The organism is Leclercia sp. AS011, from assembly GCF_037152535.1.
Lineage (GTDB): Bacteria > Pseudomonadota > Gammaproteobacteria > Enterobacterales > Enterobacteriaceae > Enterobacter.
In genome coordinates this window covers 1-113,202 of sequence record NZ_JBBCMA010000006.1, presented here as the reverse complement: position 1 = coordinate 113,202, position 113,202 = coordinate 1, and the positions used below count along the sequence as shown (strand labels likewise).

Genomic DNA, 113,202 nt, shown 5'->3' with positions numbered 1-113,202 from the left:
GATGATGATAACCGCCACACCCAGCACGATACCCAGCAGGCCGGTATCCAGAATCACGTTCAGGTTGATGGTGTTACCCAGCGCGAAGCCGAAGAACGGGATCAGCACCGGGGTGGCTTTGCTGAAGAAGTCACGCAGATCGTGGTCGAGGTTGCCGAGGGCAAAACCGATCAGGAACGGCAGGACGGCGCCGACAAAGTGGTGGGGTTCAAAGGAGGCCAGACCGGCGGAGCCGAGGATCAGCATGGTCATCAGCGGGCCGGATTCCAGAGACATCAGCACGAAGGCGCCGGACTCTTCTTTGGTGCCGTACTGGTTCATCAGGCTGGCGTACAGACCGCCGTTGGTCATGTCCATCGCAGAGACAATCGCCAGCACGGAGAGGCCAGCGAAGAAGCCGGTCTGAATACCATTTTCCGGGATAAACATGGCGCAAATCATCGCCACTACCCAGGCCACGGCAATTTTGGTAATCACCAGCGTACCGGATTTACGTAATACGGTGCCCGTTGCCCGTAAATTAATGGAGGCGCCGATACAGAAGAACCATACCGCCAGAATCGGTACTGTCCCGGTAATCATGCCTTTGGTGAATCCACCAAAATAGGCTCCGGTATTAGGGGCTAAGGTATTTAAAATTGCACCCAGCACCAGCGGAACCAGCATCATCCCCCCGGGGATACGTTCAATCGCGGCTTTAATCTTCATCATTAACCCTCACATCTCATCACGCATCGCCAGCGGACAAGTGATATTTAATAATCTAATGAATTCAACGAATTGTGACTTTGAGGCGTCAGGCTATTCGTCATTCATACAGCAGATATAACCAGCCTGGTTTTTTAAACCTTCATCTGAAGGCCACCGGACTCGTTTTGACGGACTTATGATGCGATCGTTGGAATGATGATTCAATGAAAATAAAACAGCGTTTTAGTTATCTCGATCACATATTTTACGGAAACCGGGGATCTGCATTTTGATTATTAGAAGGGCTGTGAACGCATTGTAAATAAATGTCGCGATTTTTTGATTTGACAGCAAATAATAACGCCGGAAAGCGTATTTTTAGATGCAGGTTTGAGAAATAACGCATGACGGGTTATTTACACTTTTGACACTTCTGGGGGAAACCTTAAAAATATATGTGAAGTTGATCACAAATATAAACGCTGGTAGGGTAAAGGCATCATTAACAGCCCAGACAGGCGTCACAGGTTCGGTTGTACCGCTCCGAAAGGTCAGTGTAAGTAAACCTGCTACGCTTGAGAAAGGAGAATGCGCATGAGGCGCTTCCCGGGTTCCACAGAGCGCCGTAAGCGCTGTGGTGAGCACTGGGCTTAGTCAACGAGGATAGCAATGCTGAAAAGGAAAAAAGTTAAACCGATCACCCTGCGCGACGTCACCATTATTGACGACGGTAAACTGCGCAAAGCGATCACCGCCGCCTCGCTCGGTAATGCGATGGAATGGTTCGATTTTGGTGTGTATGGCTTTGTGGCCTATGCGCTGGGTAAAGTCTTCTTCCCCGGTGCCGATCCCAGTGTGCAGATGATTGCTGCCCTCGGGACATTCTCTGTTCCTTTCCTTATCCGCCCGCTCGGGGGTCTGTTCTTCGGGATGCTGGGGGACAAGTATGGCCGCCAGAAAATCCTCGCCATCACGATAGTGATCATGTCGGTCAGTACCTTCTGTATCGGGCTGATCCCGTCCTATGCAAGCATAGGCATCTGGGCGCCGATCCTGCTGCTGCTGTGTAAGATGGCCCAGGGCTTCTCGGTCGGCGGTGAATATACCGGCGCATCAATTTTTGTTGCCGAATACTCACCGGACCGCAAGCGCGGCTTTATGGGCAGCTGGCTCGACTTCGGCTCTATTGCCGGGTTCGTGCTGGGCGCGGGCGTGGTTGTGCTGCTCTCCACCGTGGTGGGCGAAGAGAACTTCCTCTCCTGGGGCTGGCGTATTCCGTTCTTCCTGGCGCTGCCGCTGGGGCTTATTGGCCTCTATCTGCGTCACGCGTTAGAAGAGACCCCGGCGTTCCAGCAGCATGTCGATAAGCTGGAGCAGGGCGATCGTGAAGGGCTGCAGGACGGTCCGAAAGTCTCGTTCAAAGAGATTGCAACAAAGCACTGGCGTAGCCTGCTGACCTGTATTGGTCTGGTGATCTCCACCAACGTGACCTATTACATGCTGCTGACCTATATGCCGAGCTACCTGTCGCATAACCTGCATTACTCAGAAGATCACGGCGTGCTGATCATCATCGCCATCATGGTGGGGATGCTGTTTGTGCAGCCGATTATGGGTCTGCTGAGCGACCGGTTTGGCCGTCGTCCGTTCATTATTTTCGGCAGTATTGCGCTGTTCGTGCTGGCTATCCCGGCCTTCATTATGATTAACAGCGATGTGATCGGCCTGATTTTTGCCGGTCTGCTGATGCTGGCGGTGATCCTCAACTGCTTTATCGGCGTCATGGCCTCGACACTGCCAGCGATGTTCCCGACCCATATTCGCTACAGCGCGCTGGCGGCTGCCTTTAACATCTCGGTACTGATTGCCGGTCTGACCCCGACGCTGGCCGCCTCGCTGGTGGAGAGCACTCAGAACCTGATGATGCCGGCCTACTACCTGATGGTGATTGCGGTGATTGGCCTGATTACCGGCCTTTACATGAAAGAGACGGCGAACCTGCCGCTGAAAGGGGCGACCCCTGCCGCCTCTGACCTTCAGGAAGCCAAAGAGATCCTGCGCGAGCATCACGACAACATTGAGCAGAAGATAGAAGATCTTGATGCTGAAATTGCCGACCTGCAGGCGAAACGTTCCCGACTTGTCGATCAACATCCCCGCATTAATGAGTAAATAAAAACCCCGGCACCCGCCGGGGTTTTTTTTCATACCCAAATGGCATCTCACGAAAGTTTATTGGCGGTTTTATTGAATAGTGCTTACGCTGTATATAAGCGGATGTCTCTATAAAATCGACGCTTTCTTCTCTACGTGGGGTGGGTATGCTGAGTTTTACACCAACATAGTTGTAAACGCATGCGCTACCCTGGCGGTTGACATTTCTGTCACTGCTCTCTGCACCGAACAGCATTTTATTTTTTAAAATCTTTGCTAATACAATTAGTACAAAAAAAATAATACCAAATCTTAATTATAAGCAGGTCTGGACATGCTGAGAAATTCGCAAAAGATTACCCATGGAAGTTACTCGGTATTCATTAAATTAATTGATTTCTTCTCAATTAATTTAATTTTAATACTGAGTGGTTGGGTATTGAAAATGGAGTCCTTTGATACTGTAATTTTGATCAGCTTATTGTACTCCACCGCTTTTTTACTGTTTGGCGAATACACCGAATGCTATCTCTATCGGCCTAAAAACAACAAGTTGCGTAATCAGCGACGCCTCTTTCTGACCGCTTTTTTTGCCATTCTTTTTATCGGCGTGGTGCGCCTGCTGATCGGGAAATTATACGCCCTGGGTTATCTCACCTTTGTCGATGTGCGTGATATTCCTGCCATGCCACTCTGGTATGCCGCGCCGATCCCTTTTCTCTACGTCGCCCGCCTGGTTATTTTCAAACTGTCGACAAAAAAGAAAATACGGGTGGCGATAATCGGCATTACGGAAAACGGCCTGGCCGCCGAGCAGGCGCTGCGTCTGGAGTACGCTGACGTGCAGCTGGACCTCGCTTTCTACGATGAGCGCGGCCCGGAGCGGCTCGGGGAACTGGCCACCAAAATCACCAGCCCCTATAACGGGCCGGTGATTAATCTGGTGGAGGAGGCCAAAGCCAGCAGGGTCGATGAAATCTATATTGCCCTGCCGATGGTGGCGCTGGAGCGCATCCGCCATTTTCTGGCGATGATGTCGGATACCACGGTGGATACCTATATCGTGCCAGATTTTTACGCCTACAGCACCAATACCTCCCAGATCCGCTCCATCCACAACCTGCAAACCATCGGCATCTTTACCTCGCCCCTGGACGGGGGCGGGTCGATTATTAAACGCGCAGAAGATCTGGTGTTGGGCAGCGTGATTATGGTAATGATTGCCCTGTTAATGATCGTGATTGCCATCGGCATCAAACTCACTTCACGTGGGCCTGTTTTCTTCAAGCAGGATCGCTATGGCCTGAGCGGGCAGAAGATCAAAGTCTGGAAGTTCCGGACGATGAAAGTTATGGAAAATACCGACACGGTAGTACAGGCGACACGTGGCGATCCTCGCGTCACGCGCTTTGGCGCATTCTTACGTCGAACATCACTGGATGAGCTGCCGCAGTTCATTAATGTCATACAGGGGAACATGTCTATTGTTGGTCCACGGCCGCACGCTGTGGCCCATAACGAGCTTTATCGTAAGCAGGTCGAAAACTACATGATTCGCCATAAAGTAAAGCCTGGGATCACAGGTTTAGCGCAAATTAATGGCTATCGTGGGGAAATTGATGCGCTATATAAAATGGAAAAGCGAGTCCAGTACGACATTGAATATATTCAGAACTGGTCCTTTTGGTTAGATATAAAAATCATCATTAAAACCATTTTTAAGGGATTTGTCGGTAAGAATGCATACTAAAATTATTATTATCGCTGGGATTATGGCGTCTCCGGTCGCTCTGGCAGAATTAACACCAAAATCACACATCGGCTTTGCGGGCATCGACTTTCAGAGCAACGTGGGTGTGGATTATGGGTATAACGATAACGTGACCTTCCAGCCGCACGACAGCGACGCCAAAGGCTCCGACTTCCAGGGGCTCAAGCCTGTTATCAGCCTGAACGGGGAGCGTGGCCAGGATAAGTATCTGCTGATGTACTCCGGAGATTATCGTCACTACTCCAGCGATTCTGCGGATGATTACGACGATCACTTTTTCCGCTTCAAAAGCGACTGGCGTTTTGGTCAGATGCATGGCCTGACCCTGAATCTCGAAGATACGCTGGGCCATGAGGAGCGCGGACGCGGGGTGACGGAAGGGTTCCTGCCGGAACAGTTCCGGGAATTTGGCGTCAGGTCACCTTTAACCACCAATCTGTTCAACAGCGAGCTACGCTATAGTTATGGTGCGCCGGATGGACGTGGCAGGGCAGACCTGGCGTTGATGCACCGCAAATGGACCTTCGGCAATACCGGTCAGGTTGAAAGCCAGGATGAGGACTTCGCACAATATATCCGCGAGCAGGAGTGGACCGAAAATACCCTGATCGCAGAAATTTTCGATCAGTACACATCTAAGACGCGTTTTCGCTATAGTTTTATTACCAACCAGTTTCATTACGACAATGCATCAGCGAAAGATAGTAATGAATACTATTTGCGTTACGGAATACAGTCGCAGCTGACGGGTAAAACGAACGTTGATATGAACGTATCGTGGCTCTATAAAACTTTTGAAAATAACCCCGGCTCGAAGGATTTCAACGGGATCAACTGGGATATTCTGGGTGAATGGCGGCCCCTTCAACAGGCGCTTTTTACGTTAAGAACATCCCAAAGTATTAAGGATCCTTCCGAAGCGGGAGGATATAATTTAGTCACGGAATACGGAATTTCATACAAACATTTGTGGATGAACAACCGATTAACGACGTTGCTTGATTACGCATACATTACCGAAGACTACAAAGATCAGGACAAGGACCGTCACGACAAGAATGGCGTGTTTTCATTTATCGTAGGTTATGACCTCACACCATCGATTAACTTTGGTGTGGAATATCATCTTGATACGCTTAAGTCTAATAAAGATACGGATACGTTCACTATCGGCCCCAACGACGATCGCGTAGTGACTGAAACGTTGGGCTACGATCAATCTTTGATTATGCTTACAGCTAAGGTTCAGATTTAAAATGAAAATAATTAAACTGTGCGCGTTTTTACTCCTCAGCTTTGTTTTTGCTGGCTGCAAATCACCGCAGCCGACGTTAATGGACAATAGCGTGGTTGATACAGCAAATTATTTACTGGGCTCGGGTGATACCGTCAACATTAACGTTGCCGGGCAACCTGACCTGACCATGAAAGTAGTACTTGATAATAGTGGGACTATTAATTACCCCTATATTGGCAAGCTGGATTTAAAGGGCAAAACCGCCAGTCAGGTCGATGCAGAGATTACCCAACGCCTGCGTAAAGGTTATGTGCTTAATCCCATGGTGACGGTCAATATCGCTGAATTTCGTAAGTTCTATATCTCTGGTGAAGTTGAGAACCCGAATGGCTATTCCTATGAGCCAGGCCTGACCGTGGAAAAAGCCATTGCCCTTGCGGGTGGCTATACCGACCGGGCAGACCGTACGGATCTCAGTATTCGCCAGTCATCCACCGGTGAGTTACTCGAAAATGTAGATGTTACCCACTCCGTTCTCCCGGGCGATCTCGTCATTATTGGCACAGGGTTCTTCTGATCATGAAACTATCAATAGTGGAAAATGGCAAAAAGCGAGAAAGCGCTATCGATATCGCCAGATTTGCCAGAGAAATTAAAAAGAACTCCTGGAAAATCGTTCTCTCCGGCGTGATTGCCGGGGCGATTGCCTGGCCATTAATGAGTTTGATGTCATCGAAGTATGTTTCCACCGCCACGGTGCTAATTAAAGCCCAGCCGGACAACGTTTCACCGTTCCAGAGAGTGGAGGGCTATGACTCCACCCGTAACGGGTACTACGAAACGCAAAATGCGCTGATGCAATCGCGCGTGGTGCTTGAGCAAGCCATTCGCACGTTGAAACTCGATCAAAACCCCGCCTTCAACGGCGAGGGGGCGGGCAGTGGGTCAACCCCGGAGAACGAACAGCAGCGGGTGGATAATGCCCTGAAAACGCTGATGCGAGATCTCACGATCAGCAACGTGCGTACCACCCATTTGTCCACCGTCTCCTATGAGTCCACCTCTCCACAGCTGGCGGCAGATGTGGCCAACGGCGTGGCGGAGTCCTTTATCAGCTATACCCTGGCGCTGAAGCAGCAAAAAACGGCGAAGGCGCGGGAAGATAACCAGCAGAAGCTGCAGGAACTCCAGCAGCAGATGGTGCAGCAGAAGACCGCGCTGGATAACTATCTGGCGAAAGAGGGACTGCTGACCTTCCGTGGCGTGGATGGCTTTGAAACGGAGCAGATGGGCATTATCACCAACCGTCTGGCAAATGCGACCGAGCGCCGGGTGGCCGCGGAATCTGTCTATAACGAAGTCCGTTCCGGCAGGGGGAACGTGATCTCGCTGCCGTCCATTTCAAATCATGCCCAGATCCAGGATTTACGCATTGCGCTGATCCAGGCGAACAGCGAGCTATCCCAGCTGGAGAAATCCTACGGGCCGCAGCATGACAAAGTGATTCAGGCCCGGGCGCGTATTAACGCGATCCAGGCGCAAACGGCAATGACGCTCAGAGAGCAGCAGGCCGGATTACGCCAGAGCTACGAGGCGGCGCTGGCGGACGAAAAAAATTACCAGAAACAGCTGGAAGAACAGAAAGCGAATTTTCAGAAGTTGTCCATGAAGCGTGACGGCTACAACGACCTGAAGCTGGCGCTGGATAAAACCGAAGAGATGTACAAGATGGCCTATCAGCGCACGCAGGAGCTGACGTTGCCGGGCACTTATTCCGATGCTGATGCGGAGATCTACGATCCTGCCGTGCCCGCTGCGCTGCCGGCAAAACCGAATAAGCCGCTGCTGATGCTGATGGTGGTGCTGCTGGTGATGCTCTTCTACGTGATGTACATCATGGTGAAAACGGCCACCGACAAATCGGTCAACACCCTCAGCCAGATGCAAAAACGTCTTAATCTGCTGCCGCTGGGTGAGATCCGCCGCTTTAAGGGCGTGGGCGGACGCGGCAAAATCCGCGACCTGATCACCAGCGATCCGCTGAATGCCGACGTCATTCACAGCATGCGCACGCAGATCATGCTCAGCAATCAGCCGTTGCAGGTGATTGCCGTTACGTCGGCAGAAGCCGGGGAGGGGCGTACCCTGCTGGCGAACCTGCTGGCGAACTCCTTCAGCTTTGACCAGAAAACGCTGCTGATCGATATGGACTTCTTCAACAACGACGGGCTCTCGGGCGAGCTGGGCTCACCGAAAGCACCCGGCGTGGCGGAGGTGCTGCGTGGCGAGGGCGTGACCGATAACGTGCTGGTGAAGATGAGCGACAATCTCGACTTCCTGCCGCGCGGCAATACGCCAGTTTCGGCGCTGCTGCTGCTGTCGCCGGAACGGTTAAAACCGCTGATTGATTCCCTGCGCAGCCGTTACCAACGCATCATTATCGATATGGCGGCGGTGAATCAGAGCCAGGAGGTACAGCTGGTGAGCCAGGTGACGGACGGTCTGATCTTCGTCCTGAAAGCGGGCCTGAACTCTGCCGACACCATTGGACCGGCCATTGAGAAAGCCACCAACGATCGCACGGTGCTGATCGGTGGGGTGCTGAATCAGGTGGTGGATAAAAATCTGGAGAGCAAAGAGGGGCTGCGTTCACTCAATTACCATACCCATGAACTGATGAATAACACAGGTCGGGCATGAGTCTGCTCAGGAGCGCGTCGACGATCGCCGGGTCATCAGTCATTTCACAGCTGATTGGTGCCCTGTCGATCTGGCTTATTTCGCATAAGTACGACCTTGGCGAAGTGGGGCTCTACGCGCTCAACTACAGTATTGCCCTGATCGGGGCCCAGGTCTGCACCTTTGCCTCGCAGCTGTTGATCCCCCGGCAACCGGATGAAGAGCTGGCCCAGAACGTGGTGTTTTGTCTGCTGCAAAGCCTGACCATCGCCGTGCCTTATGCGGTGCTGACGGGCTGGCTGTTTCATCAGAACATGCTCTTTCTCTACCTGCTCACGCTCTCCAATACCTGGGTGCTGGTGGCCGAGAACCTGTCGCTGCGCACGGCTAACTTTCGCTTCCTCGTGGTTCAGCGCATCTCCGTTTCGGTGGTGGTGGTGGTCTCTGTGCTGCTCACGAGCCAGGTGATGGCGTTTTACTGGATGTGGGCGATCCTGATGATGGTGCTGACCAGCGCCTGCATCCTGCGGGCATTTGATATTCGCACCGTGACCCTGCATCACCTGCTGCCCTCCAGCAACCTGACGTTCCTGAAAAAGAATATCCATCACGTCACCAAGGTGGGCAGTGCCGAAGTGCTGGCGATGGCGAGCAACAACCTGCCGATCATGCTGATCAACTTCTGGTTCTCAGCCTTAACGGCGGGCTACTTCTCGGTGGTCAGCCGCTTCTGCCTGGCCCCGGTGGTGATTATCGGCAATGCGGTGCGCAATACCATTTTCTCGAAATGGTCGATTGATTTCAGAAACAACGTCTTCAACTACGAAGAGTATACGAAGGTCCGGTTGCTGCTGTTGGTGCTGGGCGTGGTCTGCACCCTGGGCGTCTTTATCTTCTATCCGATTGTGATGAATCTGGGCTTCAGCGAGGAGTGGATCGCCTCAGTGCCGACCTCGCGCTACATGCTGCCGTACCTGTTCCCGGCGCTGGCGGTCTGTCCGCTGACGGTGATCGAGCTGATTTTCGGATCTCACCGCTACTTCCTGCGGATCCAGCTTGAGCAACTGGCGATCGTGGTGATCGCGTTTGTCATCGTGCCTTATTTCTATAATGACTATGCGACCTCCATCATCTTATTTTCGATTCTGACGTTCATTCGCTACGCCTTCATCTACCTGAAGGTGAATAAGCGCGCCGACATTCTGAAAAACGGGTCAGTGACATCATGAATCTTAATACCGGGCATTACTTACAAACGTTCACCCTGCTGACCCTGATCTTCATCGGGCTGGTGCAGTACTTCACCGGTGAGCTGACGGTGTTGTGGCTCCCCTTCTTCATGACCATGCTGATGGCCGGTTTTCTCGTGCTGCAGACCCGTCATGAACCCGTGCGGCTGGATGCGCAGGAAGCCATTGTTCTGACGCTGTACCTCTCCTTTAACGTGCTGGCGATTATTTCGACCCTGTTCCAGGGCGGAGCGCTGATCGCCCTTATCGGCTTTAAGAACGAGATTGCCCTGTCGCTGGTAATGCTCTGCCTGCTGCTGGGGTTCTGCCGGGAATCGCAGATCTATCAGGTGACGCGCGGCCTGTACTGGATTTTTTATATTCAGTTCCCGGTTGCACTGTACCAGTTGATCTTTGTCGTGCCGCAGCGCGTAGCGTTACGCGGCGAAGAGGAAAAATGGGACTCCGTGGTAGGGACGTTTGGCGGCGATCCGATGGGTGGGGGAAACACCGCCGCGATGGGGTTGTTCTGTCTGCTGATCATGCTGCTGAAAGTCTCGGAGTATAAGCACGGGCTGACCAGCTTTAAAAACATGGCCTTGCATATCATCCTCGGTTTTGCGATGTGCATTATTGGTGAAGTGAAGTTCGTGATCCTGCTGTCGCCGCTGCTGCTGGCCTGGGTATGGATTATGCCCTCCTGGGTCAAGGAGGCGAGTAAGGTGAATGTAGCCGTGCTGGTCTCTATTCTGGTGGCGATGGTGGTGCTTATCGGGCTGGCCATCGTCATCCTGGCTTACAGCTATACCGCAGCCTATGGCATCGACATGGCGGAAAATCCGTTCACCGTGTTCTTTGACTCGCTGGGCTATATTTTCGACCCGAACTACATCCTGCCGGGCGGGGAGATAGGCCGTTTCACCACCCTGACGTTCTGGTTACAGCATAACGATCTGTCGGGGCTGCCGGGCACGCTGTTCGGCTACGGGCTGAATGCCACCAACAGCGGCAGCTTCCTCTCTCCGGGCTTCCTGAACCAGGTCTATAACCTGACCCTCGATAGTACCGCCCTGAGCATGCTGTTATGGGAGGTGGGCCTGGTGGGGACTCTCATCTTTATCGGGCTGTTTATTTATATTCTGAAAGTGGTTCAGCCTGAGCCTCTGCTGTCGATTGACCAGATTGATAAGCAGGATCTCCAGCTCCTGAGCTTTGCGCCGGCCTTTAATGTGTTTTCAATCGCCTGTCTGCTCAGTATTCCCTACAGCCAGATCCTGATGATCGTGCCCATGCTGCAATTCCTGTTCTATTTATCTTTAGGTTCCAGCTTGATTATTCGCCGGACCGTACGCCGTTATACGGGGCTCTATTGATGTACAAACCGTTTATTACTGTAAGCATTAAAACTTTTAACGAAGCCGAATGTATCGAGAAAACCATCGACAGCATTCGCAGCCAGATCGGTGAATATCCGCATAAGATTATTGTTGCTGACAGTCTTTCAACGGATAACACCCAGCAGCTGGCCAGCGATAAAGGGGTGGTGGTGGTGTCGTTAACCGAACCGGCGGACCGCTGCTGCGGCGTCGGCCATCAGCTGGGCTACCTTCACAGCGAAGGGGAGTTCATCCTGCTGATGGATGGCGATATGGAGCTGGAGCCCGGTTTTATCGATCATGCGGTGGCGTTTCTACAAAGCAACCCGACGTACGCTGGCGTAGCCGGTACGGTGGAGATGGACGACGCCTCGAACTATGAGTTCACCTCCCGCAAGCAGCGCATCAATAAAATCTACCCGCTGGGCGACAGCGACCATCTGGGGGGCGGCGGTCTGTATCGTCTGTCGGCGATTGCCGATATCGGCTATCTGACCAACCGCAGCCTGCACGCCTATGAAGAGGCGGAGTTAGGCATTCGCCTGCTGGCCGCGGGTTACAAACTGCATCGCCTGAACGTGCCCTATTTTCGTCATACCTCCTATACGATGCCGACCTTCCGGATGCTGCGCTATCGCTGGAAGAGCGGTTTCCATCAGGCTCCGGGTGAACTGCTGCGCAGCGCCTGGGGTAAACCCTGGTTCCGCGATGCGCTGATGCTGGTGAAAAACGAGGTGATCTTTGCGAGTTATATCATCCTCGTGCTGATTGCGTTCTTCACCTTCGACGTCAGCCTGATTGATATCGCCCTGCTGCCGCTGCTGGCCTTTATCCTGCTAAAAACCATTCAGAACCGTTCATTAAAAAACGGCCTGAACAGCGTGATCAATCTTGCCGTACTCTCTGCCGGGCTGGTGAAAGGTCTTTTCCATCGGCAGCGCGATCCCCGGGTTCCGCCGGACAATAAAGTTATTCATGAACAGGTAGAGTAATGAAAGTCTTACTGGTGAATAAGTTCTTCTTTATCAAGGGAGGAGCGGAGACGGTCTATTTTCAGGAACGCAATATGCTGAAAGCGGCCGGCGTGGAGGTGATCGATTTCTCCATGCAGCATGAAAAGAACTTTCCGTCTGACTATGCCGACTACTTCGTCAGCAATGTCGATTATCACAAAGAGGGCGGGCTGCTGGCGGGAGTGAAGACGGCCATCAGCTTTATTCACAATCGTGAGGCCTGTAAAAAAATGCAGGCGCTGCTGGAGCAGACGCGCCCGGAGATCGTCCATTTCCATAATATTTATCACCAGCTGACTCCGGCGCTGATCAAGGTCGCCCGGGATTTTGGCTGTAAGACCGTGTTAACCGCCCACGACTATAAGATTATGTGCCCGTCGTACTCGATGCTGCGCGACGGCAAAGTGTGCGATGCCTGCGTCACGGGCAGCGTGTTTAATGCGTTTCGCTACCGCTGCCAGGAGGGTTCGGCGTCGAAGAGCCTGCTGCTGTCGTTAGAGGCGACCTGGCAGTACATCGCCCAGAACTATCAGGCACTGGACGTCATTGTCTCGCCGAGCGAGTTTCTGCGTAATGAGCTGAAACGCTCCCTGCCGGACTCGCGTATCGATGTGATTGTGAACGGGATCGACGACAGCCACACGCCGGAGGCGGGCGCGGATCAAGGGTATCTGCTGTACGTCGGGCGTCTGAGCCGGGAGAAAGGGGTACCCACCCTGACCCGGGCGCACCAGCTTATGCGCAATAAAATGCCGTTAAAAATCGTCGGCCACGGTCCGCTGTATGACGAGATGGTGGCGGACTTCCCCAACGCGGAGTTCCTCGGCTACGTGCAACAGGGCCCGGCGCTGGATGCGCTGATCCAGAACGCCCGGGCCGTGGTGCTGCCGTCAGAGTGTTATGAAAACTGCTCCATGTCAGTGCTGGAGGCGATGTCCTTCGCCCGGGCAGTGGTGGGGGCCCGCATTGGCGGCATCCCGGAGCAGATACGTCACGGTGTGGAAGGATTGCTATTCGAACCTGGCAACGCTCAGGATCTGGCCGACGCGCTGGACGTAATGGCGGAAAACCCGGAGCAGGCCCACGAGATGGGGCTGAAAGGCCGGGCACGGCTTTGCCAGAAATACTCACTGCGCAAGCACATGGAAACGTTGCAGTCGCTCTATCGCGAGCTGCTCGACAGGCCATAACATGTCAAAAAAAATCACGGTGTTGGGTACACGCGGTATCCCCGATGTATTAGGCGGCGTCGAAACCCATTGTCAGAATCTGTACCCGGCTATCCGGCAGCAATATGACGTGGAGATCTGCGTGATCGCCCGGTCACCCTATGTCCCTTACCGGCGCTCGAGCTATAAAAACGTCGAGACGCTGGCGCTCTGGGCGCCGAAAAAACGCAGTTTCGAAGCCATTGTGCACTCTGTTATTGCGGCGTTTAGGACATTTGTTGACCGATCCGATATCGTGCATGTGCACGCCATCGGACCCGGCCTCGTGGTGCCGCTGTTACGCCTGCTGGGCAAACGGGTGGTCTTTACCCACCATGGGCCGGACTACGAGCGCCAGAAGTGGGGCAGGATGGCGAAAAAAATCCTGATGCTCGGCGAGAAAGTGGCGGTGAAGTATGCCAACGAAGTGATTGTCATTTCTGAGGTGATCAACCAGCTCATTCAGCAGAAATACCATCGCTACAATGCGCATCTGGTTTATAACGGTGTTAACGTGCCGGAGCCGCTGGCGGACGAGACCATCGAAAGGATCCTCGGGCGGTATGAGCTTCAGGCCGGGCGTTATATCGTGATGGTCGGGCGGTTCGTAGAAGAGAAGGGGATGCATGATGCCATCGCCGCTTACAGGCAGTCGGGCCTGACGCTGCCGCTGGTGTTGGTCGGGGATGCGGATCATGACACGGCGTACAGCATCCACCTGAAGCAGCTGGCGTTTCAGACACCCGGCGTCGTGATGACCGGCTTTTTGAAAGGTGAGGCGCTCCAGGTCGTCTTCTCTCAGGCCTCGCTGTTTGTGATGCCCTCCTACCATGAGGGATTACCCATTGCGCTGCTGGAGGCGATGTCGTTTTCGCTGCCGGTGGTGGTGAGCGATATTTTGCCGAACCTTGAGGTCGGCTTACCGGCTGAGACCAGTTTTAAGCTGGGTGATGTGGCTGATTTGGCGGATAAAATGTCCAGATGGGCGGATTCACCCCGGATTGATTACGGCGATTTTCTGCAGCGTTACAACTGGGATGAGATCGCCAGAAAGACCGTATCCATTTACCATAGATTAGATAAAACAATAGGTTAAAATTGACCAGTCACACCAGAAACCCGATTGTTATCGATCGTTTTTATGAAGTGCTTGATAAGGACGTTCGCGCCCAGCTGACCCCGGAGCAAAAAGAGGAGATCGAAAACGCCATCGTTTCGATTACCCTCGCATCGCGGCACCGGGTCGATTTTCGCAAAAGTTTTCCGTTCTTCGGCAAACGCCTCTATCTGGTGTTCTTACTGGGACGGGATCACCGCGCACGCGCACGTCCGGAGTCCAGGCTGTCGCGGATCGTGGTGACGTTTCTGATCCTGTTCGCCACGCTGTTCTTGCTCTGTTGCGTGCTGCTGACGCTCTATATGATCAAGTCCGCGCTGGGAATTGACGTCTTCCAGAACTTTCACGTCGGGATTTGGGACTGGTGGCTCAACCTCAAATACCAGTGACGCCAGACGCCGGGGGTCAGGCGTTATAGCCCCCGGGATTATTCTTCTGCCAGTTCCAGGCATCGCGCATCATCTCCTCCAGGTTGCGCGTGGCCTGCCATCCCAGTTGCTGGCGTGCCAGGGAAGAATCCGACCAGCACTCTGCCACGTCGCCGGAGCGTCTGCCGACAATCCGGTAGTTGATTTTGGTCTGCGCGGCTTTTTCAAAGGCTTTGATCAGATCCAGCACCGAATAGCCCACGCCGGTACCCAGATTAATAGCCTTAAACGCCTCGCCGTCGTTTCTGTGATCCAGCGCGGCCAGGTGACCCTGGGCAAGATCCATGACGTGAATATAGTCCCGCACGCCAGTGCCGTCCGGCGTCGGATAGTCATCACCAAAAACGGTCAGGCACGCCAGCTTGCCGATGGCTACCTGAGAGATATAGGGCACCAGGTTATTCGGGATGCCGTTCGGATCCTCTCCCAGCCGGCCGGAGGGGTGCGCGCCAGCGGGATTGAAATAGCGCAGACAGGTGATCCTGAAGTGCGGCTCGGCAACGGAGAAGTCACGTAAAATCTGCTCCACCATCAATTTGGAGGTACCGTAGGGATTCGTGGTGCCGCCGGTGCGCGATGCTTCGCTTAAAGGAACCGATTCAGGATTGCCATATACCGTGGCCGACGAGCTGAAAATAAGGCTGTGCACGCCTGCACGCTGCATTTCATCCAGCAGCACCATGGTCCCGACGACATTATTTTCATAATAGGCGAGGGGTTTAGCAATGGACTCAGAGACCGATTTAAGACCGGCGAAGTGGATAACGTCGGTGATGTTGTGCTGTGCGAAGAGCGTTTTTAACGCGTTGCGATCCAGAATATCAGCGACGCAGATCGCCGGCTCCTTGCCCGTTAATTCTGCGACCCGGATTAATGACTCCTGCGAGGCATTAGAGAGGTTATCAATGACGACGACATCTTCGCCTCTCTCCAGTAATGCCAGCACCGTATGCGAACCAATATAGCCTGCGCCACCTGTGACCAGAATTGCCATAATAAATCCCTCAAAGAGCCGCCGGATCGGAGACGTACTTTTGTCGTATTTTATTTTGCCGCTCTGGTTAGCGTAGTGCGACTTGCCGATCTTGTCACTTAGCTAAACAGCCGCTTACGGTGGTTAACCATAATTTTATAGGCCAGTTTTTTAAGCGTAGAGAGCAGGCTGAATGTCAGGTGTTTGGTATCGTAGACAATATAATTTTCAGTGAAGTTTAAGGTGTGAATACCATCACTGTTATTGATCGTCGCGCTTATTTTTCCCACCAGTTTTTCCTGATAATTATGTGGGGTTAAGCGGGTCAGTTCTTTAATGAAGATAGATTTTCCGTAAACCTCAGGGTTGCTCTCCTGGGTAAAGAGGTAGGTCTTGTTGTTGATCGAGTACGGCTTACCGGCCCCGCGGAAGTGCACGTTGCAGACATCCAGGTTCGGGGAGATCAGCTTCCAGTCGCCAAGGATGCCCTCTGAGGTGTGAATAACCAGCTCATTATCCATGCTGGTCGACACCAGATAATTGACGCCGTTCAGCTCAAAGACCACGTTATCCGTGACCGCCATATCAGAGACCAGCACTTTGACCTTTTCCCAGCGTGCGGGGAAATCAACGGACTGGAACAGGATCACTTCTTTGCGCTCTGACGACTCCGGGATCATGAACAGCTTCCCGTCGAGCTGGAACAGGAACGGAAAAGAGAGGTGACATTTTAAGTCATCAAAGCCTTCCAGCTTCACATCATCGATCTCGTCGAGATATTTATTAAGAATACGGCAGCGCAGCACCCCCTTCGAGTTAAGGAAGGTAAAGGCTTCATAAAAAACATACAACAGATCGTCTTTATCAATAATAAAAGGGTCGGCCTGGAAGATATATTTTTTATCAAGCTGCTGTGCTTTAGCATTACTGAGGATATCCAGCGTGTTTTCCGGGAAAACATGCCGGCCATGGCTGTTTATGATCATGATGTCCCAGGACTCATGGAAAAACAGTTTTTTGATTATCCTGTTATTTTTATTAAACATTTTACCCTGCTTCTCAGAGGAAATATTAATAAATCCAGAAATGTGCTTTCATAAACAGCGAGAGGAAAGCGGTACGGCCTGCGTATTACAACACTACGACCAAAGTGTGTATAAAGAAATAATATAAATGGGTGAGTCCATGATATATCGTATGAAATAAAATGAAGTCACCTTCGGCACGGCTTGCCAGCCGTAGGTATATTACATGATCCTGGTGAAAAGGGGCATTAATGCATTTATACGACCTGCCATACAAAAAAAGTCGATTGCTGCTGGTTGCCGGGGCGCTCGCGTTCTCAGCGGGGTGGGCGAAGGCGGAGAGTGCGGAACCGCTGCAAAGGGTGGATCCTCCGGCAATCAGCGGGCCATTGACCAATCCCGGTACTGGCGTTGCCCGCTTTCACAGTCAGGACTTAAGCATCGCGCAATACCCGGCAACCGGCCTCGAGTATCGACGCTACTACTGGAGCGAAGTGGAACCCCGGGAAGGGCAGTACAATTTTGCGCTGGTGGATGAGGGATTTGCCGCTGCGGCAGCGCATCAGCCAGCGATGAACGTTGGCCTGCGTTTAATGATCCTCGATGGGCCGGAGTCGGGCTCGCAGATCCCCGACTGGCTGATCAACAAGGGAATCAAAGGCACCTGGACGCCGGATCATAAGACCTTTGTCCCGGATCTGGACGATCCTGTCTATATTGCCTACGCCCAGCGTCTTCTTCAGGCATTTGGCGCGCGTTATAACAATAATCCGGAGCTGGCTTTTATTGATATCGGCATGGTGGGTTCATGGGGGGAGTGGCATAACAGCAACTTCCCGACCCTGACGCCGTTGCAGGAACGTTACCCACCGGAGCTGCTCAACCGCTATGTCGACATGCACTTCAGCGCCTTCCCGGATACGCCCAAAATCATGCTGCTTAACGGCTATGATTCTGTGGCCTATGCGGCGAAGAGAGGGGCGGGCTGGCGGGCGGACTGCTGGGGCGACTGGCGCAACTTTAGCCCCACCTGGAACCATATGCGCAACGATTACCCGGAGCGCATTGCGGCGGCCCAGACGACCTGGCCGGGGTTCAGCCAGGCGTGGAAAAAGGCCCCGGTCAGCCTGGAGATTTGCGGCCATATGGCGGAGTGGCTGAGCGAGCAGAAGTATACCCGGCAAGAGGTGCAGGCCACCTTTGACTGGGCCCTGGCGCAGCATGCCAGCACCCTGAACCTGAAATCCACCGACGTGCCGCAGGTGTATCGCGATATTCTCGACAAGGCGCTGACGAAAATCGGCTACCGCTTCCGGGTCGTGTCCTTGACCTACCCGGCAAGCGTCCACGCCGGGCAGGCTATCTCGCTCAGCAGCCAGTGGTCCAACGACGGCGTAGCCCCGATTTATCTGCGCTATACCCTCGCCTGGCGTTTACAGGATAAGTTTGGGAAAACGGTCGCGCAGGGCAGCGCCGGGGATGATATTCGCCAGTGGCTGCCGGGCAGGTTCAGCTCGACGTATCAGCTGGCCATCCCGCCTAATCTGGAAGCCGGGCGCTATCAGCTGGACGTGGGATTGGTGGATAAAAACGGTAAGGCGCGCATACAGCTTGCCAACGAGGGGAAACAGGGTGATGGCTGGTATCGGCTGTCGTCGGTGATGATTGAGTGAAGGGCGCTATGCATAGGCTCCAGTAAAAAGCCCCCGCAGAAGGGGGCTGTGCTCAGTAATAATAAATATAGGGCTTTGTTGGATGCGGGAACAGAATTCCATCGGGATCGGCCCCCTTCATGATACGCACGATAGCTGCGGCCTCCTTTGCCCGACGCGGCCTGGTCATAAACATACGTGTCCAGGCTGATGGGCTGTGACAGGCATTCCAGGCTGGCCAGGATCCCGCGGTGCGATCGTGGTGATACATCATCTTGCCTTCGAAACCGGGGTAGCCAACATAGTAATGGGGTTTTGGTTTCCCGTTCTGTTTGCGATCTTTTCTTGTGTTAAAAACAGACATTTCAGGTTCCTGATTATGGATAGTTACCTCATATGTCCTCCTTAGTATTTCTTGTTCGTGCACGCAGATGCTCATACTTCCGGCAAGCGCAGTGACACAGGTTTAAGCTCATTCTTTAATTTTAAGGGGTGTGCAGATCATTTTGTCCGAATAGCTGACACATGCCGGCACGTCAGAAATCCAGTTGCGCTCACCGCGAGCACGAAAATCTGCAATGGCCGTTTCAATCACAGCCTGGTTTAATGTGTCAGCCTCAACGACGATCTGTAAACCAACCCCGGAAGCGTATCCAGGTAATATGCGATAACCACAGTAAATGGCCGGAGGATTATCCCGCGCTATTTCCAGCGCGCGTTTATCAACAAAATCATTAAAGGTTAAATCGTTAAGCTGCGGGTAGTTCACTGCCGGGTTACGCAGCCATGTCTTGCCTTTGCCACTTATGTCTGGAGTAAAATCCAGATGCCCTAACCGAGCTTTTTCAGCGGCACCCAGCTTCGAAAAAGCCTCATTGAAAGCAATATTTTCTACGGCATCGGCGAAGGCCAGATTCGCTGTAATGATCTCCGCATTCCAGAAAATAGCGGGATCGTGACTGAGAAAAACAATATCACTCCAGGTCCAGCGCCCACTGGCGAGAGCTACATTCTGGTCGCATTCGTCATAGAAGATGCCACCCTGGATATCGCGTTCACGATAAATAAGGTTTTTGATGTTTAAGGTTTTAGCCCGACGTTTTCGACGTGAAAGAGCGGAGAATGGCGTATGTTTGCGGCCCATGGGGATCTCTGCGAATGTTCGCTGGGAGAAATCCAGCCTTATAGGCTATCTGAAACGTTGTAGCGTTGGAAGCGGCTTTTGGGGGGACATGGATAGTTGAGGACTATTGATGCTGGCAAGAGCCAGGAACTGTCGTCCGACGCTTGATGTTCTGCTCATGAACCGTGAGTTGTTTGAGCAATATGCCAGCCATAGCGCCGTTCCTGAACCGGTAAAAGCGCAGCAAGCTATCCCTGATGGCTTGCTTAATGAAGAGGCCGATTTTTATCGCTACTTAACCCACTTATCACGTGGTAGCCTGGAGCAGGAATTTTTGCCTGTGGGGATAGTTGAAGAGGCGCTGGGCATGTGGCAGAAAGGATTATAAATAAGGCTAAAGGATCCATCAGTACCCTTAGCAAACTACCGGATATTCGGTAGATGCGGTATGATAAATCCGAACATTTTTCAGCCAGAGGGACCTCTATGCCTTTGCAAATAAAAGACATTATAGATCTGCAAACCCTTGTCGAGTCGGAACAAGTAGAGTTCAAGCTTGCAGGAGGTAAAGACGGCAAAGGCGAGTTACCGAAAGACTTCTGGCCCACCTATTCCGCAATGGCGAATGGCCGGGGCGGTTGGCTAGTTCTCGGTGTAAAAGAACATACTGGAAAATTTACCCCTGTTGGTATTGTTGATCCCGAAAAGATTAAAACCGATCTGTTTAATCAGTTAAACGATCGCGATCGGGTCAGTGCGAATGTGTTGAGATCAGAAAACGATGTGCAACAGGTCTCTTTGCAGGGCAAGAATGTTCTGGCTATCCATATCCCGCAGGCGACGCGTAAACAGAAGCCTGTTCACCTGAAAAAGTCCCCTTTAGGCAATACATATCAACGCCTGCACGAAGGCGATCGCCTTTGTGATGATATGACCGTCAAGCGGATGCTTGCAGAGCAGATCCACGACAGCCGCGATAATGAAGTGCTTTCCGAACACTATACCTTTCAGAACGATATCGATCTGGACAGCCTGAAAGTCTATCGAAATCTGCTATCGGCAAATAACCCGCAGCATCCTTATCTGGCCTGTGAGCCGTTTGAATTATTTAAAATGGTTGGTGGATGGCGTAAAGACAGGGAAACCGGAAAGGAGGGCATAACGCTGGCTGGTGTTCTCATGTTTGGTCAATGGGATGCGATTATTGCTGCTGCGCCTAACTACATGGTGGATTATCAGGAACGCCCCGAAGCTAAAACGGAATTGCGTTGAGTAGATCGGGTATGCCCGGACGGTACATGGTCAGGAAACCTGTTTGATTTTTATCGCAAAGTATACCAAAAACTGGTCGCCGATCTGAAAGTCCCGTTTACGCTTGAAGAAGGCCAGCGCAGAACGGATACGCCAGTACATATTGCGCTGCGTGAAGCGTTAGTAAACGCGCTGGTCCATGCTGATTTTACCGACCGGGTTTCTATTTTGATTGTTAAACGTCCCGATATGTTTGGTTTTCGCAATCCCGGCTTGATGCGTTTGCCGCAACAGGTTGCTACACCAGATGTTTTTGCTAATTGGTTTGGGGGAGAAAGCAGGTTCAGGAATGCCGAAGATTTTCAGCGGCTGGAAATCGGCTAACTGGCGCACTCCCAAACTTTGGGAAAAAACATTTCCTGCGCAGACGCTGTTAGAGCTTTCTACCGCTAGCCTGATCCCCCAGCATGTTCTGGATGACTTGCATCAACGATTTGGCGAGGCCTTTGATCTTCTTGATGATTTTGAACAGGTGATTGTTGCAACAGCGGTGATTGAAGGCTGGGTCAACCATGAACGAGCTTGCCAGTTAACAACCCGGCACTCCCGTGAAGTCACGCTGACGCTACCCCGACTTGAAAGCAAAGGTTTTCTGGTCGCTGGGGGAGCAGAAAAGCAAATATTACACTTTGCCCGGCGTATCGGTCATGACCCCCGATGAGGTTTTCTCATTAGGTACAGTAGCGAGCTCCGCACATAACGAAAGGGAGTCAACAGATAACGAACGGAGGTCCACACATAACGAGCAGAGGTCCACACATAACGTACCGAGGTCCACATATAACGAAGAACACTCCACATATAGCAACGCGGACGATCGACCCCCGTCGCGGGATGAATATGGACGTTTGCTTAATCGCTTTATCGATAAACCTTACATTGATGATATTGGCAATCTCACCGAGGCTTTCCGCAATTCGTTGTTTATTTTAGCTGCGGCTCCGCGTGAAAAGCTGCGTCAGGGGGATAAAGAACTGATGAAGAGTGTGATCCTGAATGTGTGCCAGGGGCAGTATATTTCCGTTGCTGCTCTGGGACAGATCCTTAGCCGTAACCCTAATGCGCTGCGTCAGCAGTATTTAAAACGGTTGGTGGAGCAAGGGGAGTTGAAGCTGGCATTTCCGCAATATAAGAATGACCCGAAGCAGGGGTATAGTGCCGTTTGAATCTATACGCTCAATTCTTATGGATAGAGTGTGATGAAATGAGGTTTACTTCAGACCTGACAAAGACCGAAGACCGCCTTGCGATAATGCATTCAACGCTAACTGCCCATGATTGGAATGGTGTGTATCGGCAAATAGCAGTCTGGCAGATAACGCCGCAGCGACGAGAAATCTACCAAAACCCCAAAAGCAAAAAACCGCCTTTTGGGCGGGTTCTTTAAATAGTGGTGCCGGACTCGGACTAACGCCGAAGGCGTTGAACAGCGCGCTTGTCGCGCTGGCCCCGGAGGGGTGAGCCGCTTGCGGCGAATAATCGAACGTAGTTCGATGAAGAGGCCGGCTCGCCAAAAGCAAAAACCCGCCTTTTGGGCGGGTTCTTTAAATAGTGGTGCCCGGACTCGGAATCGAACCAAGGACACGGGGATTTTCAATCCCCTGCTCTACCGACTGAGCTATCCGGGCAACGGGGCGCATTAAACCGCAATCACGTACGGTCGTCAACCTTATTTCTGGAAAAGCTGTTCAACTGCTTAAGATTGCGGCAATCTGTCGGTTTGCGCGTCGATTCTGCACAAACCTTCCAGACAGAAAGGTAAGCTCAGGCAATGCTGACAGCGAAAAAGGGGGCGCCACAGTGAACGACTGGCTTGAGCTGCGACAGCATGCGGATACAGGAATTGAAACCATCAAGGCGCACTTTGAAGGGCACGCCTTCGATCCACACTGGCACGACAGCTATCTGGTGGGGATCACCCTCAGCGGTACCCAGCAGTTTCACTGCCGCCGTGAGCGCCATCGTAGCCATCCCGGGGATGCATTTCTGCTTGAGCCGGGCGAGATCCACGACGGCGACGCGCCCGTGGCGGGCGGCTTTACCTATCTGACGTTCTATCTCGACGAACGCTGGCTCACTGACACCCTGCACGGCCTGTATGATTCCACGCCCGGCAGCTATTCCCTGCATTTCACGCAAACCCTGACTCGCGAGCCGCAGCTGGTACGCACCATCGGCGACACCTTCGCGACGCTGCACAATGACGAGATGAAGATCGTCCAGCAAAGCACGATGGATAATCTGCTGGCGCAGCTCACCTCCCATTGCCACTGGCGCAAAAAATTACCTTCACAGTTGCAGAGTGCGGCGGTGGCGCACCGGGCCCGGGACTATCTTTATGCCCATCTGGGCGACAACATCGGTCTCTCCGACCTGGCCCGGGAGACCGGCACCGATCGCTTCACGCTCACCCGCTGCTTCAAGCGCGAGTTCCACCTGGCACCCCATGCCTGGCTCATACAGCTGCGGCTGGCAAAAGCGCGGCAGTTTCTGGCGCGCGGGGATCAGCCGGTCGACGTGGCGGCGGCGCTGGGATTTGCCGATCAAAGCCATTTAGGTCGCTGGTTCCAGCGGGCTTACCGCATTACCCCTGCCCACTATCGTCGGTTGTGCACAAACCTTCCAGACGTTTCCAGAAAATAGCGGCAATGTCAGGGCTCTAATAAAAAGGAGCCACCTGTGAACCTGATGCCGTTTCTGTTATTTGCCTTTGTCGCCTCGATCACACCGGGGCCCACCAATATTCTTGTGCTGACCAACAGCCAGCACTACGGCGTAAAGGCTACCCTGCCCGCGCTGATCAGCGGCTGTGCGGCGGCCAGCGCCATTGTGCTGATTTCAGGGGCCGGGGCGGGGGAGTTGCTGCGGCAATATCCGCTGGTGCGTCAGGTGATGAGCTGGGTCGGCGTGCTGTGGTTAAGCTGGATGAGCTGGCAACTGTTTTGCGCCCCGGCGGCAAACTTGTCCCGTTCCGGGCATACCCGCTTTACCGCCCGCGCGGCGGCGTTACTGCAGGTGATCAACCCCAAAACCTGGATGATGGCGCTGGCGGTTGTCAGCCTGTTTGCCCCGGCGGGAGAGCATGCGTTGCGGGATATCGCGCTGATGGCGCTGTGGTTTTTGCTGATCTCCGTTGCCTGCCTGCTGTGCTGGGCATGGCTGGGACAGGCGGTAAACCGGCTGTTCCGGACTGCTGCGGGGATGGTGCGTTTTCAGCGCCTGATGGCGCTGTGTCTCTTCATTTCTGCCTGGGCGGGGATGCTGGCTTAAGTCAGCGCCCCGCCTTTGCGACACTGCGCAAAGTGCAAAATATCTTCCGCCAGCCGCTGGGCCGTATCCACATCGGCCTGGCTGCGGTTCACCAGCATCCGGCTGAGGCACCCCTCCATGATCAGATCCATCTGCTTAGCCACCATCGCCGGATCGTCCACTTCCAGCGTGGTCAGCAACTCATGGGTAAAATCATGCGAGGCGCGCTTTTGCTGGTCGGCAAGCTGGTGGATCGGGTGACCCGGATCCGGGAAAAAGGTACAGGCAGCAATAAACAGGCAGCCCGGGTAGCGGTGGTTACGCACGCATTCGGTGAGCGCAGAGTAGCGTGCCAGTAATTTTTGCTCTGCCGTGAGCTCGCTGTTGAGCATCAACTGCCTGCGCCAGGTATCCACCTGCTGGCTGAGATACCGCAGGGAATCGTACAGCAGCGCCTCTTTATCGGGCCAGAAGCGACGCAGTTCATCCAGAGGATAATTAATACGTTCGGCAACCATCTCCAGCGAGGTGCTGGCTATCCCTTGAATTTCAAGCAATTGCAGGGTTGCACTCAGAACATCTTCACGTTGCACGGTTTTTTCCTCCGTTTACTTTCGTACTTTCCCGCTTAAAAGTGTCGCTTACGGTTGGCGATCGCGCAAATGCGCACTGAACGAGGCGGCGTCCATAAAACCCGTTACCCGCCGGGCGGGCTGCTCTTCACCTTGTTCGTTAAAAAACAAGATGGTGGGCAGACCGAGGACGTTAAGCGCCTTCAGCAGGGCCTTATCCTGCTCGTTGTTTGCCGTGACGTTGGCCTGCAGCAGGACCGTATCTTTCAGGGCATTTTGCACCTGCGGGTCGCTGAAGGTGTATTTTTCAAACTCTTTGCAGGCAACGCACCAGTCGGCGTAGAGGTCGAGCATCACCGGTTTCCCCTCTGCCTGGGCCAGCGCGCGATGCAATGCGTCGATATTCTCGATCGGCGTGAAGTTCAGGTGCGCCTGGCTTTGCGCAGCGGGTGCGCCAAAGGCCCAGTCCTGTAGCGGACGCACGCTCACCAGCGCGGCGGCCAACAGCAGGATCTGTACAATGCGGATCCACGGCTTGCTGGCGTTCAGGCTGCTGATAAAGGCCCAACTGAAGAACGCGACGCCCAGCATGGCCCACAGGCGCAGGCCCCAGACATCGCCGATCACGCGCTCCAGCAGGAATACCGGCAGCGCCAGAATGACAAAACCAAAGGCGGTTTTTACCGTCTCCATCCACGGGCCGCTCTTCGGCAGCAGGCGGTTGCCAAATACCGTCACCAGGATCAGCGGCAGACCCATCCCGAAAGCATAGAGATACAGCGTGCCGCCGCCGAGCCACATATTTCCGCTCTGGGCGATATAGAGCAGGATCGCGCTGAGCGGGGCGGTGGTGCAGGGCGAACAGATTAGCCCGGCGATGGCCCCCATCACAAAGACGCCGCCCACAGAGCCGTCCTGCTGGCGATTACTCATCAGCGTTAAGCGGGTTTGCAGGGCGGAGGGTAGCTGCAGGCTGAACAGGCCAAACATCGACAGCGCGAGCAGGATGAAGACCACTGACAGCCCGAGCAGCACCCAGGGGTGCTGGAGTGCCGCCTGGAACTGTAGCCCGGCCGCTGCGACGACCAGACCGAGCGCGGTATAGGTCAGCGCCATCCCCTGTACATAGATAAACGCCAGCAGCAGCGCGCGGCCGGTGGAGAGCCGCTGTTTACCGCCGAGAACGATGCCCGAAATCAGCGGGTACATGGGCAGCACGCAGGGCGTAAAGGCGATACCGATGCCGATCAGTAAGGCCCAGAGGGCGGAGAAGGGCAGTTCGCCCCCGGCAGGTTGCGCAGCCGTTTCCTTCTTCTGAACTGGAGCAGGTACGGCGGCCGCTTTCACTTCGCTGAGCGGGATGACTTTGGTTTCGGGCGGGTAGCACAGACCGGCGTCGGCGCAGCCCTGGTAAGTGACCGTCAGGGTCGCGCCTTTATCAGCCTGGGCGACGGTGACTGGCACCGAAAGCTGACCGCGATAGATTTCACTTTTGCCGTAAAATTCATCTTCGTGCGCCACCCCGGCAGGCAGCTGGAGGGCACCAACCTGCGCCTGTGCGGGTGTGATGCTGATCTGCTTGCGATAGAGGTAATAACCCTCCTTCACCTGCCAGTTAAGATTCAGTTCATGTTGGTTTTGCTGAAAATCGAACGCAAAAGCCTGGTCGGCAGGCGTGAAATTCGAGCGGCCGGGTGCATCAAACAACCCGGCAAAAACTGACGTGCTGCACAGCAGCAGGATCAGCGTAAGGAAGCGTTGAGCCATGAGAGATAGTCGTTGTCGCCGTGGATCACTGGCAGCACCAGCAGTTCCGGGGTCTTGTAAGGATGATGCGATTTGAGGCAGTCGAGGAGCGCTTGCTGATGGGCCACGCTGGATTTGAGCAGCATCTGCACTTCATACTCTTGCTCCAGTTTGCCTTCCCAGTAGTAGAGGGAAGTGGCACCGGGGAGGAGGGTGACGCAGGCAGCAAGCTTATCTGCCAGCACTTTGGCAGCAAGATCCTGGGCGGTAGCTTCATCGGGAGCGGTACACAGAACAACAACAGTGTCGGGCGTATTCACAGGACGACCTCGGTATCGCGAAAAAAATCACTATATCACGACCGGTCAGTGGTCATTAATGAATCGGGCCGCTAAGCGGCCCGACTTTAACTCTTTTTACAACTCAAAGGGGTTTACAGCAAAATCCCGCCAATGATGAAGCCGAGGATCACACACAGGGTTATGGCAATCACGCCCGGGATCAGGAAGGCGTGGTTAAACACGTACTTACCGATACGGGTAGAGCCGGTGTCATCCATCTCCACCGCGGCCAGCAGGGTCGGGTAGGTTGGCAGCACAAATAGCGCGGAAACGGCAGCAAAAGAGGCGATGGCGGTCAGCGGAGAGACGCCCAGCATCAGTGCTGCAGGCATCAGCGCCTTGGTGGTTGCCGCCTGGGAGTAGAGCAGGGTCGCAGCAAAGAACAGCACCACCGCCAGCAGCCACGGATAGTTATGCAGCAGATCGCCCGCCACGGTCTGGATATCGGTGATGTGGGCTTTGACGAAGGTGTCGCCCAGCCAGGCCACACCCAGTACGCACACGCAGGCGCTCATACCGGATTTAAAGGTGCTGGCGTTGAGCACTTCACTGGTATCGATTTTACAGGTGATGCTAATCAGCGTGGCGATGGTCAGCATAAACACCACGATCGCTTCGTTACGCGGCAATACCGGGTTCTGAATCAGCCCCACGGTATCGCTGATGGCGGTAGCGTAGAACATCACCGCGATAATCCCGATCAGGAACAGCAGTACGGAGCGTTTAGCGTGCGGCTTCAGGACAAAGGCCTGGCTGCCACGCAGCTTCACTTCACCTTTCGCCAGACGTTCCTGATAGACCGGATCGTCTTTCAGCTCGGCACCGAGGAAGTTACAGAATACCGCGGTGATCATTACCGCAATCAGGGTGACCGGAATGCAGATCGACAGCAGCGTCAGGTAGCTCACGCCCATCGGCTCGAGGATCCCGGCAAAGAATACCACCGCCGCAGAGATAGGTGACGCGGTGATGGCAATCTGCGAGGCGACAACGGCGATGGAGAGTGGACGCGACGGACGGATACCCTGTTCTTTCGCCACTTCGGTGATCACCGGCAGGGTGGAGAACGCGGTATGGCCGGTCCCGGCCAGAATGGTCATAAACCAGGTGACCAGCGGAGCAAGGAAGGTGATGTATTTCGGATGGCGGCGCAGCATACGCTCCGCCAGGCTTACCAGGTAGTCCATACCGCCTGCCACCTGCATGGCAGCGATAGCGGCGATAACCGCCATGATGATCTCAATAACGTCGAACGGAATAGCGCCGGGTTTAATTTGAAAAAAGAGAGTAAGTACAAGCACGCCAAGGCCGCCAGCGAAACCGATACCGATCCCCCCGAGTCTTGCGCCTAAGTATATCGCCAACAGGACGACAACGAGTTCTGCTCCAAACATGAGTGCCTACCTTGCTTATTAACAAGTTGATATTGAATTGTTGTGGTTTGGTAACGCCTAAAAACAAAAAAGGCACGTCAAATGACGTGCCTTCATGAAATTTAACCTGAACTGTTATTGTTCACTTTCATCCGTGTATCTTTTTGCTTTATAGGCCGGGTGCATTAAGTTTTGCGCCGAGAAGATATCATCCAGCTCGGCTTCTGTCAGCAAGCCACGCTCAAGTACGACCTCCCGCACGCTCTTACCGGTTTCGGCGCAGATCTTACCGACGATGTCGCCATTGTGGTGACCGATAAACGGGTTGAGGTAGGTGACGATCCCGATGGAGTTATAGACGTAGCTTTCACATACCGCTTTGTTGGCGGTGATGCCGTTGATGCATTTTTCCAGCAGGTTGTAGCAGGCGTTGGTCAGAATATGAATCGACTCAAACATCGCCTGGCCAATGACTGGCTCCATCACGTTCAGCTGCAGCTGACCCGCTTCCGAGGCCATGGTGACGGTAATGTCGTTACCAATGACTTTGAAGCACACCTGGTTAACCACTTCTGGTACGACCGGGTTCACTTTGGCTGGCATGATGGACGAGCCCGCCTGCAGTTCCGGCAGGTTGATTTCGTTCAGACCCGCACGTGGACCGGATGAGAGCAGGCGCAGGTCGTTACAGATTTTAGACAGCTTCACCGCCAGACGTTTCAGCGCGCTGTGCACCATTACGTAAGCGCCGCAGTCGGAGGTGGCTTCAATCAGATCTTCTGCCGGTACCACCGCCAGGTTGGAGACTTCGGCCAGCTTCTGCACCGCAAGCTGCTGATAGCCATCCGGGGTATTCAGGCGCGTACCGATCGCCGTTGCCCCGAGGTTCACTTCCAGCAGCAGTTCAGAGGTGCGCAGCAGGTTGCGGGTCTCTTCATTCAGCAGCACGTTAAACGCGTGGAACTCCTGACCGAGGGTCATCGGCACCGCGTCCTGCAGCTGGGTGCGGCCCATTTTCAGGATGTCCTGGAATTCGACAGCTTTGTTCTGGAAACCTTCACCGAGCTGGTTAATGGCATCCACCAGCTTCACCACGGAGGCGTAGACGGCGATACGGAAACCGGTCGGGTAGGCGTCGTTGGTGGACTGGCATTTATTGACGTGATCGTTCGGGTTCAGGTACTGGTACTCACCCTTCTGGTGGCCCATCAGCTCGAGGCCGATGTTAGCCAGTACCTCGTTAGTATTCATGTTCACCGATGTACCCGCGCCGCCCTGATAGACGTCGACCGGGAATTGATCCATGCACTTGCCGTTGTTCAGCACTTCATCGCAGGCGGCGATGATGGTATTGGCGATGCTTTTCGGAATGGTTTGCAGCTCTTTGTTTGCCATGGCTGCGGCTTTCTTCACCATCACCATGCCACGCACAAACTCAGGGATGTCGCTGATTTTGCTGTTGCTGATGTAGAAGTTTTCAATCGCTCTCAGAGTGTGAACACCATAGTAGGCATCCGCTGGAACTTCCCTGGTACCCAACAAGTCTTCTTCGATACGAATGTTGTTTAACATGTGAACCTTCTTTTCAAGCTGCCGATTGATTGTACTAAACACACAGTACATCTGTGGTTATGTCTATTTTCTGACCGACGATTATCCCCTGAATCGGCCAGATACCCGGAATGATATGCTGATGATAGCGAAATGCCGTAACCTGGATCACTTATTATGGACCGCGTTGCGTGATATTTATCAATCTGTGAAATGAATCACCGCTTTAATATTTCCAGAAAAAATATCCGTGCAAACCGATTGAATTTTGACTAAACGCCTCCATTTCTGACAGACGCGAATCGCAAATTGATACCGACAGGGGCCACAACGGCGTCTGCCACACAGGAGAAGCCAGTGCGCTGGATACCGTTACTTGCAATCTTTCTCTATGTTTATATAGAGATTTCTATTTTTATTCAGGTCGCCCATGTGTTTGGCGTTCTGTTGACCCTGATCCTGGTAATTTTCACTTCAGTCATTGGTATGTCGCTGGTGCGTAATCAGGGTTTCAAAAACTTCCTGTTAATGCAGCAGAAGATGGCCGCAGGGGAGAGCCCGGCGGCGGAGATGGTCAAAAGCGTATCGCTGATCATTGGCGGTATCCTGCTGATTATTCCCGGCTTTTTCACCGACTTCCTCGGCCTGTTGCTGCTTGTTCCGCCAGTGCAAAAGCTCCTGACGCTGAAACTGATGCCGCATCTGCGTTTCAACCGGATGCCGGGCGGTGGATTCAGCGCCGGTACGGGCGGTGGCGAGACGTTTGACGGAGAGTACCAGCGCAAAGATGACCAGCGCGACCGTCTGGATCATAAAGACGACCGCTAAGAGTAATTGCCCGGCGGCGCTGCGCTTGCCGGGCCTACGATTGTAGGCCGGATAAGCGTAGCGCCATCCGGCGTTACACCGCACTCCGCTTCGGCAAGAACAGCCCTAATCCCACCAGCATCACAATGGCGTACAGACTCTTCCATCCCACCATCACCAGCAGCAGTAAGCAGAGCACCCCACCGATAACGGCCAGCGCTTTATAGCGGCCTTTCAGCAGGCGACAGCCCGCCAGCATGCACAGCAGATAGATCATGATGAATATGCCGTTGGCATAGACGATCAGCGCGTCGAGGTTGATATCCAGCCAGTAGATCGCCAGCGTGCTCAGCACGCAGCAGCCCAGCACGGTATTCAGTGCATTGAGCGGCAGCTGTCGTTTAGACAGACGTGCGAGGCGGCTTTCCGGCCTATACAGCGCCTGGGACCACACCAGTCGGGCAAAGCTCTGGATGTAGATATTCAGGCTGGCGAAGCAGGCGAGGTAGCCAATCACGCAGGCGACCCACAGGGCCTTGACGCCAAACAGCTGCACCACGATGGCCGGCAGCGAGGCTGCCGCCGCCATATCGGCACCATAGGCGCTAAAGTGTAGGACCAGTACCGTACAGGCCCAGTAGACCGTGCCCGCCAGCAGGAGACCAATCATCAACGCCCGGGGGAAATCGCGTTCCGGCTGTTTAAACTCTGAGGCCAGATGGGCAAAAGCTTCGAGTCCAACAAAACACCAGAACATCACTGAAAGCGCGGCGAAAAGCTGCGAATGGTCGACATCGGTGACGGCAGGGAAGGGGATCTCCGCGACCTGAATATCTCCCGCCCACCAGACGGCGGCTATCAGCGCCACAATCAGCACGGCCACCAGGGTTTGCAGGTTGGCACTGGAACTGGCCCCGCGTGAGCCGACCCACCAGACAATCGCCAGCGTACCCAGTTCGGCCAGCAACAGCTGCGCATCATGCCAGCCAAACAGCGCCTGGCCAAAACCGGTCGCAATATGCAGGGCGGCAGGCAGACCCACGGGGATCACGGAGAGGAATAACCAGCCGGTGACGCGCTCCAGTCGCGGGCCAAACGCCATGCCGACAAAATGCGCCACGCCACCGGCGCTCGGGAAGTGTCGCCCGAGAATGGCAAACACAATCGCCACCGGGAACACCAGCACGATGAGCACCGGCCATGCCCAGAGACTGTCATCTCCTGCGACCAGGGCAGCCAGCGCCGGCACGGCAAATACTCCCGTGCCTAATAAAGAGGTTGAAAGTAAGCCAACACCCTGCGCGAGTCCCAGCTCCTGTTTGAGTCCACTCATTCCGTTGTCCTGCCACCAGCAAAAGAGAGGCGATGGTAACACTTTCACAAATTTTTTTTCGACTACCCCTTGAAGGGGTAAAACCCCATCCCCATCTCTCAGGGCACTAGCCGGAAAACCGCTTACGGCCCGGCGTCACCCATAACTGATAATGACTTTCTCAAAGGAGAGCTATCAATGAGTATTCGTCCGTTACATGATCGTGTGATCGTCAAACGTAAAGAAGTTGAAACCAAATCTGCGGGCGGCATCGTTCTGACCGGTTCTGCAGCAGCAAAATCAACTCGTGGCGAAATCATCGCTGTCGGTAAGGGTCGCATTCTGGAAAACGGAAATGTGCAGCCTCTGGACGTTAAAGTTGGTGACATCGTTATTTTCAACGATGGCTACGGTGTTAAGTCTGAGAAGATCGACAATGAAGAAGTGTTGATCATGTCCGAAAGCGACATTCTGGCAATTGTTGAAGCGTAATCCGCGAACGACACTGAACATACGAATTTAAGGGAAAGATTAAAATGGCAGCTAAAGACGTAAAATTCGGTAACGACGCTCGTGTGAAAATGCTGCGCGGCGTAAACGTACTGGCAGACGCAGTTAAAGTGACCCTGGGCCCGAAAGGCCGTAACGTGGTTCTGGACAAATCCTTCGGCGCGCCGACCATCACCAAAGATGGTGTGTCCGTAGCGCGTGAAATCGAACTGGAAGACAAGTTCGAAAACATGGGTGCCCAGATGGTGAAAGAAGTTGCCTCTAAAGCGAACGACGCTGCAGGCGACGGCACCACCACTGCAACCGTACTGGCGCAGGCTATCATCACCGAAGGTCTGAAAGCCGTTGCTGCGGGTATGAACCCAATGGATCTGAAACGTGGTATCGACAAAGCTGTCGTTGCTGCTGTTGAAGAGCTGAAAGCGCTGTCCGTACCTTGCTCTGACTCTAAAGCTATTGCTCAGGTTGGTACCATCTCCGCTAACTCCGACGAAACCGTAGGTAAACTGATCGCTGAAGCGATGGATAAAGTCGGTAAAGAAGGCGTGATCACCGTTGAAGACGGTACCGGTCTGGAAGACGAACTGGACGTGGTTGAAGGTATGCAGTTCGACCGCGGCTACCTGTCCCCTTACTTCATCAACAAGCCGGAAACTGGCGCAGTAGAACTGGAAAGCCCGTTCATCCTGCTGGCTGATAAGAAGATCTCCAACATCCGCGAAATGCTGCCAGTACTGGAAGCCGTTGCGAAAGCAGGCAAACCGCTGGTTATCATTGCTGAAGACGTTGAAGGCGAAGCGCTGGCGACGCTGGTGGTTAACACCATGCGTGGCATCGTGAAAGTGGCTGCGGTTAAAGCACCTGGCTTCGGCGATCGTCGTAAAGCGATGCTGCAGGATATCGCAACCCTGACCGGCGGTACCGTGATCTCTGAAGAGATCGGTATGGAGCTGGAAAAAGCGACTCTGGAAGATCTGGGTCAGGCGAAACGCGTTGTGATCAACAAAGACACCACCACCATCATCGATGGCGTGGGTGAAGAAGATGCCATCCAGGGCCGTGTGACTCAGATCCGTAAGCAGATCGAAGAAGCGACCTCTGACTACGACCGTGAAAAACTGCAGGAGCGCGTAGCGAAACTGGCAGGCGGCGTGGCAGTTATCAAAGTCGGTGCAGCTACCGAAGTTGAGATGAAAGAGAAGAAAGCACGCGTTGATGACGCCCTGCACGCGACCCGTGCTGCGGTAGAAGAAGGCGTGGTTGCTGGTGGTGGTGTTGCCCTGGTTCGCGTTGCAGCGAAACTGGCTGGCCTGACCGCTCAGAACGAAGACCAGAACGTGGGTATCAAAGTTGCGCTGCGCGCAATGGAAGCACCACTGCGTCAGATCGTTTCCAACGCCGGTGAAGAGCCGTCTGTTGTAGCGAACATGGTTAAAGCAGGCGAAGGTAACTACGGTTACAACGCGGCGACTGAAGAATACGGCAACATGATCGACTTCGGTATCCTGGACCCAACTAAAGTGACCCGTTCTGCGCTGCAGTACGCGGCTTCTGTTGCTGGCCTGATGATCACTACCGAGTGCATGGTTACCGACCTGCCAAAAGGTGACGCACCTGACTTAGGTGCTGCCGGTGGTATGGGCGGCATGGGTGGTATGGGCGGCATGATGTAATCATGTTGTTCTGCTCCTCGCAGAAATAAAAAAACCCCCGGTCAGAAATGATCGGGGGTTTTTCTTTTGGTCATCTTTTTAGTATAAGGTTTAGACGCGGGCAGCACCTGCCCAGCTTATTGAAATCGAGGAATAACATGCGCGTTAACGTTTGTGCAGGGATTGTGGGAGCAGCGCTGCTGCTGGCGGGTTGCAGCTCCGGCAATGAGCTGTCTGCAGGTGGGCAGAGCGTTCGCTTTGTAGAAGATAAGCCGGGAAGCGAATGCCGTCTGGTTGGCACCGCAACGGGCAAGCAGAGCAACTGGCTCTCCGGGCAGCATGGCGAAGAGGGCGGCTCAATGCGTGGCGCAGCCAATGGTCTGCGTAACCAGGCGGCTGAAATGGGCGGGAACGTGATCTATGGCGTGAGCAGCCCGACGCAAGGTCTGCTATCAAGCTTTGTACCGACCGCCAGTGAGATGCAGGGCCAGGTTTATAAGTGTCCGAACTGATTCTTTCCCGGGTTATCCCTCTCTGAGGAGAGGGTAGCCCAGGTAAACGGCGGGAAGAGGATTACCGTTTTTCTCCATTCTGTAATTTCGCCGTCATCTCAAGATAATAGTCACGCAATGGTCTGAGGCACTGTTCCGTTGATAGCGGCTGGTCAGAGGTTGCTTGAATATCCCTGCAAAAAATCTGCTTCAGCTGATGCTGTTCCTGCAACGCTTTGTAGTGCGGCAGTAAATTTACCATTCTTCCCGCGATGCTCTGGATCTCAGGAGACTCTGCCTTCAGGTAGGTTTTTACAACTGCCCCGCGCAATATTTTATCTCCCTCGGCAGTTTGATAGTTAAACAGGATCCCCACATAGTTTGGGAATAAAGCCTGCCGCCATGCTTCATGAGGATATTGCTGATAATCCAGCTCATTGATATTGCTAAAACCGGTATCGTAAAGCGGAATATAGTCCAGGGCTCCGCAGAGATGTATAAATGCTTCTTTGTCCCCGGCGTTTTGCAACGCCTGGGTAATGGCATGAATGACAAATTCGGCCTGATTGTTGCTGAAGTTGATGATATCGACATGGCCACTTTGCAAGGCAGCAATAAGGGTAAAATGTTCGCTCTCCTGTTTCAGCGCGACAGACATCACTCTTCTGGCGGGATCGGGATTTTGTAACTCTTGTTGCTGAATGGCGGGCAGATTACTGAGCAGCGCCTGGTTATCCGCAATCAGCTGTGCTTTATAGGCTTCGCCCTGTAGCTTCATGTTCTCAACGACAGCGCGAAATTTATTATTCATGATTAATAATACATCGCGAATAACCACATTCTGCATGTAGTACAGAGCATCGTCGCCTTGAGGCGTGCGGATTTTTACCGCAATGGCCATAAAGCGGTTTTCATGGGTAATCGCCGCCGTGTTAATACCTTTAATAATCTCATTCATGTGGTTTTCCTTTTCCATTAGCGGTTAATCGGTTGTGAATGACAGTGTGATAAATCGATGATTCTGTCTGCTGAGGCAATTGTCGATGGACGGTGCGCAACGATAATACGGGTGATACTCAGCGAGGAGATCGCCTGGTTAATCCCGGCTTCATTGGCCAGATCTAAATGGCTGGTCGCTTCATCCATAAACAGAATGTTGGGTTTGCGATACAGTGCGCGAGCGATCAGCAAACGCTGCTTTTGCCCGCCCGAAATACCCAGACCTAACTCACCAACCAGCGTCTCGTATCCCATCGGCATTTTCATGATTTCATCATGAATATTGCTCAGTTTTGCGCACTGATAAATGAATTCAATGTCCGGCGCATCTTCAAAACTGCAAATATTGTCAGAAATGGAACCAGAGAAAAGACGGTCCTCCTGAAGAACGCAGGCGGTACTGAGTCGATAGTTATTCAGGCCGATTTTAGTGATATCCAGACCATCAACCAGCACGTCGCCTTCGGTAGGTGTAAGGAGCCCGCACATCACCTTCATCAAGGTTGTTTTACCCACACCGGAAGGGCCAACCAGGGCGACGGACTCACCGGGCTGGATGGTGATGTTCAGGCCAGAGAATATGGGCCGGGTAAAGGGGTCATACTGATAGCTCAGGTTACGAACCTGCAGGGAGAGTCCTTTATTTTGTTCAAAAACACGGCGGGTAGGCATCTCTTTTTCAGGCTCAGAAAAGACGATTTCTGAAAGCCTTTCGTTATGAAGTGACAGCATGCGTAACTGCATCGCCAAATCCACCAGGCTGGATGCACGCTGGGAGAACTGTCCGCGGAAGGCGTTGAAGGCCATGAACATACCGAGCGTCATTTGATTATCGATAACCATAACGGCGCCCAGCCACAGGATGACAACCTGATCGAGAGAGGCAATTAAGGTATTGATCCCGCCAAAAAGCATATCAAAGCGGGTCTGCTTAATGCCGGCGTTACAGGCTTCAATATTAATATTGAGCCAGTGTTGGGAACGCCGCTCCTTCAGATCAAGCGCCTTGATGGTCGAGACACCGTATAACGACTCCATAAAGTGCGAGCCGGAGCGTGCGCCTTTTACGACCTGTTCTTCAGCCACGCGACGATAGAAGCGATATGTCGCCAGGCGCATGATGGCGTAGATCAGCGTAAAGCCGATGACCACAAAGGCGAGCCAGCCGCCATAAAGCGACAGCATGATAACCAGACCCACCGTCATAATCATATCGATGAGACCGGTAATAATACTGTTAGTAAAAGTGCCGCGAATGGTATCCAGCGAGGAGAAACGAGACTGAATATCACCTAAATGCCGATTTTCGAAAAAGGACAACGGTAAGCTCATCAGATGATCGAACAGGGTTGTTTTCCACTGAATGCTGGTTAAGGTGTTCAGCGTCAGTGAAGTCCAGGATCGCAGCATACTGATAAAGGTACGAAACAAGGTGAACATGACCAGACCGATGCAAATAACCGCCAGTAAGCTTTGGTCATGGGCAATAATAACGTGGTCAGTGACCAGCTGTGTGCCGATTGGCAGCAATAAATTAATTGCTTCGACAACAATGGAATAGGCAAAGATTTTAATCAGCGCATTCTTCAGGCCGCTGATATTTTTCATTAAATCGATCAGACGTAAACGACTTTTGGCCTTTTCCTGTTGGAAATGCTGATCGGGCCAAAGCTCGAGGGCGACGCCGGTAAAGTGATTAGACATCTCTTTGATGCCAACGACACGTTTACCCAGCCCAGGATCATGAATAACAAAGCTGGAACTGCAGATCTTTACCAGCACAACATAGTGATTCATGTCCCAGTGCAGAATACAGGGCAATTTCAACTGCTTCACTTCATCCAGATCGAGCGTCAGGGCACGGCTTTTTAAGCCTGCCTGTTCAGCTGTACGGGTGAGTGAAAGCAGGGTGGCACCTTGCGTTGCGCTGCCAAAACGGTTACGGAAATTGAAGAGATCTATCTCCATCCCGTGGAAGCCACACACCATCGCCAGGGCGGCAATGCCGCATTCTGACCCTTCTGACTGTAGGATCACCGGAACCTTTCGACGTAATGAAAAGTTCACTTTTGCTGTTATTTTCTTGAACAGTTCTTTACTCATCGATCGGCCCACTTATACTTTGCGAAATTTTATAGAACGGGGTAAACATCCACATATACAGCGGACGCTCCTCCAGAAAGACGGTGGCCTGGGCTTTGAGTCCGCTGGAGAGTGTTAATGTTTTCTCGTTATAACGAAACGATTTGTCCTTAATGGAGACAATGGTTTTGTACAGCGCAATATCCTGCTGATTAGCAGGAACATTGATGTTGGTATATTCCTGTAACTCCTGGCGTGATGCCGGAACCGTTGAAATAGACATCACGGTGCCCGGGAACTGACCAAACTTGTCGGAGGGGAAGGCATCGTAGCGGATATTAATGGTATCCCCCGCTTTGACATAAGGAATGCTATTGTTGGGCAGCCAGAGAACAAGAAAATATTCTACATTCCCGGTCGGTTTTATTTGTGCGAGGCTGCTGCCGCGGTCAACCATTTGACCCGCTGTGACGGCCAGTGATTCCACTATCCCTGCCGCGGTTGCCTTAATAATGGCATTGCCGTTTGCATTATTTTCAACCAGCTGGTTTTTATAATCATTTATTTGGTTTTTTTGCGTTGAAACCTGGTTGTCAAAATCTGCAGCTTTTGTAATCAGATCGCTTTTTAGCTGAGTGACTTGTGTTTCCAGCTGCATTTTCTGGCTGGTTAAAGACTGATATGCGCTTTGCTGTTGGAAATACAAAGAGTGTTGATAGTTATATTGGTCCTTAGTGATTAATCCCTGCTTCAGATAATTATCATAGCTGGAGAGGTTATCACGCATTTTTTTCAGACCCGTTTGCGTTTTAACTATCATTCGCTTCGTTTCATTTAAAGATTCTTCAACACTGCTTAACTGGTCCTTTACTGCATCCAGGGTCTCTTTTTTGTTATGGCCGATCTTGGCAATAATCTCATTGGAGTTGCTGATTTTTTCGTTAATGACATCTCCCATTTCGATACTCACATTTCCCGTCACGGTATGGCGAGAGACGTCCAGTTCGTACAAAGGATCGCCTTTTTTTACCTCATCACCAACCTTAACGAGCTGATTGACGATAAACCCCTGCTGTGGAGCAAAAACGTTAATAGAGTGGGGAAGGGTGATAACTTCGCCAAATACATTTATACGTTGTGTGTATCGACAGAAAATAAGAGCGGATATCATAATGGCTAAAAAAGAAAATGCCAGCGCACTGACAAGCCAGGAGGGTATACCTGCCAGTAAAAGCGCTTTTCCCTTCCAGTGATATTTCTTATATTCAATCGCTTCCTTGCGATAGATATTTCTTTTCATAGAATTGACTTTGCGTTTTTAAGCAATGAATAAAAAGGCCCATTTCAGGGCCTTGTTCAAAAAATAGAGAAGCGATTACCAGAAGGACAGAGAGCCGTTGAAGGCAGAATACAGCACATCGCTGAACACCTGGGTAACATAGTCAAACCCGCCAAAGAAACCCGCAGTGGCGCCGCCGATAAAACCGCCGACACCGCCGATAATAGCGCCGCCCAAAGAACCAATCATACCCAGACCCAGCGCACCGCCAGCGTTATCACCAATGCCAGCGCCCACGGCCATGCCGCCCAGGGTGCCACCAACGCAGCCGACAATAAGCCCGGAGGTTGCCTGGAAAGCATTATTTAGCACAGAGCCAACGGCGCTTTGCAGAGAGCTGAAATCCCAACTGTAGCCGGTGCCCCATGCTGGTGGAGTAAAATCGCCACCTGAGACATAATCCATTTCCATTAAGGTTAATTCTTTCATTTTCATTTCCTTGATAAATATAAAGCTTCCATTTTAGTCGAGCTGGAAGATGACTCAATTGCGGCTTCGAAATAAACAGGGGTACGGTTTATCTGAGGCGAAAATAAGGGTTTGGATTTTCTTGGTATTGATTCGTATTTATGTCATGACGTCAATCATGTTAGGTGATGCGCAATTTAATGGATCAGGGAAAATATTGCAATCTTCATTGCTGTATATGTGTTTTAGAAGAATTAAGGTGAGTATGCCCTGGGGTAATATTGACAATCAGCGATTTATTATAAGAATGCTATTGATTAGCGATGTCAAACACCTTTAAACAGGATTAAAAGAAGACCCTTCTCAGGGTCTTCTTTTAGATTAGCGAAAAAAAATCTTACCAGAAGGAGAGGGAGCCGTTGAAGGCTGAGTACATCACATCACCAGCAACCTGGGCGACATAGTCAAACCCACCGAAGAAACCCGCAGTGGCGCCGCCAACAAAGCCAGCGACACCGCCTATAATAGCGCCGCCAAGGGAACCAATCATACCCAGTCCCAGTATACCGCCGCCGTTATCGCCAATGCCAGCGCCCACGGCCATGCCGCCCAGGGTGCCACCAACGCAGCCGACAATAAGCCCGGCGCTTGCCTGGAAAGCATTATTTAACAAAGAGCTCACGGCACTGTCCAGGGAGCTGAAATCCCAGCTGTAACCGGTGCCCCATGCCGGTGGAGTAAAATCGCCACCTGAGACGTAATCCATTTCCATTAAGGTTAATTCTTTCATTTTCATTTCCTTGATAAATATAAAACTTCCATTTTATTAGAGCTGGAAGGTAACTCTTATATCTTCGTGAAAAGCGAATTATTTAGCGACACAGATTCATAATTTTGGATATCTTAATCCTGAGTGATGGTGATCGTCATTGCGGTATTGGCGGTGCCAGGGTTGATATCTTTGACAGCTGAGGTCGCTTTATACCGCGCCGTCATGGGTATCGAGATTTCCTTGTTACTCACATCATTATTTGTATAGCTATAGTCACTGGAGAAAACGAGTAAACTATTGTTCTTATCGCGAACCTCCACTCCCACATTTTTCGCGGCACCGTCAACAGAAGAATCGATGTCCATAAACCCGTTCGTGCTACCTGACGTCATCCTGTCGTAGGTAACTTTAATGGGCGTATTATTAGGGATGCCATCCGGGCAGTTAATGTCTATTTTGAAATTAACCACGGGGCCATAACCCGAGCTGTCGAAATCACTCTTGCTCACTTTTCCCATTTGCACAGTCTGATTACGTTTTGCATTATCTATTGTACAACTCTTAACCGTCCAGCCTCCGGTTGACCCACCATTAAGGTAGATTTCATAGAATGTTTTGGCCCGAACCGGCGTTTTAAGACTATTAACTTTTGCGGTCACCAGGGTACCGCTCTTCAATTTTCCTTTACTGTTAGCATTAATTTCGCCAGTTTTGATCAGTTCAATCCTGATAACGCCCGTTGTGGTCCTGCCGTCCCAGGAGCCAACCGCAGGCGTCTTGACATAGGGTGCCCAGTTTTGATTATAGACGATGTCTCTTACGCGTATGCCGATACCGCTTAAGCCCGTTTCGTAAACTCCACTGATTGCCGATTCGGTGCTAAAGTCGCTCCCCATCTCGCTGGCATAATAGGGCGTCTGATTACCACAGTTAAAAGCGGCAGGATAAGTTCGCGTGTTGACTAACTGCGAGTGCAATACACTGCCTGTCGGAACGTCAGGGTCTATCTTTAATGAATTAATCACAATCCACACTTTTTTATATTCAACAGAGCATTCGGCGGCTATTGATTTACAGCTCACTACCGCTAAGGCAAGCAGGAGCAAAGTGTTAATTATTGATGTGCGAAAACGTGGTTTCATGCTGAATATCCTTATATCGCCAGAGTGTTAGCGGCACTCTGCCTGTGACTGTACTATCCCAACCTGCTGCTGCGCGTTGGCTAAAGAGAATGTCGCTGTGCAAGACTGGTTCTCTTTCTTACCCCACTGAACATTCAGTGTTCCGGTTGTCGCTAATCCGGTGAGGTAAACCATTCCATTATCGTTAACAATACTGCTGTTATTTGGCTGGCTTTCATCCGTGACAGTGGCACCAAAAGGAATTACTTTGCCTGTTGGATTTATTAGCCGGATAATTGCACGTTGACCAACGTTACCGCTGAAATTGGCCTGAACAATCGCTCCCCGGGTAGGTACAACCTTTTGCGTGGTAATATCCATATCAATATTATCGGCAAAGGTTTCGCTATCCAGCATGACTTCGTTATAACGATAAGGCGTACTGAACGGAATGATCGCGTAGCCACGATAGTCTGTTTTAACGCCGGTTTGATTCAATATATTGGTATTAGCAACGCCAGGTGCTTTGACCAGGGTGGCTGTTTCGCCGATTTGCTGACCCATTGTTACCCCATCGCGATGGATCAGAACACTACCGGCCGCGCCGTAGTTAATGCGCTGCGCGTTATGGTCATAATCGTAACTGGTGAATACTTGACCATAGGTGCCATCATAGTTAACCCCGGTGCTACCGCTACCATATTGGCGGTTGTCGTAGGATTGCTGCACGTTCCAGCTCAGGTTATTTTGCTCTAACGCTGTGCCGTTTAAGCCCAGGGTATTTGTTGTCGAACCTGGATTCCCGGTATTCATTGAATAGGTGGCCCAGGTATTTGTTAACGCTCCACCAAAAGGTACGCTGAGCGAAAGCGAGAACAGTTTTTCACTATCATAATCGCGGCTCGAGTTACTGCTTATTCGCGATGAGCGGTTATAAGAGTAGTTTAACGAGTAGTTAATCCATTTCCATGTATTGTTGTAGCCGACGCTTAGGGATGTATTACGGCGTTTTTCATTCCAGTAATCTTCGATTATTCCGCTTAAAGTCATTGATCCATTACCGCTTCCGAGGTTCTGGCTAATCGTGGCTTCTGTGCGATTTCGTACCCGGTTGTAGTTATATTCCCCGGAGCCATCACGATAGCTCTCAAGGACATCACCTAACGTATTGAAGCCGGATGTGGAGTAACGGTAACCCGCAATAGAGAAGTTGGTGCCAATATCGGTTAAATTTTTGCTGTACCGAATTCGCCAGGATTGCCCGGTGGTTTTTACCTTATCTTTAAGGGTCGACCAGGCTTGTGTGACATCGATGGATAATGCGCCCAGTTTCCCCATATTTTGACCAAACCCTATCGCCAGGGACTGGAACCTGGATGCTGCCTGGAACCCACCAAAGAGGGTTGCGCCTAGCGGTAAACCGTAGCTTGCCGTTGCCTGGGTAAAGGGTGTTTCATCAACATAGTTGTTATATGAACGATAGCGTCCGGTGGTCACGCCATATTTCAGACTGCCTTCTCTACGCAGAACGGGCAGAGAAGCATAAGGCACAATAAATTCCTGCTTACTGCCATCCGACTCCTCAACAGTAACCTGTAAATCACCGCTACCACCCGTTGAGTACATATCGGTGATTTCAAAGGGGCCGGGGCGGACGTAAGATTGATAAATCATGTAGCCATTCTGCTTGATGATAATCTTCGCATTGGTTTTGGCTATGCCCCTGACGACAGGGGCGTATCCCTGCATACTGTCCGGATCCATTTGATCTTCGGAGGCGAGCTGAGCACCGGTATAGGGAACACTGTCGAAAACATCCCCCGGTGACGTACTTTCACCCAGCGTCAATACGCTTTTTATCGCCTGTATGTTGCGCTCTGCATAGGTGTAGACCGTGTCCCACTTGCCCGCGCTGGAAGTCTGATCGGCTCTGTTCCAGGAGGTATAGTTTCGTACACGCCATGCACCGATATTGAAACCCGGTCTCAGGTTGAGGTTGTAGTTTTCCGTATCATTGCCCTGAGATTGACGCGCGTAACTGTTCGAGGCATTAAACTGATAGTTCATCAGCAGGGCGGTGATGCCGTCATCGTATTTTTCAGGTGGAACATATCCACGAACAACCGGACTCAGTGCTGCCTGAGGGAAGTTATACCTCAGGGTTTGCGTCGGAAAAATAAACTCGTATGACGCATCAGGAATAGCGGTTATCTCCGCGCATCCTTTTGTGCCCTGCGACAGGCCAGGGAAATTATCCGTGCGTACGCCAAAAGCCTGCAACTCCTTTACGCTAATACAGGGTTTAAGTGTATTAGTGCTCTGGGCCCCGGGCGCCGTATTCAGCATAAACTCAACATCACGGGTATCAATGAACATGTCATTAATTATAATATCCACGCGATATTTGCCCGGAGCCTGCGCATTTTCATTTTCAAAAGCGGAAAGGTCAGGCGCTTCGTGAGATCCGTTAATGCCATTCAGAAACGCAGGGTTGAAAAAATCGCGAGCGAGAACGTTAGAATGATAGCTGGACCAACACAGGCTGATTAATGCCAGTGAATAAGCAGTATATTTAAGGTTTGTGGCCATTTTTTTTCCCTATTGTCAGCCATAAGCTATTCCTTCCAGCAACGCGGGTGAAATAGCATCCTATAAGCTATATTTATGTTCCGGGCCGATGCCGCCCTGATCATTTATAATTGCCCAGGTTACAGTGCCACCTGTGACGCCTGTTGGAAGCGAATATTCATTACTTGCAAAAGGAGCCAGTAATACAGGCTCTTTAACGTTGATGTTATTCACTTTTATAAACGAAAAATTCATATAATAGCCGGTAGGGTTGGACGCTTTGATCTTATTCCCGATGCGTTGCCAGGTCAGTTTGTTAGTCACACTCTCCGGGATATCATCGACCAGTGCTTTAGGGCGATAGAACAATTTCATGCGATTCCGGACCGCGATTTGCAGCGTATTTTTATCGCTATCCGCTTGTGCTGAGGGGATTGAGGTTACGTTAAAATAAAAGACCGACTCACGATCGACAGGCATGTTGTCGATCGCTTTAAAAATACGCAGAACGCTTTTTTGCTGGGCATCCAGACGAAAAAGGGGCGGCGTCACCATGAAGTAGTTTTCAGAACCTTCAACACTACCCTTTTCAATAAAAGACTTTATTAAATAAGGGGTGCTATCTTTGTTCTCTACGGTAATGTTAATTTCTTTTTTACCCTGCGGGTAAATAAGGCGAGATCCACCGATCAATACACCTGCATTGGCGGTCGCCATTCCACATTGTGCAAGTATCATTGTTAACGCAAGTGATGTAAAAATTCGCATAATTAACTCTGCATTAAGGTGAAGTGCCCCCGAAAGGGAGCACTTAGTAACAAACTATCTATTAATAGTTGATGGTAAAGGTAGCGCTTGCGTTAGCGGTACCCGCTACAATGGTCGTTTCACGCTGGATATAGGCGGCTTTGAAGTTCAGTTCGGTGGAACTGCCGGTACCCACATTCAGGGTTACAGGTTCTGATGCTTCGCCCAGTTTCAGTGCTTTTCCGTTTGGATTAGACAGGAGGATGGCGACGCCTTGTGCTGCGCCTGTAACATCTTCCAGGGCCAGATAGCTGTTATCACCTTTATAATAAGCGCCGTCGAATTTCAGTGTGGCGCTAGTCGGAGTACCGGTAGGGCACTCGGTCAGGAAGATTTTGACATTGGTAGAACCCGCACCATCGCCAGCGGTAGAACCCACGCCAGTAAAGCTACTCACTGGCACATTGCCCAGCTTAACTGTTCCGGAGTTGCCACCGGTTAAAGAACCAATGTTGGTTTTGCATGCTGCGTCACCAATGCTACCGGTGAAATTTACGGTGCCGTCGGCGGCTGCTGCATTACAAGAAATGATAGTAGCGGCTGCTAACGCAGTCATGAATGCGATATTTTTTTTCATTCTTTAAATCCATATTAAGTTGAAGTGACTTCATCCTGTAATAGATATCTCGCGCTAAGCCTTGTTGTCAGATGTTATTCTAATAACGGCTGTCGTTATTGGGAAACTATCTAATAAACACTTTTCTTTGCCGGATACTATTATGTTTTCCTGTGACAGGAATTGCTCATATGTAAAGCAGCCCCCGCAGAAAGAACAACGCGGAAGATAGTGGATAGGGCCTGAGAGTGCATGTGAATTAATTTGAAATTTGATTTTACAATGTATTAATGACATTGTTCGAAATTGTACTTCATCATCATATTGGACTTCAGGTTCGAAGAGATTATCATAGGGAATATGATGTCTTGCACGCTCTCTTAAGTATTTCATCAAAGTAAATTTAGTTTTTTATTGCTTTATGTATCTGAATATAATGACTTTTTAGATGGTGATGAAGCGGAACTTCACATTGCCACTCCATGTTATCCATAGATAAAGGAATGTCTGGGAACTGTTATGCTATATAATATCTATATGATTGATGATAAGATCATTTTTAAGGTGAATGAGAATATCTTAGAGCCCGTAGCTGAAAGTGGCGAGCGCATCATCCTTAATTCACCTACTGCCCGTTGTTTACAACTGTTGCTCGAAAGTAACAAAGAGATTGTCTCACGCGAGAAATTTTTGGAGGTAGTGTGGCGGTCCCGGGGAATTGTTGTTTCCGAGAACACGTTTTATCAGAATATCTCTTTACTGAGAAAATCCCTCAAATCCGCTGGCTTGACGAAAGATATCATCACAACAGTCCGACGGAAGGGGTTCCGGCTTTCCTCTGATACAGCGGTTGTAGTAGTGTCAGATAGTGAAGTAATTAATTCTGATCAGCAGGTTAATAGTGATGCAAAAATGGAGGTTGTGATTCCAGAAGTCGCTGGGAATAATCAACCAGAGCTGGCAGAATTAGCGGTTAAGAAAAAGCGAGCTGTTTTTTTTGGTGCACCTGTTTGGCTCGTTCTGTTAATTATTGTATTAATTGGGCTCGAAATCGCGTCTATAATTACCAGGCATTTCATTTAGCTTATTACGTAATAACCGGGAAGTTACTCTTTCTATTTACATTGCGGGTTGTGATGCGGAAAAATGAAAGTATTAACTTATTTTTGAAACTTGCCGGCATGAGCCGGCAACGTCTATTACCGCTGCTGTAGGCCTAAATCCAAAGGCGTTTTGCTCGGCTGACCACCAATCTCGCGTGCCAGTTTCGGCACCATGTAACCAGAAACCAGAGTCAATAATTCACGCATAATCTGGCGTGCTTCTTCGTCGCTGACCATAAAATGCGCAGCACCTTGTACGCGATCTAACACATGCAAGTAGTAGGGCATAACGCCAGCATCAAACAGTGCATTGCTCAAATCGGCTAAGATACGAGCCTGATCGTTGACGCCGCGTAATAGTACACTCTGATTGAGCAGAGTGACGCCTGCTCTGCGTAACGCAGCCATGGCTTCAGAGAACGACGCGTCAATCTCATTGCTGTGGTTAATATGATTAACGAGTAATATTTGCAGCGATGAGCGGGCGAAACGCGCCACCAGGGATTCGGTAATACGCGCGGGAATAACAATCGGTAAACGGCTATGGATCCGCAGCCGTTTAATATGCGGGATCGCTTCCAGCTGGGTGATGAGCCAGTCCAGTTCGTGATCTTTCGCCATCAACGGATCGCCGCCAGAAAAGATGATTTCATCCAGCTCAGAATGGGAGGCAATGTAGTCGAGCGCCGTCTGCCAGTTACGCTTATTCCCCTGATTGTCAGAGTAGGGGAAGTGGCGTCGGAAGCAGTAGCGACAATTTACGGCGCATCCCCCCTTCACCAGCAGTAACGCCCGGTTGCGATACTTATGCAGTAAACCAGGCACGACGCTGTTCTGCTCTTCAAGGGGATCGGTACTGAAACCAGGGGCAACGATAAACTCGTCCTGCGAGGTAAGGACCTGTTTTAACAGTGGATCGTCAGGGTTGCCTTTCTCCATACGCGCGACAAATGCACGCGGCACACGCAGCGCAAACAGGCGTTTCGCATCACGTCCTGCGAGGAGTTTTTCATCTGCATCTAGCTCTAAAAGACGCAGGAGTTCATCCGGGCTGGTGATTACATCGGCAAGTTGCAATAACCATTCTTCTCTGGATGGGGTGTTTAGGGTTACAATATGCGCCATTTTGTGGCTTAGCTACCAGTTAACAATTTCAGAGGGCCTTATGGCGACTTACTATAGCAACGATTTTCGTGCCGGTCTTAAAATCATGATGGACGGCGAACCGTACGCGGTTGAAGCCAGCGAATTCGTTAAACCAGGTAAAGGTCAGGCATTCGCACGCGTTAAGCTGCGCCGCCTGCTGACCGGTACCCGTGTAGAGAAAACCTTCAAATCCACCGACTCCGCTGAAGGCGCAGATGTTGTGGATATGAACCTGACTTACCTCTACAACGACGGTGAATTCTACCACTTCATGAACAATTCAACTTTCGAACAGCTGTCTGCTGATGAGAAAGCTGTCGGTGATAGCGCCAAATGGCTGCTGGATCAGGCTGAGTGCATCGTGACCCTGTGGAACGGCCAGCCTATCGCTGTGACCCCGCCAAACTTCGTTGAGCTGGAAATCGTTGAAACCGATCCAGGTCTGAAAGGCGATACCGCAGGTACTGGCGGCAAGCCAGCTAAGCTGTCTACCGGTGCAGTGGTTAAAGTTCCACTGTTCGTTCAGACTGGCGAAATCATCAAAGTGGATACCCGCTCTGGTGAATACGTGTCTCGCGTGAAGTAATTCACCCGTGAGAAAAGGCGCAGTGCCATGCTGCGCCTTATCGACCTAAAGAAGGTTCATGGACGATGTCGCGCACAATCAAAATTCTCCTGCTGATGGTTCTTGCCAGCGTACTGCTTTCCGGATGCAACACGGCCCGTGGTGTCGGGGAAGACATCAGAAGCCTGGGTCATGCTATTTCGCACGCCGCCTCCTGATATTTTCTACTTTTCCTAAAAATTCTTCCTTTTCCGTCACTCGCCGGGATCCTGGCTATGCTTATGTTGCTGTACACAATAACTTTGGCTAAAAAAGGAAGACATTATGCTTAAGAAAACATTTGTAGCGATCTTTTCTGTTTTGGTGCTTTCGTCAGTATTAACTGCCTGTAATACCACTCGCGGCGTCGGTGAAGATATCTCCACTGGCGGTAGCGCGATCTCTGGTGCGGCAACTAAAGCACAGCAGTAATCTTGGGCGGTACGGGGCTGAACATGCCGCCGTACCCTCAGTTTACCGCTCAGGGTAGTGACAGAAACGGCGAGTACCGTGTATCCATGTGCAATTTCATCCGAATATTGCGCTTGTAGGTGTAAACCGTTTTTCCATGAATACTCAGTTTACTGGCAATCTTCTGGTTGCTGGCGCCGTCCATCCACAGCGTTAACACTTTCTCTTCCTGCCGCGTCAACAAAGGCGTCGCAATGGGTGCAGGTTCGCTCACCTGCTGGGAGGCTAAGACCTCATTAATGGTCTGCGCCAGTACCTGCAGCGGGGTCGTTTTGGCCAATGATGCCCACAGAGGAAAGGTGTGCATAAATGCCGATACTTCTGGTTGCTCTTCCGCATGTAACATCACAAACGGCACGGTTTTGCTGGCGCTCATCAGCGAAGAGAGCTGTTGAATGTCTGATGTAAAACCCTGCAAATCGGCAATCACCAGCGCGGGTTTCCATTGCAGGATATGCTCCCTGGCCAGAAAGAGATTGTTCAGGCCCGTCACCAGTACCGGGAAGGGAAATAGCCCTGAATGATTGATCCACATTTCCAGGCCCATGCGGGTGTAATGACACCGGTCAATCAAAAGAATTTTGAACATTAGTTTTTCGCAATCGGCAAAGTGTAGTCGCTTCCTGCATTCAGGAAGTGCCCCATAATAAAGAAGTCGGATGAGTCATAAATGATGGAATTTCGCTGCTAATTACGTCTATTTCTTGCTTTCAATCGCTTAAGTGCGGGCTGAAACAAACACGTTGAAAAATGAATTCATGCTCTTCACAATAAGCAGTTCACCTGCCTTACGGGACGACCTGTAAGCGCTTCTCTCATCGGGGACGGCCCCAGACTGTTATTTAAGTTAAGGAGCCTTTATGTCCTGGATTATTCTTTTTATTGCCGGTTTACTCGAAGTGGTTTGGGCCATTGGCCTGAAATATACTCATGGGTTTACGCGCCTCACTCCCAGCATTATTACCGTTTCCGCCATGATCGTGAGCATCGTGCTGCTCTCCTGGGCTATGCGTTCGCTGCCCGTAGGGACGGCGTATGCGGTATGGACGGGGATCGGCGCGGTAGGTGCAGCCATTACCGGGATCTTACTGTTGGGGGAGTCTGCGAGCCTGGCGCGTATTGCCAGCCTCGCATTGATAGTCGCCGGTATTATTGGGCTGAAGCTCAGCACCCATTAATGGGGCTGTTCAATCCAGACCAGCTGGCTGACATCAAAGCCCTGGCGGGTGGCGGAATCCAGTAGCCTTTGTTTCATTTCATCTGAAATGGTTGGTGTGCGGGAGAGGATCCACAGATAGTCACGATTGGGCCCGCACACCAGCGCATGCTGATAATCCTTATCCAGCGCAATCACGTTATAGCCGCCATAAAACGGACCGATGAAAGAGACTTTCAGCGCTGCAGTGTCAGACGCGCCGGTAAAGTAGGCTTTCCCCGTCACTTTTTGCCACATGTCGCGTTCAGGGTTGTAGCCCCGATTGATAACCTGAATACCGCCGTCACTCATCAGGCTGTAGTGCGCCGTTACCTTTTGCAGGGCGCGTTCAAAGCGGTGATCAAAACGGGCGATTTCATACCAGCTGCCCATGAATTTTTGGGCATTGAAGGGCCGAACGACGGTCACGCCCGGGGGAGGGACAGGAGCACTACAGGCAACAACCAGAAATGCAGCGGCAACGGCGGCGATGACGGGCAGGATGCGCATAGGCGTTTCCTTACAGGATTTTTGTTAAGTGTAGAACCTGTCAGGAATTTTGCTCTCCCACCGGCTGGCGGGAGAGCGGGGCAGATCACATAAAGACGACGGCAACCAGCGTGACTACGCTCAGAATCGCCGCCAGTCCGTAGAACACCCATTTCCCGTTAGGGACGTGGATCTTCAGGTCATGCATAGCGTGATGAATACGGTGCAGACCGCACCACAGCGGCAGAACAATCATCAGGAAGATGAAGGCCCGACCAATAAAGCTGTGGGCAAAGGCCAGGACCCGCTCATAGCTCAGCGCATCGCCGGGATAGAGCCCCAGCGGCAGCATAATGCCCACCAGCAGAATAATGACCGGTGCGATAATGGCGCACCACATGCCGCCTGCCCCAAAGAGTCCCCAGAAGACGGGCTCGTCAGAACGTTTTGGATTTGGATTAATCACAGTGGTCTCCTTACCAGAACAGGGCTACGCCAAGAATGACCACGGTCACGACCGCAGTTACCACCCAGAGCCCTTTGATGATTGGCTCCGGCCCCAGCTTTTCGTTTTTGACGATAATATTTGCCGCTTTCGGCGCCAGTTCAAACCAGGTTTTGGTATGCAACAGCGCTGCTGCCAGCACGATGATATTCAGGATCACCACAATGGGGTTTTGCAGGAACCCAACAAACCCGGCCCAGCTTTCCGGACCATGCTTAAGGGCAAACAGGCCGTACATCAGTTCGATGCTGAACCACACTGCAGGCACTGCCGTGCCTTCACGCAGCATATAGAAGCGATAAAACGGCAGATTTTTCCACCAGGTGGACGGCATTGGCCGTACATAGGCTTTGCGTTTAGTCGTCATCATGCACTCCTTAGCGTGGTTTCAGGGTGGCGATAAGAAAGTCTTTCGAGCTTTCTACTTTGCCCTGTTGGATCGCAGCGGCCGGGTCGACATGCTTCGGACATACTTCCGAGCAGTAGCCGACAAAGGTACAGGTCCAGACGCCGTTCTGGCCGTTCAGCTGCGCCATACGTTCTTTCTTACCCCGATCGCGGCTGTCTTCGTTATAGCGGTGCGCCAGGGTAATCGCGGCCGGGCCGATAAACTCCGGATTCAGGCCAAACTGCGGGCAGGCGGCATAGCACAGACCACAGTTAATGCAGCCGGAGAACTGGTGATATTTGGCCATCTGCGCCGGGGTCTGCTTGTTCGGCCCCTGATCCGGCGTACGCGGATTACCAATGATGTACGGCTTAATGGCTTCCAGGCTTTCGATAAAGTGGGTCATGTCGACCACCAGATCGCGCTCGATCGGGAAGTTAGCCAGGGCTTCGACCTTCATCCCTTTCGGGTACTCGCGCAGGAAGGTTTTACAGGCCAGCTTCGGCACCTTGTTGACCATCATCCCGCAGGAGCCGCAAATCGCCATGCGGCAGGACCAGCGGTAGCTCAGGTCCGGTGCCAGGTTGTCTTTGATGTAGCCCAGCGCATCCAGCAGAGAGGTTTGCTCATCGTAAGGGACTTCATAGAAAGTGCTGTGCGGTGCGCTGTCCACTTCCGGGTTGTAGCGCACCACTTCAACTTTCATAGTTTGCATCTCAGCCATTAGTCGTCTCCTTCTTCTCGGCTGCTTCCGCTTCTGCACCGTAAACGCGTTTCGCCGGTGCCAGCGTGGTGATCTTCACGTCGCTGTAGTCCAGACGGGTAGTACCGTCTGCGTCGCGATAAGCGAGGGTATGCTTGAGGAAGTTGATGTCGTCACGCTCCGTGCAGCCTTCGTCCAGACGCTGATGCGCGCCGCGGGACTCTTTACGCGCCATGGCGGAGTGCGCCATGCATTCGGCAACGTTCAGACCGTGGCCCAGCTCGATGGTGTAGAGCAGATCGGTGTTGAAGACGCTGGAGGTGTCCGTCACCCGCACGCGTTTGAAGCGCTCCTGTAGCTCAGCCAGTTTGTCGATGGTTTTCTGCATCAGCTCCGGCGTGCGGTAAATACCGCAGCCCTCTTCCATAGAAAGCCCCATCTCATCGCGGATCTTCGCCCAGTTCTCGCTGCCTTCCTGATTCACCAGATTCTTCAGGCGCTGCTCGACATCGGCCACCTGCGCATCGAGCGCGGCACCGTTAGCGGCACCGGCCGTGGCGGCGCGGGCCATGGCCTGTTCCCCCGCCAGACGGCCAAACACCACCAGCTCGGCCAGAGAGTTGGAGCCCAGGCGGTTCGCGCCATGCAGGCCGACGGAGGAGCATTCGCCCACCGCAAACAGGCCTTTGATACGGGTCTCGCACTGCTGATCGGTTTCGATCCCGCCCATGGTGTAGTGCGCGGTTGGGCGTACCGGGATCGGATCTTTAACCGGGTCGACGCCAACATAGGCTTTCGACAGTTCACAGATGAACGGCAGACGTTCCAGCAGTTTCTTCTCGCCCAGGTGGCGCAGGTCGAGATAGACCACATCGCCGCGCGGGGTTGGGATGGTGTTGCCTTTGCGCCACTCGTGCCAGAAGGCCTGAGAGACTTTATCGCGCGGGCCAAGCTCCATATATTTGTTCTTCGGCTCACCCAGCGGGGTTTCCGGGCCCATGCCGTAATCCTGCAGATAGCGGTAGCCATCTTTATTAACCAGGATACCGCCTTCACCGCGGCAACCTTCGGTCATCAGGATGCCGGAACCCGGCAGGCCGGTCGGGTGATACTGGACGAACTCCATATCGCGCAGCGGAACGCCGTGCTGCAGCGCCATGCCCATCCCGTCGCCAGTCACAATGCCGCCGTTGGTGTTATAGCGATAAACACGTCCGGCACCGCCGGTCGCCATCACCACGGCGTTGGCGCGGATCTGGACCAGCGTGCCTTCCATCATGTTCATCGCCACCAGGCCGCGGGCCTGGCCGTCATCAACCAGAATGTCGAGGACAAAATGTTCGTCGAAGCGTTGGATCTGGGGGAACTGCAGCGAGGTCTGGAACAGGGTGTGGAGCATATGGAAGCCGGTCTTATCGGCGGCAAACCAGGTACGCTCAATCTTCATGCCGCCGAAGCGACGCACGTTGACGCTGCCGTCATCACGGCGACTCCACGGGCAGCCCCACTGCTCCAGTTGGGTCATCTCCGTCGGACAATGATGTACGAAGTAATCAACGACATCCTGTTCGCAAAGCCAGTCGCCACCGGCTACGGTGTCGTGAAAATGATATTCAAAGCTGTCATGATCCTGCGCGACGGCGGCGGATCCCCCCTCGGCGGCGACCGTGTGGCTGCGCATCGGGTAGACTTTTGAAATCAGGGCAATTTTAGCGTTTGGGTTAGCCTGGGCTGCAGCAATTGCTGCGCGTAATCCCGCTCCGCCTGCGCCAATAATGGCAAGATCGGCTTGAAAGGTATGCACGACATTCCTCCAGATTTTTGATATTTCGCATCTCATCTACCCTGAGGTAGTGCACGGCCCGGGAGGGCAAATGCGAAAGCGATTCCACTGCTCCTTTATGGGTAACGCAGTATAGCCGTAGGAAAGGGAGGGAAATTTGACGTGTTCGATTTTTTTGCAGTTCTTTCCTTCGATTTATCATTGTAATTGATGAATCACGTCACGAAATTATTGGGAGTTATGAAATCCGGCAAATGACTGTGCAAAATTTGTCTCCGCCATGGGTTACGAGTAGACTTCGTCCCCTTGTCTGAAATCGGAGAAAATCTCATGAGCGAAACGGCCACCTGGCAGCCGAGCGCATCCATCCCCAATCTGTTAAAACGCGCAGCAATTATGGCGGAGATCCGCCGCTTCTTTGCCGACCGCGGTGTGCTGGAGGTGGAAACGCCCTGCATGAGTCAGGCGACGGTAACGGATATTCATCTGGTGCCGTTTGAAACCCGTTTTGTTGGCCCTGGCCACTCCCAGGGGATGAATCTCTACCTGATGACCAGCCCGGAATACCATATGAAGCGCCTGCTGGCGGCGGGATGCGGGCCGGTGTATCAGCTGTGCCGCAGCTTCCGCAATGAAGAGATGGGGCGTCATCACAACCCGGAATTCACCATGCTGGAGTGGTATCGCCCGCACTATGATATGTATCGCCTGATGAATGAGGTGGACGATCTGTTGCAGCAGGTGCTGGAGTGCCCGGAAGCTGAAACCCTCTCGTATCAGCAGGCTTTCCAGCGCCATCTGGAGATTGATCCGCTCTCGGCGGACAAGACCCAGCTGCGCGAAGCGGCGGCAAAACTCGATCTCAGCAACGTTGCCGATATCGAAGAAGATCGCGACACGCTGCTACAGCTGCTCTTTACCTTTGGCGTTGAACCACAGATTGGCAAAGATCGCCCGACCTTTGTCTATCACTTCCCTGCAAGCCAGGCGTCACTGGCGCAGATCAGCACCGAAGATCACCGCGTGGCGGAGCGTTTTGAGGTTTACTTTAAAGGCATTGAGCTGGCGAATGGTTTCCATGAGCTCACCGACGCCCGTGAACAGCAGCAGCGTTTCGATCAGGATAACCGCAAGCGTGCCGCGCGCGGCCTGCCGCAGCAGCCTATCGACCACAATCTGCTGGGCGCATTAAAAGCCGGCTTGCCGGACTGCTCCGGCGTGGCGTTAGGGGTGGATCGTCTGGTGATGCTGGCGCTGGGCGCCGAACAGCTGGGTGATGTGATTGCGTTTACCGTAGATCGCGCTTAAGGGTTTGCCGGGTGGCGCTGCGCGTACCCGGCCTGGGAAACAGCAGGCCGGTGTAAGCGAAACGCCGCCCGGCATGCAGGCTTACAAACTCCCCGCCGGACGTTTCTTCGCGCCCGACGTCAGGGTTCTTCCCGTCTTACGTCCGTCCAGGCTTTCCAGACGCATCTGGAACGGTGGGAACGGCAGATCGATACCGTGTTCACGGAAGCCCGCCAGAATCAGCTGGTGGATCTCATGGCGCAGCGGCATGCGGTGGCCCATCTCGGCCGCGTAGATACGCAGCTCGAAAATCTGGATCCCCTGCTGTAAATCCACCAGGAACACTTCCGGCTCTGGCGTGCTGATCACCAGCGAGCAGCGCTCGGCCGCCGTATAGAGGATCTGCGTCACCTCTTCACTGTTGGCATCCGACGGGGCCGGTACGGTCAGTACCACACGCGTCACGGAGTCCGACAGCGACCAGTTAATAAACTGCTCGGTGATAAACGCCTTGTTAGGCACGATGATCTCTTTACGGTCCCAGTCGCTGATGGTGGTGGCGCGAGTGTTGATCTTCGTAATGCTGCCGGTCAGATCGCGGATTGTCACCGTATCGCCAATACGGATTGGCTTTTCGAACAGGATGATCAGGCCAGAGATAAAGTTGGCGAAGATCTCCTGTAAACCAAACCCGAGCCCGACCCCGAGTGCTGCCACCAGCCACTGTAGTTTCGACCACTCAATACCGATCATCGAGAAGCCCACCAGCCCGCCAAACAGCATCAGCAGGTATTTGGTGATGGTGGTGATGGCATATCCGGTGCCAGGGGTTAAATCCAGATGCTGCAACAGGGCCAGCTCCAGCAGCGCCGGGAAGTTACGGATCAGCTGGGTGGTAATGATGAACACCAGAATGGCAATCAGGACCGCCCCGAGCGTAATCGGCTCGAGGCTCTCCACGCCCTGTACCGTCGAGGTGACATCCCAGAGGGTGATGTTTTCCAGGAAGCCGAACGCAGAATGAATTTCGGACCACAGCACAATGACGGAGAGCAGGGCGACCAGCATCAGAATGGAGCGGACCAGGCGCAGGGACTGGGTACTGATGGCATCCAGATCCAGCTCTGTTTCATCGACGTCCACCACGCCTTCGGTGCTGAGCATATGGGCCGGCTCTTCTTCGCCGCGTGCTCGCTGGGCAAGGATTTCGGCCCGGCGGTTCTTTGCCCGGTCGAAGGCCAGACGACGGCGCTGGATCAGCATCCAGCGGCGGATAACGTGGTAGACCACCAGCAGCAGGAACCAGATCGCCACCGAGGTTTCAAGACGCGCCAGCAGCGCCTGGGCGGTGGCCAGATAGCCGACGGCTGCCGCCAGAATCGCCGCCAGCGGGGCGCTGAGCAGCAAATTCCACAGCATGTGGTTGACCATATTATCGCCGCTGCCCTCTTTGTCGAGATAGAGCGGGATCCCGGCTTTTTTCAGGCTCAGCGTTACTATGGCCAGCGCGCCGCAAATCAGGATAAAGCACAGACGGCCGAGCGAACCGGAAAATTCCCGGTCGTTCAGGTTATCAAACATGATCAGCGCCATGATCAGCGGCACGATAAGCCCGATGCTCATCAGGTAGTAGCGCATCGCCCGCGCCACGCGGTTACGCGGCCAGCCAAAGTGGGCGACAAACAGGCCATTTGGCCGGGCGAAGGTGGCGCAGATCATCACCACCCACAGCAGCGGCACGGTGGCTGTCACCCCGGCACCAATGGCTACCGCCAGCGGATAAGGCCAGGCTTCGCGCAGCCCATAGCCGAGGGTCATCCACAATACCGGCAGCGGTGAGGCGACCAGGATCGACCAGAAGACCGTGCGCAGCGTGAGCCAGAAATGGTCCTGGGTCACCTTGCCGACGCGCGCGCTGGAGCGGTCGAGGAAGCGGGTGAAGTGACGGCGGGAGTAAATACTGAACCCGACCAGAATCAGCGCCCCCAGCAGCGGGAAAATGGTCTCCTTGTTGGTGAGCATCATCACGCTGGCTTTGCCAAGCTGGCTGAAAGTATCCAACGAAATCAGACGCCGCAGATCCTGAACAATATCAATCGGCCAGGAGAAGGAGATCGGCCGCACGTCCGAGGTCCAGAACAGGTAGCGGTGCGTCGCCTCGTTGACCTCTTTTAAGGCATCTTCCAGCTGGCTGTTGGAGACCTTCAGTTTGGTCAGTTCCAGCAGCAGCGTATCGCCGCCCTGTAACAGGGAGTTCAGCAGTTCGCGTTGCGTTCTTAACTGGGCTTCGAGGATGCGGTTCTGCTCGGCGGTGAGCGGCTTGCCGTCCGGCTGGTGGATCTGGCGCAGCTGCGGCTGCTTGTTCAGGAGATCTTCAAAGCGCAGACGCTGCACGCGCAGCTGGGCCATTTCGGTATCGAGCTGCTGAGGTTTTGGCATCTCGGGCAGGCGGGCTACCTGGGCGCGCAGGGCTTCACCGAGCAGGTTCGACGAACCCAGCCACTGTGACTGCTCGCGCAGCGTATTCAGCGCCTGACGCACCTGTAGCGTTTGATTAGTGGCCTGACGCTGCTGCGAGGCCACCAGATCCATGCGCTGGGCCTGCTGGTTGAGCGCGGCTGAAAGCTCGCGGTTGACCTTAAACTGCTCGACGATACCGGTGGGCAGGTTCTCGCTGTTCTCTGCCAGCAGTTCAGTGCTCTCCAGCGCCCGCTCGGCTTCACGCTGTCGCTGGCTGTTGAGCTGATTGCGCAGCGCCTGGAGGTAAGCATCCAGCTGTTCGCCCTGTTTTTTCGCCAGCTCGGAGCGCATACGCGCCAGCTCCTGGCGATTATTGGCCGAGAGCTGCGCCAGTTCCAGCTCATCCACCAGCGCTTTTAATCTGGCTGATTCCGCCTGGATGCCCAGATTTTGAGCCTGGCTAAGGGAAGTATTGCCGGTTTGCGCTCCGGCCCGACGTTCAACTTCATTGAGCTGACGGCGGGCATCGGTTTGCTGCTGAGGCAGCTGGTTCAGGGAGTCAGCGATATCCCGGGCGCGTTCCTGCTCCTGCTGCGCCTGGCGGGTTTTTTCCAGTAACTGGCTGCTGACCTGCAGGATTTCCTGGTTCAGCGTGTCAGAGGTCATGCCCGCAGGCACCTGGCGCGGCTCTTCACGCAGATCGTTCAGCTGCGCGCGCAGGGTCTGTGACAGTTTGGGGAAGTTATCAATGACCTGTTGATACTGCGTGGCGCGCTCAAGGGAGCCTTTACGCTCCTCAAGCGCGTTCAGCGCAGCTTCGAGCGCCTCAACGGTTTCCGGCTGGGCGGGTTTTGCCGCCTTCGCCTGCTCCAGTTCCTGTGAGATTTGTTTGCTGTCGGGGGCCGTCGCAGCGTACGCCCCCGTACTGAGGCACCAGGCCATCAGCAAAGTGATAATCAGGCGCACGTCAGTTTACCTTTGCTTAGCTTTCGTCTTTTTTGTCATCAACCAGCGGGCTGGCGTCGAGTTCGGCAGTGATCTCTTCTGCAGACAGCGGGGCAGGCTCTGCGTCCGTTGTCACGAAGGGCTCAGTCGACACTGCCAGCGGCTGGCCGAGTTTGGTGACGGACAGACTTTCGAGCTGCTCAACCAGCTGCACTTTACCCGGAGCAAACAGGTTAATGACGGTGGAGCCGAGCTTGAAGCGGCCCATCTCCTGGCCCTTCAGCAGCGCTACGGAACCTTCGCTTTCACCAGCAGGCCAGGTCCAGCGTTTGATCACGCCTTCGCGCGGCGGGGTGATGGTGCCGGCCCAGACGGTCTCAATGCTGCCAACAATGGTAGCACCCACCAGAATCTGCGCCATTGGGCCAAACTCGGTGTCGAACAGGCAGATAACGCGCTCGTTACGGGCGAAAAGGTTCGGCACGTTTTGCGCGGTCAGGTGGTTTACCGAGAACAGATCGCCCGGCACGTAGATCATCTCCCGCAGAATGCCGTTACACGGCATATGCACGCGGTGATAGTCGCGTGGTGACAGGTAGGTGGTGGCAAAGGAGCCATTGCGGAACAGATCCGCCATCAGGTAGTTACCTGCCAGCAGGGCTTCCAGGCTGTAGTTGTGGCCTTTAGCCTGCAGGATCTTATCGTTTTCGATTGAGCCCAGTTGGCTGATTACGCCGTCAGCAGGCATCACCAACACGTTCGGGTCGGTATTCAGCGGGCGGACTTCATCGCGCAGCGCACGCACAAAGAAATCGTTGAAGGTGCGGTAGCTGGCGGTGTCTGGCTTCTGCGCTTCCCGCATATCGACCTTGTAGTATTTCACGAACAGATCGATCACCAGCTTGGTCAGCCAGCCCGCTCGTTTGCTCGCGCCCCAGCCCGCCAGGCGAGTGAGCCACAGTTTTGGCAGAATGTATTGAAGCGAAAGTTTAAATGAGTTTAACAAGGTAGCCTCCAGGCCATTGTTTTTGTCGTTCCTGATCCGGCTGTCAGACAGCCGGAACCTGAAAAAAGGGGGACGATTTTAGCGACGCTTAGCTTAGTTGTCAGTCACCAGATTCAGAAAAGCTTTTACGCGTTTTTACCTGCGCCATGCTGTCAAGAATATGGTGATAGTTGGCAAAACGGGTTTCTGCAATTTCACCGTTTTCAACCGCGGCACGAATGGCGCAGCCAGGGTCGTTATCGTGCTTACAGTCGCGGTATTTACAGGCGCCTAAATAGTCGAGGAATTCGACAAAGCCGTTAAAGATTTGATCGGGTTCGAGATGCCACAGGCCAAATTCACGCACCCCCGGGGAGTCGATCACATCGCCGCCGTGCGGGAAGTGATACAGACGCGAGGCGGTGGTGGTGTGCTGACCCAGACCGGAGTTGTCAGAGACATCGTTGGTCAGGATCTCCTGCTGCAGACCGAGCAGGTTGTTCAGCAGGCTGGATTTACCCACGCCGGACTGACCGGCAAAAATGCTGATGCGATCGGTCAATGCCTCTTCGAGCGGCTTCAGGCCATTCTGCGTCCGGCTCGAGACCATCAGCACGCGATAGCCAATCTTGCGATAAATATCCATCTGCTCATTAACGAAGTCCATGCCTTCGCCATCGAGCAGATCGATCTTGTTCAGGACAATCAGCGGTTCAACCTGCAGGGTTTCACAGGCGACGAGATAACGGTCGATGATATTCAGCGACAGCTCGGGCAGGATCGCCGAGACAATGACGATCTGATCGATATTGGCGGCAATAGGTTTTACGCCGTCGTAGAAGTCGGGGCGCGTCAGAACCGACGTGCGCTCATGCACGGCTTCAACGATACCCTTCACCGTTACGCCTTCTGCTGCGGCTTTACCCGGACGCCATACCACACGGTCACCGGTCACCAGCGAGCGAATAGTGCGGCGGATATTGCAGCGGTGAACGTCGCCATCGCCTGATTCCACATCGGCATGCATACCGAAGCGGCTAATCACGATGCCTTCTGCGGGCTCGCCAAACAGGTTGTCGTCATAATCGACCTTCTCCGAAGTGGTTGTAAGACGGCGCTGGTGATTGGCTTTCACGCGGCGCTGCTGCCCTTTGGAGAGTTTATTTTTACTCAATCGTGCTGGCTCCTGGTCGCCCATATTGGGCAAAACCTCTATGATACACACTAATTAATACTAGTTAACCTGCCACGGCCGGTTATACGAGAAGGGTGGAAAATAACATGAGTGCAGATGAAAACAATCTGATTTGGATCGATCTGGAGATGACCGGCCTGGATCCCGAGCGCGATCGCATTATTGAGATCGCCACGCTGGTGACCGACGCGAACCTGAATGTGCTGGCGGAAGGGCCGACCATTGCCGTGCATCAGTCAGACGAGCAGCTGGCACTGATGGACGACTGGAACGTGCGCACTCACACCGGTAGCGGGCTGGTGGATCGCGTTAAAGCCAGTCAGCTTGGCGATCGTGAAGCCGAACTGGCCACCATTGAGTTTCTTAAACAGTGGGTACCGCAGGGCAAGTCACCAATCTGCGGCAACAGTATCGGCCAGGATCGCCGCTTCCTGTTTAAGTACATGCCGGAGCTGGAAGCGTATTTCCACTACCGTTATCTCGATGTCAGCACCCTGAAAGAGCTGGCCCGTCGCTGGAAGCCGGAGATGCTGGACGGCTTTAAGAAGCAGGGCACGCACCAGGCGATGGACGATATCCGCGAGTCAGTGGCGGAACTGGCTTACTACCGCGAACATTTTATTAAACTATAAGCGGCAGGCCCGGCAGGACATGCTTGTCGGGCTTAAGCGGTTAAAACGATTTAATAATGCGCAATGTGACGAATATTGCAGCACTTGAACTGAATTTATAAAAAAACGCTTTTGGGGGGGTTGCAGCAGAAAGGATTTCTCGTATAATGCGCCTCCCGTAACGACAGAGAATTCATCGTTACGACAGCACAGATTTTGCGGGAATAGCTCAGTTGGTAGAGCACGACCTTGCCAAGGTCGGGGTCGCGAGTTCGAGTCTCGTTTCCCGCTCCAAATCTTTCGCTGCGCAGTAAGACCACCAATCGCAGGATTTCAAGTTGCAACAAGACGGCAACTGAACGAATCCTTAGGAGCTTACTAAAGTAAGTGACTAAGGTGAGTGAAGGCAGCCAACGCAGTGGCGGCTTGAAAGACGAAGATTAAGCGGGAATAGCTCAGTTGGTAGAGCACGACCTTGCCAAGGTCGGGGTCGCGAGTTCGAGTCTCGTTTCCCGCTCCAAAATTTGAAAGGTATCGCAAGATACGCACCACCCAAGCGGGAATAGCTCAGTTGGTAGAGCACGACCTTGCCAAGGTCGGGGTCGCGAGTTCGAGTCTCGTTTCCCGCTCCAAATTTTTTCTCCTCCTCCAGATATCCACCGCGGAAAGCCCCGCCGGGGATGATTTGTTTCATTTCTGACAAACTCTTCTTAACAGACTTATCCACAGCTTTGTCTTTTTTCTGGGAATATCCAGATACTTCGCCTGATGAATAGTAACTTTCTAATTTATTGAAAAATATAAAGAATATTTCATTTCAAAATGTTAAGTCGATCACTTGACCTGTAGCCGGGCCCAGCGTACTTCGGGCTTTTAAATTTTATTCACAGCCTGTGGAAACATCATGCATCCCGTGGTAGCCCTTTTTCCACCACCCGTACCAGCCTGATTTTCTGCGGTAATTGCACCTCCACAACACAGGCGTTTCGTTTGGCGATTTGCTGCGCAACCGCCCACTCTATGTGTTCATCGAGAAGTGGGTGCTCACCTCGGCGACTTTCCAGAGCCTGAAGATTGGCTTCGTCCCAGGGGGCATTTCCCAGCGCGACCGCGATATTTCGCAGCCAGCGCAGATGCCCGATGCGGCGAATCGCCGATCCCTCTGTGACTTTCAGAAACCAGGCCTCGCTCCAGGCAAACAGCTCAATGAGCGGCGGGGCATGCAGGGCCTTGCGCGGGCTAAAGTCGTCCTCGTCCGTTAACTGTGAATAACGGTTCCACGGGCAGATCAGCTGACAATCATCGCAGCCATAAATACGATTGCCGATTAACGGCCGAAACTCTTCCGGGATCGCCCCTTCAAGTTCGATAGTCAGATAGGAGATGCAGCGGCGGGCATCGACGGTGTAAGGCTCAACGATGGCGCCGGTGGGGCAGATGGTCATGCAGGCCACACAGCGCCCGCAGCCGTCCTCGACCGGCTTATCCACCGGCAGAGGGAGATCGATCAGCAGTTCACCGAGGAAGAAGAAGGAGCCAGCGTCGCGGCTGAGGATAAGTGAGTGCTTACCTGTCCAGCCAAGCCCGGCTTTTTCCGCCAGCGGGCGTTCAAGGAGAGGCGCGGAATCGACAAAGGGTCTAAAATTCAGCGTGGCGCATTGCTGCTGGATCATTTCCCCGAGTTTTTTGAGCCGGTTACGCAACAATTTATGATAATCACGTCCCAGCGCATAACGGCTGACATAGCCCAGCGTCGGGTCTTTTAGCGTACTGGCAAAGGCGGCCCGGGCGGGAAGGTAGTTCATACGCACGCTGATCACGCGCAGGGTCCCTGGCAACAGTTCATGCGGGCGGGCGCGCATCATGCCGTGACGCGCCATCCACTCCATCTCGCCGTGGTATTGATTATCCAGCCATGCCTGGAGCTTTGGCTCACTGGCAGAGAGATCGGTATCGGTGATACCCACGTGTTGAAAACCAAGCTCAGCGCCCCACTGTTTAATGTTTTGCGCTAACTGATTGAGATCGAGGGGCTGTGACATGACGGACCATACTGTGAAGAAAAACCCCGCAAGTATACCACACTCTGTCTGGCCAGCGGAGGCGCTACGTCGCGTCGAAAAAGAGGCGGCAGACAGCATCGGCATGACGCTTTATGAGCTGATGCAGCGCGCGGGTGAGGCGGCTTTTGCCGTTGCCCGCGCGGCGTATCCGCAGGCCAGACACTGGCTGATCCTGTGCGGTCATGGCAACAACGGCGGCGATGGCTATGTGATTGCCCGCCTGGCGCTTGCCGCCGGTATCACCGTGACGCTGCTGGCGCTGGAGAGCGAAAAACCGCTCCCTGAAGAGGCGACAAAAGCGCGCGAAATCTGGCTGGAGGCGGCGGGGGTGATCCACGCCGCGGATATGGCCTGGCCGGACGGCGTCGATCTGATTGTCGACGGCCTGCTGGGAACCGGTTTACGCAGCGCGCCACGCGACAAGGTCGCCCGATTAATTACTCATGCCAACCAACATCCGGCCCCTGTCATTGCGCTGGATATCCCCTCCGGGCTGAATGCGCAGACGGGCAACACGCCCGGTGAAGTTATCCACGCCGACCATACGGTGACCTTTATCGCCCTTAAACCCGGCCTGCTGACCGGCAAAGCGCGGGATGTGGTCGGCGTGTTGCACCATAACGCCCTCGGGCTTGAGAGCTGGCTCGCGGGTCAGGAGGCGGCAATCAGCCGCTTTGATACCTCGCAGCTGGCAAACTGGTTCCCTCCGCGTCGTCCCACCTCCCATAAGGGCGATCACGGCCGACTGGTGATTATCGGCGGCGACCACGGCACCGCGGGTGCTATCCGCATGACCGGCGAAGCGGCGCTGCGAACAGGAGCCGGGCTGGTACGCGTCCTGACCCGCCGGGAAAATATCGCCCCGATCGTCACCGCCCGGCCTGAGCTGATGGTGCACGAACTGACCGCCCAGGCGCTGGATGAGAGCCTCCAGTGGGCCGATGTGGTGGTGATTGGCCCCGGTCTGGGCCAGCAGCCGTGGGGGAAAGAGGCGCTTCGGAAGGTGGAGAATTTTCGTCACGCCATGCTGTGGGATGCTGACGCGCTGAACCTTCTGGCAATCAACCCGGATAAACGTCACAATCGCATCCTGACGCCGCACCCCGGCGAGGCCGCGCGGCTGCTTAACTGCAGCGTTGCAGAAATTGAAAGCGATCGCTTACATTCTGCCCAGCGTCTGGTAAAACGTTACGGTGGTGTAGTGGTGCTGAAAGGCGCGGGCACCGTCGTCGCCAGTGAGAGCGGACTGTCAGGAATCATTGATGCCGGTAATGCTGGCATGGCGAGCGGCGGCATGGGCGATGTGCTTTCCGGTATTATCGGGGCGTTGCTCGGACAGGGACTCGCGCTTTATGATGCCGCCTGCGCAGGTTGTGTCGCCCATGGTACAGCGGCCGATCGGCTGGCCGACCAGTACGGCACGCGCGGCATGCTGGCAACCGATCTTTTTGACACGCTGCGGCGTGTTGTTAACCCGGAAATAATTGACGTAGAAAATGATTAATCGAGTGATCCCTTTATCCGACGAACAGGCAACTTTAGATCTTGGCCAGCGCGTGGCGCAGGCCTGCGAGGGCGCAACCGTCATTTATCTGTATGGTGACCTTGGCGCGGGAAAGACCACCTTTAGCCGGGGCTTCTTACAGGCGCTGGGGCATCAGGGAAATGTGAAAAGCCCGACCTATACGCTGGTTGAGCCCTACACCCTCGACAATCTGATGGTGTATCACTTCGATCTCTATCGCCTTGCCGATCCTGAAGAGCTGGAATTTATGGGGATCCGTGACTATTTCGCCAACGATGCCATCTGCCTGGTAGAGTGGCCGCAGCAGGGAACAGGCGTCTTGCCTGATCCGGATGTTGAAATTCACCTGGAGTATCAGGCGCAAGGGCGTGAAGCCCGCGTCACTGCTGTCTCCGAATCAGGAAACGCCATACTGGCGCGGTTAGCCGGTTAAAAGAAGAGATAACGGGATGATTAATCGCGTTAAGAGTTGGTTGATGGCTGCAACGGTGCTGTTTTGTGCACAGGCCGGGGCGGCAACCTTGTCCGATATTCAGGTATCCAACGGCGACAGTCAGGCCAGGATCACCTTCAGCTTTATGGGCGATCCTGAATACGCGTTTTCGCAGGACGATAAACGCAGCGTCGCGCTGGATATTAAACAGACCGGTGTTATCAAGGGGCTGCCGCTCCAGTTCAGCGGCAACAACCTGGTGCACAGCATTCGTTCCGGTACGCCGAAAGACGATCAGTCCCTGCGTCTGGTGGTCGATTTAACGCAGAACGGCAAGACCCGGGCGGTGAAGCAGCAGAACGGCGCGAACTATATGGTGATCTTCACCATCAACGCCGACGCACCACCGCCACCTCCGCCGCCGCCAGTGGTGGCGAAGCGGGTGGAAACGCCGGTTATTGCGCCGCGCCCTTCAGAGCCGGCCCGCAATCCGTTTAAATCCGGCAGCGATCGTATTACCAGCGTCACCAGCAGCAACACGGTGACCCGTCCGGCGGTGCAGGCGCGCCAGGCTAACGGCGATAAAGTCATTATTGCGATTGATGCCGGACACGGTGGCGATGATCCCGGTGCCATCGGGCCGGGCGGTACACGTGAGAAGAACGTGACCATCGCCATTGCCCGTAAGCTGCGGACCTTGCTGAACGACGACCCGATGTTTAAAGGCGTGTTAACCCGCGACGGCGATTATTTTATCTCGGTCATGGGCCGTTCTGACGTGGCACGCCAGCAGAACGCTAATTTCCTCGTCTCTGTGCATGCCGATGCGGCTCCTAACCGCAACGCGACGGGGGCATCCGTATGGGTGCTGTCCAACCGTCGTGCTAACAGCGAAATGGCAAACTGGCTTGAGGAACATGAAAAGCAATCCGAGTTGTTAGGCGGGGCAGGTGACGTATTGGCGAACAGCCAGTCGGATCCCTACCTGAGCCAGGCGGTACTGGATTTACAGTTCGGCCATTCCCAGCGTGTCGGGTATGATGTGGCGACTAACGTCCTGAATCAGCTGCAAAGCGTCGGTTCCCTGCACAAGCGCCGCCCGGAACATGCCAGCCTGGGCGTGCTGCGTTCGCCGGATATCCCGTCCATTCTGGTGGAAACGGGCTTTATCAGTAATAACGGCGAAGAGCGCCTGCTGGGCAGCGACAATTACCAGCAGCAGATTGCCGAAGCGATCTACAAAGGCCTGCGCAACTATTTTGATACGCATCCGCTCCAGTCTGCACCGCAGGGTGGCGCGGGTCAGACTGCCAGCGCCGTCTTACCGGGCGAGTCGACCTCGACCAACTAAGGAGATTTCATGCCGATTCAGGTTCTGCCGCCGCAGCTTGCGAACCAAATCGCCGCCGGTGAGGTGGTGGAGCGACCTGCGTCGGTAGTGAAAGAGCTGGTGGAGAACAGTCTCGATGCGGGCGCGACCCGCATCGACATTGATATTGAACGCGGCGGCGCGAAACTCATTCGGATCCGTGATAACGGCTGCGGCATCAAAAAAGAGGAACTGGCACTGGCGCTGGCGCGTCACGCCACCAGCAAAATCGCCTCTCTCGACGATCTCGAAGCCATTATCAGCCTCGGTTTTCGCGGCGAAGCGCTGGCCAGTATCAGCTCCGTCTCCCGCTTAACGCTCACCTCCCGCACTGCAGAACAGCCTGAAGCCTGGCAGGCTTACGCCGAAGGCCGGGACATGGACGTGACGGTGAAACCCGCTGCGCACCCGGTGGGCACCACGCTGGAAGTACTGGATCTCTTCTACAACACCCCCGCGCGGCGCAAGTTTATGCGCACCGAGAAAACCGAATTCGGCCATATCGACGAAATTATTCGCCGCATCGCGCTGGCGCGTTTCGATGTCACCATCAACCTGAGCCATAACGGCAAGATGATGCGCCAGTACCGCGCCGTGGCGCAGGGTGGACAGAAAGAGCGCCGCCTGGGCAGCATCTGCGGTACGTCATTTCTGGAACAGGCGCTGGTCATCGAGTGGCAGCATGGCGATCTGACCCTGCGCGGCTGGGTGGCGGATCCAAAAGCGAGCAGCGCGGCTTTTGCTGAGATCCAGTATTGCTACGTGAACGGGCGCATGATGCGTGACCGTCTGATCAACCATGCGATCCGCCAGGCGTGCGAGGATAAACTCGGTGCCGGAGAACAGCCCGCTTTCGTGCTGTATCTGGAGATCGACCCGCATCAGGTGGATGTGAATGTCCATCCGGCGAAGCATGAAGTACGTTTTCATCAGTCGCGGCTGGTGCATGACTTTATCTACCAGGGCGTGCTGAGCGTATTGCAGCAGCAGGCCGAGCCGACCCTGCCGTTGAGTGACGTCGAGCCCGCGCCGCGTCCGATTCCGGAGAACCGCGTTGCGGCGGGCAGAAACCAGTTTGCTGAACCGGCTGTCGCCCGCGAACCCACCGCACCGCGCTTTGCATCCGGCGGTTCAGCTCCGCGTGCGTCGGGGGCCAGCTATCCCCATGCCCAGCCCGGCTATCAGAAGCAGGCGGGCGCGGTCTATCGCACGCTACTGGATACCCCGGCTCCGGCGCAGAAAACAGAAGAGGTGGCGCCTGCGGCCTCTACGCTGGAGGGGCATAGCCAGAGCTTTGGTCGGGTACTGACTATCGTCTCGCCGGATGCCGCCCTGCTGGAGCGTGACGGTCAGCTGGCGCTGCTATCCCTGCCGGTGGCCGAACGCTGGTTAAAACAGGCGCAGCTTGCGCCCGGTCCACATCAGGCCTGCGCCCAGCCGCTGCTGATCCCGGTGCGGATAAAAATCTCGGCGCAGGAGACGCAGGTCATCCAGCGCCATCAAAAGGCGCTGGCTGAAATGGGCATCGAAGTGGTGACCGAAGCGCACCATGTCACGCTTCGGGCGGTGCCTTTACCCTTACGCCAACAAAATTTACAAAACTTGATTCCTGAACTGATAGGCTACCTGGCGCAACAAACGACGTTTGATGCCGCCAACACCGCGCAGTGGATCGCCCGCCAACTGGCCAGCGAACATTCTACGTGGAGTATGGCGCAGGCGATCACGGTGCTGGCGGAGGTTGAACGCCTTTGTCCGCAGCTGGTGAAAGCCCCGCCGGGCGGTTTGTTGCAACCTGTAGATCTACAAACGGCTAAGAACGCCCTGAAAAATGAGTGACTTGAGTAATACCAGCCTGCCTAAGGCGATATTTTTGATGGGGCCAACGGCCTCCGGTAAAACCGCGTTAGCCATTGAGTTACGTAAAGTTTTGCCAGTAGAGTTGATTAGCGTTGATTCCGCCCTTATTTATCAGGGGATGGATATTGGTACGGCAAAGCCTAACGCGGAAGAATTACGCGCGGCACCGCACCGATTACTCGACATTCTTGACCCGGCGCAGGCTTACTCGGCGGCAGATTTTCGTCGCGATGCGCTGGCACAGATGGCAGAAATCACCGCAGCAGGACGTATCCCCCTGTTAGTGGGTGGAACAATGCTCTATTTCAAGGCCTTACTGGAAGGGTTGTCGCCGTTACCCTCGGCTGACCCGGCGGTAAGAGCAAAGATTGAGCAACAGGCGGCAGAGCAGGGATGGGGTGCGTTGCATGAGCAACTGGCGGAAATCGATCCGGTTGCCGCAGCACGTATTCATCCAAATGATCCGCAAAGGCTTTCCCGGGCACTGGAAGTTTTTTTCATTTCGGGTAAAACTTTAACGGAACTGACGCAAACGTCAGGAGAGGCTCTGCCGTATCAGGTGCATCAGTTCGCCATCGCCCCGGCGAGCCGTGAACTGCTCCATCAGCGAATTGAGCAGCGTTTTCATCAGATGTTAGCTTCAGATTTTGAAGCAGAAGTGCGGGCGCTATTTGCCCGTGGAGATTTGCATACGGATATGCCTTCCATTCGTTGTGTGGGTTATCGCCAGATGTGGTCATACATTGAAGGTGAGATTTCACATGATGAAATGGTTTATCGAGGTATTTGCGCCACGAGACAGTTGGCGAAACGCCAGATAACCTGGTTGCGCGGTTGGGACGGTGTTCACTGGTTAGACAGTGAAAAGCCTCAACAGGCGTTACATGATGTATTACAGGTTGTTGGTGATATCGCAGACTGAATGTGTACAATTAAGCCGTATCGTGCGCAATTTTTCAGAATCGCAAGGTTCTAAGTACAAAACAAGCATATAAGGAAAAGATAGAATGGCTAAGGGGCAATCTTTACAAGATCCGTTCTTGAACGCACTGCGTCGTGAACGTGTTCCAGTTTCTATTTATTTGGTGAATGGTATTAAGCTGCAAGGTCAAATTGAGTCTTTCGATCAGTTCGTGATCCTGTTGAAAAACACGGTCAGCCAGATGGTCTACAAGCACGCGATTTCTACTGTTGTTCCGTCTCGCCCGGTATCTCATCACAGCAATAACGCTGGCGGCGGCTCCAGTAACTACCATCATGGCAGCAACGCGCAGGGTTCTTCTGCGCCTGCGCAGGACAGTGAAGAAACCGAATAAGGTTACTGGCTGTTATTTCCATATCGGGGAGCCAGGTTTTCTGCGTTCCCCGCTGATCTTTTTTGAGAGGTTTACGCTTGTTTGACCGTTATGATGCCGGTGAGCAGGCGGTGCTGGTACACATCTATTTTTCGCAAGACAAAGATATGGAAGATCTCCAGGAGTTTGAAGCTCTGGTCTCTTCCGCCGGTGTCGAAGCAATGCAGGTGATTACCGGTAGCCGTAAAGCGCCGCACCCAAAGTATTTTGTTGGTGAAGGTAAAGCAGTAGAGATTGCGGATGCCGTTAAAGCGACTGGCGCATCGGTCGTGCTTTTTGATCACGCCCTGACTCCGGCCCAGGAACGCAACCTGGAACGTCTGTGCGAATGCCGTGTGATCGATCGGACGGGTTTGATTTTAGACATTTTTGCTCAACGTGCACGTACCCATGAAGGGAAATTGCAGGTTGAGCTGGCGCAGTTGCGCCATCTGGCGACGCGCCTGGTGCGCGGCTGGACACACCTTGAAAGACAGAAAGGCGGGATTGGTTTGCGTGGCCCGGGTGAAACCCAGCTCGAAACCGACCGTCGCTTGCTGCGTGGCCGTATAACGCAGATCCTCTCCCGGCTGGAAAAAGTTGAGAAGCAACGTGAGCAGGGGCGCCGCTCCCGACAGAAAGCAGACATTCCGACAGTGTCGCTGGTCGGTTATACCAACGCCGGTAAATCCACCCTGTTTAACCAGATCACTGAGGCCCAGGTGTATGCCGCAGACCAGCTGTTTGCGACCCTGGATCCGACGCTGCGCCGCATTGATGTGACGGACGTCGGTGAAACCGTGCTGGCGGATACCGTTGGGTTTATCCGTCATTTGCCGCACGATCTGGTGGCCGCATTTAAAGCCACCCTGCAGGAGACCCGCCAGGCGACGTTGCTGTTGCACGTGATTGACGCCGCGGATGTACGTCTGCAGGAAAACATTGATGCAGTGAATATCGTGCTGGAAGAAATTGACGCGCACGAGATCCCGACGCTGCTGGTGATGAACAAAATCGATATGCTCGATGGCTTCGAGCCGCGTATCGACAGGAATGAAGAGAACATACCGATTCGGGTCTGGCTTTCTGCCCAGACCGGTGTCGGTGTACCACTGCTTTTCCAGGCTTTAACAGAACGTCTTTCCGGTGAAGTGGCTCAGCACACGCTGCGTCTGCCACCCGAGGAAGGCAGACTGCGCAGCCGTTTTTATCAGCTTCAGGCGATAGAAAAAGAGTGGATGGAGGATGACGGCAGCGTGGGGATGCAGGTGCGTATGCCGATCGTTGACTGGCGTCGCCTCTGTAAACAAGAACCTGCGCTGGTCGACTACGTCGTCTGACCGGAAAGGAGATGCCTGAAGGTTTTTCCCTTTGGGATACCCAAATCGTCATGGATGCTTCGGCATGCAGGCGTTTGAAGGTATATCACCGCATAACAAATATGGAGCACATACATGGCGTGGAATCAGCCCGGTAATAACGGACAAGACCGCGACCCGTGGGGGAGCAGCAATAATCAAGGCGGCAACTCCGGGGGAAATGGCAACAAAGGTGGTCGCGAGCAGGGGCCACCCGATCTGGATGATATCTTCCGCAAGCTGAGTAAAAAGCTGGGCGGTCTTGGCGGTGGTAAAGGCACTGGCGGCGGTACGGGTCAGGGGCCACGTCCTCATATGGGCGGTCGTGTGGTCGGCATTGTTGCGGCGGCAGCCGTGATTATCTGGGCTGCCAGCGGGTTCTACACTATCAAAGAAGCCGAGCGTGGTGTTGTCACCCGTTTTGGTAAATTCAGCCATCTGGTTGAGCCAGGCCTGAACTGGAAACCAACCTTTATCGATGACGTTACTGCGGTGAACGTTGAGTCGGTGCGTGAACTGGCGGCGTCCGGCGTGATGCTGACGTCCGATGAAAACGTCGTGCGCGTTGAGATGAACGTGCAGTATCGCGTGACCGATCCACAGCACTATCTGTTTAGCGTGACCAGTGCCGATGACAGCCTGCGTCAGGCTACCGACAGCGCCCTGCGTGGCGTGATCGGTAAATACACCATGGACCGTATTCTGACCGAAGGTCGTACCGTTATTCGTAGCGATACCCAGCGCGAGCTGGAAGAGACCATCCGTCCATACAACATGGGTATCACCCTGCTGGACGTCAACTTCCAGGCTGCTCGTCCGCCGGAAGAGGTGAAAGCGGCGTTTGACGATGCGATTGCTGCCCGTGAAAACGAACAGCAGTACATCCGTGAAGCGGAAGCGTACATCAACGAAGTTCAGCCGCGTGCAAACGGTCAGGCACAGCGTATCCTCGAAGAGGCGCGCGCCTACAAGACTCAGACCATCCTCGAAGCTCAGGGTGAAGTGGCGCGTTTTGCGAAGCTGCTGCCTGAATATAAAGCCGCACCGGAAATCACCCGCGAGCGTCTCTATATCGAGACCATGGAGAAGGTGCTGAGCCATACCCGTAAGGTACTGGTGAATGACAGCAAAAATGGCAACCTGATGGTTCTGCCACTGGATCAGATGCTGAAAGGCGGTAACGCCGCTGGCGCGAAGAATGACACCAGCGGAGCGAATAACCTGCTGCGCCTGCCACCGGCGTCTACAGGCAACTCCAGCGCAAATACCACCTCTTCTTCAAACGATGGTGACATCATGGACCAACGCCGCGCCAACGCGCAGCGTAACGACTACCAGCGTCAGGGGGAATAACGATGCGTAAGTCAGTTATTGCGATCATCATCATCGTGCTGGTCGTGCTTTATACCTCTATCTTTGTCGTCAAAGAGGGTGAGCGCGGAATTACCCTGCGTTTTGGCAAAGTCCTGCGTGACAGCGAAAACAAACCGCTGGTTTACGAGCCGGGTCTGCACTTTAAGATCCCGATGATCGAATCGGTTAAAACTCTGGATGCCCGTATCCAGACGATGGATAATCAGGCCGATCGCTTCGTGACCAAAGAGAAGAAAGACCTGATTGTCGACTCGTACATTAAGTGGCGCATCAGCGATTTCAGCCGTTACTACCTGGCGACCGGCGGCGGTGACGTCTCCCAGGCCGAAGTGCTGCTGAAACGTAAGTTCTCTGACCGTCTGCGTTCTGAAATTGGTCGTCTGGATGTGAAAGACATCGTTACCGACTCCCGTGGTCGTCTGACTCTGGAAGTGCGTGATGCGCTGAACTCCGGCTCTGCAGGCACGGAAGATGAAGTGACCACTCCAGCAGCTGACGACGCAATCGCCAAAGCGGCTGAGCGTGTTCAGGCTGAAACCAACGGCAAAGTGCCGGTGATCAACCCGAACAGTATGGCCGCGTTAGGTATCGAAGTGGTGGACGTGCGTATCAAGCAGATCAACCTGCCGACCGAAGTGTCCGAAGCGATTTACAACCGTATGCGCGCTGAGCGTGAAGCGGTAGCCCGTCGCCATCGTTCACAGGGTCAGGAAGAGGCTGAGAAGCTGCGCGCAACCGCAGACTATGAAGTGACGAAAACGCTGGCAGAAGCGGAACGTCAGGGTCGTATCCAGCGTGGTGAAGGTGATGCCGAAGCCGCGAAACTGTTCGCTGATGCGTTCAGCCAGGATCCGGACTTCTACGCCTTTATCCGTAGCCTGCGTGCCTATGAAAGCAGCTTCCAGAGCAATCAGGACGTTATGGTGCTGAGCCCGGACAGCGATTTCTTCCGCTATATGAAATCACCGACGACCAGCCGCTGATTTTAAACGCGTGAAAAATAAAATGGCGCCTCTGTGAGGCGCCATTTTTTATTCGGTTCCGTGTTGAATCAGTTACCTAACCATTTATTCAGCAGGCCGCCGATAACCGGCAGATTTGCCAGCGTTGTTTCAATGGTACCGCCTAGAGATGAACCCAGCGATTTACCCATATTAGCCCCTAACTCCGGTGCCAGAGTGGCAAGGTTCACCGTGCCTAACAGCGGAATTTCAATGTTTAGCATGTCTCCGCCCATCGACCATGCCGCAGCACCCAGTTTGCTGCCGAAAGCGGCCAGTTCATCCTGCAACCATCCCGCACCGCTGACACATTCCAGTTCAAATTGTGTTAATTCTTTCATGATAATCATCCTAATTATGCAGTTATAAGGCGTCTTTGACTAAGAACGCGCAAAGATACTGGCAATATTTAAAATGTTCAGCAATACCAAGCGTTTATGAATTTTATTTCATTGTTCGCTTCACATGAAGGCGTTACATGAAGCGTTAATTTCTGTAAGTGAAATAGCAAGATGAGGGACGGTTACCCGGGACGTTTGCGGGATGCATGGCCTCTCTTGTGATGAAAAGCGGCTCTTCACACAAGATGTTGAGGTAATCGTTTAACAGGCGATGAAGCCACCAATTTCGCCGAAATTTGTATACAAAAAAAGCTGAACATCATCAAAACCGATGGTAGAATCCATTTTTAAGCAATCGGTGATTTTGAAAAATGGGTAACAACGTCGTCGTACTGGGCACCCAATGGGGTGACGAAGGTAAAGGGAAGATCGTCGATCTTCTGACTGAACGTGCTAAATTTGTTGTACGTTATCAGGGTGGTCACAACGCGGGCCATACTCTCGTAATCAACGGTGAAAAAACCGTCCTCCATCTTATTCCATCAGGCATTCTTCGTGACAATGTGACCAGCATCATCGGTAACGGTGTTGTGCTGTCTCCTGCTGCGCTGATGAAAGAGATGAAAGGCCTGGAAGACCGTGGCATCCCGGTTCGCGAACGTCTGCTGCTCTCTGAAGCCTGCCCGCTGATCCTCGACTACCACGTAGCGCTGGACCTGGCACGTGAAAAAGCGCGCGGCGCGAAAGCGATCGGTACCACCGGTCGTGGTATCGGCCCGGCTTACGAAGATAAAGTTGCTCGTCGCGGTCTGCGCGTTGGCGACCTGTTCGACAAAGCGACCTTTGCTGAAAAACTGAAAGAAGTGATGGAATATCACAACTTCCAGCTGGTGAATTTCTACAAAGTTGACGCTGTTGACTACCAGAAAGTGCTGGACGATGTGATGGCGGTTGCCGACATCCTGACCGGTATGGTTGTTGATGTCTCCGATCTGCTGGACCAGGCGCGTCAGCGTGGCGATTTCGTCATGTTCGAAGGTGCGCAGGGTACGCTGCTGGATATCGACCACGGTACCTATCCGTACGTAACTTCCTCTAACACCACCGCAGGTGGCGTGGCAACCGGCTCTGGCCTGGGCCCACGTTATGTGGATTACGTTCTGGGTATCATCAAAGCTTACTCCACGCGCGTGGGTGCGGGTCCGTTCCCGACCGAGCTGTTTGATGAAACCGGCGAGTTCCTCTGCAAGCAGGGTAACGAGTTTGGCGCGACCACCGGTCGTCGTCGTCGTACCGGCTGGCTGGATGCGGTTGCTGTGCGCCGTGCGGTGCAGATCAACTCCCTGTCTGGCTTCTGCCTGACCAAACTGGACGTCCTGGACGGCCTGAAAGAAGTGAAAATCTGTGTTGCCTACCGTATGCCGGATGGCCGCGAAGTGACCACCACTCCGCTGGCAGCTGACGACTGGCAGGGCATCGAGCCGATCTACGAAACCATGCCTGGCTGGTCCGAAACCACCTTCGGCGTGAAAGAGCGTAGCGGCCTGCCGCAGGCGGCTCTGGATTACATCCAGCGCATTGAAGAGCTGACCGGTGTGCCGATTGATATTATCTCTACCGGCCCGGATCGTTCTGAAACCATGATTCTGCGCGACCCGTTCGACGCATAATGATGGTTTTGCCCGGCGGCGCTGCGCTGTCGGGCCTCTATAACCCATCACAGGCCGGATAAGCTATGCGCATCCGGCTTTTTCTTTCTCCTTCCCGCCTTTCAGTTCAAATAAATTAGCCGCCAACTATCTGGCTGGTTTATCATCATTAATGAATATCTCTGCGGATATACCGCGATTTACCCTTTTCCTGAGGTTGATGTGCAGTTAACAAGTTTCACCGATTACGGCTTACGCGCGCTGATTTACATGGCGTCGTTACCCGATGGGAAGATGACCAGTATCTCTGAGGTGACAGAGGTGTACGGTGTGTCCCGTAATCATATGGTCAAAATAATCAATCAACTTAGCCGTGCCGGATACGTTGCTGCCGTCCGCGGGAAAAATGGCGGCATCCGCCTCGGTAAACCGGCACAGAGTATTCGTGTTGGCGATGTGGTACGTGAACTGGAGCCGTTGACTCTGGTGAACTGCAGCAGTGCGTTCTGCCACATTACCCCTGCCTGTCGTCTGAAACAGGCACTTTCTAAGGCCGTGCAAAGTTTTCTCATGGAGCTGGATAACTACACGCTGGCCGATTTGGTTGAAGAGAATCAACCGCTTTATAAATTATTGCTGGTGGAATGAAGAAAATTTCCACCGGAGATGACAACGGAGGAACCGATATGTCACAAGATCCTTTCCAGGAACGCGAAGCTGAAAAATACGCTAATCCTATCCCAAGCCGCGAGTTCATCATTGAACACTTAACCAAACGCGAAAAACCCGCTAACCGTGAAGAACTTGCCGTTGAATTAAACATTGAAGGCGAAGAGCAAATTGAAGCCCTTCGCCGCCGTCTGCGCGCGATGGAGCGTGACGGACAACTGGTCTTTACCCGCCGTCAGTGCTACGCCCTGCCAGAACGTCTCGACCTGCTGAAAGGCATAGTAATTGGCCACCGCGATGGTTTCGGCTTCCTGCGCGTCGAAGGCCGCAAGGATGACCTGTACCTCTCCTCTGAACAGATGAAGATGTGCATTCACGGCGACCAGATCCTGGCCCAGCCGCTGGGTGCCGATCGTAAAGGCCGTCGTGAGGCGCGCGTGGTGCGCGTGCTGGTGCCGAAAACCAGCCAGATCGTGGGCCGCTACTTCACCGACGCCGGTGTCGGTTTTGTGGTGCCGGACGACAGCCGCCTGAGCTTTGACATCCTTATTCCGCCGGAAGAGGTGATGGGGGCGCGGATGGGCTTTGTGGTGGTCGTAGAACTGACCCAGCGTCCAACCCGCCGTACCAAAGCGGTCGGTAAGATTGTTGAAGTGCTGGGCGATAACATGGGCACCGGCATGGCCGTGGACATGGCGCTGCGCACCCACGAAATTCCGTACGTCTGGCCAAAAGCGGTTGAAGAGCAGGTTGAAGGTCTGAAAGAGCAGGTGCCAGAGTCGGCAAAAGCGGGCCGTGTGGATCTGCGTAGCCTGCCGCTGGTCACCATTGATGGCGAAGACGCCCGTGACTTCGATGACGCCGTCTACTGCGAGAAAAAACGCGGCGGCGGCTGGCGTCTGTGGGTGGCGATTGCGGATGTGAGCTATTACGTGCGCACGGGTACGCCGCTGGATGGTGAAGCGCGCAACCGCGGTACCTCGGTTTACTTCCCGTCGCAGGTTGTGCCCATGCTGCCGGAAGTGCTCTCTAACGGCCTGTGCTCGCTCAACCCGCAAGTTGACCGTCTGTGCATGGTGTGTGAAATGACCATCTCCACCAAAGGGCGTTTAACCGGCTACAAATTCTATGAAGCGGTGATGAGCTCCCATGCTCGCCTGACCTACACCAAAGTGTGGCATATGCTGCAGGGCGATCAGGATCTGCGTGAGCAGTATGCGCCGCTGGTGAAGCACATTGAAGAGCTGCATAACCTCTATAAAGTGCTGGACCAGGCGCGTGAAGAGCGCGGCGGGATCTCATTTGAGAGTGAAGAGGCGAAGTTCATCTTCAACGCCGAGCGCCGTATCGAGCGTATCGAACAGACCCAGCGTAACGATGCGCACAAGCTGATTGAAGAGTGCATGATCCTGGCCAACATCTCCGCAGCACGCTTCGTTGAGAAGGCCAAAGAGCCAGCGCTGTTCCGTATTCACGACAAACCAACCACCGAAGCCATCACCTCCTTCCGTACCGTACTGGCGGAGCTGGGTCTTGAGCTGCCGGGCGGTAACAAGCCAGAGCCGCGCGATTACGCCGAGCTGCTGGAGTCCATCAGCGATCGCCCTGACGCCGAAATGCTGCAAACCATGCTGCTGCGTTCGATGAAGCAGGCGATCTACGATCCGGAAAACCGCGGCCACTTCGGCCTGGCCTTGCAGTCTTATGCCCACTTTACCTCGCCGATCCGTCGTTACCCGGACCTCTCCCTGCACCGTGCCATTAAGTATCTGCTGGCGCAGGAGCAGGGTCACAAAGGCAATACCACGGAAACCGGTGGCTACCACTACTCCATGGAAGAGATGCTGCAGCTGGGCCAGCACTGTTCAATGGCGGAACGCCGTGCGGATGAGGCGACCCGTGATGTTGCCGACTGGCTGAAGTGTGACTTCATGCTGGATCAGGTCGGGAACGTGTTTAAAGGCGTGATTGCCAGCGTTACCGGCTTTGGCTTCTTTGTACGCCTTGATGAACTGTTCATTGATGGTCTGGTTCATGTTTCCAGTCTGGATAACGACTACTACCGCTTTGACCAGGTCGGTCAGCGTCTGATTGGCGAATCGGGCGGGCAAACCTATCGTCTGGGCGATCGTGTGGAAGTTAAGGTGGAAGCCGTCAACATGGACGAACGTAAGATTGATTTCAGCCTGATCTCCAGCGAACGCGCGCCGCGCAATGTGGGTAAAACCGAGCGCGAGAAAGCGAAGAAAGGGGCTGCCGGTAAAACCAGCGGCAAACGTCGTCAGGCCGGGAAGAAGGTGAACTTCGAGCCGGACAGCGCGTTCCGGGGCGAGAAAAAGCAGAAGCCGAAGGCCGCGAAGAAAGAAGCCAGAGCCGCGAAAAAGCCGTCGGCCAAAAGCCAGAAAATCGCCGCCGCGACCAAAGCGAAGCGCGCAGCGAAGAAAAACAGCGCTGAGTAATACCTCCCTCTAACCCCTTCCAGCCGGAAGGGGTTATTCTTTTTAGCCGTAAGTCATTCCACAACAGAATAGATATTTCCCCGCTCCCCCTTTATTTCCTGCTTAGTTATTTTTCAGGAATCGTTATTTATTAATTTTGATTAGCCATCTCAGGACGATGTGTATAGTGAATTTCACTGACGTTTAAATGAATTCATTTCCTGCTTTGCAAGGAGCATATATGCATCTGGCTCGTTTCCCACGTATCTCTCTCGGCCATTTTCCCACGCCACTCGAACCGCTGGAAAATATATCCCGCTTATTAGGTGGACCAAAAATATGGATTAAGCGAGACGATGCTACCGGCCTGGCAACGGGCGGAAATAAAACGCGCAAACTGGAGTTTCTGCTGGCCGATGCCGTGGCGAAAAAAGCCGACGTCATCATTACCCAGGGGGCTACCCAATCTAACCATGTGCGCCAGACCATCGCCGGTGCCGCGCGTCTGGGATTACAGGCCAGGGCCCTGCTTGAAAAGCGGGTGACGGATTTTGGTGAGGATTACCAGCGCTCGGGTAACGTCCTGCTCGATCATCTCCTGGGCGGCGAAATCGTTGCCCATCTGCCTGCCGGCACCGATATGCAGCAGGCGATGGAAGAGTACGCGGCCACCCTGCGCGAGAAGGGGCATAACCCCTATGTCATCCCGGGCGGCGGCTCTAATCCCATCGGTGCGCTGGGTTACGTGGCCTGCGCCGAGGAGCTGCTGTATCAGTCGTCCGAGCGTCGTCTGCGCATCGACCATGTGGTGCACGCCACGGGCAGTACCGGTACCCAGGCGGGATTAGTGGCGGGCTTCACGGCCACCAACAGTCACGTGCCCGTACTGGGCATCAGCGTGCGGGCACCCAAAGCGAAGCAGGAAGAGAACGTCTGGAACCTGGCTTCCCGCACTCTTGAGCTGCTGGGCGTGCCGGGCGAGCTGTCGCGGCATGCGGTCGTCGCCAACAGCGACTATGTGGGTGATGGCTACGGCTTACCGACCGAAGGCACGCTGGAAACGCTGACGCTGCTGGCGCGCCACGAGGGCATTCTGCTCGATCCCGTCTATTCCGCAAAAGGGATGGCGGGGCTTATCGACCTGATCCGTAAAGGCCATTTCCGTCAGGATGAGAACGTGGTCTTTATCCACACCGGCGGCGCGGCAGGGCTGTTTGGTTATCGCCAGGTACTTGAGCATGTCTGAGCCGTTTTTGCTCGGCGTGCTGGGGGGCATGGGGCCGCTGGCCACGATCGACTTTCAGCGCCGGCTGCTGGAGGCCACGCCCGCCCGGAGCGATCAGCAGCAGCTGCCCTCGGTGGTCTGGAACGTGCCGCAAATTGCGGACCGGCAAAAAGCGCTCGCGGGTACCGGCCCTTCACCGCTGCCGCAGCTGATCCACGGCATTCGGGTGCTGAACCAGGCGGGAGCGAGCCATATTGCCATCCCCTGTAATACCGCGCACCACTGGTATGACGCGCTCAGCGAGGCGAGCGACGCCCCCATTTTGCATATCGTGGATGCCACGCTGGCCGCGCTGGAGCAGGAGGCGAATACGCCGCAGCGGGTAGGGATGATTGCCACCAAAGGCACGCTGGACGCCGGCTGGTATCAGCAAAAACTGGCGGCCCGGGACATTGAGGTGGTTGAGCCGACGCCCGAAGAATTATCGCAGTGGTTTGTGCCGGGCTGCTATGCGGTTAAACGCGGGGCGCTAAAGGAAGGGGGCGAGCTGCTGGTGCAGCAGGCACTGGCGCTGTTTGCACGCGGTGCGCAAAAGTTGATTCTGGCCTGCACCGAGGTGCCGGTTGCGCTCCAGGCGGTTAACGCGCCTTTTCTGCATTTAACCTTCGATCCGGCCCAGGCGCTGGCGGAGCGATGTTCGCAGTTATGGCAAGCGAATTAATTACCACTATTAAAAACCGTATTATTTCACAGGAAAATAAAATGAAGAAAAGTCTCTGCTTATTAATTGCAGCGGGTGGTTTATGGGCAAATTTCAGTTATGCCGACACGCCTGCTGAAGTTCGCGTGGCATTCAGCGGCGGTTCCCAGGTATTAATGCTGGCAAAAGCCGATGGCTCGCTGGATAAAGCGTTAAACAGCAAAGTGAAATGGGTGCAATTTGCCTCGGGTGCCGACGCATTAAATTATTTCGCCAGTAACGCCATTGATATTGCCAACTTTGGCTCAAGCCCGGCGACGGCGGGGATTGTCAGAAAGCTGCCGGTGGAAATTATCGGCGTCTCAGGCGTCATCGCCAGCTATGAGCGCCTGATTGGTAAAGACGGCATTGCCAGCATCAAGGATATCGAAGGAAAACGCGTGGCCTATCCGCCAAACTCCACCGCGCAGTATGCGCTGGAGGCGGCGATCAGCGTCAACAAACTCGACCGCAGCAAGATTACCCTGCTGCCCCTGCGCCCGGCGGAGATGGTCGCCGCCTGGAAACGCGGTGATATCGATGCGGGTTACGTCTGGGCACCCTTTGCCCAGGAGCTGGAGTCCTCCGGCGGGCATCAGGTGTTTGCCACCAAAGACCTGCAGAAAGATGGCTATCTGATCTACAACAACTACGTGGTGCGTAAAGCCTTTGCCGAGCAGTACCCGCAGGCGGTGACCGCTTTCCTGCGCGTACATCAGCAAAAAGTCGACGAGTTTAAGAAAGACCCGGAACGCGCCGCCGCGATTGTCGCCAAAGAGGTCGGGGCACCGGTGACCACCGCCGCCAATACCCTCGGCGGCCTGGAGTACCCGACGCTGGCACAGCAGGGCACCGCGGACTGGCTGGGTAACGGTACCCAAACCACCGACAGCGGCATTGGCAAAGCGCTGACCAAAACCTCCAGCTTCCTGGCGGGCATCGGTGAGATCCGCAAACGCGATATTCCGGCCAACTGGGATACGGCGATTGAGTCACGCTACATTCGCGACGCGGCGGTAGCAGCGCAATGAGATTGAGTCACCATATCGCCATCAGCGTCCTGTCGGTGGCGGTTTTCTTTATTGTCTGGCAGGTGGCGGCCATGCGGCAGTGGGTGGATCCCCTGCTGCTGCCCTCGCTCACCGATATCGGTCTGACCACTGAAGAGCTGCTGGCCGATGGCTACCGGCAGGTGCCGCTGTGGGAGCATATCGCGGTCAGCCTGGCGCGTGCGCTTAGCGCCTTTGCCGTCGCCATCGTCATTGGAATTCCGCTGGGGCTGCTGATGGGGCTGTCGGACGGCCTTGCCGCCGTGCTCAACCCGTTTGTGCAGTTCCTCCGCCCGCTGCCCAAAATCGCGCTGATCCCGCTGGCGGTGGTGTGGCTGGGCATTGGCGAAGCCTCGAAATTCTTCCTGATCTTTATCGCCACCTTTCTGAGCGTGGTGGTGGGTGCCGCCGCGGCGGTGGATCGCATTGGCCGCTCGCGGATCCGCGTGGCGCAAACCTTGGGCGCTTCGCGTCAGCAGATCTTTCTGCGCGTGGTGCTGCCAGATGCCCTGCCGGACCTTTTCACCACCGTCAGGCTGTCGATTGGTATCGGCTGGACGTCGCTGATTGCGGCGGAGATGGTGGCGGCCAGTTCTGGCCTCGGCTGGATGGTGATCAACGCCAGCTCCTATCTGCGCACCGATATCGTCATGCTCGGCATTTTACTGCTGGGCGGCATTGGCTACGTTCTGGATCTCTTACTGCTGGGGCTGCAGCGGCTGATTGTGCCCTGGGCGGGGAAAGAATAATGAGTGCTATCACGCTGGAAAATGTTTCGCTCTCCTTTGCGGCGAAACCGCAGCCCTTCAGGGTGCTGGAGGATATCAACCTTTCCCTGAGCAAGGGGGAGTTCGTGGTGCTGCTGGGGCCGTCAGGCTGCGGTAAGTCCACCATTCTGAACCTGGTGGCCGGCTTCAATAAGCCGGATCGCGGACGGGTGGTGGCGGGTGGGAAACCGGTGCGCGAGCCGGGACCGGACCGCGGGATGATCTTCCAGCAGCCGAATCTGTTCCCGTGGCTGTCGGTGCTGGAGAACGTCACCTTTGGCCCGCGCCTCGGTAAACACCGCAAGGATGAGACCAACGCCCAGGCGCAGGGCTGGCTGGAGCGCGTGGGGCTGAAAGGATTTGAGCATCACGCCCCCTGGCAGCTGTCCGGCGGCATGAAGCAGCGCGTGGCGCTGGCCCGGGCCTGGCTGCCGGAGCCGGAAGTCCTGTTGCTGGATGAGCCTTTTGGCGCGCTGGATGCGCAAACCCGTCTGATGATGCAGGAGCTGCTGCGTGAGGCCTGGCTGTCCACCGGCACCACGCTGCTGTTTGTCACCCACGATGTGGAAGAGGCGCTGTTCCTCGCCGACCGCATTCTGATCATGTCGGCAAAACCCGGAAAAATCGTCGAAGAGATCGTCCTGCCGTTCGGGCGTGAACGCGATATCGAAACCCTTGCCGGGCACCCGCGCTACGGCGAGATCAAGCATCACGTCCTGCACCGGGTGCGCCAGGAGGCAAAGCGGCACTTAGGTTAAACGCAATTCCCGGTGTCGGGAATGAATCAACTGTCATCACTGAGGTGGAAGCAATGAGCAACAGCGAATTACGAGACCGTCTTGAAACAAGTATTCAGCAGCACCGGGACGAGTATGTGGCGATCGCCAAAGATATTCACGCCCATCCGGAAACCGGCAACAACGAATATTACGCCAGCAAGCTGCTGACGCAGCTGCTGGAGAAGCACGGCTTTAGCGTCACCCTGAACGTCGCTGGGCACGAAACGGCCTTCTACGCGGTAAAAGAGAGCGGCAAGCCCGGCCCGACCATTGCTTACCTCGCGGAATACGATGCGTTGATCGATATCGGCCATGCCTGCGGGCATAACATTATCGGCGTCACCAGCATCGCCGCAGCGATTGCAGTCGGTGAAACGCTGGCCAGCACCGGCGGCAAAGTGGTGGTGCTCGGCACACCGGCAGAAGAGGGCGGACTGCGGGGTAAAGGGGGGCCGAACGGCAATGTGAAAGCCCGCTTCGTGGAGCACGGTTTCCTGAAGGATGTTGATGTGGCCCTGATGGTGCATCCTGCGGGTAAAACGCGGCTTTCCGGCCCGTCGCTGGCAAACAATCATCTCTATTTCCACTTCTACGGCAAACCTTCCCATGCGGGCAGTTCACCGCATAAAGGCGTTAATGCCCTGGATGCGCTGGTGCTGCTCTACAACGGGATCAGCGTGCTGCGTCAGCAGCTGCCGGACGGTATTCGCGTGCATGGCATCATCACCAACGGCGGCCAGGCCCCGAACGTGATCCCGGAATATGCCTCAGCCCATTACTACATCCGCGCCCACACCCGGGAAGCGGTGCTGGCGCTGGAGCCGCGGATCCGCGCCATTGCCGAAGGCGTTGCCCTGGCTACCGGCACCACCGTCAAAATTGAGCATCAGGTTGGCCCGCGTGATTTCAATATTAACCACACCCTGAACGACGTCCTGCTGGAGGAGTTTACCGCGGCAGGCGAAAACGTAGAGCTGAAAGAGAAAGAGGGGCTGGGCTCCACCGATGCCGGGGATATCAGCCACGCGGTGCCGACGGCGCATCCCTACATCAAGATTGGGCCGGACGATCTGATTGGTCATACCGTGGCGTTTCGCGAAGCGGCTAACTCCACTCAGGGCTACGACGCGCTGGTGACAGGTGCCCAGGTGCTGGCCCGCACCGGGTTGCGCCTGCTGACCGACGCTGCCCTGCTGCAGGCGGCAAAAGACGAATTTGCCGGTCGTGCCGCGACAACCCAGGCCGCTTAATCTTTCTACCGGAGCGACATAATAATGAAAATGCTGTTCTCTGCCGCCGCGCTGATGCTGGCGGCGGTATTACCGCTGGGAAGCGCACAGGCCCAGAGCGTGGATCGCAACGCGACGCTGAACATCGCCTACGGCAACCGGCCGGGCACGCTGGATCCCTATCTGACCACCAACAATGCCACCTCGGATGTGGACAGGCATATCTTCGAAACCCTGTTCACCATCAATGATAAATTCGAGCCCGTGCCTGAGCTGGTGCAAAGTTACACCCTCAGCGACGATCGCAAAACTTACACCCTTGTGCTGCGCGACGGGATCCACTTCCACGACGGCCAGCTGTTGACCGCCGATGACGTAGTGGCCTCCATGAACCGCTGGCTGACGGTCTCCACCCAGGGGAAAGCCAACCTGCCCGGTGTGCAGTTCAGTAAGGTGGATGACAAAACGGTCAGCTTTACGCTGGCGGCCCCGTCGCTTATCACCCTCAACGTGCTGGCCGATGTGAAGAACATCGCTGCCATTATGCCAAAGCGCATCATTGATGCGGCGAACAGCAGTAGTAAGCCCGTCACCGAGCTGGTCGGCACCGGCCCCTACAAGCTGGCCGAGTTTAAGCCGGGGGACTATCTGCATCTGACCCGCTATGACCAGTACCAGTCCCGCACCGAGCCTGCCAGCGGGCTGTCGGGGCAGAAAAAGGCGGACGTGAAAGATATCTGGTTCCGCTACATCACCGACGAATCCACCCGCCTGGCGGGGGCGATGACCGGCGAATACGATCTGGTGTTCCAGCTGCCAAAGGACAATATCGATACCCTGAGCAGCGCGCCGGATCTGTCGCTGTTCCAGCCGCAGAGCGGCGGGTCGCTGATCACCTATCTGTTCAATAAAAACCAGGGGCCCTTTGCCAACGTGAAGCTGCGCCAGGCGTTTAACCTGGCGCTCGACGTGCATCAGACCCTGCTGGCAGGCTACAGCGATCCGCGCTTCTTCAAAGAGGATCCGTCCCTGGGCTTCCCGGATCAGGTGGACTGGTACAGCGAGGCCGGTAAGCCGTACTGGAACCAGCACAAGCTGGATGAGGCGCGCGCGCTGGTGAAAGAGTCGGGTTACAACGGTGAAGAGGTGGTGATCATCGCCACCAAAGAGTATGCCGAGCTGTATAACCTGGCGATTGTCGCCCAGCAGGTGCTGAAGCAGATCGGCGTCAAATCCCGGCTGGACGTGTACGACTGGCCAACCGTGTTGCAGCGTCGTCAGGATCCGAAAAACTTCGATCTCTGCGCGCTGGAGTTCTCCATGCGTCAGGTTCTGCACCAGTATCCGTTCCTCGATTCACGGGCCAAATTCCCGGGCCTGAGCAACAGCCCGGAGATCGACAGCGTGCTGGATCAGATCAAGCAGGCGCCGTCGCTGAAGGAGGCCAAACCGCTGGTGGATAAATTGAACGTACTGAGCTGGCAATATCTGCCGGTGATCGTGCTGGGACGCACCACGCCGGATGCGGTGGCGATCAAAAACAATGTGCAAGGTTACCAGGATCTGATTGGCCCGATCCTGTGGAACGTTAGCGTAACTAAACCCTGACGGGAGAAGGCGATGAAAAGGTATCTCTTTCACCGCCTGCTGGCACTGCTACCGGTGCTGCTGGTGGTGTCGGTGGTGGTGTTCTGTCTGATTCACCTGGCGCCGGGCGATCCGGCGCTGGTGATTCTGGGTAACGATGCCAGCCCGCAGGATATCGCGGCGCTGCGCCAGCAGATGGGGCTGGACAGGCCGATGCTGGCGCAGTTTTTCAGCTGGTTTGGCGAGGTACTTACCGGCAATTTAGGCCATTCGCTGTTTCTGGATACCAGCGTTATGACCCTCTTTTTACAGCATCTCACCCCCACGCTGGCGCTGGCGCTCTATGCCCAGGCCATCGCGCTGGCCCTGGGTTTAGCGGGCGGGGTGTTGAGCGCCTGGCAACAGGGTAGCCTGCTGGATCGCGCCATTCGCATGCTGGCGACGCTCGGTATGTCGGTGCCGGGCTTTCTGCTTGGCCTGTTCTTGATCTTCTTTTTTGCGGTGCAGCTGCGCTGGTTTCCGGTGGTGGGGTATCGCTCCACCAACGAGGATTTCTGGCTCAACGTCTGGTATTTAACCCTGCCGGCGTTTGCGCTGGGGTTACGTATCGCCGCGTTAATCGCCCGCATGACCCGGGCGGTGATGCTGGATGTGATGCAGGAGCCCTTTATCAGTACCGCCCGCGCCAAAGGGGTGCCCGAGCGGCTGGTGCTGCTGCGCCACACTTTGAAAAACAGCCTGATCCCCATTCTGACCATCTGCGGCGAATCTTTCGCCTCGCTGGTCACCGGCACCATCGTTATTGAGAGCGTGTTTGGCATTCCCGGCGTCGGATCGCTGATCGTGGATTCGATCGAACGACGCGACGTGACGGTGATCCAGGGCGTGGTGCTACTGATCACCGTCTGCTATGTGCTGATCAATCTGGCGGTGGATCTGCTGAGCTATCTGGCCGATCCGCGCCTTTCCGTCGACGGGAGTGAAAAATGATCCTGACCCGCAACCCATCGCTGCTCATCTGGCCTGCGGTGCTGGTGACCATTGTCCTGCTGTCGTTTTTTGCCAGCGCCTTGAGCCCTTACGATCCCTACAGTATCGATCCGCTCAGCCGCCTGAAACCGCCTTCCGCCGGGCACTGGTTCGGCACGGATAACTTTGGCCGGGACCTGTTTGTGCGGGTCGCGCTGGCAGTCAGGGTGTCACTCTCGGTGGGGGCCGCCGTGGCGGTGATTGCGGGCATCACCGGCATGGTGATTGGCCTGCTGTGTGCCTGGTACCGCCCGGTCGACCGGGTATTGATGCGGGTTTGCGACGGTCTGTTTGCGTTCCCGTCCCTGCTGCTGGCGATTGCTATCGTCGGCGTGCTGGGGCCGAATATCGCCAACGTGGTGCTGGCCCTGTCGCTGGTCTATGTCCCGTCGATCGCCCGGGTGATCCGCGGCGCGGCAATGGTGATCAAAGAGAAAAACTTTATCGAAGCGCTGCGGGCGCAGGGGGCAAGCGCCTCGCGCATCATCTGGCTGCATCTGCTGCCCAACGTCATTTCGCCCTTTATCGTGCAGGTCAGCTGGGTCTTTTCGGTGGCGATTCTGACCGAGGCCGCCCTCAGTTTCCTCGGCTCTGGCGTCCCGGCTCCGATGCCGAGCCTCGGCAATTTACTGCTGGAAGGAAAAGCGGTGATCTTTACCGCCTGGTGGATGACCTTCTTCCCCGGCATGGCCATTGTACTGCTGATCCTGGGGCTGAATATCATCGGCGATGACCTGCGTGACAGTAACGATCCGGGGCTGAAACCGCTACCGCGCCGGATGTTACGTCTGTTAAAACAAGGGGGGCGCCATGGCTGAGGCGCTATTGCAGGTGAATAATCTTGAGGTTAGCTTCGCCACCCGCCAGGGGATCATCTCCCCGGTGCGCGGCGTCTCCTTCCATGTGCAGGCTCACGAAACCCTTGGCATTATCGGCGAATCGGGCTGCGGCAAGAGCGTGACCGCCCAGGCGGTGATGGGGCTGCTGTCGCCGCGCACCAGCCGGGTGGAGGGCGACGTGGTGCTGGCGGGCAACGCGCTGCACCGGCTGTCAGCAAAAGCGCGTCGGCAGACGAGCGGACGTGACATGGCGATGATTTTTCAGGACCCGCTGGCCAGCCTGAATCCGGTGATGACGATTGGCTATCAGATTGATGAGAGCCTGCGGCTGCATACGACGCTCAATCGCCCGCAGCGTCAGGCGAAAATCCTCTCGCTACTCGCCCAGGTCGGCATCCCCGATCCGCTGCGCTGTGCTGACTCCTGGCCCCATGAACTCTCCGGCGGTATGCGCCAGCGGGTGATGATTGCCATGGCTCTTGCCACCTCGCCGTCGCTGCTGATTGCCGATGAACCCACTACCGCGCTGGATGCGACCATTCAGGCGCAGATCCTCGACCTCCTCGATGAGATCAAGCATGAAACCGGGATGGGGATTGTGATCATCACCCACGACCTGAGCGTGGTGGCGAGGCTATGCCAGCGAGTGGTGGTGCTGTACGCCGGTCAGGTGGTGGAAGAGACGGATGTCTGGACGTTGTTTGAACGTCCCCGTCACCCTTACACCCGCGCGCTGCTGGCGGCTCGCCCGTCAGCAGACCATACGCCCAAAACGGCCCTGGCAGAAATAGGCGGGCAGGTGCCTTCCCTCCACGCGCTGCCCTCGGGCTGTACCTATGCCGATCGCTGTCCGCTGGCGCAGCCGCGCTGCCGGGCAGAGGCCCCCGGGCTGCGGGCCCTCGGTGGTGAAAGCCACCAGGTTCGCTGCTGGCGGGCCGAAGAGACAGGAGCCATAAGATGACGATCCCCTTACTGAGCGTGAATCAGCTCTCGAAAACCTTTCAGCGGCGGGGACAGTCCGTACCTGCGGTAGACGGGGTGAGCTTTACCCTCAATGCCGGCGAAACCTGGGCGCTGGTGGGAGAATCCGGCAGCGGGAAAAGTACGACCGGACGGCTGGTGCTGGGCCTAACCCCAGCGAGCGGGGGCGATATTCAGTTTGAAGGACGCTCGCTGGCCGGGTTAAACGCCGCGGGATGGCGCAGTGTGCGGCGGGACATGCAGATGATTTTTCAGGATCCGCTCTCGTCCCTCGACCCGAAGCGCACCGTTGGCTACAGCCTGGAAGAGCCGCTGATAATCCACGGCATCGGCAATCGCAAGGCGCAGGTGGGAGAGATGCTGGAGCAGGTGGGTTTACGACCGCAGGATGCCACACGCTATCCCCATGAGTTTTCTGGCGGCCAGCGGCAGCGCATCGGGATCGCCCGGGCGCTGGTCCTCAAACCTAAGCTCATCATCTGCGATGAGCCGGTGTCGGCGCTGGATGTCTCCATTCAGTCGCAGATCCTGAACCTGCTGATGAGGCTCCAGCGCGAATACGGACTGGCCTATCTTTTCATTTCGCATGACCTGAACGTCGTCCGGCACATTGCCGATCGCGTGGGGGTGATGTACCGCGGCAGGATCGTGGAGCAGGGCGACACAGAGCGCATCTTTTCCGGCCCCCGGCATGACTATACGCGCTTTTTACTGAACGCTATTTTGCCTGTACACCCGGTCGCGACAGGCGTTGCGCGCGCGGCGGTGAACGGCTAATGCCGACAGGAGTCGATTTGACCGGCGGGTCGGTTATAATAGGCGCAAGTGACGACATTCACGGCCCCATTTAACCCGGCGCACACCGCCTCACATGAGTACCTTTAATGAGTGAAATGATTTACGGCATCCACGCGGTGCAGGCCCTGCTGGAGCGCGCACCGGAGCGTTTTCAGGAAGTCTTTATTCTGAAAGGGCGTGAAGACAAACGCCTGATGCCGCTGATCCACGCCCTGGAAGCGCAGGGTGTGGTGATCCAGCTGGCGAACCGCCAGTATCTGGATGAGAAAAGCGAAGGTGCAGTGCACCAGGGGATCATCGCCCGCGTGAAGCCAGGCCGCCAGTATCAGGAAAACGATCTGCCGGATCTGATTGCCTCGCTGGAGAATCCTTTCTTCCTGATCCTCGACGGCGTGACCGATCCGCACAACCTCGGTGCCTGCCTGCGTAGCGCCGATGCGGCGGGTGTCCACGCGGTGATCGTGCCGAAGGATCGCTCGGCGCAGCTCAACGCCACCGCCAAAAAAGTGGCCTGCGGCGCGGCGGAAAACGTGCCGCTGATCCGCGTGACCAACCTGGCGCGCACCATGCGTCAGCTGCAGGAAGAGAATATCTGGATCGTCGGCACCGCCGGTGAAGCGGACCATACCCTGTTCCAGAGCAAAATGACCGGCCGTCTGGCGCTGGTGATGGGTGCCGAAGGGGAAGGAATGCGCCGTCTGACCCGCGAGCATTGCGACGAGCTGATCAGCATTCCGATGGCGGGCAGCGTCTCGTCCCTGAACGTCTCAGTGGCAACCGGCATCTGCCTGTTCGAAGCGGTGCGTCAGCGCGGGTAGTCTGTTGTGCCCGGTGGCGCTGCGCTTACCGGGCCTACGGTCCGTGCTTTTGTAGGCCGGGTAAGGCGAAGCCGCCACCCGGCACATACCTCACTCCTCCAGCGACCGCAAATGGTCATCCTTTCTTAACGTCATCAGCGCCACAATACTCACCACCGCCGTCGCCATCACGTAATACGCCGGAATATCCAGGTTCCCCGTCTCTTTTATCAGCCCGGTAATGATCAGCCCCGCGCAGCCCGAGAAGATAGCGTTCGACAGGGAATAGGCCAGCCCCAGCCCGGTATAGCGCACCCGCGTCGGGAACATCTCTGACAGCATGGCCGGCCCTGGTCCTGCCAGCATCCCCACCAGTCCACCGGCAATCAGCACCACAATCGCCTTCACCGCCAGGGTGCTGGACTCCGCCTGCAGGATTTTCAGCAGCGGCAGGGCGAGGATCAGCAGCAGCGCGGCGGCAATCACCATCACCGTGCGCCGCCCGATGCGGTCGCTGAGGATCCCCGACGGGATAATGGTCAGCGCAAAGCCGATATTAGAGATCACCGCAATCAGCAGCGCCTGGTTAAAGCCGGTATGCAGGGCCGACTGCAGATAGGCGGGCATGATCACCAGATAGGTATAACCCGCGGCAGACCACACCATCACCCGGCCAATCCCCATCACAATGGCTTTCAGCGTGTCACGGGTCCGGGCCTTCGCCGCCACCGGCCTGGTTTGCTGCTGCACAAAGCTCGGCGTCTCTTCCATACTCACCCGCAGCCACAGGGCCACCGCCCCCAGCGGCAGGGCGATAAAGAACGGGATGCGCCAGCCCCAGTCATGCAGGGCTTCCGGCGTCAACAGCGCCGAGAGCAGGGCCACGATCCCCGCCCCGGCCAGCAGGCCCAGCGCAACGGTAAAGGACTGCCAGGCACCGTACAGCCCGCGTTTGCCGCGCGGAGCGAACTCGGTCATCAGCGACACCGCGCCGCCATACTCGCCGCCTGCGAACAGCCCCTGCAGGATCCGCAGGCCGGTGATCATCAGCGGGGCGGCAATGCCGATACTGGCATACACCGGCACCAGGCCAATCGCCGCCGTCGCCAGGGTCATCATCACCAGCACAATGATCAGCGTGGGTTTACGCCCGATACGATCGCCGATCCGCCCGAAGACGATGGCCCCTAACGGACGGAAGAAAAAGGCGATCGCAAAGGAGGCGTAGGTGAGGATCAGGCTGGTCAGCCCCGCCTCACCGCTGAGCTGGAAAAAGTTTTTCGCAATCACGGTGGCCAGAAAACCGTACACCGCAAATTCGTACCATTCGATAAAGTTACCAATCGAGCCCGCGACTAACGCGCGCTTATGGGCATCCGGCGCCCGTTGTGTGTGTTGCATTGTTATGCTCTCCATGAGGTGTGAATAAATTATTCACCATAAATGCAGCAAAGAAATTTATTATTCGTTCATTGTGTGACCAGATTCACGCTTGCAGATGGCGAAATTTTGCGCCCGCTTCCGTGCGGCGGCTGCCCGGTCTGTCCATAATTACCTTATTGCCATAGAAGGAGGGATACATTATGCACTGGCAGACGCACACTGTTTTTAACCAGCCTGCGCCACTCACCAACAGCAACCTTTTTCTTTCCGATCGTGCCCTGTGCGAAGCGGTCAACCGTGAAGGCGCTGACTGGGACGCCGAGCTGCTTGCCAGTATCGGCCAGCAGCTGGGAACCGCAGAATCGCTGGAACTGGGCCGCCTTGCTAACGTCAATCCACCCGAGCTGCTGCGCTTTGACGCCAGCGGCTCCCGGCTGGACGACGTGCGCTTTCATCCCGCATGGCACCTGCTGATGCAGGGGCTATGCGCCAACCGGGTACATAACCTGGCGTGGGAGGAGGAGGCGCGCAAAGGGGCCTTCGTCGCCCGGGCGGCGCGTTTTATCCTGCATGCGCAGGTGGAAGCCGGCACGCTCTGCCCAATTACCATGACCCACGCCGCCACGCCGCTGCTGCAACAGGCGTTACCGCGCGCGTTCCACGACTGGCTGACGCCGCTCCTTAGCGACCGCTACGACTCCCATCTTGCCCCGGGGAACCAGAAGCGCGGTCTGTTGATCGGTATGGGCATGACGGAGAAGCAGGGCGGATCGGATGTTCTCAGCAACACCACCCGGGCAGAGCGCTGCAGCGACGGCAGCTACCGGCTGGTGGGGCATAAGTGGTTTTTCTCGGTGCCGCAAAGCGATGCGCACCTGGTGCTGGCCCAGGCGAAAGGCGGCCTGTCGTGCTTCTTCGTTCCGCGTTTTCTGCCTGATGGTCTGCGCAATGCCGTCCATCTGGAGCGGCTGAAGGACAAACTGGGCAACCGCGCCAACGCTAGCAGCGAAGCCGAGTTTCTCGACGCCAGCGGCTGGCTGCTGGGCGAAGAGGGGGAAGGGGTGCGCCAGATCCTGAAGATGGGCGGCCTCACCCGGTTCGACTGCGCGCTCGGCAGCCACGGCCTGATGCGCCGGGCCTTCTCGGTGGCCTTGTATCATGCCCACCAGCGGCAGACCTTTGGTAAAAACCTGATCGATCAGCCGCTGATGCGCGATGTGCTAAGCCGCATGGCGCTGCAGCTGGAGGGGCAGACCGCGCTCCTGTTCCGCCTGGCGCGGGCCTGGGATCGTCGTGACAGTGAGCATGAAGCTCTGTGGGCACGGCTGTTTACCCCGGCCGCCAAACTGACGATCTGCAAAGCGGGGATCCCCTTCGTCGCCGAAGCGATGGAGGTTCTCGGCGGTATCGGCTACTGCGAAGAGAGCGAGCTGCCGCGTCTCTACCGGGAGATGCCGGTCAACAGTATCTGGGAGGGCTCGGGGAATATCATGGGGCTGGACGTGCTGCGGGTGCTGGCGAAGCAGCCTGCGGTGATGGATCTGCTGGCCGATGATTTTGCCGGGGTGAAGGGGCAGGATCGGCACTTCGATCGCAGCTGGCGTCAGCTACAGCAGAAGCTGCGTAAACCTGTGGAGGCACAGGGCAGGGAGATCGCCCGGCAGATCTTCCTGCTGGGCGCGGGGGCGCAGATGTTACGCCACGCCTCACCGCCGGTGGCGCAGGCCTGGTGCCGTGAAATGCTCGACGCCCGCGGGGGATCCCTGCTCAGCGAGCAGGTCCAGGACGACCTGCTGCTGCGCGCCACGGGCGGCGTGGCCTGATCCCTACAGGCGGAACAGGCTGACCAGCTCGGTCAGGTGTGAGCCTTTCTCACGCAGGACCAGTGCCGTCTGTTCACTGCGCGAGACGCGGTCGGCGTTGATATGCGACGCTTCGCCGATATGCGTCATCGCCAGGTTCACCTGACCGATGCCTGCCGACTGCTCCCGGGAGGCATGGTTAATCTCCGTGACCAGCTGATTGATATTGTCGATGTGCGCAATGATGCTCTCCATCGCATGACGGGTCTGTTCCGACAGGGCATGGCCTTCGCTCACCTTGCTGAGCGTATCGCCAATCAGCTGTTCAATCTCTTTCACCGCGTTGGCGCTGCGCGCCGCCAGGGCACGCACTTCCTGGGCCACCACGGCGAAGCCTTTACCGTGCTCGCCCGCCCGGGCGGCTTCTACCGCGGCGTTCAGCGCCAGGATATTGGTCTGGAAAGCGATGCCCTCAATCACCCGCGTGATGGCTTCGATACGTTTCGATGCCTCGCGAATATCATCCATGGTGGCGACAGCATTGCTGACGGTCTCCCCGCCCTGATGCACCGCCCGGGAGGTTTCGCCTACCAGCTGCTGGGTCTGCTCCATGTTGGCCGCATTCTGCTGCACGCTGGCGGCCAGCTGCTCCATGCTGGCGGAGGTCTCTTCTACGCTGCTGGCCTGCTTATTGATCTGCCCGGAGATCTCGCCGGTATCTGCCGCCAGGGCGTTGGTGCCCAGATGGATATCCCCCGCGGCTTCGCGTACCTGCAGCACGATTTTTTGCAGCCCGCCGCCAATGCCGTTGATGGCACTGATCAGCTGACCCACCTCATCCTGACGGGTGGCAGGCAGGGTGGCGCGCAGATCGCCTGCGGCATACTGTTCTGCCAGCCCAATCACATCCTGCAGCGGGCGTGACAGCCAGCGTCGGATTATAAACACGAACAGCATGGCGAAGAGCGCGGACAGAACAACGCCCGCCAGCAGGAAGCGATCGCGCAGGCTGGTGACATCGGCCAGCAGGACGGTTTTATCCACCTCGCCCACGATGGTCCAGTTCCAGCCCGGCAGCGGCGTCCAGGCCATAATCAGCGTGCGACCCTCGGCGCTCTTACGCTCCAGGGTGCCAGATTTATCCCCCAGCAGCTGCTGCTGAACATCGTTCTCCCACATTGGCCGCTGGCCCTCTTCAGCGCTATGGAACAGGTACTGGCCGTGATTTTTGCCATTACTGCGGTCCAGCACAAAGAAATGACCGCTCTCGCCCAGACGGCGGCTGAGGATCTTCTCGCGCATGACGTTCCACGAGTGGGTAATGTCGACCCCGACGAAGATAATGGCGATCACCTGTCCGCCCGCGTCTTTGACCGGCTGATACTGGGTGATATAGCGTTTGCCAAACAGCAGGGCGAGGCCGCGATACACCTCACCTTTGCTGACCACCGCCCAGGCCGGGCTGGCATGGTCCAGTACCGTGCCGATGGCCCGATCACCATTCTCTTTCCGCAGCGAGGTCGCCACGCGGACAAAGTCGTCGCCGCTACGAACAAACAGCGTGGAGATGGCCCCGGTGCGATTCAGAAAATCATCCGGCGTGGCGTTGTTCTCATGGAGTTCCGTATCGCCGCCTTTCAGCAGCGGGACGTTCTGACCGTTAATAGTGCGGGTCTGGCTGGCGTCGAGATTCAGCGGCTGCGGTAAAAAGGTGGTGAACAGGCGGGTATAGCTCTCCACCTCTTCAGTGAGGCTGGTATTGAACATCTGCACCATGTCGACCACGCCGGTGGACTGGTTATGCAGATCTTCTATGGCCAGAGATTCGAGTTTTTGACTGGTGTTATAGCTCAGGAGAAAAGTGAAAAGCAGAAAGAGTGTGGCAACACTCAAGCCGGTAAGCAGCGATAGCTTTGTGCCCAGACCTGCACGGCGGAAAAAGGTGATCATAAATTGCTCATTGTTAAAAAGGTCACGCTTTTCAACGGCAGAGCGGGGATAACATTTATGCGGTTTATGTAACAAAATGTTACAAGAATGTCTCGGGGTAGTAACGACAAGGATAATAGAAGTGTAAAGATTAAAAAGCCACTCTTTTTTAGTGGCTTTTTATTGGCGCTTTTCAGGCGTAGAGAATGGCTTGTACCCGCCAGCGATCAACATGGCTCTCTTCCTGCATAGTTATGATGCGATACCACGACGCTCCCTGTTCATCTGCCTTGAGCGCGATCATGCGCTCTACATCTTGGGGACTCCCTGAGATATCACTCACGGAAATCAGTCCAATTTCATTTAAACCCGTCACGCAATCAGCGCTGGCAAATTCGGCTGACTGTGCGGCAGTACTCACCAGACCGGCTGAGAGTAACAGAGAGGTCAAAGCAAGAGATCGTTTCATCGTCAGCTCCATTTTACGTGTCCCCGGTATCCGCCGGGCAATCCTTCGCAAATAAACTCACTTCCATTGTCATAAGCACGGAGTTTATTGTGGACAGGAAAACGTCTATGGACGCAAAGCAGTGTAAATGTCGTTTAAATACCGCTCGTTATTTACGGTATAAAATGGCCTGCGAATACCATTGTCCGGTCACGATAGTTTCATCGATAAGGACAATGACGTAATAATCTGCCTTCGCGGCGACGGCTTTTGCTTTAATGGCATCTTCCACATCATCGGGAGAGCCTCGCTCAAGTGCGGTGACGGTACCCATCCGTTGTAATCCTTCCGTCTGATTACGACGAATTTCTTGTGGGTGGTCGGCAACCGGTGGTGCAGGCTGTGGCGTGCCTTCCAGGGCACTACACCCGCCCAATACCAGCATCAGCAATAAAGCAGCAAACCTTCGCATAACCATATCTCGTTTCCTGATAGCCATAGTGTAGAACTCTGTTGATTTAGGATTGGGGGAATGTTCCCAAATTGTTAGCTGTGGCGTAAATTTCGAATGAAAATTGTGCGAAAGCGTAATCCAGTTCTCAACATTTTAAATCACCCTTTAGCATGAGGCCCAGTGATGATTGAACTTGAAATACGGCAATTTGGCGACCTTGAGAGTGTACACGCCGTTCCGGCAGGAAAACGGTCTCAACCGCTGCCGGTTGTTATTTTTTATCATGGTTTTACCTCATCAAAGCTGGTCTACAGCTATTTTGCGGTGGCTCTGGCGCAGGCTGGTTTTCGGGTGGTGATGCCGGACGCACCGGATCATGGCGCACGCTTTACAGGAGATGAGCAGGCCCGTCTGGGGCAGTTCTGGCCGATCCTGAATGGCAACCTGACGGAGTTTGCTGCGCTGCGGGATGCGTTGTACCAGGACGGGCTGGTGGCGGATGAGCGCCTCGCGGTCGCCGGAGCCTCGATGGGCGGGATGACTGCACTGGGCATTATGACGCGCCATCCGGCGGTGAAATGCGTGGCAAGCCTGATGGGTTCTGGCTACTTTACCTCGCTGGCCCGCACGCTGTTTCCGCCGCTGCAACCCGGGGCATTTGCGGAAATGGTCTCTCCGCTTGCCGACTGGGAAGTCACGACCGCGCTACCTCGCCTGGCCAATCGCCCGCTGCTGCTGTGGCATGGGGAGCAGGATGACGTGGTGCCCGCCGCGGAGACCTTCCGTCTGCAGCAGGCCTTGCAGCAGGCAGGACTGGACAAAAACCTGACCTGTTTGTGGGAGGCGGGCGTCAAACATCGCATCACGCCGACTGCCCTCGATGCGACGGTGGCGTTTTTCCGTCAGCACCTTTAAACGCGCAGGATTTTCACCCCCTGATCTTCCAGTTTCTGGAGGATCTGTGGGTCGGCGCTTTTACCGGTGATCACCAGGTCAATCTGCTCGGCGCGGCTGAACAACATGCCCGCGCGCTCGCCAACCTTGCTGCTGTCGACCAGCACCACCAGCTTGCCGACCACGTTCAGCATGTTCTGCTCTGCCATCGCCGTCAGCATATCGGTTTTATACAGCCCCTCGGCGGTAAGGCCTTTGCCGCTGGTAAACATCCAGTGCCCGGCATACAGCGTGTTCTCGCTGTCCTGGGGGCTTAAGGTAATGGACTGGCTCTTGTTGTACTGCCCGCCCATGATCACCACGCTTTCGTGCTCCTGATCGATGAGATAGTTGGCCAGCGGCAGGTAGTTGGTGATGATCTGCACCGGCTTGCCGCACATTTCGCGGCCCAGCAGGAAGGCGGTAGAACCACAGTTGATCACCACGCTTTCGCCAGGATTCACCAGTTGGGAAGCGGCCCGGGCAATACGGACTTTTTCGTCGTGATTCTGCGCCTGATGAATATTCATCGGAGACCAGCGCGGGCGCTGTTGGCTGATGGCTTCGGCACCGTTACGGACTTTCTTCAGCTTCCCGCTCTCATCAAGTTTATTGATATCCCGGCGCGCGGTGGCGGGGGAGACGCCCAGCCGGGCAATCACCTGTTCCACGGTGATAAACCCCGTTTGCGCCAGGAGTTCCAGTAAAATTTGATGCCGCTGTGCTTCTGTCATGAGCTATTCCGAAATAAATTGATTTTAAAAGATGATATTTGAAATAGTCTGAAATTACTAAGTAAAAGATGGAATCGCCAGGCGCTGGGCCTGGCGATGAAGGGGTCATTACAGGAATGATTTAAACGGCAGATCTGGCTCAATGGTAAAGCAGTCGTCAAAGCCGCGCGGGTAGTGATACTCAAAATTGTCTTTATCCAGCGGCCAGGTAAACTTGCCGCCCACCTGCCAGATAAACGGCTTAAAGCCATATTTCAGACGATCTTTTTTCATCTCCCACAGCACGCGGATCTCCTGCGGATCGGCCTGGAAGTTAGACCAGATATCGTGGTGGAACGGGATCACCACCTGGGTGTTGAGCGCTTCTGCCATGCGCAGAATATCGGCGCTGGTCATCTTATCGGTGATGCCGCGCGGGTTCTCGCCATAGGAGCCTAGCGCCACGTCGATATGGTGCTCGTTGCCGTGTTTGGCATAGTAGTTGGAGTAGTGCGAGTCACCGCTGTGGTACAGCGTGCCGCCCGGGGTTTTGAACAGATAGTTCACCGCGCGCTCATCCATGCCGTCCGGCAGCACACCGGCTGCCTTCTGGTCGGCCGGCAGGGTAATCAGGGCCGTGCGGTCAAACGCATCCAGGGCGTGGATTTCAATGTCTTTGATTTTCACCACGTCGCCCGGCTTCACTACGATACAGCGCTCTTTTGGCACGCCCCAGCCGATCCAGATATCCACGCAGGTCTGGGGGCCAATAAAGGGGACATCCGGCGCGCAGTTTTGCATCACGGCGGCGGCAACATTCACATCAATGTGATCGTTGTGATCGTGGGTCGCCAGTACGGCATCGATCTGACGAATGGCGAACGGATCGAGGACAAACGGCGTGGTCCGCAGGTTCGGCTGCAGCTTCTGCACCCCCGCCATACGCTGCATCTGATGTCCTTTTTTCATCAGCGGATTACCGTGGCTTTGCTTGCCGGTCCCGCACCAGAAGTCGACACAGACGTTTGCGCCGCCCTGGGACTTCAACCAGATCCCGGTACAACCCAGCCACCACATGGCAAAAGTGCCAGGCGCGACCTGCTCCTGTTCAATCTCTTCATTCAGCCAGGTTCCCCATTCCGGGAAGGTGCTGAGGATCCATGATTCGCGGGTAATAGTGTTCACTTTACTCATTGCCAGACTCCCTCTTCCTCTCATAAGTAATCACATAATGATTCATAGTGATTTATATTGTCACCAATAAATAAGCATTGCAACGCGCATTTTGCATTTCACTCTGCTCTGCGAAGCAGATTCGTGATGCGAAAAGCGCTGCCTTCCATAACCATGGAATCAATTAATCAATTGAAATATAAAATTATATTTTGTTTTCTTGCGTTGAAATGAAAGTCATTACGCTATGCATGGAAATAATTTGCGTGATGCGTCACAAATAATCAAATGCAATCTTGTGGTGATTATTTGTGATTACTAGAGTGGGGGCCTGTTGTACGTGCATTACGCAGCGTACTGCCTTTATCGGAGAGTGTTATGGAGATCCTCTACAGCGTCTTTACCGTCTTTTTCAATCAGGTAATGACCAATGCCCCGCTGCTGCTGGGTATCGTGACGTGTCTTGGCTACATCCTTTTACGCAAGAGCGTCAGCGTCATTATCAAGGGCACCATCAAAACCATCATCGGTTTCATGCTCCTCCAGGCGGGGTCCGGCATTTTAACCAGCACCTTTAAACCCGTCGTAGCCAAAATGTCCGAGGTCTACGGCATTAACGGCGCAATATCAGATACCTACGCCTCCATGATGGCCACCATCGAACGAATGGGCGACGCCTACAGCTGGGTGGGATACGCCGTGCTGTTAGCGCTGGCGCTGAACATTATTTATGTTCTGCTACGCCGGATTACGGGCATTCGTACCATCATGCTGACCGGCCACATCATGTTCCAGCAGGCCGGGCTGATTGCCGTCTTCTTCTATATCGTCGGCTACCCCATGTGGACCACCATCATCTGTACCGCAGTGTTGGTGTCACTCTACTGGGGCATCACTTCCAACATGATGTTCAAACCGACTCAGGAAGTGACCGATGGCTGCGGCTTCTCTATCGGTCATCAGCAGCAGTTCGCCTCCTGGATCGCCTTTAAATTCGCGCCGTACCTCGGCAAGAAAGAGGAGAGCGTGGAAGATCTCAAGCTGCCGGGCTGGCTGAATATTTTCCACGACAATATCGTCTCGACGGCGATTGTGATGACCATCTTCTTCGGCGCGATCCTGCTCTCGTTCGGGATTGACGTTGTCCAGGCCATGGCGGGTAAAACCCACTGGACCATCTACATCCTGCAAACCGGTTTCTCCTTCGCGGTGGCGATTTTCATTATTACCCAGGGCGTGCGCATGTTCGTGGCCGAGCTCTCCGAAGCTTTCAACGGCATCTCGCAGCGTTTGATCCCCGGTGCGGTTCTGGCAATCGACTGTGCGGCAATCTATAGCTTTGCGCCGAACGCCGTGGTCTGGGGCTTTATGTGGGGCACCATCGGCCAGCTGATCGCGGTCGGTATTCTGGTGGGCTGCGGCTCATCGATTCTCATCATTCCAGGCTTTATCCCGATGTTCTTCTCCAACGCCACCATTGGCGTCTTTGCCAACCACTTTGGCGGCTGGCGCGCGGCGCTCAAGATCTGTCTGGTGATGGGGATGATTGAAATCTTCGGTTGCGTGTGGGCGGTCAAGCTCACCGGCATGAGCGCCTGGATGGGCATGGCCGACTGGTCGATTCTGGCGCCGCCAATGATGCAGGGCTTCGCCTCCCTCGGCATCACCTTTATGGCCGTCATTATTTTTATTGCCCTGGCTTATATGTTCTTCGCTGGCCGTGCGCTGCGGGCGGAAGAAGACGCGGAAAAACAAACAGCAGAAGTCTCTGCTCATTAAGGAGTTTCGATTATGACCGTACGTATCCTGGCTGTGTGTGGCAACGGGCAAGGTAGCTCCATGATCATGAAGATGAAAGTGGACCAGTTCTTAACCCAGTCAAACATTGACCACACGGTGAACAGCTGCGCGGTAGGTGAATACAAAAGTGAACTGAACGGCGCGGACATCATCATCGCCTCGACCCATATCGCCGGTGAAATTAGCGTGACAGGCAATAAATATGTGGTGGGGGTACGCAACATGCTGTCGCCCGCGGATTTTGGCCCAAAACTGCTGGAGGTGATCAAAGAACACTTCCCGCAAGACGTGAAGTAAGGAGGCCCTATGAAACTCCGTGATTCGCTGGCAGAAAACCACTCCATCCTGTTACAGGCCGAGGCCAGCACCTGGCAGGAAGCGGTCAAGCTGAGCGTTGATTTGCTGGTTAAGGCCGATGTGGTTGAGCCGCGCTACTACCAGGCCATTCTCGATGGGGTGGCGCAGTTTGGTCCGTATTTTGTGATCGCGCCGGGGCTGGCGATGCCGCATGGCCGCCCGGAGGAGGGGGTCAAAAAAACCGGTTTCGCTCTGGTCACCCTGAAAACGCCGCTGGTGTTTAACCACGAAGATAACGATCCGGTCGATATCCTCATCACCATGGCGGCGGTTGATGCCAACACCCACCAGGAGGTGGGCATCATGCAGATCGTCAATCTGTTTGAAGATGAAGCCAATTTCGACCGTTTACGCGCCTGCCGTACCGAGCAGGACGTGCTGGATTTAATCGATAACGCCACTGCGGCGGCACTCTGAGAGGGAACTGAAATGTCATTACCAATGTTGCAGGTCGCGCTGGATAACCAGACTCTGGCCCACGCTTACGAAACCACGCGTCTTATCGCCGAAGAGGTGGACATCATCGAAGTGGGCACCATTCTGTGTGTGGGAGAGGGCGTTCGCGCCGTGCGCGATCTGAAAGCGCTCTATCCGCACAAAATTGTGCTGGCCGATGCCAAGATCGCCGATGCGGGCAAAATCCTGTCGCGGATGTGTTTCGAAGCCAACGCCGACTGGGTGACGGTGATCTGCTGCGCGGACATTAACACCGCCAAAGGGGCGCTGGACGTTGCCAAAGAGTTTAACGGCGATGTGCAGATCGAACTCACCGGTTTCTGGACCTGGGAGCAGGCGAAAGCGTGGCGTGAAGCCGGTATTCAGCAGGTAGTCTATCACCGCAGCCGCGATGCGCAGGCGGCGGGGGTTGCCTGGGGCGAGGCCGATATCACCGCGGTTAAGCGCCTGGCGGAGATGGGCTTTAAGGTCACCGTCACCGGCGGCCTGGCGCTGGAGGATCTGCCGCTGTTCAAAGGTATCCCGATTCATGTCTTTATCGCCGGGCGCAGCATCCGTGATGCCGCTTCGCCGGTGGAAGCGGCGCGTCAGTTTAAACGTTCCATCGCCCAGCTGTGGGGATAAGGAGCGGCTATGTTAAGCAAGCAGGTGCCGCTTGGCATCTATGAAAAGGCACTCCCTGCCGGGGAGTGCTGGCTCGAGCGGCTGAAACTGGCCCGTTCTCTGGGGTTCGATTTCGTCGAAATGTCGGTGGATGAGACGGATACGCGCCTCTCCCGACTCGACTGGAGCCGCGAGGAGCGTCTGGCGCTGGTGAATGCGGTGGCCGAAACCGGTGTGCGCGTGCCGTCGATGTGCCTGAGTGCCCATCGTCGCTTTCCGCTCGGCAGCGAAGATGATGCCGTGCGGGCGCAGGGGCTGGCGATCATGCGTAAAGCGATTCGCTTCGCCCAGGACGTGGGGATCCGCGTTATCCAGCTGGCGGGTTATGACGTCTATTACCAGCAGGCTAACAACGAAACGCGGCGGCGCTTTCGTGAGGGGCTGAAAGAGAGCGTAGAGATGGCGAGCCGTGCCCAGGTGACACTGGCTATGGAGATCATGGACTACCCGCTGATGAACTCCATCAGCAAGGCGCTGGGTTATGCCCACTACCTCAATAACCCCTGGTTCCAGCTCTATCCCGATATCGGCAACCTGTCCGCCTGGGATAACGATGTGGCTATGGAGCTGCAGGCCGGAATCGGCCATATCGTGGCGGTTCACGTTAAAGACACCCGGCCTGGCGTATTCAAAAACGTGCCGTTCGGCACGGGCGTGGTAGATTTCGAAGCCTGTTTCACCACCCTCAATCACAGCGGTTACTGCGGGCCTTACCTGATTGAGATGTGGAGTGAAACCGCGGAGGATCCGCTGCAGGAGGTGGCAAAAGCCCGGGACTGGGTGCTGGCGCGAATGGCGCGAGCCGGGCTGACGGGAGGCGAAAATGCAGCAGCTTAAACAGCAGGTCTTTGAGGCAAACATGGATTTGCCGCGTTACGGTCTGGTCACCTTTACCTGGGGAAACGTCAGCGCGATTGACCGGAGCCGCGGGCTGGTGGCGATCAAACCCAGCGGCGTGGCCTATGAGACCATGCGTGTGGAAGATATGGTGGTGGTGGATCTCGACGGCAAGGTCGTGGAGGGCCAGTGGCGACCTTCGTCCGATACCGCGACCCATCTGGCACTGTACCGGCGCTACCCCTCCCTGGGCGGCGTGGTGCATACCCACTCCACTCATGCGACGGCCTGGGCGCAGGCGGGGCTGGCCATCCCGGCGCTGGGTACCACCCATGCAGACTACTTTTTTGGTGATATCCCCTGTACGCGGGCACTTACCGAAGAGGAGGTGCAGAGCGAGTACGAGCTTAATACCGGCAAGGTGATCGTTGAAACGCTGGGAGAAGGCGAACCGCTACACACGCCGGGGATCGTGGTCTATCAGCATGGCCCCTTCGCCTGGGGGGAAGATGCCCAGGATGCAGTGCATAACGCCGTGGTGATGGAAGAGGTAGCGAAAATGGCGTGGATTGCCCGCGGCATCAACCCGCGCCTGCAACCTATCGACAGCTATCTGATGAACAAGCACTTTATGCGCAAGCATGGCCCGAATGCCTATTACGGGCAAAAATAAAAAAAAGCCCCCGGGCAGGGGGCTAATAAAGCTATGACAATATTTTCGTTGTTGGCTTTCCTGGTGCTAACGTCAAATCATTACCGATAGATATCAGCGCTGACGTGCATATTGCCGTTGCTGCCCGGTTCACGGGTGAGCATGACGTGATAGTAGCGGGCATCCCGCGCCTCGGCTTCTGCTGTAATGGCTTCTGTCGCTTCGCTTTCGGTAGCGAAGTTGTGGTTGATATAAATGACGCCCAGACTTTGCACATCGTCCATATTTCTGGCCTGTCGGCCGTCAACCTGAATCGCGGCTGTCGCGTTTGCACTGAGCAAAAGCGCAGCCAGAATGGCAAGGTTTATCTTTTTCATGATATGCGCTCCACGACAAACTACGGTGCGACGATAATCACTTCGGGTTTTATCCTCAGAAAGGGTCTGATTAAAGTGTAACCCCTTATCTGGCGGGCATTGGCGACCATTTCTGATGCTGTTGTTCAAAAAAACGTCGCGATCGCCCGTGAGCCATAGTAAATCACCCACTTAGACGAGCTTTGCGCTTTGTGCGAATTATTTGCGCAATCAGCTTGAGTTTCCGGGGGGGCGCAAGTATTATGACGCGTCAATTTTTCAGCCGACCTTTAACACGTTCCTTGCCTCCCCGGGCCTCGGCTGACCCAGACAGGAGGCTGAATAATCCGTAAGGAGCAATTCGATGCGTCATTACGAAATCGTTTTTATGGTCCATCCTGACCAGAGCGAACAGGTTCCGGGTATGATCGAGCGCTACACTGGTGCAATCACTGCAGCAGAAGGCACGATCCACCGTCTGGAAGACTGGGGCCGCCGTCAGCTGGCTTATCCGATCAACAAACTGCACAAAGCTCACTACGTTCTGCTGAACGTTGAAGCTCCGCAGGAAGCGATCGATGAGCTGGAAACTAACTTCCGCTTCAACGATGCCGTTATCCGCAGCATGGTTATGCGTACCAAAAACGCAGTGACCGAAGCATCTCCGATGGTTAAAGCGAAAGACGAGCGCCGTGAGCGTCGCGATGATTTCGCAAACGAAACCGCAGATGATTCTGATGCTGGGGATTCTGAAGAGTAATTTCTGATGACCAACCGTCTGGTGTTGTCCGGTACCGTGTGCAGGACCCCCCTTCGTAAGGTCAGTCCATCAGGAATTCCTCACTGCCAGTTCGTGCTTGAGCATCGTTCAGTGCAGGAGGAAGCCGGGTTTCACCGGCAGGCGTGGTGCCAAATGCCCGTTATTATTAGCGGACACGAAAACCAGGCCATTACTCACAGTATAACGGTCGGCAGTGCAGTAACGGTTCAGGGGTTCATTTCTTGCCACAAGGCAAAGAACGGTCTGAGCAAAATGGTTCTGCATGCCGAGCAGATTGATTTGATAGATTCTGGAGACTAGCCATATGGCACGTTATTTCCGTCGTCGCAAGTTCTGCCGTTTCACCGCGGAAGGCGTTCAAGAGATCGACTATAAAGATATCGCAACGCTGAAAAACTACATCACCGAAAGCGGTAAGATTGTCCCAAGCCGTATCACCGGTACTCGTGCAAAATACCAGCGTCAGCTGGCTCGCGCTATCAAACGCGCTCGCTACCTGTCCCTGCTGCCGTACACTGATCGTCATCAGTAATCGGGCACGGTCCATTAATACGACTTTAAGAGGATAAGGTAATGCAAGTTATTCTGCTTGATAAAGTAGCAAACCTGGGCAGCCTGGGTGATCAGGTAAACGTTAAAGCGGGCTACGCTCGTAACTTCCTGGTTCCACAGGGTAAAGCTGTTCCTGCTACCAAGAAAAACGTAGAGTTTTTCGAAGCACGTCGTGCTGAACTGGAAGCCAAACTGGCTGACGTTCTGGCGGCTGCTAACGCTCGCGCTGAAGAAATCAACGCACTGGGCACCGTTACCATCGCGTCTAAAGCTGGCGACGAAGGTAAACTGTTCGGTTCCATCGGTACCCGCGATATCGCTGATGCAGTAACTGCAGCTGGCGTTAAAGTGGCTAAGAGCGAAGTTCGTCTGCCGAACGGCGTTCTGCGTACCACCGGTGAGCACGAAGTGGACTTCCAGGTTCACAGCGAAGTCTTCGCTAAACTGGTTGTTAACGTTGTTGCTGAGTAAGTAATTACTCGTCACCACGTCGAAGCGCCGGCCTTATGCCGGCGTTTTGCTTTTTAACGCGACCTGTCCCACCTTTTTGCCTTGTATGGTAGCTATTCCCGCTGCAATCTCTGATAATAAAATGAAACGCCATTTTACCTTCGAGATTTGCTATGGACGCCGTGCTGCCCACGCCGATTTTTGCCCGTAAAAACATCGTTTTCGCCAGCGCGACGCTGTGCTGTTTGCTATGGGGAAGCTCCTATCCCGCGATTAAAAGCGGTTACGAACTCTTTCAGATCGCCACCAACGACATCTCATCAAAGGTCGTCTTTGCGGGTTACCGCTTTGTCTTCGCTGGCCTGCTTTTGCTGCTGCTGGCCCTTGCCCAGCGCAAGCCGATCGGTCGACTTAGCCCACGGCAGTTTGGGCAGCTAACGGTGCTGGGCCTGACGCAGACGGCTATCCAGTACACCTTCTTTTATATCGGCCTCGCCTACACCACAGGTGCCAAAGGGTCGATCATGAACGCGACCGCCACCTTCTTCAGCGTTATGCTGGCGCACTTCATCTATCAGAACGACAGGATCAGCTACAACAAAGCCCTCGGTTGTATCCTCGGGTTTGCCGGGGTGATGATCGTTAACTTCAACAGCGGACTGCAGGACTTCCACTTTGTCTGGAACGGTGACGGGTTTGTGGTGCTGGCGGCGTTTATCCTCTCTGCCGCCACGCTGTACGGCAAACGCATCTCTCAGACGGTCGACCCGATGGTAATGACCGGCTGGCAGCTGGCGATAGGTGGGGTAATGCTGGTGGTGGGAGGCTATATCACCGGCGGTACGCTGGCCGTTCCCAGCGTCAAAGCGGCGGCTATCCTTGGTTATCTGACCCTGCTCTCTTCGGTAGCGTTCGCGCTCTGGAGTCTGCTGCTGAAGTACAACCGCGTCAGCATGATTGCGCCATTCAACTTCCTGGTGCCGGTAGCCGGAACCGTCCTCTCGGCCATTTTCCTCGGGGAGAATATCCTTGAGATCAAATATGCTGTGGCGCTGGTGCTGGTCTGTTCGGGGATCTGGTGGGTCAATAAGGTGAGTGGAAAACAGGCCCGGTAAGCATCACGCCACCGGGCGAACTGTTATCTGGCGCGGATAAAGCTGCCGTCAGACTGACGGGTAAACAGCACCTGCTGGCCGTTGCCGCTGTCAATGGTCAGCCCTGTCACCACGCCACTCGCGTTCTGGCGGATCTGCACCATCTGACCGTTTTGCAAATTGCTCAGCGGCTTGCCTGCGCCTTCAACCTGCGCCATCGCATAGACGTCGGTCGGCGGCAGGTTGTGATCGCGGAACAGCTGCGCCATCGTTTTACCCGACTCGACACGGTAGGAACGCCACTGCTGTTCGATGCCAGGCACCGGCTGCGACTGTACAGGCGCGGCGGCCTGCTCCTGCGGCTGCTCTTCCTGAATCGGCTCCGGCTCGACCGGGGCAACCTGACCCGGATCGTTTGACGGGGAAACCAGCTGCGTCTGCATCGGCTGCGCGTCTGGCTGCGGTTGCGTCTGTGAGCGTAAATCAAGCTCGGCATCCCGACGGACAGGCGCCGTCGCGCTGTCGTCAGCGCCTGGCAGCAGAAAACCAACGATAACCATCAGCGCACCGATGATAATGCCTCTGCGGTGCAGGGGCGGCAGCGGGTCCATGATGCGAAAGTTGTCTGGCGCATGCCAGATTTTCGTCAGGGTAGGTTTTAATTCAAATGGCCCGGGCATGGCTCTCCTCCTGCTCCGCGTCTTTTTTCCTGTCCCGAGAAGTATAGTTTGCTAACTGCCTGATGAACATTGCAAAGCCGGCTTCCGTGACACACATTCGGGAAAAATCCAGATAGTCTCTATTGTTTCCGTTTCATCGCAATTTGTCATCTTTCCATAAGACAAAGTTTTACCGGATGGAAGGTGGCTGTTATGCTGCCCGCTACTTTAAATGTGATGGAAGGAAATCCCATGACCACCCCGACTTTTGACACAATCGAAGCGCAGGCAAGCTACGGTATTGGTTTGCAGGTAGGACAGCAGCTGAGCGAATCAGGTCTGCAGGGTCTGTTACCGGAAGCGCTGGTGGCGGGTATCGCCGATGCGCTGGAAGGTAAGCATCCAGCTGTTCCGGTTGATGTGGTTCACCGCGCGCTGCGCGAAATCCACGAACGTGCTGACTCCGTGCGTCGTGCGCGTTTTGAAGAGATGGCCGCAGCAGGCGAGAAGTTCCTCGAAGAGAACCGTGAGCGCGAAGGCGTGAACAGCACCGAAACTGGCCTGCAGTTCCGCGTGATCAATCAGGGCGATGGCGCAATCCCGGCGCGTACCGACCACGTTCGCGTGCACTACACCGGTAAACTGATCGACGGCACCGTGTTTGACAGCTCCGTTGCCCGCGGCGAACCGGCTGAATTCCCGGTAAACGGCGTGATCCCAGGCTGGATCGAAGCGCTGACCCTGATGCCGGTTGGCTCCAAATGGGAACTGACTATTCCTCAGAACCTGGCCTACGGCGAGCGTGGCGCTGGCGCGTCCATTCCGCCATTCAGCACCCTGGTCTTTGAAGTCGAGCTGCTGGAAATTCTGTAATCCCGCGCTTTTTCCTCTCCCCGACGGGGGAGGGGAAATCAGTTAAAAAACCTATAGTTATGCGCTAATCAACAGATTATCTTGCAAATGATCGCATTAAGTGTATTTTTGTGAGCTGTTTTTGCGTTGCTTAAGTGATATGACACTCACTTTCAACATATTGTTAACATAATATTTAAATCATAGTATTCATCCCGCCGATTCTTACCTAATATCGATGAGTCCTTAATCGGGGCCGTCGCTTTTCGACGTAATAAAGGGCCAGAAGAGCCTAAACAACACAGGTAGTCACAACAGGAAAACATCACATGGTAGATCAGGTAAAAGTCGTTGCCGACGAAGAGGCACCGTCTGAACAGTCGCTACGGCGCAATCTCACAAACCGTCATATTCAGTTAATCGCCATCGGCGGTGCCATTGGTACCGGGCTGTTTATGGGGTCAGGCAAAACCATCAGTCTTGCCGGTCCGTCGATCATTTTTGTCTATATGATCATCGGCTTTATGCTCTTTTTCGTGATGCGTGCAATGGGTGAATTGCTGCTCTCGAATCTGGAATACAAATCCTTTAGCGACTTTGCCTCCGACCTTCTCGGGCCGTGGGCGGGTTACTTTACCGGCTGGACCTACTGGTTCTGCTGGGTGGTCACCGGGATGGCCGACGTCGTCGCCATTACGGCCTATGCGCAGTTCTGGTTCCCCGGACTGTCGGACTGGGTTGCCTCGCTGGCGGTGATTGTCCTGCTGCTAAGCCTTAACCTTGCCACCGTAAAAATGTTCGGTGAGATGGAGTTCTGGTTCGCGATGATCAAAATCGTCGCCATTGTCGGCCTGATTGTAGTCGGCCTGGTGATGGTGATGACCCACTTTACCTCCCCGAGCGGCGTTGAAGCCTCGTTCGCCCATCTGTGGAACGACGGCGGCTGGTTCCCGAAAGGGCTGAGCGGATTCTTTGCCGGCTTCCAGATTGCGGTCTTCGCCTTCGTGGGGATTGAGCTGGTGGGGACGACTGCCGCTGAAACCAAAGATCCGGAGAAGTCTCTGCCGCGGGCGATTAACTCGATTCCCGTGCGTATCATCATGTTCTACGTCTTCGCGCTGATTGTCATTATGTCGGTCACGCCGTGGAGCTCTGTGGTCCCAACCAAGAGCCCGTTCGTGGAGCTGTTCGTGCTGGTGGGTCTGCCGGCTGCGGCGAGCCTGATTAACTTCGTGGTGCTGACCTCTGCGGCCTCGTCGGCCAACAGCGGCGTGTTCTCCACCAGCCGTATGCTGTTCGGCCTGGCGCAGGAAGGGGTGGCGCCGAGCGCGTTCGCCAAGCTCTCTAAGCGTGCGGTACCGGCAAAAGGGCTGACCTTCTCCTGTATCTGCCTGCTGGGCGGCGTGGTGATGCTCTACGTGAACCCAAGCGTGATTGGCGCATTCACCATGATCACCACGGTGTCAGCGATCCTGTTCATGTTCGTCTGGACCATCATCCTGTGCTCGTACCTGGTGTACCGCAAACAGCGTCCGCATCTGCATGAAAAATCGATCTACAAGATGCCACTGGGCAAGCTGATGTGCTGGGTCTGCATGGCGTTCTTCGTGTTTGTACTGGTACTGCTGACTCTGGAAGAGGATACCCGTCAGGCGCTGATCGTCACGCCGCTGTGGTTTATCGCCCTGGGGCTGGGCTGGCTGTTTATCGGTAAGAAACGGATGGCAGGCGTGCGTTAAGTCTGTTGCCGGGTGGCGCTAGCGCTTACCCGGCCTACGTTCGAGGTCGTTGTAGGCCCGGTAAGGCGAAGCCGCCACCGGGCTTTTTTTATTCCCCGGCCAGCGCCCGTGGGAACAGCACGTTATTCTCGAGGCTGATGTGCTCCATCAGGTCGTCGATCATCTCGTTAATCCCGTTATACATTGCGCGCCAGGTGGTGCAGGCATCCGCAGGCGGAGTCACGTTATTGGTGATGTGTTTGATCACTTCCACCAGCTCACCGGCGTCGTCATGTTCGCTTTCCATCACGCTGATCGGCCCCATCGCCTGGCTACCCATCCCCTGTTTGATCATCGGGAACAGGATCTGCTCCTCTTTCATCATGTGGCTGGAGAGCTCTTCGTGCAGCATGGTCAGGTTCTTTGCCAGGCCGCGCGGAACAGAGGCTTTCTCCGCATGGACGCGCTCAACTTTGGTCGCCTGCAGTATCAGTTCCGGCAGCTGTTCCCGGTGGCGGTCATGGTAGCGGACGATGATGTGATTGATGATTTCGCCCAGCGCCACGCTGCGCCAGTCTTTTTCCAGCGGTTGCTCAGCCAGTTTCGCCAGCTCAGCTTCGATGAGGTCCAGATCCAGTTCCTTACGCGATGCCGCACGCGCCAGGGTTTGCTTACCGCCGCAGCAGTAATCCATATCGTATTTACGAAACAGCGCAGAAGCGCGTGGGATGGAGAGCGCCAGCTCGCCTAATGGTTGGTCGCGGAAGGCCATGGTGGTTACCTCATCGTTATTTGATAAGATGTATTTTAAATGCATCTTTAAGGTGAGGATATAACCCTTTAGGAGCAGGGAGTAAAAAGGTAGGGAATTCACAAAACTTTCTTATGTTTTAACTTGCTGAATGGATTTGATTATTTCCGAAAAATAGTCTGGTTAGACCACGAAACGTTAAATAACACGCCTTCGCTGCCGATATGTCCTCCACAGACAATGTCCTGCACATAAGGTTAAGAATGTTTAAACGGATTAAAGTAATCACCCTGTTAGTTTCGGTACTGCTGGTGCTCGGCCTGATGCAAATCATCGCCGCGACGGTTTTTATCAATGCCCTGAACAACGATAAAGACAATTTCACCGTCTCCCAGCTGTCCAGCCAGAACGTGGCAGAGTTTACCGACGCGTGGATCAGCCTGAACCAGGCGCGCGTGACCCTTAACCGCGGCATGCTCCGTCTGCAAAGCAGCACGGCGACCGAGATCAACGGCACACAGCTGGGTGAGCTGGTCACCGCCGGGAAAGCCCGGCTGGCCGAAGCGCAGGAGCACTACGACAAATATTACGCCCTGCCGGAAACCCCGGGGCTGGACGAGAAGCTGGCCGATCGGCTGGAAGAGCAGTACCGCGCTTACCACACCACGCTGACAAACATGAACGCGCTGCTGGCCCAGGGCAAGCTGGACGATATGTTTAAGCAGAATGCCGAGCAGAAGCAGGTGGCAATGCAGGCGGTGTACCGCGAGTGGCGTGAAGCGCAGGCGAAGCTGGCCAACGCAGGCATCACCGATAACGAGAACGACTACCAGCGTATCCTGTGGATCCTTTCGGCCATTATGGTGATTGTGGTGGCGGTGATTGTCGCCAGCTGGATCGCTATGCGCAACGTGCTGCTGAAGCCGCTGCATGAGGTGATTGCCCATATTCGCGCCATTGCCGCAGGCGATCTGACGCAGCCGATCGATGCTCAGGGTCAGAATGAAATGGCGCTGCTGGCGCATAACGTTCACGAGATGCAAAAGGCGCTGGCCAACACCGTGGGGGTGGTCCGCGATGGAGCGGATACCATCTTCACCGGTGCCGGTGAAATCTCCGCAGGGAGTAACGATCTCTCTTCCCGCACCGAGCAGCAGGCGGCCTCCCTGGAAGAGACCGCAGCCAGCATGGAGCAGCTGACCGCTACCGTGAAGCAGAACGCCGATAACGCCCGTCAGGCGTCACGCCTGGCGCTGGACGCTTCTACTACCGCCAAGAAAGGCGGCAACGTGGTCGAAGGCGTGGTGCGTACCATGGACGAGATTGCCACCAGCTCCAGCAAGATTGCCCAGATCACCAACGTGATCGATGGCATCGCCTTCCAGACCAACATTCTGGCGCTGAACGCGGCGGTAGAAGCGGCGCGTGCCGGTGAGCAGGGGCGTGGATTTGCGGTGGTGGCAGGGGAAGTGCGTACGCTGGCCCAGCGCAGCGCCCAGGCCGCAAAAGAGATTAAAGGCCTGATTGACGACTCTGGCGCGCGCGTCAGTGCGGGTTCCGCGCTGGTGAATGAAGCCGGGGCGACGATGGCGGAAATCGTCAGCGCCGTCACCCGCGTCACCGACATCATGGGCGAAATCGCATCCGCCTCGGATGAGCAGAGCCGCGGGATTGACCAGGTGGGTCAGGCGGTAGCCGAGATGGACCGCGTCACCCAGCAGAACGCCTCGCTGGTTGAGGAGTCTGCGGCGGCGGCGGCGGCGCTGGAAGAGCAGGCGGCACGTCTGAACGAGGCGGTAGCGGTGTTTAAGATCGTTCACGGCCAGGCAGCTAAAGCGGCGCCGGTGAAAACCTATACCGCAAAAGCGAAACCGGTGCTGGCGACAACCGACGCTAACTGGGAAACCTTCTGACAGATGCCGGGTGGCGGCTGCGCCTTACCCGTATATGGACACCTCCCGTTATGCAAGCCATTCTGCATTTGTGTAACGGGAGTAAGATGCTTTCGTATATCCGGCCTCTCTTCCGGCACCGTCGTGCCCGG

110 protein-coding genes, 4 tRNA genes and 1 pseudogene (1 of these 115 only partly in view) are annotated in these 113,202 nt (G+C 54.9%); 73 read left to right on the top strand and 42 right to left on the bottom strand.

The genetic code is table 11. The annotated features are described in order from the left end of the window. Nucleotides 1-708, bottom strand: partial view of a 2-keto-3-deoxygluconate transporter gene (kdgT, locus tag WFO70_RS19295; protein ID WP_337018626.1) — the 5' portion only. The gene continues 288 nt to the left of window position 1, outside the view; only the first 708 of its 996 coding nucleotides appear in the window; it begins with the start codon at nt 706-708; its stop codon lies beyond the left edge, outside the window. Between the two features lie 651 nt (nt 709-1,359). Between kdgT and proP the strand changes: the two genes are divergently transcribed. From proP to WFO70_RS19240, 11 genes are all read left to right on the top strand, one after another. Beyond that, nucleotides 1,360-2,862: a glycine betaine/L-proline transporter ProP gene (proP, locus tag WFO70_RS19290; protein WP_337018477.1), complete on the top strand. Its 1,503-nt coding sequence runs from the start codon at nt 1,360-1,362 to the stop codon at nt 2,860-2,862. A 316-nt stretch (nt 2,863-3,178) separates the two neighbouring features. Continuing rightward, nucleotides 3,179-4,594 carry an undecaprenyl-phosphate glucose phosphotransferase gene (locus tag WFO70_RS19285; protein ID WP_337018475.1) on the top strand — a complete coding sequence of 472 codons (1,416 nt, stop codon included), beginning with the start codon at nt 3,179-3,181 and terminating at the stop codon, nt 4,592-4,594. Further along, complete coding sequence (locus WFO70_RS19280; protein ID WP_337018473.1) at nt 4,584-5,870, top strand: outer membrane beta-barrel protein; 1,287 nt, start codon at nt 4,584-4,586, stop codon at nt 5,868-5,870. Before WFO70_RS19285 ends, WFO70_RS19280 begins: the two co-directional genes overlap by 11 nt. A 1-nt stretch (nt 5,871) precedes the next feature. Then, the gene (locus tag WFO70_RS19275) at nt 5,872-6,429 is read left to right on the top strand and encodes a polysaccharide biosynthesis/export family protein (RefSeq protein ID WP_337018471.1); all 558 of its coding nucleotides are present in this window, start codon (nt 5,872-5,874) and stop codon (nt 6,427-6,429) included. Nucleotides 6,430-6,431: 2 nt separating this feature from the next. Then, nucleotides 6,432-8,552 (top strand): GumC family protein, encoded by a 2,121-nt coding sequence (locus WFO70_RS19270; protein ID WP_337018469.1) that lies wholly within the window; start codon nt 6,432-6,434, stop codon nt 8,550-8,552. After that, nucleotides 8,549-9,760, top strand: coding sequence for a capsular biosynthesis protein (locus tag WFO70_RS19265; protein WP_337018467.1), 1,212 nt, complete (start codon nt 8,549-8,551; stop codon nt 9,758-9,760). The genes WFO70_RS19270 and WFO70_RS19265 overlap by 4 nt, the downstream gene beginning before the upstream one ends. Next, on the top strand, nt 9,757-11,133 hold the full coding sequence (locus tag WFO70_RS19260) for a capsular biosynthesis protein (RefSeq protein WP_337018465.1): 1,377 nt from the start codon (nt 9,757-9,759) through the stop codon (nt 11,131-11,133). Before WFO70_RS19265 ends, WFO70_RS19260 begins: the two co-directional genes overlap by 4 nt. Then, nucleotides 11,130-12,128 (top strand): glycosyltransferase, encoded by a 999-nt coding sequence (locus WFO70_RS19255; RefSeq protein WP_337018464.1) that lies wholly within the window; start codon nt 11,130-11,132, stop codon nt 12,126-12,128. Before WFO70_RS19260 ends, WFO70_RS19255 begins: the two co-directional genes overlap by 4 nt. Continuing rightward, a complete protein-coding gene (locus tag WFO70_RS19250; RefSeq protein ID WP_337018462.1) occupies nt 12,128-13,339 on the top strand; it encodes a glycosyltransferase family 4 protein in 1,212 nt (403 codons plus the stop codon). Before WFO70_RS19255 ends, WFO70_RS19250 begins: the two co-directional genes overlap by 1 nt. 1 nt (nt 13,340) lies before the next feature. Beyond that, on the top strand, nt 13,341-14,453 hold the full coding sequence (locus WFO70_RS19245) for a glycosyltransferase family 4 protein (protein ID WP_337018460.1): 1,113 nt from the start codon (nt 13,341-13,343) through the stop codon (nt 14,451-14,453). A 2-nt stretch (nt 14,454-14,455) separates the two neighbouring features. After that, entirely contained in the window at nt 14,456-14,863 is a 408-nt protein-coding gene (locus WFO70_RS19240; RefSeq protein WP_337018459.1) for a hypothetical protein, read from the top strand. Nucleotides 14,864-14,879: 16 nt separating this feature from the next. On the opposite strand, the gene galE is transcribed toward WFO70_RS19240, so the two are convergent. Both galE and WFO70_RS19230 read right to left on the bottom strand, forming a co-directional pair. Continuing rightward, nucleotides 14,880-15,896, bottom strand: a complete 1,017-nt coding sequence (gene galE / locus WFO70_RS19235) for a UDP-glucose 4-epimerase GalE (protein ID WP_337018457.1) — start codon at nt 15,894-15,896, stop codon at nt 14,880-14,882. Between the two features lie 98 nt (nt 15,897-15,994). Beyond that, the gene (locus WFO70_RS19230; RefSeq protein ID WP_442913404.1) at nt 15,995-16,921 is read right to left on the bottom strand and encodes a glucosamine inositolphosphorylceramide transferase family protein; all 927 of its coding nucleotides are present in this window, start codon (nt 16,919-16,921) and stop codon (nt 15,995-15,997) included. 230 nt (nt 16,922-17,151) lie between these two features. Here WFO70_RS19230 and WFO70_RS19225 point away from each other — a divergent pair, with 230 nt between their 5' ends. After that, on the top strand, nt 17,152-18,573 hold the full coding sequence (locus tag WFO70_RS19225) for a DUF4832 domain-containing protein (protein WP_337018453.1): 1,422 nt from the start codon (nt 17,152-17,154) through the stop codon (nt 18,571-18,573). Between the two features lie 52 nt (nt 18,574-18,625). Here the strand turns inward: WFO70_RS19225 and WFO70_RS19220 are convergent, their stop codons facing one another. Then, a complete protein-coding gene (locus WFO70_RS19220) occupies nt 18,626-18,916 on the bottom strand; it encodes a hypothetical protein (protein ID WP_337018451.1) in 291 nt (96 codons plus the stop codon). Nucleotides 18,917-19,024: 108 nt separating this feature from the next. After that, nucleotides 19,025-19,696, bottom strand: a complete 672-nt coding sequence (locus tag WFO70_RS19215; protein WP_337018449.1) for a hypothetical protein — start codon at nt 19,694-19,696, stop codon at nt 19,025-19,027. 73 nt (nt 19,697-19,769) lie between these two features. Here WFO70_RS19215 and WFO70_RS19210 point away from each other — a divergent pair. From WFO70_RS19210 to WFO70_RS19190, 5 genes and pseudogenes are all read left to right on the top strand, one after another. Further along, nucleotides 19,770-20,063, top strand: a pseudogene (locus tag WFO70_RS19210) (Wadjet anti-phage system protein JetD domain-containing protein); the annotation flags it as partial. Nucleotides 20,064-20,116: 53 nt separating this feature from the next. Continuing rightward, the gene (locus WFO70_RS19205; RefSeq protein WP_337018448.1) at nt 20,117-20,947 is read left to right on the top strand and encodes an AlbA family DNA-binding domain-containing protein; all 831 of its coding nucleotides are present in this window, start codon (nt 20,117-20,119) and stop codon (nt 20,945-20,947) included. A gap of 207 nt (nt 20,948-21,154) precedes the next feature. Next, nucleotides 21,155-21,310, top strand: coding sequence for a hypothetical protein (locus WFO70_RS19200; RefSeq protein WP_337018446.1), 156 nt, complete (start codon nt 21,155-21,157; stop codon nt 21,308-21,310). Then, nucleotides 21,276-21,647 carry a hypothetical protein gene (locus WFO70_RS19195; RefSeq protein WP_337018444.1) on the top strand — a complete coding sequence of 124 codons (372 nt, stop codon included), beginning with the start codon at nt 21,276-21,278 and terminating at the stop codon, nt 21,645-21,647. The genes WFO70_RS19200 and WFO70_RS19195 overlap by 35 nt, the downstream gene beginning before the upstream one ends. 187 nt (nt 21,648-21,834) lie before the next feature. Beyond that, nucleotides 21,835-22,152 (top strand): hypothetical protein, encoded by a 318-nt coding sequence (locus WFO70_RS19190; RefSeq protein WP_337018442.1) that lies wholly within the window; start codon nt 21,835-21,837, stop codon nt 22,150-22,152. A 386-nt stretch (nt 22,153-22,538) separates the two neighbouring features. On the opposite strand, the gene WFO70_RS19185 is transcribed toward WFO70_RS19190, so the two are convergent. Then, nucleotides 22,539-22,614: transfer RNA gene (locus tag WFO70_RS19185), tRNA-Phe, on the bottom strand. A gap of 172 nt (nt 22,615-22,786) precedes the next feature. Between WFO70_RS19185 and WFO70_RS19180 the strand changes: the two genes are divergently transcribed. Beyond that, a complete protein-coding gene (locus WFO70_RS19180) occupies nt 22,787-23,629 on the top strand; it encodes an AraC family transcriptional regulator (protein WP_337018440.1) in 843 nt (280 codons plus the stop codon). 36 nt (nt 23,630-23,665) lie between these two features. Continuing rightward, on the top strand, nt 23,666-24,256 hold the full coding sequence (locus WFO70_RS19175; RefSeq protein WP_337018437.1) for a LysE family translocator: 591 nt from the start codon (nt 23,666-23,668) through the stop codon (nt 24,254-24,256). On the opposite strand, the gene WFO70_RS19170 is transcribed toward WFO70_RS19175, so the two are convergent. From WFO70_RS19170 to aspA, 5 genes are all read right to left on the bottom strand, one after another. Beyond that, nucleotides 24,253-24,828 carry a transcriptional regulator gene (locus tag WFO70_RS19170; RefSeq protein WP_337018435.1) on the bottom strand — a complete coding sequence of 192 codons (576 nt, stop codon included), beginning with the start codon at nt 24,826-24,828 and terminating at the stop codon, nt 24,253-24,255. The genes WFO70_RS19175 and WFO70_RS19170 overlap by 4 nt on opposite strands. A 48-nt stretch (nt 24,829-24,876) precedes the next feature. Further along, nucleotides 24,877-26,574, bottom strand: coding sequence for a protein-disulfide reductase DsbD (locus WFO70_RS19165; RefSeq protein WP_337018434.1), 1,698 nt, complete (start codon nt 26,572-26,574; stop codon nt 24,877-24,879). Beyond that, entirely contained in the window at nt 26,550-26,873 is a 324-nt protein-coding gene (gene cutA / locus WFO70_RS19160) for a divalent cation tolerance protein CutA (protein WP_337018432.1), read from the bottom strand. The genes WFO70_RS19165 and cutA overlap by 25 nt, the downstream gene beginning before the upstream one ends. 113 nt (nt 26,874-26,986) lie before the next feature. Further along, nucleotides 26,987-28,288, bottom strand: a complete 1,302-nt coding sequence (locus WFO70_RS19155) for an anaerobic C4-dicarboxylate transporter (RefSeq protein WP_337018430.1) — start codon at nt 28,286-28,288, stop codon at nt 26,987-26,989. Nucleotides 28,289-28,402: 114 nt separating this feature from the next. After that, nucleotides 28,403-29,839 (bottom strand): aspartate ammonia-lyase, encoded by a 1,437-nt coding sequence (aspA, locus tag WFO70_RS19150; protein ID WP_337018428.1) that lies wholly within the window; start codon nt 29,837-29,839, stop codon nt 28,403-28,405. 336 nt (nt 29,840-30,175) lie between these two features. Between aspA and WFO70_RS19145 the strand changes: the two genes are divergently transcribed. Beyond that, nucleotides 30,176-30,646 carry an FxsA family protein gene (locus WFO70_RS19145; protein WP_337018426.1) on the top strand — a complete coding sequence of 157 codons (471 nt, stop codon included), beginning with the start codon at nt 30,176-30,178 and terminating at the stop codon, nt 30,644-30,646. 73 nt (nt 30,647-30,719) lie between these two features. Here WFO70_RS19145 and yjeH read toward each other — a convergent pair whose 3' ends face one another. Continuing rightward, nucleotides 30,720-31,958, bottom strand: coding sequence for an L-methionine/branched-chain amino acid transporter (yjeH, locus tag WFO70_RS19140; protein WP_337018424.1), 1,239 nt, complete (start codon nt 31,956-31,958; stop codon nt 30,720-30,722). A gap of 177 nt (nt 31,959-32,135) precedes the next feature. Here yjeH and WFO70_RS19135 point away from each other — a divergent pair, with 177 nt between their 5' ends. From WFO70_RS19135 to WFO70_RS19125, 3 genes are all read left to right on the top strand, one after another. Continuing rightward, nucleotides 32,136-32,429 (top strand): co-chaperone GroES, encoded by a 294-nt coding sequence (locus WFO70_RS19135; protein ID WP_032616151.1) that lies wholly within the window; start codon nt 32,136-32,138, stop codon nt 32,427-32,429. A 44-nt stretch (nt 32,430-32,473) separates the two neighbouring features. Next, nucleotides 32,474-34,120, top strand: a complete 1,647-nt coding sequence (gene groL, locus WFO70_RS19130; protein WP_337018422.1) for a chaperonin GroEL — start codon at nt 32,474-32,476, stop codon at nt 34,118-34,120. 137 nt (nt 34,121-34,257) lie between these two features. Then, entirely contained in the window at nt 34,258-34,611 is a 354-nt protein-coding gene (locus tag WFO70_RS19125) for a DUF4156 domain-containing protein (RefSeq protein ID WP_337018420.1), read from the top strand. Between the two features lie 61 nt (nt 34,612-34,672). Here the strand turns inward: WFO70_RS19125 and yjeJ are convergent, their stop codons facing one another. The 9 genes from yjeJ to WFO70_RS19080 form a co-directional block, all read right to left on the bottom strand. Next, complete coding sequence (yjeJ, locus tag WFO70_RS19120) at nt 34,673-35,548, bottom strand: YjeJ family protein (protein ID WP_337018418.1); 876 nt, start codon at nt 35,546-35,548, stop codon at nt 34,673-34,675. Between the two features lie 17 nt (nt 35,549-35,565). Then, the gene (locus WFO70_RS19115; RefSeq protein ID WP_337018417.1) at nt 35,566-37,692 is read right to left on the bottom strand and encodes a peptidase domain-containing ABC transporter; all 2,127 of its coding nucleotides are present in this window, start codon (nt 37,690-37,692) and stop codon (nt 35,566-35,568) included. Continuing rightward, nucleotides 37,685-38,971 carry an HlyD family secretion protein gene (locus tag WFO70_RS19110; RefSeq protein ID WP_337018415.1) on the bottom strand — a complete coding sequence of 429 codons (1,287 nt, stop codon included), beginning with the start codon at nt 38,969-38,971 and terminating at the stop codon, nt 37,685-37,687. Before WFO70_RS19110 ends, WFO70_RS19115 begins: the two co-directional genes overlap by 8 nt. Nucleotides 38,972-39,046: 75 nt before the next feature. Then, on the bottom strand, nt 39,047-39,439 hold the full coding sequence (locus tag WFO70_RS19105) for a hypothetical protein (protein WP_337018413.1): 393 nt from the start codon (nt 39,437-39,439) through the stop codon (nt 39,047-39,049). 376 nt (nt 39,440-39,815) lie between these two features. Then, nucleotides 39,816-40,208, bottom strand: coding sequence for a hypothetical protein (locus WFO70_RS19100; protein WP_337018411.1), 393 nt, complete (start codon nt 40,206-40,208; stop codon nt 39,816-39,818). A 113-nt stretch (nt 40,209-40,321) separates the two neighbouring features. After that, nucleotides 40,322-41,332, bottom strand: coding sequence for a fimbrial protein (locus tag WFO70_RS19095; RefSeq protein ID WP_337018409.1), 1,011 nt, complete (start codon nt 41,330-41,332; stop codon nt 40,322-40,324). A 27-nt stretch (nt 41,333-41,359) separates the two neighbouring features. Next, nucleotides 41,360-43,900, bottom strand: a complete 2,541-nt coding sequence (locus tag WFO70_RS19090; RefSeq protein ID WP_337018407.1) for a fimbria/pilus outer membrane usher protein — start codon at nt 43,898-43,900, stop codon at nt 41,360-41,362. Nucleotides 43,901-43,960: 60 nt separating this feature from the next. Continuing rightward, nucleotides 43,961-44,647, bottom strand: coding sequence for a fimbrial biogenesis chaperone (locus WFO70_RS19085; RefSeq protein WP_337018406.1), 687 nt, complete (start codon nt 44,645-44,647; stop codon nt 43,961-43,963). Between the two features lie 61 nt (nt 44,648-44,708). Continuing rightward, nucleotides 44,709-45,263 carry a fimbrial protein gene (locus WFO70_RS19080; protein ID WP_337018405.1) on the bottom strand — a complete coding sequence of 185 codons (555 nt, stop codon included), beginning with the start codon at nt 45,261-45,263 and terminating at the stop codon, nt 44,709-44,711. Between the two features lie 498 nt (nt 45,264-45,761). Between WFO70_RS19080 and WFO70_RS19075 the strand changes: the two genes are divergently transcribed. Next, nucleotides 45,762-46,325 carry a winged helix-turn-helix domain-containing protein gene (locus tag WFO70_RS19075; protein ID WP_337018403.1) on the top strand — a complete coding sequence of 188 codons (564 nt, stop codon included), beginning with the start codon at nt 45,762-45,764 and terminating at the stop codon, nt 46,323-46,325. A gap of 116 nt (nt 46,326-46,441) precedes the next feature. On the opposite strand, the gene epmB is transcribed toward WFO70_RS19075, so the two are convergent. Further along, nucleotides 46,442-47,470, bottom strand: coding sequence for an EF-P beta-lysylation protein EpmB (gene epmB, locus WFO70_RS19070; protein ID WP_337018401.1), 1,029 nt, complete (start codon nt 47,468-47,470; stop codon nt 46,442-46,444). A gap of 40 nt (nt 47,471-47,510) precedes the next feature. Here epmB and efp point away from each other — a divergent pair, with 40 nt between their 5' ends. From efp to ecnB, 3 genes are all read left to right on the top strand, one after another. Continuing rightward, a complete protein-coding gene (efp, locus tag WFO70_RS19065) occupies nt 47,511-48,077 on the top strand; it encodes an elongation factor P (protein ID WP_032616155.1) in 567 nt (188 codons plus the stop codon). A gap of 65 nt (nt 48,078-48,142) precedes the next feature. Further along, the gene (locus WFO70_RS19060; protein WP_337018399.1) at nt 48,143-48,274 is read left to right on the top strand and encodes an entericidin A/B family lipoprotein; all 132 of its coding nucleotides are present in this window, start codon (nt 48,143-48,145) and stop codon (nt 48,272-48,274) included. Nucleotides 48,275-48,380: 106 nt separating this feature from the next. Then, nucleotides 48,381-48,527, top strand: coding sequence for a lipoprotein toxin entericidin B (ecnB, locus tag WFO70_RS19055; RefSeq protein ID WP_106994025.1), 147 nt, complete (start codon nt 48,381-48,383; stop codon nt 48,525-48,527). 49 nt (nt 48,528-48,576) lie between these two features. On the opposite strand, the gene WFO70_RS19050 is transcribed toward ecnB, so the two are convergent. After that, complete coding sequence (locus tag WFO70_RS19050; protein ID WP_337018398.1) at nt 48,577-49,155, bottom strand: helix-turn-helix transcriptional regulator; 579 nt, start codon at nt 49,153-49,155, stop codon at nt 48,577-48,579. Between the two features lie 271 nt (nt 49,156-49,426). On the opposite strand from WFO70_RS19050, the gene sugE reads away from it, so the two are divergent. Continuing rightward, a complete protein-coding gene (gene sugE / locus WFO70_RS19045; RefSeq protein ID WP_032616159.1) occupies nt 49,427-49,744 on the top strand; it encodes a quaternary ammonium compound efflux SMR transporter SugE in 318 nt (105 codons plus the stop codon). Here sugE and blc read toward each other — a convergent pair. The 5 genes from blc to frdA all read right to left on the bottom strand — a co-directional run bounded on the left by blc (nt 49,741) and on the right by frdA (nt 53,650). Further along, nucleotides 49,741-50,271: an outer membrane lipoprotein Blc gene (gene blc, locus WFO70_RS19040; RefSeq protein ID WP_337018396.1), complete on the bottom strand. Its 531-nt coding sequence runs from the start codon at nt 50,269-50,271 to the stop codon at nt 49,741-49,743. The two genes, sugE and blc, sit on opposite strands and share 4 nt — an antisense overlap. Before the next feature lie 85 nt (nt 50,272-50,356). Continuing rightward, the gene (frdD, locus tag WFO70_RS19035; protein WP_337018394.1) at nt 50,357-50,716 is read right to left on the bottom strand and encodes a fumarate reductase subunit FrdD; all 360 of its coding nucleotides are present in this window, start codon (nt 50,714-50,716) and stop codon (nt 50,357-50,359) included. A 10-nt stretch (nt 50,717-50,726) separates the two neighbouring features. Further along, a complete protein-coding gene (frdC, locus tag WFO70_RS19030; protein ID WP_337018392.1) occupies nt 50,727-51,122 on the bottom strand; it encodes a fumarate reductase subunit FrdC in 396 nt (131 codons plus the stop codon). Between the two features lie 10 nt (nt 51,123-51,132). Continuing rightward, a complete protein-coding gene (locus WFO70_RS19025) occupies nt 51,133-51,867 on the bottom strand; it encodes a succinate dehydrogenase/fumarate reductase iron-sulfur subunit (RefSeq protein WP_337018390.1) in 735 nt (244 codons plus the stop codon). After that, a complete protein-coding gene (gene frdA / locus WFO70_RS19020) occupies nt 51,860-53,650 on the bottom strand; it encodes a fumarate reductase (quinol) flavoprotein subunit (RefSeq protein ID WP_337018388.1) in 1,791 nt (596 codons plus the stop codon). Before frdA ends, WFO70_RS19025 begins: the two co-directional genes overlap by 8 nt. A gap of 309 nt (nt 53,651-53,959) precedes the next feature. Between frdA and epmA the strand changes: the two genes are divergently transcribed. Beyond that, the gene (gene epmA / locus WFO70_RS19015) at nt 53,960-54,937 is read left to right on the top strand and encodes an elongation factor P--(R)-beta-lysine ligase (protein WP_337018386.1); all 978 of its coding nucleotides are present in this window, start codon (nt 53,960-53,962) and stop codon (nt 54,935-54,937) included. Nucleotides 54,938-55,018: 81 nt separating this feature from the next. Here the strand turns inward: epmA and mscM are convergent, their stop codons facing one another. From mscM to rsgA, 3 genes are all read right to left on the bottom strand, one after another. Further along, nucleotides 55,019-58,342 (bottom strand): miniconductance mechanosensitive channel MscM, encoded by a 3,324-nt coding sequence (mscM, locus tag WFO70_RS19010; protein WP_337018384.1) that lies wholly within the window; start codon nt 58,340-58,342, stop codon nt 55,019-55,021. Between the two features lie 16 nt (nt 58,343-58,358). Further along, entirely contained in the window at nt 58,359-59,327 is a 969-nt protein-coding gene (gene asd / locus WFO70_RS19005; protein WP_337018382.1) for an archaetidylserine decarboxylase, read from the bottom strand. Nucleotides 59,328-59,427: 100 nt separating this feature from the next. Beyond that, nucleotides 59,428-60,480, bottom strand: a complete 1,053-nt coding sequence (rsgA, locus tag WFO70_RS19000; RefSeq protein WP_337018380.1) for a small ribosomal subunit biogenesis GTPase RsgA — start codon at nt 60,478-60,480, stop codon at nt 59,428-59,430. 107 nt (nt 60,481-60,587) lie between these two features. On the opposite strand from rsgA, the gene orn reads away from it, so the two are divergent. From orn to WFO70_RS18980, 4 genes are all read left to right on the top strand, one after another. Next, nucleotides 60,588-61,133: an oligoribonuclease gene (gene orn / locus WFO70_RS18995; RefSeq protein WP_337018378.1), complete on the top strand. Its 546-nt coding sequence runs from the start codon at nt 60,588-60,590 to the stop codon at nt 61,131-61,133. A gap of 197 nt (nt 61,134-61,330) precedes the next feature. Next, nucleotides 61,331-61,406, top strand: a tRNA-Gly gene (locus WFO70_RS18990). Between the two features lie 150 nt (nt 61,407-61,556). Continuing rightward, nucleotides 61,557-61,632, top strand: a tRNA-Gly gene (locus tag WFO70_RS18985). 36 nt (nt 61,633-61,668) lie between these two features. Continuing rightward, nucleotides 61,669-61,744, top strand: a tRNA-Gly gene (locus tag WFO70_RS18980). 270 nt (nt 61,745-62,014) lie between these two features. Here WFO70_RS18980 and queG read toward each other — a convergent pair. Continuing rightward, entirely contained in the window at nt 62,015-63,154 is a 1,140-nt protein-coding gene (gene queG / locus WFO70_RS18975) for a tRNA epoxyqueuosine(34) reductase QueG (RefSeq protein WP_337018376.1), read from the bottom strand. Between queG and nnr the strand changes: the two genes are divergently transcribed. The 9 genes from nnr (at nt 63,153) to hflC (ending at nt 73,411) form a co-directional block, all read left to right on the top strand. Next, nucleotides 63,153-64,679: a bifunctional ADP-dependent NAD(P)H-hydrate dehydratase/NAD(P)H-hydrate epimerase gene (nnr, locus tag WFO70_RS18970; RefSeq protein ID WP_337018374.1), complete on the top strand. Its 1,527-nt coding sequence runs from the start codon at nt 63,153-63,155 to the stop codon at nt 64,677-64,679. The genes queG and nnr overlap by 2 nt on opposite strands. Then, complete coding sequence (tsaE, locus tag WFO70_RS18965; protein ID WP_337018372.1) at nt 64,672-65,133, top strand: tRNA (adenosine(37)-N6)-threonylcarbamoyltransferase complex ATPase subunit type 1 TsaE; 462 nt, start codon at nt 64,672-64,674, stop codon at nt 65,131-65,133. Before nnr ends, tsaE begins: the two co-directional genes overlap by 8 nt. A 16-nt stretch (nt 65,134-65,149) precedes the next feature. After that, nucleotides 65,150-66,484, top strand: a complete 1,335-nt coding sequence (amiB, locus tag WFO70_RS18960; RefSeq protein ID WP_337018370.1) for an N-acetylmuramoyl-L-alanine amidase AmiB — start codon at nt 65,150-65,152, stop codon at nt 66,482-66,484. Nucleotides 66,485-66,493: 9 nt separating this feature from the next. Then, a complete protein-coding gene (gene mutL, locus WFO70_RS18955; RefSeq protein WP_337018368.1) occupies nt 66,494-68,341 on the top strand; it encodes a DNA mismatch repair endonuclease MutL in 1,848 nt (615 codons plus the stop codon). Beyond that, a complete protein-coding gene (miaA, locus tag WFO70_RS18950; protein ID WP_337018366.1) occupies nt 68,334-69,284 on the top strand; it encodes a tRNA (adenosine(37)-N6)-dimethylallyltransferase MiaA in 951 nt (316 codons plus the stop codon). Before mutL ends, miaA begins: the two co-directional genes overlap by 8 nt. A gap of 85 nt (nt 69,285-69,369) precedes the next feature. Continuing rightward, nucleotides 69,370-69,678, top strand: a complete 309-nt coding sequence (gene hfq, locus WFO70_RS18945; RefSeq protein ID WP_032616179.1) for an RNA chaperone Hfq — start codon at nt 69,370-69,372, stop codon at nt 69,676-69,678. Between the two features lie 77 nt (nt 69,679-69,755). Then, nucleotides 69,756-71,036, top strand: coding sequence for a ribosome rescue GTPase HflX (hflX, locus tag WFO70_RS18940; RefSeq protein ID WP_337018364.1), 1,281 nt, complete (start codon nt 69,756-69,758; stop codon nt 71,034-71,036). Nucleotides 71,037-71,150: 114 nt separating this feature from the next. Next, nucleotides 71,151-72,407 (top strand): FtsH protease activity modulator HflK, encoded by a 1,257-nt coding sequence (hflK, locus tag WFO70_RS18935; protein WP_337018362.1) that lies wholly within the window; start codon nt 71,151-71,153, stop codon nt 72,405-72,407. Between the two features lie 2 nt (nt 72,408-72,409). After that, the gene (hflC, locus tag WFO70_RS18930; RefSeq protein ID WP_106994046.1) at nt 72,410-73,411 is read left to right on the top strand and encodes a protease modulator HflC; all 1,002 of its coding nucleotides are present in this window, start codon (nt 72,410-72,412) and stop codon (nt 73,409-73,411) included. Nucleotides 73,412-73,479: 68 nt separating this feature from the next. On the opposite strand, the gene WFO70_RS18925 is transcribed toward hflC, so the two are convergent. Next, on the bottom strand, nt 73,480-73,770 hold the full coding sequence (locus WFO70_RS18925; RefSeq protein ID WP_337018360.1) for a hypothetical protein: 291 nt from the start codon (nt 73,768-73,770) through the stop codon (nt 73,480-73,482). A gap of 371 nt (nt 73,771-74,141) precedes the next feature. On the opposite strand from WFO70_RS18925, the gene purA reads away from it, so the two are divergent. The 15 genes from purA to rlmB all read left to right on the top strand — a co-directional run bounded on the left by purA (nt 74,142) and on the right by rlmB (nt 90,366). Then, a complete protein-coding gene (gene purA / locus WFO70_RS18920) occupies nt 74,142-75,440 on the top strand; it encodes an adenylosuccinate synthase (protein WP_312080180.1) in 1,299 nt (432 codons plus the stop codon). Nucleotides 75,441-75,641: 201 nt separating this feature from the next. Then, nucleotides 75,642-76,067 (top strand): nitric oxide-sensing transcriptional repressor NsrR, encoded by a 426-nt coding sequence (nsrR, locus tag WFO70_RS18915; protein WP_337018357.1) that lies wholly within the window; start codon nt 75,642-75,644, stop codon nt 76,065-76,067. Nucleotides 76,068-76,105: 38 nt separating this feature from the next. Then, nucleotides 76,106-78,547 carry a ribonuclease R gene (gene rnr, locus WFO70_RS18910; protein ID WP_337018355.1) on the top strand — a complete coding sequence of 814 codons (2,442 nt, stop codon included), beginning with the start codon at nt 76,106-76,108 and terminating at the stop codon, nt 78,545-78,547. 220 nt (nt 78,548-78,767) lie between these two features. Beyond that, nucleotides 78,768-79,772, top strand: coding sequence for a D-cysteine desulfhydrase (locus WFO70_RS18905; RefSeq protein ID WP_337018353.1), 1,005 nt, complete (start codon nt 78,768-78,770; stop codon nt 79,770-79,772). Continuing rightward, nucleotides 79,765-80,472: an aspartate/glutamate racemase family protein gene (locus tag WFO70_RS18900; RefSeq protein ID WP_337018351.1), complete on the top strand. Its 708-nt coding sequence runs from the start codon at nt 79,765-79,767 to the stop codon at nt 80,470-80,472. The genes WFO70_RS18905 and WFO70_RS18900 overlap by 8 nt, the downstream gene beginning before the upstream one ends. Nucleotides 80,473-80,513: 41 nt before the next feature. Next, nucleotides 80,514-81,521 carry a taurine ABC transporter substrate-binding protein gene (locus tag WFO70_RS18895; RefSeq protein WP_337018349.1) on the top strand — a complete coding sequence of 336 codons (1,008 nt, stop codon included), beginning with the start codon at nt 80,514-80,516 and terminating at the stop codon, nt 81,519-81,521. After that, the gene (locus WFO70_RS18890) at nt 81,518-82,288 is read left to right on the top strand and encodes an ABC transporter permease (protein WP_337018347.1); all 771 of its coding nucleotides are present in this window, start codon (nt 81,518-81,520) and stop codon (nt 82,286-82,288) included. Before WFO70_RS18895 ends, WFO70_RS18890 begins: the two co-directional genes overlap by 4 nt. After that, nucleotides 82,288-83,064, top strand: a complete 777-nt coding sequence (locus WFO70_RS18885) for an ABC transporter ATP-binding protein (RefSeq protein WP_333854751.1) — start codon at nt 82,288-82,290, stop codon at nt 83,062-83,064. The genes WFO70_RS18890 and WFO70_RS18885 overlap by 1 nt, the downstream gene beginning before the upstream one ends. Nucleotides 83,065-83,117: 53 nt before the next feature. Beyond that, nucleotides 83,118-84,335 (top strand): M20 family metallopeptidase, encoded by a 1,218-nt coding sequence (locus tag WFO70_RS18880; protein WP_337018345.1) that lies wholly within the window; start codon nt 83,118-83,120, stop codon nt 84,333-84,335. A gap of 24 nt (nt 84,336-84,359) precedes the next feature. Next, nucleotides 84,360-85,922 carry an ABC transporter substrate-binding protein gene (locus WFO70_RS18875; RefSeq protein ID WP_337018343.1) on the top strand — a complete coding sequence of 521 codons (1,563 nt, stop codon included), beginning with the start codon at nt 84,360-84,362 and terminating at the stop codon, nt 85,920-85,922. 12 nt (nt 85,923-85,934) lie between these two features. Further along, entirely contained in the window at nt 85,935-86,891 is a 957-nt protein-coding gene (locus tag WFO70_RS18870) for an ABC transporter permease (RefSeq protein WP_337018341.1), read from the top strand. Continuing rightward, nucleotides 86,888-87,748, top strand: coding sequence for an ABC transporter permease (locus WFO70_RS18865; RefSeq protein ID WP_337018339.1), 861 nt, complete (start codon nt 86,888-86,890; stop codon nt 87,746-87,748). The genes WFO70_RS18870 and WFO70_RS18865 overlap by 4 nt, the downstream gene beginning before the upstream one ends. Next, nucleotides 87,741-88,730, top strand: coding sequence for an ABC transporter ATP-binding protein (locus WFO70_RS18860; RefSeq protein WP_337018337.1), 990 nt, complete (start codon nt 87,741-87,743; stop codon nt 88,728-88,730). The genes WFO70_RS18865 and WFO70_RS18860 overlap by 8 nt, the downstream gene beginning before the upstream one ends. Beyond that, the gene (locus WFO70_RS18855) at nt 88,727-89,527 is read left to right on the top strand and encodes an ABC transporter ATP-binding protein (protein WP_337018334.1); all 801 of its coding nucleotides are present in this window, start codon (nt 88,727-88,729) and stop codon (nt 89,525-89,527) included. The genes WFO70_RS18860 and WFO70_RS18855 overlap by 4 nt, the downstream gene beginning before the upstream one ends. 107 nt (nt 89,528-89,634) lie before the next feature. Then, on the top strand, nt 89,635-90,366 hold the full coding sequence (rlmB, locus tag WFO70_RS18850; protein WP_156237591.1) for a 23S rRNA (guanosine(2251)-2'-O)-methyltransferase RlmB: 732 nt from the start codon (nt 89,635-89,637) through the stop codon (nt 90,364-90,366). A gap of 90 nt (nt 90,367-90,456) precedes the next feature. On the opposite strand, the gene WFO70_RS18845 is transcribed toward rlmB, so the two are convergent. Next, a complete protein-coding gene (locus tag WFO70_RS18845) occupies nt 90,457-91,746 on the bottom strand; it encodes an MFS transporter (RefSeq protein WP_337018331.1) in 1,290 nt (429 codons plus the stop codon). Nucleotides 91,747-91,928: 182 nt separating this feature from the next. On the opposite strand from WFO70_RS18845, the gene WFO70_RS18840 reads away from it, so the two are divergent. Beyond that, nucleotides 91,929-93,551 (top strand): isovaleryl-CoA dehydrogenase, encoded by a 1,623-nt coding sequence (locus WFO70_RS18840; RefSeq protein WP_337018329.1) that lies wholly within the window; start codon nt 91,929-91,931, stop codon nt 93,549-93,551. Nucleotides 93,552-93,554: 3 nt separating this feature from the next. Here the strand turns inward: WFO70_RS18840 and WFO70_RS18835 are convergent, their stop codons facing one another. From WFO70_RS18835 to bsmA, 3 genes are all read right to left on the bottom strand, one after another. After that, complete coding sequence (locus tag WFO70_RS18835) at nt 93,555-95,480, bottom strand: methyl-accepting chemotaxis protein (protein ID WP_337018327.1); 1,926 nt, start codon at nt 95,478-95,480, stop codon at nt 93,555-93,557. A 172-nt stretch (nt 95,481-95,652) separates the two neighbouring features. Then, a complete protein-coding gene (gene yjfN / locus WFO70_RS18830) occupies nt 95,653-95,940 on the bottom strand; it encodes a DUF1471 family protease activator YjfN (RefSeq protein ID WP_337018326.1) in 288 nt (95 codons plus the stop codon). 136 nt (nt 95,941-96,076) lie between these two features. Continuing rightward, a complete protein-coding gene (bsmA, locus tag WFO70_RS18825) occupies nt 96,077-96,406 on the bottom strand; it encodes a biofilm peroxide resistance protein BsmA (RefSeq protein ID WP_337018324.1) in 330 nt (109 codons plus the stop codon). A gap of 138 nt (nt 96,407-96,544) precedes the next feature. On the opposite strand from bsmA, the gene yjfP reads away from it, so the two are divergent. Next, nucleotides 96,545-97,276: an esterase gene (gene yjfP / locus WFO70_RS18820; RefSeq protein ID WP_337018321.1), complete on the top strand. Its 732-nt coding sequence runs from the start codon at nt 96,545-96,547 to the stop codon at nt 97,274-97,276. On the opposite strand, the gene ulaR is transcribed toward yjfP, so the two are convergent. Next, on the bottom strand, nt 97,273-98,028 hold the full coding sequence (ulaR, locus tag WFO70_RS18815; protein ID WP_337018319.1) for an HTH-type transcriptional regulator UlaR: 756 nt from the start codon (nt 98,026-98,028) through the stop codon (nt 97,273-97,275). The genes yjfP and ulaR overlap by 4 nt on opposite strands. A gap of 108 nt (nt 98,029-98,136) precedes the next feature. Next, complete coding sequence (gene ulaG / locus WFO70_RS18810; protein ID WP_337018317.1) at nt 98,137-99,201, bottom strand: L-ascorbate 6-phosphate lactonase; 1,065 nt, start codon at nt 99,199-99,201, stop codon at nt 98,137-98,139. Nucleotides 99,202-99,558: 357 nt separating this feature from the next. Between ulaG and ulaA the strand changes: the two genes are divergently transcribed. The 6 genes from ulaA to WFO70_RS18780 are packed head-to-tail and all read left to right on the top strand — an operon-like array spanning nt 99,559 to nt 103,966. Then, nucleotides 99,559-100,959, top strand: coding sequence for a PTS ascorbate transporter subunit IIC (ulaA, locus tag WFO70_RS18805; protein ID WP_337018315.1), 1,401 nt, complete (start codon nt 99,559-99,561; stop codon nt 100,957-100,959). A 12-nt stretch (nt 100,960-100,971) separates the two neighbouring features. Beyond that, a complete protein-coding gene (gene ulaB, locus WFO70_RS18800) occupies nt 100,972-101,277 on the top strand; it encodes a PTS ascorbate transporter subunit IIB (protein ID WP_108476136.1) in 306 nt (101 codons plus the stop codon). Nucleotides 101,278-101,286: 9 nt separating this feature from the next. Beyond that, a complete protein-coding gene (gene ulaC, locus WFO70_RS18795; protein WP_337018312.1) occupies nt 101,287-101,754 on the top strand; it encodes a PTS ascorbate transporter subunit IIA in 468 nt (155 codons plus the stop codon). Nucleotides 101,755-101,766: 12 nt separating this feature from the next. Next, nucleotides 101,767-102,417 carry a 3-keto-L-gulonate-6-phosphate decarboxylase UlaD gene (ulaD, locus tag WFO70_RS18790; RefSeq protein ID WP_337018310.1) on the top strand — a complete coding sequence of 217 codons (651 nt, stop codon included), beginning with the start codon at nt 101,767-101,769 and terminating at the stop codon, nt 102,415-102,417. Nucleotides 102,418-102,426: 9 nt separating this feature from the next. Then, nucleotides 102,427-103,293, top strand: coding sequence for an L-ribulose-5-phosphate 3-epimerase (locus tag WFO70_RS18785; protein WP_337018308.1), 867 nt, complete (start codon nt 102,427-102,429; stop codon nt 103,291-103,293). Continuing rightward, on the top strand, nt 103,280-103,966 hold the full coding sequence (locus WFO70_RS18780; RefSeq protein WP_337018306.1) for an L-ribulose-5-phosphate 4-epimerase: 687 nt from the start codon (nt 103,280-103,282) through the stop codon (nt 103,964-103,966). Before WFO70_RS18785 ends, WFO70_RS18780 begins: the two co-directional genes overlap by 14 nt. 80 nt (nt 103,967-104,046) lie before the next feature. On the opposite strand, the gene yjfY is transcribed toward WFO70_RS18780, so the two are convergent. After that, complete coding sequence (gene yjfY, locus WFO70_RS18775) at nt 104,047-104,322, bottom strand: DUF1471 family protein YjfY (RefSeq protein ID WP_142487974.1); 276 nt, start codon at nt 104,320-104,322, stop codon at nt 104,047-104,049. Nucleotides 104,323-104,665: 343 nt separating this feature from the next. Here yjfY and rpsF point away from each other — a divergent pair, with 343 nt between their 5' ends. From rpsF to WFO70_RS18750, 5 genes are all read left to right on the top strand, one after another. Further along, nucleotides 104,666-105,061, top strand: coding sequence for a 30S ribosomal protein S6 (gene rpsF, locus WFO70_RS18770; RefSeq protein ID WP_011915632.1), 396 nt, complete (start codon nt 104,666-104,668; stop codon nt 105,059-105,061). A 6-nt stretch (nt 105,062-105,067) separates the two neighbouring features. Further along, nucleotides 105,068-105,382: a primosomal replication protein N gene (gene priB / locus WFO70_RS18765; protein ID WP_006178996.1), complete on the top strand. Its 315-nt coding sequence runs from the start codon at nt 105,068-105,070 to the stop codon at nt 105,380-105,382. Nucleotides 105,383-105,386: 4 nt separating this feature from the next. Next, the gene (rpsR, locus tag WFO70_RS18760) at nt 105,387-105,614 is read left to right on the top strand and encodes a 30S ribosomal protein S18 (RefSeq protein ID WP_000135199.1); all 228 of its coding nucleotides are present in this window, start codon (nt 105,387-105,389) and stop codon (nt 105,612-105,614) included. Nucleotides 105,615-105,655: 41 nt separating this feature from the next. Then, nucleotides 105,656-106,105 carry a 50S ribosomal protein L9 gene (gene rplI / locus WFO70_RS18755; protein ID WP_142487975.1) on the top strand — a complete coding sequence of 150 codons (450 nt, stop codon included), beginning with the start codon at nt 105,656-105,658 and terminating at the stop codon, nt 106,103-106,105. 152 nt (nt 106,106-106,257) lie between these two features. Beyond that, a complete protein-coding gene (locus WFO70_RS18750) occupies nt 106,258-107,199 on the top strand; it encodes a DMT family transporter (RefSeq protein WP_337018303.1) in 942 nt (313 codons plus the stop codon). 23 nt (nt 107,200-107,222) lie between these two features. Here WFO70_RS18750 and WFO70_RS18745 read toward each other — a convergent pair whose 3' ends face one another. Continuing rightward, a complete protein-coding gene (locus WFO70_RS18745; RefSeq protein ID WP_337018301.1) occupies nt 107,223-107,858 on the bottom strand; it encodes an OapA family protein in 636 nt (211 codons plus the stop codon). A 231-nt stretch (nt 107,859-108,089) separates the two neighbouring features. On the opposite strand from WFO70_RS18745, the gene fklB reads away from it, so the two are divergent. Next, the gene (gene fklB, locus WFO70_RS18740; protein ID WP_032616205.1) at nt 108,090-108,710 is read left to right on the top strand and encodes an FKBP-type peptidyl-prolyl cis-trans isomerase; all 621 of its coding nucleotides are present in this window, start codon (nt 108,090-108,092) and stop codon (nt 108,708-108,710) included. Between the two features lie 308 nt (nt 108,711-109,018). Beyond that, nucleotides 109,019-110,428, top strand: a complete 1,410-nt coding sequence (gene cycA / locus WFO70_RS18735) for a D-serine/D-alanine/glycine transporter (RefSeq protein WP_337018299.1) — start codon at nt 109,019-109,021, stop codon at nt 110,426-110,428. 88 nt (nt 110,429-110,516) lie between these two features. Here cycA and ytfE read toward each other — a convergent pair whose 3' ends face one another. Then, on the bottom strand, nt 110,517-111,179 hold the full coding sequence (ytfE, locus tag WFO70_RS18730) for an iron-sulfur cluster repair protein YtfE (RefSeq protein WP_106994067.1): 663 nt from the start codon (nt 111,177-111,179) through the stop codon (nt 110,517-110,519). A 242-nt stretch (nt 111,180-111,421) separates the two neighbouring features. Here ytfE and WFO70_RS18725 point away from each other — a divergent pair, with 242 nt between their 5' ends. Further along, the gene (locus tag WFO70_RS18725; RefSeq protein ID WP_337018296.1) at nt 111,422-113,071 is read left to right on the top strand and encodes a methyl-accepting chemotaxis protein; all 1,650 of its coding nucleotides are present in this window, start codon (nt 111,422-111,424) and stop codon (nt 113,069-113,071) included. Nucleotides 113,072-113,202: the final 131 nt, after the last annotated feature.

Excerpts from the sequence above, each read along its gene's own strand:
- proP (WP_337018477.1), top strand. The coding sequence starts at position 1,360 with ATGCTGAAAAGGAAAAAAGTTAAACCGATCACCCTGCGCGACGTCACC.
- WFO70_RS19285 (WP_337018475.1), top strand. The coding sequence starts at position 3,179 with ATGCTGAGAAATTCGCAAAAGATTACCCATGGAAGTTACTCGGTATTC.
- WFO70_RS19280 (WP_337018473.1), top strand. The coding sequence starts at position 4,584 with ATGCATACTAAAATTATTATTATCGCTGGGATTATGGCGTCTCCGGTC.
- WFO70_RS19275 (WP_337018471.1), top strand. The coding sequence starts at position 5,872 with ATGAAAATAATTAAACTGTGCGCGTTTTTACTCCTCAGCTTTGTTTTT.
- WFO70_RS19270 (WP_337018469.1), top strand. The coding sequence starts at position 6,432 with ATGAAACTATCAATAGTGGAAAATGGCAAAAAGCGAGAAAGCGCTATC.
- WFO70_RS19265 (WP_337018467.1), top strand. The coding sequence starts at position 8,549 with ATGAGTCTGCTCAGGAGCGCGTCGACGATCGCCGGGTCATCAGTCATT.
- WFO70_RS19260 (WP_337018465.1), top strand. The coding sequence starts at position 9,757 with ATGAATCTTAATACCGGGCATTACTTACAAACGTTCACCCTGCTGACC.
- WFO70_RS19250 (WP_337018462.1), top strand. The coding sequence starts at position 12,128 with ATGAAAGTCTTACTGGTGAATAAGTTCTTCTTTATCAAGGGAGGAGCG.
- WFO70_RS19245 (WP_337018460.1), top strand. The coding sequence starts at position 13,341 with ATGTCAAAAAAAATCACGGTGTTGGGTACACGCGGTATCCCCGATGTA.
- galE (WP_337018457.1), bottom strand. The coding sequence starts at position 15,896 with ATGGCAATTCTGGTCACAGGTGGCGCAGGCTATATTGGTTCGCATACG.
- WFO70_RS19230 (WP_442913404.1), bottom strand. The coding sequence starts at position 16,921 with ATGTTTAATAAAAATAACAGGATAATCAAAAAACTGTTTTTCCATGAG.
- WFO70_RS19225 (WP_337018453.1), top strand. The coding sequence starts at position 17,152 with ATGCATTTATACGACCTGCCATACAAAAAAAGTCGATTGCTGCTGGTT.
- WFO70_RS19220 (WP_337018451.1), bottom strand. The coding sequence starts at position 18,916 with ATGTCTGTTTTTAACACAAGAAAAGATCGCAAACAGAACGGGAAACCA.
- WFO70_RS19215 (WP_337018449.1), bottom strand. The coding sequence starts at position 19,696 with ATGGGCCGCAAACATACGCCATTCTCCGCTCTTTCACGTCGAAAACGT.
- WFO70_RS19205 (WP_337018448.1), top strand. The coding sequence starts at position 20,117 with ATGCGGTATGATAAATCCGAACATTTTTCAGCCAGAGGGACCTCTATG.
- WFO70_RS19195 (WP_337018444.1), top strand. The coding sequence starts at position 21,276 with ATGCCGAAGATTTTCAGCGGCTGGAAATCGGCTAACTGGCGCACTCCC.
- WFO70_RS19165 (WP_337018434.1), bottom strand. The coding sequence starts at position 26,574 with ATGGCTCAACGCTTCCTTACGCTGATCCTGCTGCTGTGCAGCACGTCA.
- WFO70_RS19155 (WP_337018430.1), bottom strand. The coding sequence starts at position 28,288 with ATGTTTGGAGCAGAACTCGTTGTCGTCCTGTTGGCGATATACTTAGGC.
- aspA (WP_337018428.1), bottom strand. The coding sequence starts at position 29,839 with ATGTTAAACAACATTCGTATCGAAGAAGACTTGTTGGGTACCAGGGAA.
- yjeH (WP_337018424.1), bottom strand. The coding sequence starts at position 31,958 with ATGAGTGGACTCAAACAGGAGCTGGGACTCGCGCAGGGTGTTGGCTTA.
- WFO70_RS19135 (WP_032616151.1), top strand. The coding sequence starts at position 32,136 with ATGAGTATTCGTCCGTTACATGATCGTGTGATCGTCAAACGTAAAGAA.
- groL (WP_337018422.1), top strand. The coding sequence starts at position 32,474 with ATGGCAGCTAAAGACGTAAAATTCGGTAACGACGCTCGTGTGAAAATG.
- WFO70_RS19125 (WP_337018420.1), top strand. The coding sequence starts at position 34,258 with ATGCGCGTTAACGTTTGTGCAGGGATTGTGGGAGCAGCGCTGCTGCTG.
- yjeJ (WP_337018418.1), bottom strand. The coding sequence starts at position 35,548 with ATGAATGAGATTATTAAAGGTATTAACACGGCGGCGATTACCCATGAA.
- WFO70_RS19115 (WP_337018417.1), bottom strand. The coding sequence starts at position 37,692 with ATGAGTAAAGAACTGTTCAAGAAAATAACAGCAAAAGTGAACTTTTCA.
- WFO70_RS19110 (WP_337018415.1), bottom strand. The coding sequence starts at position 38,971 with ATGAAAAGAAATATCTATCGCAAGGAAGCGATTGAATATAAGAAATAT.
- WFO70_RS19105 (WP_337018413.1), bottom strand. The coding sequence starts at position 39,439 with ATGAAAGAATTAACCTTAATGGAAATGGATTATGTCTCAGGTGGCGAT.
- WFO70_RS19100 (WP_337018411.1), bottom strand. The coding sequence starts at position 40,208 with ATGAAAGAATTAACCTTAATGGAAATGGATTACGTCTCAGGTGGCGAT.
- WFO70_RS19095 (WP_337018409.1), bottom strand. The coding sequence starts at position 41,332 with ATGAAACCACGTTTTCGCACATCAATAATTAACACTTTGCTCCTGCTT.
- WFO70_RS19090 (WP_337018407.1), bottom strand. The coding sequence starts at position 43,900 with ATGGCCACAAACCTTAAATATACTGCTTATTCACTGGCATTAATCAGC.
- WFO70_RS19085 (WP_337018406.1), bottom strand. The coding sequence starts at position 44,647 with ATGCGAATTTTTACATCACTTGCGTTAACAATGATACTTGCACAATGT.
- WFO70_RS19080 (WP_337018405.1), bottom strand. The coding sequence starts at position 45,263 with ATGAAAAAAAATATCGCATTCATGACTGCGTTAGCAGCCGCTACTATC.
- WFO70_RS19075 (WP_337018403.1), top strand. The coding sequence starts at position 45,762 with ATGCTATATAATATCTATATGATTGATGATAAGATCATTTTTAAGGTG.
- epmB (WP_337018401.1), bottom strand. The coding sequence starts at position 47,470 with ATGGCGCATATTGTAACCCTAAACACCCCATCCAGAGAAGAATGGTTA.
- efp (WP_032616155.1), top strand. The coding sequence starts at position 47,511 with ATGGCGACTTACTATAGCAACGATTTTCGTGCCGGTCTTAAAATCATG.
- WFO70_RS19060 (WP_337018399.1), top strand. The coding sequence starts at position 48,143 with ATGTCGCGCACAATCAAAATTCTCCTGCTGATGGTTCTTGCCAGCGTA.
- ecnB (WP_106994025.1), top strand. The coding sequence starts at position 48,381 with ATGCTTAAGAAAACATTTGTAGCGATCTTTTCTGTTTTGGTGCTTTCG.
- WFO70_RS19050 (WP_337018398.1), bottom strand. The coding sequence starts at position 49,155 with ATGTTCAAAATTCTTTTGATTGACCGGTGTCATTACACCCGCATGGGC.
- sugE (WP_032616159.1), top strand. The coding sequence starts at position 49,427 with ATGTCCTGGATTATTCTTTTTATTGCCGGTTTACTCGAAGTGGTTTGG.
- blc (WP_337018396.1), bottom strand. The coding sequence starts at position 50,271 with ATGCGCATCCTGCCCGTCATCGCCGCCGTTGCCGCTGCATTTCTGGTT.
- frdC (WP_337018392.1), bottom strand. The coding sequence starts at position 51,122 with ATGACGACTAAACGCAAAGCCTATGTACGGCCAATGCCGTCCACCTGG.
- WFO70_RS19025 (WP_337018390.1), bottom strand. The coding sequence starts at position 51,867 with ATGGCTGAGATGCAAACTATGAAAGTTGAAGTGGTGCGCTACAACCCG.
- epmA (WP_337018386.1), top strand. The coding sequence starts at position 53,960 with ATGAGCGAAACGGCCACCTGGCAGCCGAGCGCATCCATCCCCAATCTG.
- orn (WP_337018378.1), top strand. The coding sequence starts at position 60,588 with ATGAGTGCAGATGAAAACAATCTGATTTGGATCGATCTGGAGATGACC.
- nnr (WP_337018374.1), top strand. The coding sequence starts at position 63,153 with ATGACGGACCATACTGTGAAGAAAAACCCCGCAAGTATACCACACTCT.
- queG (WP_337018376.1), bottom strand. The coding sequence starts at position 63,154 with ATGTCACAGCCCCTCGATCTCAATCAGTTAGCGCAAAACATTAAACAG.
- tsaE (WP_337018372.1), top strand. The coding sequence starts at position 64,672 with ATGATTAATCGAGTGATCCCTTTATCCGACGAACAGGCAACTTTAGAT.
- amiB (WP_337018370.1), top strand. The coding sequence starts at position 65,150 with ATGATTAATCGCGTTAAGAGTTGGTTGATGGCTGCAACGGTGCTGTTT.
- mutL (WP_337018368.1), top strand. The coding sequence starts at position 66,494 with ATGCCGATTCAGGTTCTGCCGCCGCAGCTTGCGAACCAAATCGCCGCC.
- miaA (WP_337018366.1), top strand. The coding sequence starts at position 68,334 with ATGAGTGACTTGAGTAATACCAGCCTGCCTAAGGCGATATTTTTGATG.
- hfq (WP_032616179.1), top strand. The coding sequence starts at position 69,370 with ATGGCTAAGGGGCAATCTTTACAAGATCCGTTCTTGAACGCACTGCGT.
- hflK (WP_337018362.1), top strand. The coding sequence starts at position 71,151 with ATGGCGTGGAATCAGCCCGGTAATAACGGACAAGACCGCGACCCGTGG.
- hflC (WP_106994046.1), top strand. The coding sequence starts at position 72,410 with ATGCGTAAGTCAGTTATTGCGATCATCATCATCGTGCTGGTCGTGCTT.
- WFO70_RS18925 (WP_337018360.1), bottom strand. The coding sequence starts at position 73,770 with ATGAAAGAATTAACACAATTTGAACTGGAATGTGTCAGCGGTGCGGGA.
- purA (WP_312080180.1), top strand. The coding sequence starts at position 74,142 with ATGGGTAACAACGTCGTCGTACTGGGCACCCAATGGGGTGACGAAGGT.
- rnr (WP_337018355.1), top strand. The coding sequence starts at position 76,106 with ATGTCACAAGATCCTTTCCAGGAACGCGAAGCTGAAAAATACGCTAAT.
- WFO70_RS18905 (WP_337018353.1), top strand. The coding sequence starts at position 78,768 with ATGCATCTGGCTCGTTTCCCACGTATCTCTCTCGGCCATTTTCCCACG.
- WFO70_RS18900 (WP_337018351.1), top strand. The coding sequence starts at position 79,765 with ATGTCTGAGCCGTTTTTGCTCGGCGTGCTGGGGGGCATGGGGCCGCTG.
- WFO70_RS18895 (WP_337018349.1), top strand. The coding sequence starts at position 80,514 with ATGAAGAAAAGTCTCTGCTTATTAATTGCAGCGGGTGGTTTATGGGCA.
- WFO70_RS18890 (WP_337018347.1), top strand. The coding sequence starts at position 81,518 with ATGAGATTGAGTCACCATATCGCCATCAGCGTCCTGTCGGTGGCGGTT.
- WFO70_RS18885 (WP_333854751.1), top strand. The coding sequence starts at position 82,288 with ATGAGTGCTATCACGCTGGAAAATGTTTCGCTCTCCTTTGCGGCGAAA.
- WFO70_RS18880 (WP_337018345.1), top strand. The coding sequence starts at position 83,118 with ATGAGCAACAGCGAATTACGAGACCGTCTTGAAACAAGTATTCAGCAG.
- WFO70_RS18875 (WP_337018343.1), top strand. The coding sequence starts at position 84,360 with ATGAAAATGCTGTTCTCTGCCGCCGCGCTGATGCTGGCGGCGGTATTA.
- WFO70_RS18870 (WP_337018341.1), top strand. The coding sequence starts at position 85,935 with ATGAAAAGGTATCTCTTTCACCGCCTGCTGGCACTGCTACCGGTGCTG.
- WFO70_RS18865 (WP_337018339.1), top strand. The coding sequence starts at position 86,888 with ATGATCCTGACCCGCAACCCATCGCTGCTCATCTGGCCTGCGGTGCTG.
- WFO70_RS18860 (WP_337018337.1), top strand. The coding sequence starts at position 87,741 with ATGGCTGAGGCGCTATTGCAGGTGAATAATCTTGAGGTTAGCTTCGCC.
- WFO70_RS18855 (WP_337018334.1), top strand. The coding sequence starts at position 88,727 with ATGACGATCCCCTTACTGAGCGTGAATCAGCTCTCGAAAACCTTTCAG.
- rlmB (WP_156237591.1), top strand. The coding sequence starts at position 89,635 with ATGAGTGAAATGATTTACGGCATCCACGCGGTGCAGGCCCTGCTGGAG.
- WFO70_RS18845 (WP_337018331.1), bottom strand. The coding sequence starts at position 91,746 with ATGCAACACACACAACGGGCGCCGGATGCCCATAAGCGCGCGTTAGTC.
- WFO70_RS18840 (WP_337018329.1), top strand. The coding sequence starts at position 91,929 with ATGCACTGGCAGACGCACACTGTTTTTAACCAGCCTGCGCCACTCACC.
- WFO70_RS18835 (WP_337018327.1), bottom strand. The coding sequence starts at position 95,480 with ATGATCACCTTTTTCCGCCGTGCAGGTCTGGGCACAAAGCTATCGCTG.
- yjfN (WP_337018326.1), bottom strand. The coding sequence starts at position 95,940 with ATGGAGCTGACGATGAAACGATCTCTTGCTTTGACCTCTCTGTTACTC.
- bsmA (WP_337018324.1), bottom strand. The coding sequence starts at position 96,406 with ATGGCTATCAGGAAACGAGATATGGTTATGCGAAGGTTTGCTGCTTTA.
- yjfP (WP_337018321.1), top strand. The coding sequence starts at position 96,545 with ATGATTGAACTTGAAATACGGCAATTTGGCGACCTTGAGAGTGTACAC.
- ulaR (WP_337018319.1), bottom strand. The coding sequence starts at position 98,028 with ATGACAGAAGCACAGCGGCATCAAATTTTACTGGAACTCCTGGCGCAA.
- ulaG (WP_337018317.1), bottom strand. The coding sequence starts at position 99,201 with ATGAGTAAAGTGAACACTATTACCCGCGAATCATGGATCCTCAGCACC.
- ulaA (WP_337018315.1), top strand. The coding sequence starts at position 99,559 with ATGGAGATCCTCTACAGCGTCTTTACCGTCTTTTTCAATCAGGTAATG.
- ulaB (WP_108476136.1), top strand. The coding sequence starts at position 100,972 with ATGACCGTACGTATCCTGGCTGTGTGTGGCAACGGGCAAGGTAGCTCC.
- ulaC (WP_337018312.1), top strand. The coding sequence starts at position 101,287 with ATGAAACTCCGTGATTCGCTGGCAGAAAACCACTCCATCCTGTTACAG.
- ulaD (WP_337018310.1), top strand. The coding sequence starts at position 101,767 with ATGTCATTACCAATGTTGCAGGTCGCGCTGGATAACCAGACTCTGGCC.
- WFO70_RS18785 (WP_337018308.1), top strand. The coding sequence starts at position 102,427 with ATGTTAAGCAAGCAGGTGCCGCTTGGCATCTATGAAAAGGCACTCCCT.
- WFO70_RS18780 (WP_337018306.1), top strand. The coding sequence starts at position 103,280 with ATGCAGCAGCTTAAACAGCAGGTCTTTGAGGCAAACATGGATTTGCCG.
- yjfY (WP_142487974.1), bottom strand. The coding sequence starts at position 104,322 with ATGAAAAAGATAAACCTTGCCATTCTGGCTGCGCTTTTGCTCAGTGCA.
- rpsF (WP_011915632.1), top strand. The coding sequence starts at position 104,666 with ATGCGTCATTACGAAATCGTTTTTATGGTCCATCCTGACCAGAGCGAA.
- priB (WP_006178996.1), top strand. The coding sequence starts at position 105,068 with ATGACCAACCGTCTGGTGTTGTCCGGTACCGTGTGCAGGACCCCCCTT.
- rpsR (WP_000135199.1), top strand. The coding sequence starts at position 105,387 with ATGGCACGTTATTTCCGTCGTCGCAAGTTCTGCCGTTTCACCGCGGAA.
- rplI (WP_142487975.1), top strand. The coding sequence starts at position 105,656 with ATGCAAGTTATTCTGCTTGATAAAGTAGCAAACCTGGGCAGCCTGGGT.
- WFO70_RS18750 (WP_337018303.1), top strand. The coding sequence starts at position 106,258 with ATGGACGCCGTGCTGCCCACGCCGATTTTTGCCCGTAAAAACATCGTT.
- WFO70_RS18745 (WP_337018301.1), bottom strand. The coding sequence starts at position 107,858 with ATGCCCGGGCCATTTGAATTAAAACCTACCCTGACGAAAATCTGGCAT.
- fklB (WP_032616205.1), top strand. The coding sequence starts at position 108,090 with ATGACCACCCCGACTTTTGACACAATCGAAGCGCAGGCAAGCTACGGT.
- cycA (WP_337018299.1), top strand. The coding sequence starts at position 109,019 with ATGGTAGATCAGGTAAAAGTCGTTGCCGACGAAGAGGCACCGTCTGAA.
- ytfE (WP_106994067.1), bottom strand. The coding sequence starts at position 111,179 with ATGGCCTTCCGCGACCAACCATTAGGCGAGCTGGCGCTCTCCATCCCA.
- WFO70_RS18725 (WP_337018296.1), top strand. The coding sequence starts at position 111,422 with ATGTTTAAACGGATTAAAGTAATCACCCTGTTAGTTTCGGTACTGCTG.